The sequence below is a fragment of the Kitasatospora sp. NPDC056651 genome (assembly GCF_042792155.1).
Taxonomy (GTDB): Bacteria; Actinomycetota; Actinomycetes; order Streptomycetales; family Streptomycetaceae; genus Kitasatospora.
Genome location: NZ_JBHTWX010000019.1, coordinates 1 through 84,431, shown reverse-complemented (window position 1 = coordinate 84,431; position 84,431 = coordinate 1). Strand labels below are relative to the sequence as shown.

General features: G+C 73.0%; 72 protein-coding genes, 1 tRNA gene and 1 pseudogene. 20 read left to right on the top strand and 54 right to left on the bottom strand.

Annotated features, from left to right (window positions below; translation table 11 throughout):
• Positions 1–2,717: pseudogene (locus ACFRAR_RS10885) on the top strand (hypothetical protein); the annotation flags it as partial.
• Between the two features lie 117 nt (positions 2,718–2,834).
• On the top strand, positions 2,835–3,764 hold the full coding sequence (locus ACFRAR_RS10880; RefSeq protein ID WP_224283202.1) for a cellulose-binding protein: 930 nt from the start codon (positions 2,835–2,837) through the stop codon (positions 3,762–3,764).
• A 108-nt stretch (positions 3,765–3,872) separates the two neighbouring features.
• Here the strand turns inward: ACFRAR_RS10880 and ACFRAR_RS10875 are convergent, their stop codons facing one another.
• Positions 3,873–4,193 carry a hypothetical protein gene (locus ACFRAR_RS10875; protein ID WP_380697097.1) on the bottom strand — a complete coding sequence of 107 codons (321 nt, stop codon included), beginning with the start codon at positions 4,191–4,193 and terminating at the stop codon, positions 3,873–3,875.
• Positions 4,190–4,987: an alpha/beta fold hydrolase gene (locus ACFRAR_RS10870; RefSeq protein ID WP_380697095.1), complete on the bottom strand. Its 798-nt coding sequence runs from the start codon at positions 4,985–4,987 to the stop codon at positions 4,190–4,192. The genes ACFRAR_RS10875 and ACFRAR_RS10870 overlap by 4 nt, the downstream gene beginning before the upstream one ends.
• A gap of 93 nt (positions 4,988–5,080) precedes the next feature.
• Here ACFRAR_RS10870 and ACFRAR_RS10865 point away from each other — a divergent pair, with 93 nt between their 5' ends.
• Together ACFRAR_RS10865 and ACFRAR_RS10860 are read left to right on the top strand one after the other, a co-directional pair.
• Positions 5,081–6,094, top strand: a complete 1,014-nt coding sequence (locus tag ACFRAR_RS10865) for an ABC transporter ATP-binding protein (protein ID WP_380697093.1) — start codon at positions 5,081–5,083, stop codon at positions 6,092–6,094.
• A 1-nt stretch (position 6,095) separates the two neighbouring features.
• Complete coding sequence (locus ACFRAR_RS10860) at positions 6,096–6,863, top strand: ABC transporter permease (RefSeq protein WP_380697091.1); 768 nt, start codon at positions 6,096–6,098, stop codon at positions 6,861–6,863.
• A gap of 27 nt (positions 6,864–6,890) precedes the next feature.
• On the opposite strand, the gene ACFRAR_RS10855 is transcribed toward ACFRAR_RS10860, so the two are convergent.
• Positions 6,891–7,214 (bottom strand): ATP/GTP-binding protein, encoded by a 324-nt coding sequence (locus ACFRAR_RS10855; protein ID WP_380697089.1) that lies wholly within the window; start codon positions 7,212–7,214, stop codon positions 6,891–6,893.
• Positions 7,215–7,442: 228 nt separating this feature from the next.
• On the opposite strand from ACFRAR_RS10855, the gene ACFRAR_RS10850 reads away from it, so the two are divergent.
• Positions 7,443–8,753 (top strand): LLM class flavin-dependent oxidoreductase, encoded by a 1,311-nt coding sequence (locus ACFRAR_RS10850; protein WP_380697087.1) that lies wholly within the window; start codon positions 7,443–7,445, stop codon positions 8,751–8,753.
• Positions 8,754–8,829: 76 nt separating this feature from the next.
• Here ACFRAR_RS10850 and ACFRAR_RS10845 read toward each other — a convergent pair whose 3' ends face one another.
• Positions 8,830–9,222, bottom strand: coding sequence for an SCO5389 family protein (locus ACFRAR_RS10845; RefSeq protein WP_316526255.1), 393 nt, complete (start codon positions 9,220–9,222; stop codon positions 8,830–8,832).
• Positions 9,223–9,704: 482 nt separating this feature from the next.
• On the opposite strand from ACFRAR_RS10845, the gene nucS reads away from it, so the two are divergent.
• Entirely contained in the window at positions 9,705–10,364 is a 660-nt protein-coding gene (gene nucS, locus ACFRAR_RS10840; RefSeq protein ID WP_189915743.1) for an endonuclease NucS, read from the top strand.
• On the opposite strand, the gene ACFRAR_RS10835 is transcribed toward nucS, so the two are convergent.
• From ACFRAR_RS10835 to ACFRAR_RS10825, 3 genes are all read right to left on the bottom strand, one after another.
• On the bottom strand, positions 10,316–12,637 hold the full coding sequence (locus tag ACFRAR_RS10835) for an ATP-binding protein (protein WP_380697084.1): 2,322 nt from the start codon (positions 12,635–12,637) through the stop codon (positions 10,316–10,318). The two genes, nucS and ACFRAR_RS10835, sit on opposite strands and share 49 nt — an antisense overlap.
• Before the next feature lie 297 nt (positions 12,638–12,934).
• Positions 12,935–13,255 (bottom strand): STAS domain-containing protein, encoded by a 321-nt coding sequence (locus ACFRAR_RS10830; protein ID WP_380697082.1) that lies wholly within the window; start codon positions 13,253–13,255, stop codon positions 12,935–12,937.
• Between the two features lie 351 nt (positions 13,256–13,606).
• Positions 13,607–14,476 (bottom strand): 3-hydroxyacyl-CoA dehydrogenase family protein, encoded by an 870-nt coding sequence (locus ACFRAR_RS10825; protein ID WP_380697080.1) that lies wholly within the window; start codon positions 14,474–14,476, stop codon positions 13,607–13,609.
• Between the two features lie 456 nt (positions 14,477–14,932).
• Here ACFRAR_RS10825 and ACFRAR_RS10820 point away from each other — a divergent pair, with 456 nt between their 5' ends.
• Positions 14,933–16,108 (top strand): cytochrome P450, encoded by a 1,176-nt coding sequence (locus tag ACFRAR_RS10820; RefSeq protein ID WP_380697078.1) that lies wholly within the window; start codon positions 14,933–14,935, stop codon positions 16,106–16,108.
• A gap of 72 nt (positions 16,109–16,180) precedes the next feature.
• Here the strand turns inward: ACFRAR_RS10820 and ACFRAR_RS10815 are convergent, their stop codons facing one another.
• Both ACFRAR_RS10815 and ACFRAR_RS10810 read right to left on the bottom strand, forming a co-directional pair.
• The gene (locus tag ACFRAR_RS10815; RefSeq protein WP_380697076.1) at positions 16,181–16,831 is read right to left on the bottom strand and encodes a response regulator; all 651 of its coding nucleotides are present in this window, start codon (positions 16,829–16,831) and stop codon (positions 16,181–16,183) included.
• Positions 16,828–18,000, bottom strand: coding sequence for a sensor histidine kinase (locus tag ACFRAR_RS10810; RefSeq protein WP_380697074.1), 1,173 nt, complete (start codon positions 17,998–18,000; stop codon positions 16,828–16,830). The genes ACFRAR_RS10815 and ACFRAR_RS10810 overlap by 4 nt, the downstream gene beginning before the upstream one ends.
• A gap of 191 nt (positions 18,001–18,191) precedes the next feature.
• On the opposite strand from ACFRAR_RS10810, the gene ACFRAR_RS10805 reads away from it, so the two are divergent.
• On the top strand, positions 18,192–18,782 hold the full coding sequence (locus ACFRAR_RS10805; RefSeq protein ID WP_380697072.1) for a hypothetical protein: 591 nt from the start codon (positions 18,192–18,194) through the stop codon (positions 18,780–18,782).
• Positions 18,783–18,800: 18 nt separating this feature from the next.
• Here the strand turns inward: ACFRAR_RS10805 and ACFRAR_RS10800 are convergent, their stop codons facing one another.
• The 26 genes from ACFRAR_RS10800 to ACFRAR_RS10675 form a co-directional block, all read right to left on the bottom strand.
• The gene (locus ACFRAR_RS10800; protein WP_380697070.1) at positions 18,801–19,373 is read right to left on the bottom strand and encodes a cob(I)yrinic acid a,c-diamide adenosyltransferase; all 573 of its coding nucleotides are present in this window, start codon (positions 19,371–19,373) and stop codon (positions 18,801–18,803) included.
• An 86-nt stretch (positions 19,374–19,459) separates the two neighbouring features.
• Positions 19,460–19,960 carry a DUF2550 domain-containing protein gene (locus tag ACFRAR_RS10795; RefSeq protein ID WP_380697068.1) on the bottom strand — a complete coding sequence of 167 codons (501 nt, stop codon included), beginning with the start codon at positions 19,958–19,960 and terminating at the stop codon, positions 19,460–19,462.
• 148 nt (positions 19,961–20,108) lie between these two features.
• Positions 20,109–20,492 carry a F0F1 ATP synthase subunit epsilon gene (locus tag ACFRAR_RS10790; RefSeq protein ID WP_380448343.1) on the bottom strand — a complete coding sequence of 128 codons (384 nt, stop codon included), beginning with the start codon at positions 20,490–20,492 and terminating at the stop codon, positions 20,109–20,111.
• Positions 20,493–20,679: 187 nt separating this feature from the next.
• Complete coding sequence (gene atpD, locus ACFRAR_RS10785; protein WP_380697066.1) at positions 20,680–22,125, bottom strand: F0F1 ATP synthase subunit beta; 1,446 nt, start codon at positions 22,123–22,125, stop codon at positions 20,680–20,682.
• A 2-nt stretch (positions 22,126–22,127) separates the two neighbouring features.
• The gene (locus ACFRAR_RS10780) at positions 22,128–23,042 is read right to left on the bottom strand and encodes a F0F1 ATP synthase subunit gamma (protein WP_380697064.1); all 915 of its coding nucleotides are present in this window, start codon (positions 23,040–23,042) and stop codon (positions 22,128–22,130) included.
• Between the two features lie 32 nt (positions 23,043–23,074).
• Positions 23,075–24,649 carry a F0F1 ATP synthase subunit alpha gene (atpA, locus tag ACFRAR_RS10775; RefSeq protein ID WP_359899956.1) on the bottom strand — a complete coding sequence of 525 codons (1,575 nt, stop codon included), beginning with the start codon at positions 24,647–24,649 and terminating at the stop codon, positions 23,075–23,077.
• 156 nt (positions 24,650–24,805) lie between these two features.
• A complete protein-coding gene (locus tag ACFRAR_RS10770) occupies positions 24,806–25,621 on the bottom strand; it encodes a F0F1 ATP synthase subunit delta (protein WP_380697062.1) in 816 nt (271 codons plus the stop codon).
• A complete protein-coding gene (locus ACFRAR_RS10765; RefSeq protein WP_380697060.1) occupies positions 25,618–26,175 on the bottom strand; it encodes a F0F1 ATP synthase subunit B in 558 nt (185 codons plus the stop codon). Before ACFRAR_RS10765 ends, ACFRAR_RS10770 begins: the two co-directional genes overlap by 4 nt.
• Positions 26,176–26,209: 34 nt before the next feature.
• The gene (gene atpE / locus ACFRAR_RS10760) at positions 26,210–26,446 is read right to left on the bottom strand and encodes an ATP synthase F0 subunit C (RefSeq protein ID WP_031074289.1); all 237 of its coding nucleotides are present in this window, start codon (positions 26,444–26,446) and stop codon (positions 26,210–26,212) included.
• Positions 26,447–26,536: 90 nt separating this feature from the next.
• Positions 26,537–27,367, bottom strand: coding sequence for a F0F1 ATP synthase subunit A (atpB, locus tag ACFRAR_RS10755; RefSeq protein WP_380697058.1), 831 nt, complete (start codon positions 27,365–27,367; stop codon positions 26,537–26,539).
• Positions 27,368–27,634: 267 nt separating this feature from the next.
• A complete protein-coding gene (locus tag ACFRAR_RS10750) occupies positions 27,635–28,078 on the bottom strand; it encodes a hypothetical protein (protein WP_359829292.1) in 444 nt (147 codons plus the stop codon).
• A 295-nt stretch (positions 28,079–28,373) separates the two neighbouring features.
• Positions 28,374–29,675, bottom strand: a complete 1,302-nt coding sequence (locus ACFRAR_RS10745; protein ID WP_380697056.1) for an MraY family glycosyltransferase — start codon at positions 29,673–29,675, stop codon at positions 28,374–28,376.
• 172 nt (positions 29,676–29,847) lie between these two features.
• Positions 29,848–31,128, bottom strand: a complete 1,281-nt coding sequence (gene glyA, locus ACFRAR_RS10740; RefSeq protein WP_380697054.1) for a serine hydroxymethyltransferase — start codon at positions 31,126–31,128, stop codon at positions 29,848–29,850.
• A gap of 94 nt (positions 31,129–31,222) precedes the next feature.
• Positions 31,223–31,864: a protein-tyrosine-phosphatase gene (locus tag ACFRAR_RS10735; RefSeq protein ID WP_380697108.1), complete on the bottom strand. Its 642-nt coding sequence runs from the start codon at positions 31,862–31,864 to the stop codon at positions 31,223–31,225.
• Between the two features lie 32 nt (positions 31,865–31,896).
• The gene (locus ACFRAR_RS10730) at positions 31,897–32,544 is read right to left on the bottom strand and encodes an L-threonylcarbamoyladenylate synthase (protein WP_380697052.1); all 648 of its coding nucleotides are present in this window, start codon (positions 32,542–32,544) and stop codon (positions 31,897–31,899) included.
• 139 nt (positions 32,545–32,683) lie between these two features.
• Positions 32,684–33,550, bottom strand: a complete 867-nt coding sequence (prmC, locus tag ACFRAR_RS10725; RefSeq protein WP_380697050.1) for a peptide chain release factor N(5)-glutamine methyltransferase — start codon at positions 33,548–33,550, stop codon at positions 32,684–32,686.
• A gap of 58 nt (positions 33,551–33,608) precedes the next feature.
• Positions 33,609–34,688, bottom strand: a complete 1,080-nt coding sequence (gene prfA, locus ACFRAR_RS10720; protein WP_380697048.1) for a peptide chain release factor 1 — start codon at positions 34,686–34,688, stop codon at positions 33,609–33,611.
• 133 nt (positions 34,689–34,821) lie between these two features.
• Complete coding sequence (gene rpmE / locus ACFRAR_RS10715) at positions 34,822–35,043, bottom strand: 50S ribosomal protein L31 (RefSeq protein ID WP_030057539.1); 222 nt, start codon at positions 35,041–35,043, stop codon at positions 34,822–34,824.
• Between the two features lie 139 nt (positions 35,044–35,182).
• Positions 35,183–36,328: an LCP family protein gene (locus tag ACFRAR_RS10710; RefSeq protein WP_380697046.1), complete on the bottom strand. Its 1,146-nt coding sequence runs from the start codon at positions 36,326–36,328 to the stop codon at positions 35,183–35,185.
• Between the two features lie 140 nt (positions 36,329–36,468).
• Positions 36,469–38,586, bottom strand: coding sequence for a transcription termination factor Rho (rho, locus tag ACFRAR_RS10705; RefSeq protein ID WP_380697044.1), 2,118 nt, complete (start codon positions 38,584–38,586; stop codon positions 36,469–36,471).
• 601 nt (positions 38,587–39,187) lie between these two features.
• On the bottom strand, positions 39,188–40,126 hold the full coding sequence (gene thrB / locus ACFRAR_RS10700; protein WP_380697042.1) for a homoserine kinase: 939 nt from the start codon (positions 40,124–40,126) through the stop codon (positions 39,188–39,190).
• A gap of 363 nt (positions 40,127–40,489) precedes the next feature.
• On the bottom strand, positions 40,490–41,635 hold the full coding sequence (gene thrC, locus ACFRAR_RS10695; protein WP_380697040.1) for a threonine synthase: 1,146 nt from the start codon (positions 41,633–41,635) through the stop codon (positions 40,490–40,492).
• Positions 41,636–41,644: 9 nt separating this feature from the next.
• Positions 41,645–42,937, bottom strand: coding sequence for a homoserine dehydrogenase (locus ACFRAR_RS10690; protein WP_380697038.1), 1,293 nt, complete (start codon positions 42,935–42,937; stop codon positions 41,645–41,647).
• A 137-nt stretch (positions 42,938–43,074) separates the two neighbouring features.
• Positions 43,075–44,469, bottom strand: coding sequence for a diaminopimelate decarboxylase (gene lysA / locus ACFRAR_RS10685; RefSeq protein ID WP_380697036.1), 1,395 nt, complete (start codon positions 44,467–44,469; stop codon positions 43,075–43,077).
• A 91-nt stretch (positions 44,470–44,560) separates the two neighbouring features.
• Positions 44,561–46,222, bottom strand: a complete 1,662-nt coding sequence (argS, locus tag ACFRAR_RS10680) for an arginine--tRNA ligase (protein WP_380697034.1) — start codon at positions 46,220–46,222, stop codon at positions 44,561–44,563.
• A gap of 44 nt (positions 46,223–46,266) precedes the next feature.
• Positions 46,267–46,761 carry a PleD family two-component system response regulator gene (locus ACFRAR_RS10675; RefSeq protein ID WP_380697106.1) on the bottom strand — a complete coding sequence of 165 codons (495 nt, stop codon included), beginning with the start codon at positions 46,759–46,761 and terminating at the stop codon, positions 46,267–46,269.
• Positions 46,762–46,939: 178 nt separating this feature from the next.
• Here ACFRAR_RS10675 and ACFRAR_RS10670 point away from each other — a divergent pair.
• Positions 46,940–47,011 (top strand) — tRNA-Arg (locus ACFRAR_RS10670).
• Positions 47,012–47,120: 109 nt separating this feature from the next.
• On the opposite strand, the gene ACFRAR_RS10665 is transcribed toward ACFRAR_RS10670, so the two are convergent.
• From ACFRAR_RS10665 to ACFRAR_RS10650, 4 genes are all read right to left on the bottom strand, one after another.
• On the bottom strand, positions 47,121–48,086 hold the full coding sequence (locus tag ACFRAR_RS10665) for a trypsin-like serine peptidase (protein ID WP_380697032.1): 966 nt from the start codon (positions 48,084–48,086) through the stop codon (positions 47,121–47,123).
• Between the two features lie 150 nt (positions 48,087–48,236).
• The gene (locus tag ACFRAR_RS10660; protein WP_380697030.1) at positions 48,237–49,142 is read right to left on the bottom strand and encodes a carbohydrate kinase family protein; all 906 of its coding nucleotides are present in this window, start codon (positions 49,140–49,142) and stop codon (positions 48,237–48,239) included.
• A 76-nt stretch (positions 49,143–49,218) separates the two neighbouring features.
• Positions 49,219–50,811 (bottom strand): MFS transporter, encoded by a 1,593-nt coding sequence (locus ACFRAR_RS10655; protein WP_380697028.1) that lies wholly within the window; start codon positions 50,809–50,811, stop codon positions 49,219–49,221.
• Between the two features lie 188 nt (positions 50,812–50,999).
• Entirely contained in the window at positions 51,000–52,775 is a 1,776-nt protein-coding gene (locus ACFRAR_RS10650) for a DUF885 domain-containing protein (protein WP_380697026.1), read from the bottom strand.
• A 114-nt stretch (positions 52,776–52,889) separates the two neighbouring features.
• Here ACFRAR_RS10650 and ACFRAR_RS10645 point away from each other — a divergent pair, with 114 nt between their 5' ends.
• Complete coding sequence (locus ACFRAR_RS10645; RefSeq protein WP_380697024.1) at positions 52,890–53,645, top strand: TetR/AcrR family transcriptional regulator; 756 nt, start codon at positions 52,890–52,892, stop codon at positions 53,643–53,645.
• A 43-nt stretch (positions 53,646–53,688) separates the two neighbouring features.
• On the opposite strand, the gene ACFRAR_RS10640 is transcribed toward ACFRAR_RS10645, so the two are convergent.
• Positions 53,689–54,540, bottom strand: a complete 852-nt coding sequence (locus tag ACFRAR_RS10640) for a fumarylacetoacetate hydrolase family protein (RefSeq protein WP_380697022.1) — start codon at positions 54,538–54,540, stop codon at positions 53,689–53,691.
• A gap of 214 nt (positions 54,541–54,754) precedes the next feature.
• Between ACFRAR_RS10640 and ACFRAR_RS10635 the strand changes: the two genes are divergently transcribed.
• The gene (locus ACFRAR_RS10635) at positions 54,755–55,453 is read left to right on the top strand and encodes an MBL fold metallo-hydrolase (RefSeq protein WP_380697020.1); all 699 of its coding nucleotides are present in this window, start codon (positions 54,755–54,757) and stop codon (positions 55,451–55,453) included.
• Here the strand turns inward: ACFRAR_RS10635 and ACFRAR_RS10630 are convergent.
• From ACFRAR_RS10630 to ACFRAR_RS10605, 6 genes are all read right to left on the bottom strand, one after another.
• The gene (locus tag ACFRAR_RS10630; protein WP_380697018.1) at positions 55,409–56,626 is read right to left on the bottom strand and encodes a protein kinase; all 1,218 of its coding nucleotides are present in this window, start codon (positions 56,624–56,626) and stop codon (positions 55,409–55,411) included. The two genes, ACFRAR_RS10635 and ACFRAR_RS10630, sit on opposite strands and share 45 nt — an antisense overlap.
• A 171-nt stretch (positions 56,627–56,797) precedes the next feature.
• On the bottom strand, positions 56,798–57,790 hold the full coding sequence (locus tag ACFRAR_RS10625) for an ABC transporter substrate-binding protein (protein WP_380697016.1): 993 nt from the start codon (positions 57,788–57,790) through the stop codon (positions 56,798–56,800).
• Positions 57,791–57,834: 44 nt separating this feature from the next.
• The gene (locus ACFRAR_RS10620; RefSeq protein ID WP_380697104.1) at positions 57,835–58,587 is read right to left on the bottom strand and encodes an amino acid ABC transporter ATP-binding protein; all 753 of its coding nucleotides are present in this window, start codon (positions 58,585–58,587) and stop codon (positions 57,835–57,837) included.
• Positions 58,588–58,640: 53 nt separating this feature from the next.
• Entirely contained in the window at positions 58,641–59,630 is a 990-nt protein-coding gene (locus ACFRAR_RS10615; protein ID WP_380697014.1) for an amino acid ABC transporter permease, read from the bottom strand.
• 37 nt (positions 59,631–59,667) lie between these two features.
• Positions 59,668–60,609: an ABC transporter substrate-binding protein gene (locus tag ACFRAR_RS10610; protein ID WP_380697012.1), complete on the bottom strand. Its 942-nt coding sequence runs from the start codon at positions 60,607–60,609 to the stop codon at positions 59,668–59,670.
• Positions 60,610–60,619: 10 nt separating this feature from the next.
• Positions 60,620–61,123, bottom strand: coding sequence for a GNAT family N-acetyltransferase (locus tag ACFRAR_RS10605; RefSeq protein WP_380697010.1), 504 nt, complete (start codon positions 61,121–61,123; stop codon positions 60,620–60,622).
• Between the two features lie 617 nt (positions 61,124–61,740).
• On the opposite strand from ACFRAR_RS10605, the gene ACFRAR_RS10600 reads away from it, so the two are divergent.
• Together ACFRAR_RS10600 and ACFRAR_RS10595 are read left to right on the top strand one after the other, a co-directional pair.
• Complete coding sequence (locus ACFRAR_RS10600; RefSeq protein WP_380697008.1) at positions 61,741–62,730, top strand: amino acid ABC transporter permease; 990 nt, start codon at positions 61,741–61,743, stop codon at positions 62,728–62,730.
• Positions 62,723–64,681 (top strand): FAD/NAD(P)-binding protein, encoded by a 1,959-nt coding sequence (locus ACFRAR_RS10595; protein ID WP_380697006.1) that lies wholly within the window; start codon positions 62,723–62,725, stop codon positions 64,679–64,681. The genes ACFRAR_RS10600 and ACFRAR_RS10595 overlap by 8 nt, the downstream gene beginning before the upstream one ends.
• A gap of 6 nt (positions 64,682–64,687) precedes the next feature.
• Here the strand turns inward: ACFRAR_RS10595 and ACFRAR_RS10590 are convergent, their stop codons facing one another.
• Positions 64,688–66,502 carry a protein kinase gene (locus ACFRAR_RS10590; RefSeq protein ID WP_380697004.1) on the bottom strand — a complete coding sequence of 605 codons (1,815 nt, stop codon included), beginning with the start codon at positions 66,500–66,502 and terminating at the stop codon, positions 64,688–64,690.
• 139 nt (positions 66,503–66,641) lie between these two features.
• Here ACFRAR_RS10590 and ACFRAR_RS10585 point away from each other — a divergent pair, with 139 nt between their 5' ends.
• Positions 66,642–68,921 (top strand): FdhF/YdeP family oxidoreductase, encoded by a 2,280-nt coding sequence (locus tag ACFRAR_RS10585; protein WP_380697002.1) that lies wholly within the window; start codon positions 66,642–66,644, stop codon positions 68,919–68,921.
• A 69-nt stretch (positions 68,922–68,990) separates the two neighbouring features.
• On the opposite strand, the gene ACFRAR_RS10580 is transcribed toward ACFRAR_RS10585, so the two are convergent.
• Positions 68,991–70,544: a C40 family peptidase gene (locus ACFRAR_RS10580; RefSeq protein ID WP_380697000.1), complete on the bottom strand. Its 1,554-nt coding sequence runs from the start codon at positions 70,542–70,544 to the stop codon at positions 68,991–68,993.
• Between the two features lie 338 nt (positions 70,545–70,882).
• Between ACFRAR_RS10580 and ACFRAR_RS10575 the strand changes: the two genes are divergently transcribed.
• Together ACFRAR_RS10575 and ACFRAR_RS10570 are read left to right on the top strand one after the other, a co-directional pair.
• Complete coding sequence (locus ACFRAR_RS10575) at positions 70,883–72,070, top strand: anion permease (protein WP_380696998.1); 1,188 nt, start codon at positions 70,883–70,885, stop codon at positions 72,068–72,070.
• A 26-nt stretch (positions 72,071–72,096) separates the two neighbouring features.
• Complete coding sequence (locus ACFRAR_RS10570; protein WP_380696996.1) at positions 72,097–72,348, top strand: hypothetical protein; 252 nt, start codon at positions 72,097–72,099, stop codon at positions 72,346–72,348.
• Positions 72,349–72,437: 89 nt separating this feature from the next.
• On the opposite strand, the gene ACFRAR_RS10565 is transcribed toward ACFRAR_RS10570, so the two are convergent.
• Together ACFRAR_RS10565 and ACFRAR_RS10560 are read right to left on the bottom strand one after the other, a co-directional pair.
• Positions 72,438–73,991 (bottom strand): MDR family MFS transporter, encoded by a 1,554-nt coding sequence (locus ACFRAR_RS10565; RefSeq protein WP_380696994.1) that lies wholly within the window; start codon positions 73,989–73,991, stop codon positions 72,438–72,440.
• Positions 73,992–74,172: 181 nt separating this feature from the next.
• Complete coding sequence (locus ACFRAR_RS10560; RefSeq protein ID WP_380696992.1) at positions 74,173–74,622, bottom strand: MarR family winged helix-turn-helix transcriptional regulator; 450 nt, start codon at positions 74,620–74,622, stop codon at positions 74,173–74,175.
• A gap of 126 nt (positions 74,623–74,748) precedes the next feature.
• Here ACFRAR_RS10560 and ACFRAR_RS10555 point away from each other — a divergent pair, with 126 nt between their 5' ends.
• Positions 74,749–75,789: a DUF3533 domain-containing protein gene (locus ACFRAR_RS10555; RefSeq protein ID WP_380696990.1), complete on the top strand. Its 1,041-nt coding sequence runs from the start codon at positions 74,749–74,751 to the stop codon at positions 75,787–75,789.
• A gap of 189 nt (positions 75,790–75,978) precedes the next feature.
• Here the strand turns inward: ACFRAR_RS10555 and ACFRAR_RS10550 are convergent, their stop codons facing one another.
• The 4 genes from ACFRAR_RS10550 to ACFRAR_RS10535 form a co-directional block, all read right to left on the bottom strand.
• Positions 75,979–77,139 carry an ROK family protein gene (locus tag ACFRAR_RS10550; RefSeq protein WP_380697102.1) on the bottom strand — a complete coding sequence of 387 codons (1,161 nt, stop codon included), beginning with the start codon at positions 77,137–77,139 and terminating at the stop codon, positions 75,979–75,981.
• 66 nt (positions 77,140–77,205) lie between these two features.
• Positions 77,206–77,802: a GtrA family protein gene (locus tag ACFRAR_RS10545; protein ID WP_380696988.1), complete on the bottom strand. Its 597-nt coding sequence runs from the start codon at positions 77,800–77,802 to the stop codon at positions 77,206–77,208.
• Between the two features lie 135 nt (positions 77,803–77,937).
• Complete coding sequence (lon, locus tag ACFRAR_RS10540) at positions 77,938–80,331, bottom strand: endopeptidase La (protein WP_380696986.1); 2,394 nt, start codon at positions 80,329–80,331, stop codon at positions 77,938–77,940.
• 218 nt (positions 80,332–80,549) lie between these two features.
• Positions 80,550–81,317, bottom strand: a complete 768-nt coding sequence (locus ACFRAR_RS10535; protein WP_380696984.1) for a rhomboid-like protein — start codon at positions 81,315–81,317, stop codon at positions 80,550–80,552.
• A 557-nt stretch (positions 81,318–81,874) separates the two neighbouring features.
• On the opposite strand from ACFRAR_RS10535, the gene ACFRAR_RS10530 reads away from it, so the two are divergent.
• The 3 genes from ACFRAR_RS10530 to ACFRAR_RS10520 all read left to right on the top strand — a co-directional run.
• Positions 81,875–82,612, top strand: coding sequence for a response regulator transcription factor (locus tag ACFRAR_RS10530; protein WP_030057574.1), 738 nt, complete (start codon positions 81,875–81,877; stop codon positions 82,610–82,612).
• 79 nt (positions 82,613–82,691) lie between these two features.
• Positions 82,692–83,879: a sensor histidine kinase gene (locus ACFRAR_RS10525; RefSeq protein ID WP_380696983.1), complete on the top strand. Its 1,188-nt coding sequence runs from the start codon at positions 82,692–82,694 to the stop codon at positions 83,877–83,879.
• Between the two features lie 233 nt (positions 83,880–84,112).
• Positions 84,113–84,431, top strand: a 319-nt coding sequence (locus tag ACFRAR_RS10520; RefSeq protein WP_380696981.1) for a hypothetical protein, incomplete at its 3' end; no start/stop codon positions are given.

The following is an 84,431-nucleotide window of genomic DNA, read 5'->3' as shown; positions in this document are numbered from 1 at the left end:
AGCTGCGCGAGAGCGCCGAGGCCCACGCCGAACGCGTGCGCACCGAGGCCGACCGGCACGCCACCGACCTCACCCAGCGCACCGCGACGGAGACCACGGAGGTCCGCGAGGCCGCCGAGACGTACGCCGTCGAGGTCCGCGAAGCCGCCACGACGTACGCCGACGAAGCCCGCGGGCAGGCCGACACGTACGCCGACGAGCAGCGCACCGGCGCCGACGCCTACGCCGCCGACGTCCGCGAGCAGGCCGACGGCTACGCCACGGACACCCGGGCCGAGGCCGAGCAGGCCGCCGGTGAGCTGCGGGCCCTCGCCCAGCAGGAGACCACCCAGCTGCGCGAGAGCGCCGAGGCCCACGCCGAACGCGTGCGCACCGAGGCCGACCGGCACGCCACCGACCTCACCCAGCGCACCGCGACGGAGACCGCCGAGGTCCGCGAGGCGGCCGACCGGCACAGCGCCGAGGTCCGCGAGGCGGCCGACCGGCACAGCGCCGAGGTCCGCGAGGCCGCCGAGACCTACGCCGTCGAGGTCCGCGAAGCCGCCACGACGTACGCCGACGAAGCCCGCGAGCAGGCCGACCGGCACACCACCGAGGCCCACGCCGCCGCCGAGGCCCACGCCGCCGACGTCCGCGAGCAGGCCGACACCTACGCCACCGAGCGGCGCACCGCCGCCGACGAGGCGCTGGAGCGGGCCGAGGCCACCGCCGAGCGGCGCCGGGACGAGGCCGCCAAGGACGCCAAGGCGAGCCGCGAGAAGGCCGCCGCCGAACTGGCCCTGGCCAACGAGCAGGCCGAGACTGTCCGCGCCGAGGCCGGCCGGGCGATGTCCGAGGCCCGCGCCGCCGCCGACGACATCCGCGCCGAGGCCGCCGCCGAGCTGGAGCAGGCCAAGGCCGACGGCGAGGAGCTGGTCGCCGTCGCCAGGTCGGAGGGCGCCGACCTGGTGTCCGCCGCCGAGGAGGAGGCCGCCGAGGTCCGCCAGTCGGTGGCCGGCATGTACGAGGCCGCCGCCGAGCAGATCTCCGCGCTCAAGGCCACCGCCGCCCGGGAGGCCGCCGAGGTCCGGGAGGCCGCCGAACAGGACGCCGCCGAACAGCGCGCCCTCGCCGACCGCGAGACCGGCGACCAGCGCGAACTGGCCGACCGGGAGACCACCGAGCAGCGCGAGGCCGCCGAGGCGTACGCCACCGAGCTGCGTGCCCTGGCCGAGCGCGAGGCCGCCGAGCAGCGCGAGCTCGTCGACCGCGAGACCGCCGACCGGCGGGCCCGCACCAAGGCCGAGACCACCGCCCTGCGCGAGCAGACCGAGCTGGAGCTGGCCGCCGAGCGGGAGGCCGCCGAGAACGAGATCGGCCGTCTGCGCGCCGAGGCCCGGGCCTACGACGAGCAGCTGCGCACGGACGCCGAGGCCGAGCTGCACGCCGCCCAGGAGACCGCCGAGCAGCTGCGCACCGACGCCGAGGCGCGGGCCGCCCGCACGGTGGCCGAGGCCGAGGCCCGGGGCGCCCGCACCGTCGCCGACGCCGAGGAGCTGGCCGCCGGTCTGCGCGCCGAGGCCGAGGAGTACGCCCTCGCCACCCGCACCCTGGCCGACGACTACGAGACGGCCACCCGCACCCGCGCCGACGCCTACGACGAGCAGACCCGGGACGCCGCCGAGCAGTTCGACAAGGCCACCCGCGAGCGGGCCAAGTCCGTCCTGGAGAAGGCCTTCGCGGACGCCGAGTCGCTCGGCGAGGACGCCCAGACCACCGCGCTGGCGACCACCGCCGCCGCCGAGGAGCAGGCCGACGCGATGGTCGCCGCCGCCCGCAAGGAGGCCGACCGGCTGGTCGCCGCCGGCGAGGCGGCCGGTCAGGCCGAGGTCGAGAAGGGCCGCTCCGACGCGGACGCGCTGCTCGCCGAGGCCCGCCGGGACGCGACCGCGATCCGCGAGCGCGCCGAGGAGCTGCGCGAGCGCACCGACGCCGAGGTGGAGGCGCTGCACGAGCGCGCCCGCAAGGAGAACGCGGCGGCCATGAAGTCGGCCGGCGAGCGGGTGGACGCGCTGGTGACGGCCGCCCAGGAGCAGCTGACCGAGGCCGAGGAGCAGGCGGTGGCCACCGTCGCCGAGGCCGAGGACCGTGCCGCGGCCCTGGTCGCCGCCGCCGACGACCGGGCGAACGAGCTGACCTCGGAGGCCTCCGCGGAGGCCAGCAAGGTCCGGCTGTCCGCCGTCCGCAAGGCCGAGGGCCTGCTGAAGGAGGCGGAGACCAAGCTCGCGAACTCCACCGGCCGGGCCGAGACGCTCATCGAGAAGGCCGAGGCCAAGCTCACGTCGGCCGAGACCGAGGCCGAGGAGCGGCTGGACCGGGCCGCCGCCGAGGCGGAGAAGCGGCTGCGGGACGCCGACGAGGCCGCGGACGAGCAGATCGAGCTGGCGAAGGCGGAGGCCGAGCGGCTGCTCGCCGAGGCCAAGGCCGAGGCGAAGCGGGTCACCCACGAGGGCCGGCGCGAGTTGGACGAACTGGTGCGCCGCCGCAAGGACATCAACACCGAGATCTCCAGGGTCCAGGACGTGCTGTCCGCCCTGGAGGCGTTCGAGGCACCGTCACCGGTCGCCCAGGCCAACGGGGGAAGCAGTACCAAGAAGGACGGGGGCGCCAAGGCGGGTGCCGGAGTTGGCTCCCCCCGGTCGGGTGGCAATCGCTCCAAGAGCTCACCACCCGATTGAGCGGACATTGGCGGTCATTGTCCGTGAGAGGACGGCGTATCGCCGCCGACACTCCGGTACCGTGTCAGGATTCCCTCAACCACCTCAGCGGTTTGACGACAGGAAGCCCAGAACCCCATGAGCGACAGTCACTCCCCTCACGGCTTCGACCTGGTGCGCCGTGGGTACGAGCGCGCCCAGGTCGACGAGCGGATCACCAAGCTGGTGGCCGACCGTGACAGTGCCTTGACCCGGATCAGTGCGCTGGAGAAGCGCATCGAGGAACTCCACCTGGAGACCCAGTCCGCCCAGGCGGCGGTCGTCGAGCAGGAGCCCTCCTACGCCGGTCTCGGCGCCCGGGTCGAGAAGATCCTGCGACTCGCCGAGGAGGAGGCCAAGGACCTGCGCGACGAGGCGCACCGCGCCGCCGAGCAGCACCGCGAGCTCGCCGAGGCCGCCGCCCAGCAGGTCCGCACCGAGGCCGAGAACTACGCCAAGGACCGCAAGGCCAAGGCGGAGGACGAGGGTCTGCGGATCGTCGACAAGTCCAAGAGCGACGCCGCCCAGCTGCGCGCCGAGGCCAACAAGGACGCCCAGAACAAGCGCGAGGAGGCGGACGCCCTCTTCGAGGACACCCGCACCAAGGCCGCCCAGGCCGCGCTGGAGTTCGAGACCAACCTGGCCAAGCGCCGCGAGCAGTCCGAGCGCGACCTGGCCGCCCGTCAGGCCAAGGCCGAGAAGCGCCTGGCCGAGATCGAGCACCGGGCCGAGCAGCTGCGTCTGGAGGCCGAGAAGCTGCGCACCGACGCCGAGCGCCGCGCCCGCCAGACCGTCGAGACGGCCCAGCGCCAGTCCGAGGACATCGTGGCCGACGCCAACGCCAAGGCCGACCGCATCCGCAGCGAATCCGAGCGCGAGCTGGCGGCGCTCACCAACCGCCGCGACAGCATCAACGCCCAGCTGACCAACGTCCGCGAGATGCTGGCGACGCTGACCGGCGCGGCCGTGGCCGCCGCCTCGCTGCCGAACGACGACACCATGGGCGTGCCCGCCCAGCAGTCGCGCTGACGCACGCCGGCCCGAACGGCACCACAGGCCCTCACCCGCCCGGGTGAGGGCCTGTCCGCTTTCGCGCCGTCATCACCTCGGGCGGCTTCCGCGCCCGCCCGGCGGGACCTACCGCGGGTAGGCCCCGTCGGGGCGCTGGTGGCCGCTGCTGAGCTGGTTGCCCTCGTCGTCCGAGACGGTGCCGAACCAGGAGGTGCACCAGACCGACACCGAGTCCGGCCAGTACTGCACCTCGAAGGGATGGCCGGGCCCGTAGTCGCCGTACGAGGTGACGATGAAGGTCTCCCCCGGGCGCATCCAGTAGTCCTCGCCGAGCGGTTCCAGGGTCAGTTCGACCAGCCCCTCGCCCCGGTTGGTCACGGGCATCCGGCCGGTCACCTCCAGTGCCGAGTAGTCCCAGGCCGCCGAGTCCTGGCTCTCCTGACTCATCCGGCGGCCACCCGGGCGAGCAGGGCGCGCACGGCGGCGTCGAAGGCCTCGGGCGCCTCCAGGGCGCTCAGGTGGCCCACCCGGGGGAGGACGGTCAGCTCGGCGTCCGGCCGGACGCCGAGCATCAGCTCCGCCTCCTCCGGCGCCACCAGGGCGTCGTCGGCGCCCGTCACGATCGCGACCGGCACCCGCAGGGCGGCCAGCACGTCCCGGGAGTCCGGGCGGGCCGCCATGGCCCGCTGGGCCCAGGCGACGGCGGCCGGCGGCGCGGCGGCGACCATCGCCTGCACCCGCTCCACCAGGTGCTGGGAGTGGGGGCCGAGCTGCCCGGCCGCGACCCGCTCGTCCAGCAGGAGTCCCACGCTGTCCCGCGCGGTGACGGCGGTGGCGATCCGCTCCCGGTTGGCCCGGACCGCGTCGGTGTCGGCGGTGGCCCGGGTGTTGGCGAGCAGCAGCCCGGCGAGCCGGCCGGGGTGGCGGCGGGCGAAGGCCAGTGCCACGTAGCCGCCCATGGAGAGCCCGCCGACCACCGCGCGCTCGATCCCGGCCGCGTCCAGCAGCAGCGCGAGGTCGTCCGCGACCGGGTCCAGGGAGGGGTCGTCTCCACCCAGCGCGGTGCCGCCGAACCCCCGCTGGTCGGGGGCGAGCACCCGCGTTTCGTCCCCGGTCAGGCCGGGCAGCGCGTCCAGTTGGGACGACCACATCGAGGCGTTCAACGGAAAGGCGTGCAGCAGCACGAGGGGTGTTCCGGTACCGCTCTCGCGGACGGACACTGCGGAGGGGAGCTGGGTCATGCGCCCAACCTATTGCGGTGCGCCGTGCGGGCCCACTCAGCGGGCCGAGATATCCCGTTTGTCCTAGCCTGGCAAGGAACTGAGGGAGCGCGAATGATCGAGCTGCACGAGCTGACAAAACGTTACGGCAAGACCCTCGCGGTGGACCGGCTCAGCTTCCAGGTCCCCCGGGGCGTGGTGACCGGTTTCCTCGGCCCGAACGGCGCGGGCAAGTCCACGACCATGCGCATGATCCTCGACCTCGACCGCCCCACCGCCGGCCGGGTCACCATCGACGGCAAGCACTACGGCCAGCTCAGCGAACCGCTCAAGTACATCGGCGCCCTGCTGGAGGCCAAGGCCGTCCACCCCGGCCGCACCGCCCGCGACCACCTGCTCTGGCTCGCCCAGAGCAACCGCGTCCCCGAACGCCGGGTGGACGAGGTGCTCGCCCTGGTCGGCCTCACCCCGGTGGCCCGCAAACGCGCCCGCGGCTTCTCGCTCGGCATGGGCCAGCGCCTGGGCATCGCCTCCGCCCTGCTCGGCGACCCCGAGATCATCATGTTCGACGAGCCGGTCAACGGCCTGGACCCGGAGGGCATCCTCTGGGTCCGCAACCTGATGAAACGCCTCGCCGCCGAGGGCCGGACGGTCTTCGTCTCCTCCCACCTGATGAGCGAGATGGCCGTCACCGCCGACCACCTGGTGGTCATCGGCAGGGGCCGGCTGCTCGCCGACCTGCCGATGCCGGAGTTCATCCGGCGCAACTCCCGCTCCGCCGTCCGGCTGCGCGGCCCGGAGCCCGAGCGGATCCTCGACGTGCTGGCCGGGGCCGGCCTGCGCCACGAACCGGGCCCGGACGGCTCCCACGAGGTGGTCGACGGGGACATCGCCCGGCTCGGCGAGCTGTTCGCCGGGCACGGCGTGGTGCTGCACGAGCTCAGCCCGCAGCAGGCCTCGCTGGAGGACGCCTTCATGCGGATGACGGCCGACTCGGTGGAGTACCACGCGGGCGACGGACCGGGCCGGGACGCGGCCGGCGCGGCCGGTCCGACCCCCCGGTGGGGCGCCGGCCGACAGCCGGACGACGCCCGGCCCACCGCCACGGCACAGCAGGAGGAGAACTGAGATGACGTCCTTCCCCGCGGTCCTGCGCTCCGAGTGGACGAAGATCCGCAGCGTCCGCTCGACGGTCTGGACGCTCGCCCTGACCTTCGTCGTCACGGTCGGCATCGGCGCGCTGCTGTCCCTGCTCACCAACAGCAACTTCGCCGAGTTCCGGGGCAGCCGGCAGACCCCGTTCGACGCCACCAGCACGTCCTTCGCCGGCATCCAGCTCGGCGAGCTGGCGATCATCGTCTTCGGCGTGCTGGCGATCGGCAACGAGTACAGCAGCGGCATGATCCGGCTCACCCTGGCCGCCGTCCCGCAGCGCGCCACCCTGCTCACCGGCAAGGCGGCGGTGCTCGGCGCGCTCGCCCTCGCCGTCTCGCTGGTGACGGCCTTCGTCACGTTCTTCGTCGGCCAGTCGCTGCTCGGCTCGCACTCCACCACGATCGGCGAGCCGAACGTGCTGCGCGCGGTGTTCGGGGCCGCGCTCTACCTGACGATGCTCTGCCTGTTCGCGGCGGGCGTCACCACGATGCTGCACAGTCAGACGCTCGCGCTCGGCGTGCTGGTCCCGTTCTTCTTCCTGCTCTCGCCGATCCTCTCGGCGGTGCCGAAGGTCCGGACCCTGGCCCACTACTTCCCCGACTACGCGGGCTCGCGGATGCTGCTGGTGTACCAGCAGCACGACCAGCCGTACGGGCCGCTGGCCGGCTTCCTGATCTGCCTGGCCTGGACGGCGGCGGCCCTGGTCGGCGGCGCGCTGGTGCTCAAGCGGCGCGACGCGTAGGCCCCAGCGGCTCCCGCGACGGGACCGTCAGTACCGCGGAGCGCCGCGGCCCCGCAGCAGGTTGGAGGCCCGGCGCTCCCGCGCTCCCCAGCACGCGCGGTGCCAGTGCCGCCGGTCGTCCACCCCCGCGCCGTGCATCGGCCAGGCCACCACGTGGCCCATCCCCGACGGGATCTCCTGGTCGCAGCCCGGGCAGCGGTAGGAGCGGCCCGCGGTACCGGCGACCGTCTGCACCACCCAGTCGTCACCCTGGTAGCTCTCGGTGCGGCGCAGCGAACCGCCGAGCGGCGCGGACGGCTCGGCGCTCTCGCGGGGGGCGGCGCTCTTGATCCGGTTGCGGCGCGGCGACACGGCGGACTCCCTCTCCTGCTGGGCTGTGGGTCGTTCCAGCCTACGGCCGGCCCGACTCCCGCACGGCCACTACCACGGCTCCGTCCGACACTTCGGCCTTTTTGCAGAGATCCACCCGATCATCGGGGAAATCGGGGGTTCCGCGTGCCATTGGCACATGACATCCGATACCCACAAGGGGAAGAGGCGGGGCCCGCGACCCTGCGCGCACCCGAGGAGGCCCCCACCATGAGCAAGACCACCGCCCGCGTCGAGACCGGCCGACCCGTCGGGGTCCGGCCACCCGTCCCCGGGCCGGCGCTGACCACCGTCCCCCCGGTGACGGCCGTCGCGGGCGAGCCGCTGCCCGCGGCCCAGCGCGCGGGCGCGCTGCCGCCGGCCACCGGATCGGTCCGGGTCGGCCTGTTCCTGCTGTCCGCCCAGTTCCCCGGGCAGAGCCACGGCGAGGCGCTGGAGCGCACCGTCGGCTCCGCCGTCGAGGCCGAACGCGCGGGCCTGGACAGCGTCTGGCTGGCCGAGCACCACTTCGTGCCGTACGGGGTCTGCCCGGACGCCGCCACGCTGGCCGCGATGCTGCTCGGCCGCACCCGCCGGATCGGCGTCGGCACGGCCGTCAGCGTGCTCTCCACCCGTCACCCGGTGGCGCTCGGCGAGCAGGCCGCGCTGCTCCACCTCACCTCCGGCGGACGGTTCACGCTCGGGGTGGGCCGCGGCGGACCGTGGATCGACCTGGACGTGTTCGGCGGCGGCGTGGACGCCTTCGAGCGCGGCTTCCCGGAGCGGCTGGACCTGCTGCTGCGCTGGCTGCGCGGCTCCCGGGTGGGCGCGGACGGCCCGCAGTTCGCCTTCCCCGAGGTCGCGGTGGTGCCGCGGGCCACCGAACCGGTGCGGCGGGCGGCACTGAGCAGCTGGCTCGGCCTCGGCGGGCGGTCCGGCCCGGTGCGCTTCCCGCGCCAGCGCCGGGACGACGAGGGCCTCGGCGAGGAGCTCACCGTCACCGGGCGGCCGGTGGCCGGCCCGCCGGTGGTGGTCGCCTGCACCTCGCCGGGCGGGGTGCGGCTGGCCGCCGAGCGCGGCCTGCCGATGCTGCTCGGCATGCACTCCGGGGACGAGGACAAGCTGCGGATGCTGGAGCTGTACCGGTCCGCCTGGCTGGCCGCCGGGCGCGGCGAGGAGCAGCTGCGCCGGGTCGGCCGCCGGCACGTCGCCGCCGGGGTGGCCCAGGTCGACGACCGCACCTCGGCGGCCCGGTCCACGCTGCTGAACGCGATGCCCGGCTGGTTCGAGTACGGCCTCGGCGCCCATCGCACGGTGGACGGCCGCGAGCGCTCGATGCGCGACCCGCGCCAGTACACCGAGCTGCTCTGCGACCTGCACGCGGTGGGCACCCCGCGGCAGTGCGCCGACCGGCTGCTGGCCACCGCCGAACGCACCGGGATCCGGCGCTTCGCCCTGCTCGCCGAGGGCAGCGGCGAACACGAGGCGACCCTGCACAACATCGCCCGGCTCGGCTCCGAGGTGCTGCCGCAGCTGGGCTAGCACTCCGGGCGGCCGCCGCCCCTCCCCCGCACCGAGGGGACGGGGCGGCCGGCGCCGCGACGGGGGTACGGCGGGGTCAGCAGTCCCGCAGTTCCTCGGACTGGTTGAGCAGCTGCTCCCGGACGGAGGTGAAGCGCTCGTACCGGGCCTCGTTGGGCTCCGACGGCAGGAACACCGCCACCCGGTGACAGTTCTGGAAGGCCAGCCGGACACCGAAGTGGCGCTGGAGCGCGCCCCGGATGGCATCGCTGGCGAGGGCGCGCAGCAGCTGGCCGCGGGCCTGCTCGCTGGGCGGCGGCACCTGGTTGTCGGCGAAGTCGGTGCCGTCGACCTTCGCCTGGGCGACCAGGGAGCTGATCAGGTCCCAGGCGTACGGCAGCGAGACGCGGACGCAGTCGACGAATTCCCGCTCGTCGACCTCGCCCCGCTCGGCCTTCTCCAGCAGGGCCGGTGAGACGTCGAGCGACATGGATTCTCCTCTCGCGGTCCACCCGCGCGGCGCCCGGGTGGTCGTGCGTAGGTCAAGCTCACAGTGAGGGTGGGCGCGGTTCGCATGGGGCGGTCCGGAACACGAGGGACAGGGGTTCCGGCGCCTTCGCGAGGAGCGACGGCACCACGGGACGTGACGTCCTGGATACCGAACGCGCTCAGAACAGCGTGGCAGTCGACGGCTCGGCAGACTGGTCGTTCCTGTGGATTTCCATGGAAATCCGGTGCGGCGCACCAGATTGGCCGGATCCCGTTGGACCGTTCATCCGAAGTCTCCATCCCCGTTGACAGCGATCCCGCAATCATGCCGTCACACACCGTAGCGAACCGGGGGGAGGGGCGCCAGACCTCGACGGGCGGCAGCGGGACCGTGCGACCTCCATGTTGGACGGGTTCGCGCCTTCTTCACCCCGCCGTCGCGGAATCGCATCAACTGGCCCTGGTGGGCTAGCGTGGTCGACCGTGCGTCTCGTAATTGCCCGCTGCTCAGTCGACTATGCCGGTCGGCTCTCCGCCCATCTGCCCTCCGCCACCAGGCTGATCCTGGTCAAGGCCGACGGCAGCGTCAGCATCCATGCCGACGACCGTGCCTACAAGCCGCTCAACTGGATGTCCCCGCCGTGCGTCCTCAAGGAGGCCGACGGGGTCTGGACGGTGGAGAACAAGGCCGGCGAGAAGCTGATCATCACGCTGGAGGAGGTGCTGCACGACTCGTCCCACGAGCTCGGGGTCGACCCGGGCCTGATCAAGGACGGCGTCGAGGCCCACCTCCAGGAACTGCTCGCCGACCGGATGGAAGTGCTCGGCTCCGGCTGGTCGCTGATCCGCCGCGAGTACCCGACCGCGATCGGCCCGGTGGACATCCTCTGCCGCGACGCCGACGGCGCCACGGTGGCCGTCGAGATCAAGCGCCGCGGCGAGATCGACGGTGTCGAGCAGCTCACCCGCTACCTCGAACTCCTCAACCGGGACCCGCTGCTCGCCCCGGTCAAGGGCGTCTTCGCCGCGCAGGAGATCAAGCCGCAGGCCCGCGTCCTGGCCACCGACCGCGGCATCGGCTGCGTGGTGCTGGACTACGACGAGCTGCGCGGCATCGACGACGACAAGCTCAAGCTGTTCTGACCGGTCCCCGGGGTGCTCGGACCGGCCGGCCCGCTCGGGCTGGTCGGCGCCCCGGAGGTGGTCGCCGGCGTGCCCGGGGTGCTCGCCGGGGAGGACGGGCTCTGGCTCGCTGACGGCGACTTCGAGGGCTGCCCGCTCGGCTGGGACGGCTGCGGCCGGCCCGGCTGCGGGTCCGGTTGCTGCGACTGGCCCGGTGCCGACGGCTGCGGGTTCTGCGACTCGCCCGCCCCCGGCGGGGAACTCGGCAGCCTCGTCGGCGAGGTGCCCGACGAGTGCGAGGTGCCACCGCTCGCGGTCGGCCCCGGGCCGCTCCCCTGCCCCGCCGGGCTGCCCGGCCCGGCTCCGGTGGTGCCCGCGCCGCCGCTGCCGGAGGGCAGCGGGTGCGGCGTGTCCGGGGTGCCGACACCGGTGTCCGGCCGGCCGCCGTGCGGCTCCGGCCCCTTGGTCCCGTCCGGCCCGCTGAAGCTCATCGCCACCGCCGTACCGAGCACCCCCAGGGTCAGCACGGCCGTGGAGAGCACGGCCACCCGCCGCCGCCTGCTGGACTTCAGGCCGGCCGGCACCCGGGCCGCGATCTTGCGGATCACCGGCGCCCGGGCGGGCGCCACCGCGGCGGGCGCGGCGGCGGGCAGCTGCCGGCCCTCGGCGCGCAGCAGGTCCAGCATCCGTCCGGCGGCGGCCACCCCGCGCTGCTCCCCCGCCGCGGCCCGCAGGGTGAGCGCGGTCTCCAGTTCGGCGATGGCCCGGGAGGGCTGCCGGACGCAGATCGCGTGCACGGCCGCCTCATGGTGGAACCAGGCCTGGTCGACCGGCGAGCCGGTCCGGCGGGCCGCCTCCAGCCCGAGTTCGAGCACCCGCTCCCAGGCGCCCCAGCGCAGCGACAGCGCCAGCGCGGGCGCCGCCGCCCGGGCGAGCCGGACCACCGCGTCGTGCCGCCCGGCGGAGCGGTCGGCGAGCAGCACGCCGATCACCACCTCGGCCTCGGCGGCGATCTGCTCCAGCGTCACCGAGCTGTGCCCGACCCACCAGGCGAAGTGCTGGGCGGCGCCGTCGACGCAGCCGCGGGCCGGCCAGTGCGGGGCGAGCAGGTCGAGCGCGCCGGCGGTCAGCCGGTGGTGCCCGTCGACGGACACCGCCAGCCCGGCGTCGGTGAGTTCGGCGAGGGCGGCCTCGCCCTGCCCGACGTCGATCAGCGCCGGCAGGTGCGGGGCGGTGGGGCAATCACCGCCGAGCGCGACGGCGAGCCGCAGCACGGCCTGTGCGGGCTCGCTCAGCCCTTCGGCGAGCCGGACGGCGGGCGAGGCGGTCTCCGGCACCGAGGGCAACGGGACGGTGCGGCGCAGCGCGCTCTCCCGGACCGCCGGGTCCGGGTCGTGGGCGGGCTCGGCGACGACACCGAAGACGTCCATCCGGTCGTCCTCGGCGGCGACCAGCGCGTCCACGGAGACGTCCCGCTGACGCAGCAGCGCGGCGGCCTGGACGAAGCGCAGCGGCAGGCCCTCGGACTCGAACCAGAGGTCCACCGCCCAGGCCTTCTCGGTGACGTCCAGCGGGCGCCCGGCCAGTCGGGCGGTGAGGGCGAGGCAGGCGGAGCGGGAGAGCCCGGCCACCAGGTGGTCCTGGAGCCGGGAGCCGGCCGGCAGCGGTGGGCCGTCCGGGGCGGAGGAGATCAGGAAGGCGCAGCCGGGGGCGGCGGCGAGCAGCTGCTCCAGCTCGGCACCGGAGGGTTCGGCGGCGTCGATCACGACGATCGCGCCGACCTCGGCGAGGTGGACGGCCAGCTGCCCGGGGTCGGGCCGGAAGCCGGGGGCGTGGTGGGTGGCCGCGAAGAGGTCCTGGAGCAGGTCGGGGACGGTCCGGCGGTGGCCGCAGAGCTGCACCACACCACCCGGGGCGAGGTCGGCGGCGGCCTCGGCGACGGCCGACAGCAGTGCGCTGCGACCCGAGCCGGCCTGGCCGACCAGGCGTATCGAGCGGCCCTCGGAGAGCAGGGCGAGCAGTTCGGCGATGTCGGCCTCGCGGTCCAGCATCGGCAGGTCGGCGGGGCCGGCGCCGAGCGCGAGCGGGCCGACCGCGCGGCCGACGCCGCCGGCCGGGCCCCGGGCGGGCTCGCTGCGTCCGATCCGCCGGGGGTGCGGACGCCACTCCTCGGGACAGGGCCTGGCCTCGGAGCCGTCCGGGGCGCCGACGCCCACCAGCAGGCCGCCGGAGACCAGTTCACCGCCGCGGGCGCGGACGGCTTCCTGACGGAACTCCCCGGATGGCTGTGCCACGTTCTGCTCCGCATCGTGCTCGGCCGTCGGCGCCCCGCGCCGTCCGGCTGACGTCCCGGTCGCGGCCGTGGCCGGGCTGGAGGCAGCCCCGGCGGCCGTCTTCTGACGGGCAGACTCTCGCACATTCGGGCCCGGCCGTGCAGAGGCGTCCGGGGCCGCCGCCGGGCGGGCGGCGCTGACCAGGGGCGTTGCCCGGTGGGGGCGGTGGCGCGCAGGCGCGCGGTCCGGCGCGCGGCTCGCGGGAGGGCGGACACGTCCGGTGGATCCCACCGGACCGGGCGCGCGGGCGGCGCAGCGTCAGAGGGTGGCCCCGTGCGCCTCGGTGGCGCCGTCGACGGCCAGGATGCGGTGCAGCTTGGTGGCCACCAGCAGCCGCTGGAGCTGGGCCGGGACGGAACGCAGCACCAGCCGACGGCCGATCCGGCCGGCCCGCCGGTGGGTGCCCATGATCACGCCGAGACCGGTGGCGTCCCAGAACTCCAGCCGCCCGAGGTCGAGCACGAGGTCGCCGAGGCCGCCGTCCACCGCCTGGTGCAGCAGGGCCCGCGCGTCGGCGGCGGTGCGCACGTCGAGGCGGCCTTCGATGGCCAGCGCCGTGTGGTCGCCGGTGATGCGCATGCTCTCCTCCTTCGCCTGGACGGCCTGCTACGGGGCGGATCCGCCCCGGCCGTGCCGGGTACGGGGCGGGGGGTGCATCCGGGAGGACCGTGGCCCCACATCCGGACCCGGGCGGAATGCCGGGTTCCCTCATCTGACGGCGAACCGGCTCCACAGGTTGCTGGTTCCGGCCAGATCTGAGGCAACTTCACCCGTCCGAGGGAATATACGCAGGTCGGCCCCACACCTACGCTCGATTACCGCCCAAATCACCCGTCTGCGGCACCGAGGTGAGGAAACTCACCCGCCCCGGCGGAGCGGGCGGTACGGTGCCGCGACCGCCCCGCCCGCCGCCCGTTCGGGCCGTCCGGGTCACTTGCCTTCGTACGGGTAGAAGCCGCGTCCGCTCTTGCGGCCCAGGTCACCGGCGGTGACCATGCGGGCCATGATCTCCGGCGCGGCGAACTTCTCGTCCTGGGTCTCGGTGTAGATGTTGCGGGCGGCGTGCAGCAGGATGTCCACGCCGGTCAGGTCGGCGGTCTGGAGCGGGCCCATCGCGTGGCCGAAACCGAGCCGGCAGGCGGTGTCGATGTCCTCGGCGGTGGCCACGCCCGACTCGTACAGCTTGGCGGCCTCGACGACCAGCGCGGTGATCAGGCGGGTGGTCACGAAGCCGGCCACGTCGCGGTTGACCACCACGACCTCCTTGCCGACGCCCTCGGCGTAGGCGCGGGCGGTGGCCAGCGTCTCGTCGCTGGTCTTGTAGCCGCGGACCAGCTCGACCAGCTTCATCATCGGGACCGGCGAGAAGAAGTGGACGCCGACGACCGACTCCGGGCGCCCGGTGGCGGCGGCGATCCGGGTGATCGGGATCGCGGAGGTGTTGGAGGCCAGCACGGCGCCGTCCTTGGCGAGCTTGTCGAGCTCGCGGAAGACGCCCTCCTTGACCTCCAGCTTCTCGAACACGGCCTCGACCACGATGTCGGCCTCGGCGACCGCGCCCAGGTCGGTGGTGGTGGTGATCCGGCCCAGCGCGGCCTCGGCCTCCTCGGCGCTCAGCTTGCCCTTGGCGACGAACTTCTCGTACGAGGCGCGGATGCCGGCCAGGCCCCGCTGGAGCGCCTCCTCCGTGACGTCCCGCAGCACCACCGGGTGGCCGGCCTGCGCGGACACCTGGGCGATGCCGGCGCCCATCAGGCCGGCACCGATCACGGCGATCTGCTTGCTGGACGCATTGCTCATGGCTGGGTCTCCCGATGCCGTCGCCGCCCCGCGGGCGGGCCCTGAAGGCGGCTCAGGGCAGGGATCACCGCCGGAGGAGCCGCACTGCTCACGGCGGACTTTAGTGCGCGGATCCCGCCCGCAATAGCGATCGGGAGTGTGATCTGCACCCGACCGGACCGGACCGGAGACCGACGTGCCGCCCCGGCGAGGACACGGAGCGGCCCGGCGAGGGCACGGAGCGGCCCGCACCGCGAATCCGGAGCTGACAGAGTCAGCCGGGCTTCCGGCTCGGACCACCCACTCCCCCGAATACTTCCGGAGGCCGAACAACGTCCGATCGACGACGGAAGAGCTGGGCATGAACAGTGGGCAGGCACGCATCGGCGGGCGGAGCGGACCGGCCGGAGGAGAGGTGCGGGCCGGGCTCCCGACGGACCGCCCCGGCCGCGCCTCCCGCGAGCGGGGAGCCGAGGCGTGAGCGCGCCGGCCCCCTTCCCGTTCCCCGAGTGCCCGGGCATCGCGCCCGCGCCGGAGTACGACGGCCTCGCCGAGCGCGGCCGCCTGGTCCCGGTGACGCTGCGCAGCGGCGCCACCGCGCTCCTGGTGCACCGCCACGAGGACGTCTGCCGGGTGCTCACCGATCCGGCGTTCAGCCGCGCCGCCGCCGCCCGGTTCGGCCTGACCGCCCGCTCCCCCGAGTCGCTGGCGCTGAACGCCGCGGACGCGCCGGACCACACCAGGCGGCGTCAGGTCGTCGCCCCGGCCTTCACCCACCGCCGGATCGCCCGGCTGCGCCCGGAGATCGAGCGGCTGACGGAGGACCTGCTGGACCGGATGGCCGAGCGCGGCGCCCCGGCCGACCTGCTCGCGGACTTCGCGGTGCCGCTCACCGTGGAGGTCGGCGCCCGGCTCTTCGGCCTGTCCGCCGAACAGGTGACCAGGCTGCTGCCGCTGGTGGAGCGGATGATGTCCACCACGGCCTACGGGCGCTCCGAGGTCGAGTCCGCGCACCACGCCATGTTCGCCGAGTTCGAACGGCACCTCGCGGACCGCGACCCGGCCGCCGAGGACCTGCTGGGCCCGATCGCCGGGGCCGTGCGCGACGGACGGCTGGGCGCGAACGAGGCCGTGCACCTGGCCTACGGGCTGCTGATCGCCTCCCACGAGACGACGGTCAACCAGCTGGGCGCGTGCGCCCTGCTCCTGCTGCGCGACCCGGAGCTCGCCCACACCCTGCGGACCGAACCGGAGCTGCTGCCGGACGCCGTCACCGAGATGCTCCGGTTCAGCTCGCTGAACGCCACCGGCGGCGTGCCGCACGTGGTCACCGAGCCGGTCCGGCTGGCCGGCACCGACCTGGCCCCCGGCACCGTGGTGCTGCCCGCGACGGACGGCGCCAACCGGGACCCGGACGTCTTCGCCCGCCCCCACGAACTGCGCCTCGACCGGACGGACAACCCCCACGTGTCCTTCGGCAAGGGCCGCCACCGCTGCCTCGGCGCACCGCTGGCCCAGATGGAGCTGGAGGTCGCGCTCGGCGCCCTGCTGCGCCGCCTGCCGACCCTGCGGGCGGCCCTGCCCGAGGAGGAACTGCGGTGGCGGACCGGGATGTACGTCCGCGGAGTGCGCGAACTGCCGATCACCTGGTAGCCGGAGGAACACCCACCGGCCGCGCCACCGAGGAGACCTGACGGCACGTCACGCACGGCGGGCCGGGTGCTCTCAGCCGGTCAGCCCGAGGTCCTGGGCCAGGATCGCCGCCTGCACCCGGCTGCGCAGCCGCAGCTTCGCCAGGATGCGGCTGACGTGCGTCTTGGTGGTCGCCTCCGCCATCTCCAGCCGGACCGCGATCTCCCCGTTGGACATCCCGGCCCCGATGCAGGCCAGCACCTCCCGCTCGCGGCCGGTCAGCGCCGCCACCGCCGCCCGGGCCTCCGGCCCGACCGGCCGGTCCGGGCGGGCGAACGCCCCGATCAGCCGCTTGGTCACCGAGGGCGCCAGCATGCCGTCCCCGCGCGCGACCGTACGGATGCCCTCGACCAGGGTGTCCGCCTCCAGGTCCTTGAGCAGGAAGCCGGACGCGCCGGCCCGCAGCGCGCCGTAGACGTACTCGTCCAGGTCGAAGGTGGTCAGCACGAGCACCTGCGCGGCCCCGGCGGCGACCACCTCGCGGGTCGCCGAGACGCCGTCCAGCCGGGGCATCTGCACGTCCATCAGCACCACGTCCGGCCGCAGCTCCAGCGCCAGCCGGACGGCCTCCTCGCCGTCGGCGGCCTGCCCGACCACCTCGAACCCCGGTTCGGCGCGCAGGATCATCACCAGCGCCGCCCGCACCGCCGCCTGGTCCTCGGCCACCAGCACCCTGACCGTCATGCCCGTCCCTCGCTCTCCCCGGCGCGCGGAAGCACCGCGCGCACCCTCCAGTGCCCGTCCCGCGGCCCGGCCTCGAAGCTGCCGCCGAGCAGCCCGGCCCGCTCCGCCATGCCCACCAGCCCGGCCCGGGCTCCGGGCAGACCGCGGCCCGGCGCGTCGCGGTACGGGCTGTCGACGGCGATCCGCAGCTCCTGCGGCCCGAACTCCAGCCGCAGGCTGACCAGTCCGGGCCCGGCGTGCTTGAGCGCGTTGGTCAGCGACTCCTGGACGATCCGGTACGCGGCCAGCCCGACCGGCACCGGCAGGTCGCCGCGCTCGCCCCGCTCCTCCAGTTCGAAGTCCAGCCCGACGTCCCGGCCGGCCGCCCGGGCCTTGGCCAGCAGGGCGTCGACGGCGGCCAGGTCGGGCGCCGCGTAGGACTCGTCCGCCTCCCTCCCGCCGCTGTCCCGGAGCAGTCCGATCATGCGGCGCATTTCGGCCAATCCCTGGACGCTGTTCTCCCGGATCACCGCCAGCACCTCCACCAGCGGATCGTCCTCGGGCAGCTTGCGGCGCCTGGCCACCGACTGCGCGCCGGTGGCGTGGATCGCGATCGCCGACAGGTGGTTGGCCACCACGTCGTGCAGCTCCCGCGCCATCCGGGCCCGTTCGGCGCCGACCGCCTCACGCCGGTCCATCTCCGACAGCAGCGCGGTCTGCTCCGCCCGCAGCCGCTCGGTCTCCGCCTCCCTCCGGTGCCTGCGCACCAGGTCGCCGGTCCACACCGGCGCCAGGAAGACCAGCGAACCCACCACCACGATCAGCAGCCCGGCCGGGGTGCCGCCGGAGTACCAGGCCAGGCTGGAGAGCACCAGCACGGTGGCCCCGCCGGTCAGGTGCAGCACCCGGGACATCCGCGGGCTGCCGTAGATCACCGCCGCGTACAGCAGATCGGTGTACATGATCAGCGTCGCCAGCAGGCTGCCGACGAACAGGCTCCCCGCGAAGGCCAGCCCGCCGACCGTCACCGCGAGCACCGGCCGGGTGCGCCGGACCAGCTCCAGCGCCGCCATCACCACCAGCGGCAGCAGCACCGACCACACCGGCAGGCGGTCGGGCCGCTCGTACACCTTGAAGACGATCAGCACCACGCCGCCGAGCAGCCCGCACAGGGCGATCAGCTGGTCCAACCGGCGCGGGGGGAGGGTACGGAACGGGAGGGGCACGTCCCCATCTCACCACTCCCGGCGGCCCCCCGGCTCAGGTCCCCGGAGGAGCCCGCTACATCGAAAGGTGCAGGCCCGGACGGCACCCCGCGACGACGACACCGCGCCGCCCGGGCACGAAGCTGGGAGCACAGCCGAACACCCGGGAGCAGAACGTGATCGTCACCCTCATCGTCGCGGCCGAGATCTCCTTCTGGATCCTGCTCGGCCTCGGCCTCGCCACCCGCTACCTGCTGCGCCTGCGCCGCACCAGCACCGCGTTGCTGGTCGGCCTGCCGGTGGTGGACCTCACCCTGTACGCGCTCACCGTCCTCGACCTGCGCGGCGGCGCCGTCCCGAGCTGGACGCACGCCCTGGCCGCGAGCTACGCGGGCTTCTCGATCGGCTACGGCCCCTCGCTCGTCCGCTGGGCCGACCGGCACTTCCTGCACCGCTTCGCCGGCGGGCCCAAGCCGCTGCCCTCACCCAAGTACGGGCCGGAGCGGACCAGGTACGAGTGGCAGATCGCCGGCCGGACGGTCGTCTCGGCGGCGATCACGCTGAGCCTGATCACCCTGCTCGTCCCGCTCTCCGGCGGCTCCGCGCACTTCGGCACCTTCGCCCAGTGGTACCTCAAGCTGGGCATCGCCGCCGTGGTCAACGTGGTCGTGGCCGGCTGCTACTCGCTCTGGCCCAAGCAGCCGCCGGCCGGCGTGACGGTCGAGAACGGCCGGGTGGTCTCCGAGAGGACCCGGACCGGGGTCTAGCCCCTGCCCTGCCCGGCCCTAGCGGTTCTCCCCCGGGACCCAGAGCACGTCGCCGCGCTCCTTGTTGGCCACCCGGGCCAGGATGAACAGCAGGTCGGAGAGCCGGTTGAGGTACTTCGCGGTCAGCGGGTTGACGCTGTCGCCGTGCTCCGCGATCGCCGCCCAGGTCGAGCGCTCGGCCCGCCGCACCACCGTGCAGGCCAGGTGCAGGTGGGCCGCGCCGGCCGTGCCGCCGGGCAGGATGAAGCTGCGCAGCTTCTCCACCTGCTCCAGGTAGTGGTCGCAGTCCCCCTCCAGCCGGTCGACGTACGACTGGAGCACCCGCAGCGGCGGGTACTTCGGGGCCTCCACCACCGGCGTGGACAGGTCCGCGCCCACGTCGAACAGGTCGTTCTGGACCCGGACCAGCACCGCCGTGACGTCCTCGGACAGCTCTCCGACGGCCAGGGCCACCCCGATCGCCGCGTTCGCCTCGTTGGCGTCCGCGTACGCGATCAGCCGCGGATCGGTCTTGGTGGTCCGGCTCATGTCGCCCAGCGCGGTGGTGCCGTCATCGCCGGTGCGGGTGTAGATGCGCGTCAGATTGACCATGCGGCCAGCCTAGCCGGGCAGGTTAGGCGGCGTTAACCCGCTGTCGCCCTCCGGCCGGGGGAGCCCCCATCCCGAGAGTCTCGTCGCTACGCGACATTGACTCTCTGCCCGGGCGGCGCCGCCTCCAGCCAGGCCAGGAAGCCGGTCAGCGCGTCCTCGCTCATCGCCAGCTCCAGCGGCGCCCCGTTGTGCAGGCAGCGCAGCACCACCGAGCCGGACAGCAGCGCCAGCTCCTCCTGGCCCTCCGGGTAGCGCCGGCCGAGCACCTCGATCTCCCGGCGCGGCAGCACCTTGCGCGGACGCGGGGCGTACGAGAAGACCCGGAACCATTCGATCGAGTCACCGCTGTAGCGGCCGATACCAAAAACCCACCCCTTGCCGTCGGTCGGAGGGACCGGGGCCGAGGTGGGTCTGCCGTTCTCGTCGAGGTCGGGCTGCGTCGAGGCGTCGGCGGGCATTTTGAGCCGGTAGCTACAGTCGAAGGTGCCGCCGACCCGCTGGATCAGGCGGCGCCGTACGGCGAAGGCCATCAAGCCCATCACACCCAGGGCCACGACCGCCGCACACACCACAAGCGCGAGGACCATGCTCACCCACCTCCTCGCTACCCGCGTTCCCCGTAGCGGTCGTATCAAGCGACCGCGCTGACCTACCAACTACGACGACAGTCCCGGGGTCACGCTCACGCGTCCCCGGGACCGTCGGTCGACCCCGCCAAGCCGGGGTCCGGCGCACTCAGGCGTGGGCCTTGAGGCCGCGCGCCGCGAACAGACGGACCTCGGCGCGCCGCTCGGCGTGCTCGTCCAGGCCCGACTTGGCCTTCTCCAGCGCGCGCTCGGCACGCGCGACGTCGATCTCGTCCGCCAGCTCGGCGATCTCCGCGAGCAGAGACAGCTTGTTGTCGGCGAAGGAGATGAAGCCGCCGTGCACCGCGGCGACCACGGTGCCGCCGTCCACCGTGCGGATGGTGACGGGACCGGTCTCCAGCACGCTCAGCACCGGGGTGTGACCCGGCATGATGCCGGTGTCACCGGAGGCCGTACGGGCGACGACGATGGTGGCCGCACCGGACCACACCTTGCGGTCGGCTGCGACCAGCTCGACGTGCAGCTCAGCCAACGTGGGCTCCTAGGCTCATGCAACGCCCGATTACTCGGGAGTTTCGGTAAGAATAACGGCCCCGCGCCCCCGGCATGAAACCGGCGGCACGGATTTGACCGGAATCACAGCCCGATGCGACGTGAGGGGCGGTCCCCAGGCTCGGGGGCCACCCCTCACGGTCACTCACAGCTGCTACCGGCCGCGATTACTTCTTCGCCAGCTCGGCGGCGTTCTTCTCGAGGTCCTCGATGCCACCGCACATGAAGAAGGCCTGCTCCGGGACGGAGTCGTACTTGCCGTCCGCGATCGCGTTGAAGGCCTCGATGGTCTCCGACAGCGGCACGGTCGAACCCTCGACACCGGTGAACTGCTTCGCCACGTAGGTGTTCTGCGAGAGGAAGCGCTCGATGCGACGGGCACGGTGGACCGTGATCTTGTCCTCTTCGGACAGCTCGTCGATACCGAGGATCGCGATGATGTCCTGGAGGTCCTTGTACTTCTGCAGGATCCCCTTGATACGGATGGCCGTGTCGTAGTGGGTCTGCGCGATGTACCGCGGGTCGAGGATGCGGGACGTGGAGTCCAGCGGGTCGACGGCCGGGTAGATGCCCTTCTCCGAGATCGGACGCGACAGAACGGTGGTCGCGTCCAGGTGGGCGAAGGTGGTGGCCGGGGCCGGGTCGGTCAGGTCGTCCGCGGGGACGTAGATCGCCTGCATCGAGGTGATCGAGTGACCACGGGTCGAGGTGATGCGCTCCTGCAGGAGGCCCATCTCGTCGGCCAGGTTCGGCTGGTAACCCACCGCGGAGGGCATGCGGCCGAGCAGGGTCGACACCTCGGAACCGGCCTGGGTGAACCGGAAGATGTTGTCGATGAAGAGGAGCACGTCCTGCTTCTCGACGTCACGGAAGTACTCCGCCATGGTCAGCGCGGAGAGCGCGACGCGCAGACGGGTGCCCGGCGGCTCGTCCATCTGGCCGAAGACCAGCGCGGTCTTGTCCAGAACGCCCGAGTCGACCATCTCGTCGATGAGGTCGTTGCCCTCACGGGTGCGCTCGCCGACGCCGGCGAACACCGACACACCACCGAAGTTCTCGGCGACGCGGTAGATCATCTCCTGGATCAGAACGGTCTTGCCGACACCGGCACCACCGAACAGACCGATCTTGCCACCCGTGACGTACGGGGTCAGCAGGTCGATGACCTTGATGCCGGTCTCGAACATCTCGGTCTTGGACTCGAGGTCCTTGAACTCCGGGGCCTTGCGGTGGATCGGCCACCGGACCTGGACCTGCGACTCGAACTCGTCCTTGTCGACGTTCAGCACGTCACCGAGGGCGTTGAACACCTTGCCCTTGGTGATCTGGCCGACCGGCACGGAGATCGCGGCACCGGTGTCGGTGACCTGCGAACCGCGGACCAGGCCGTCGGTCGGCTGCATCGAGATGCCGCGGACCATGCCGTCGCCGAGGTGCTGGGCGACCTCGAGGGTCAGGGTCTTCTTGCCCGTGCCGTCGGGGTTGTCCACCTCGACGTGCAGGGCGTTGTACATGTCCGGGATCGCGTCGACGGGGAACTCCACGTCGACGACCGGGCCGATGACCCGCGCGACGCGGCCCGTCGCCGTGGTCGGCTCAACAGTGGTGGTCATACTCATTCGCTCCCGCGGCTAGCGTCAGCGAGCGCGTTGGCCCCACCGACGATCTCGCTGATTTCCTGGGTGATCTCGGCCTGACGGGCCGAGTTGGCAAGCCGCGTGAGCGACTTGATGAGCTCGCCGGCGTTATCCGTCGCGCTCTTCATCGCGCGGCGGCGGGCGGCGTGCTCGGAAGCGGCCGACTGCAGCAGCGCGTTGTAGATCCGGCTCTCGACGTACCGCGGCAGGAGCGCGTCCAGGACGCCCTCCGCCGACGGCTCGAAGTCGTACAGCGGGAAGATCTCCGACTTGGCCGGCGTCTGGTCGCTGAGCTGGACCTCGTCCAGCTTCAGCGGCAGCAGCCGGGCCTCCACCGCGTTCTGCGTCAGCATGGACACGAACTCGGTCGAGACCAGGTGGAGCTCGTCCACGCCGCCGGTCTCGGCCGTGAAGGCCTCGATCAGGTCGGCCGCCACGGTCTTCGCGTCACCATAGGTCGGCTTGTCCGAGAATCCCGTCCACGAGCCCGCGATCGACAGACCGCGGAACGTGTAGTACGAGACGCCCTTGCGACCGATGATGTACGTCACCACGTCCTTGCCCTCGGCCTTCAGGCGCTCGGCGAGCACCAGCGAGGCCTTGATGGCGTTGGTCGAGTAGCCGCCCGCCAGGCCGCGGTCCGCCGTGATCAGCAGGACGGCGGCGCGCTTGGCGCTCGGGTTCTCGGTGGTGAGCGGGTGCTTGGCGTTGGACCGGGTGGCCACCGCCGTCACCGCCCGGGTGAGCTCATCGGCGTACGGAGTGGAGGCGGCCACCGCGCGCTGCGCCTTGACGATGCGCGACGCGGAGATCATCTCCATCGCCTTGGTGATCTTCTTCGTCGCGGTGACAGAGCGGATCCGGCGCTTGTAGACCCGAAGCTGTGCTCCCATGGGTCGTTACGTCCTTTCCCTCGCTACCGGACTCAGGCCTGCTCGGAGAGCAGCTTGCCGTCAGCGGTCTGGTAACCCTGCTTGAACGCCTCGATCGCGCTGGTCAGCGCGTCGACGGTGCCGTCGGCGAGCAGACCGGTCTCGACGATGCCGGCCAGCAGGTCCTTGTGCTGGAGGCGGACGTGGTCCAGGAACTCGCGCTCGAAGCGACGGATCTCGGCGACCGGGACGTCGTCCAGCTTGCCGTTGGTGCCGGCCCAGATGGAGACGACCTGCTCCTCGACCGGGAACGGCTGGTACTGGCCCTGCTTCAGCAGCTCGACCATGCGCGCACCGCGCTCCAGCTGGGCCTTGGAGGCCGCGTCCAGGTCGGAACCGAAGGCGGCGAAGGCCTCCAGCTCACGGTACTGGGCGAGGTCCAGACGCAGGCGGCCGGCGACCGAGCGCATGGCCTTGATCTGGGCGGAGCCACCGACGCGGGAGACCGAGATGCCGACGTTCACGGCCGGGCGGATGCCGGCGTTGAACAGGTCGGACTCCAGGAAGCACTGGCCGTCGGTGATGGAGATGACGTTGGTCGGGATGTACGCCGAGACGTCGTTGGCCTTGGTCTCGATGATCGGCAGACCGGTCATCGAGCCGCCGCCCAGGGCGTCGTTCAGCTTGGCGCAGCGCTCCAGCAGGCGGGAGTGCAGGTAGAAGACGTCACCCGGGTAGGCCTCGCGGCCCGGCGGGCGGCGCAGCAGCAGGGAGACGGAGCGGTAGGCCTCGGCCTGCTTCGACAGGTCGTCGAAGATGATCAGGACGTGCTTGCCGTCGTACATCCACTCCTGGCCGATGGCCGAACCGGTGTACGGGGCGAGGTACTTGAAGCCCGCCGGGTCGGAGGCGGGAGCGGCCACGATGGTGGTGTACTCCAGCGCGCCGGCCTCCTCCAGGGCGCCGCGGACGGACGCGATGGTGGAGCCCTTCTGGCCCACGGCGACGTAGATGCAGCGGACCTGCTTCTCCGGGTCGCCCGAGCGCCAGTTGTCACGCTGGTTGATGATCGTGTCGACGGCCACCGCGGTCTTGCCGGTCTGGCGGTCACCGATGATCAGCTGGCGCTGGCCGCGGCCGATCGGGGTCATCGCGTCGATGGCCTTGATGCCGGTCTGCAGCGGCTGCTTGACCGACTTGCGGGCCATGACGCCGGGGGCCTGCAGCTCCAGGGCGCGACGGCCGGTGGCGGCGATGTCGCCCAGGCCGTCGATCGGGTTGCCCAGCGGGTCCACGACGCGGCCGAGGTAGCCGTCGCCGACCGGAACCGAGAGGACCTCGCCGGTGCGGCGCACGGTCTGGCCCTCTTCGATGCCGCCGAACTCACCGAGGACGACCACACCGATCTCGCGGGTGTCGAGGTTCAGCGCGAGGCCGAGCGTGCCGTCCTCGAACTTCAGCAGCTCGTTCGCCATGACCGAGGGCAGACCCTCGACATGGGCGATGCCGTCCGCCGCGTCAGTGACCGTGCCGACCTCTTCCACAGAAGCGGCGTCCGGCTGGTACGACTGGACAAAGTCGGCCAGCGCGTCCCGGATCTCCTCCGGACGGATCGTAAGCTCCGCCATCAGGCTTCCCTGCTCTCCTAGTTTGCGATCCTCGGCCCGCCATTGAGGGCCGCAAGTATTCGACTCTCGGCCGGGTCTTCCGAACCGGCCGTACGATTTGCCGGCTCCTTGGGGAGCCGGTTTCCCGACCGAGGGTCGGATGTGCTGCTTCGGTGCTCAGCCTTCGAGCGACTGGCGAGCGCCCTCGAGGCGGCTCGACACCGTGCCGTTGATGATCTCGTCGCCGATCTGCACCCGGACTCCGCCGACGACCTCGGGGTCGACGTCGATGTTCAGGTGGACCTGGCGCCCGTACATCCGGCCCAGAGCACCGGACAGGCGCTCCTTCTGGGTGTCCGACAGCGGCACCGCGCTGGTGACCAGGGCCACCACGCGGCCACGGCGCGCGGCGGCGAGCTTCGAGTAGGACTCGAGGCCCTGCTCCAGGCTACGGCCACGCGGCGCGTTGACGAGGGCGGTGACCAGCCGGACGGTGGCCGCGCCGGCGCGGCCGCCGAGCAGCTTCCCGATCAGCTCGGCCTTGGCGACGGCACCGGCCTTCGGCTCGGTCAGCGCGGCGCGCAGCTCGTGCGAGCCGCTCACCACCCGGCCGAAGCGGAAGAGCTCGTCCTCGACGTCGTCCAGGGAACCGGCCTTGTCCGCGGCGATGATCTCGGCGTACGCGGCGAGCTCCTCGGTCGCGTCCACCAGGTCGCGCGAGCCCGACCAGCGGGAGCGGACCAGACCGGAGACCAGGTCGACGGCCTCGCCGGAGACCTGCCCGGTCAGCAGCGAGGTGACCAGCTGGGCCTTGTCCTGGCCGGACCGCGACGGGTCGGTCAGGACGCGGCGCAGCGACACCTCACGGTCCAGGACGGCCGTGACGGCGGTGAGCTCCTCGGCGAGCTTGGCCGGGTCCACCGAGGTGGAGTCGGTCAGGCTCTCCAGGTTCTGCCGACCGGCGGCGAGGGCCTCGCGGCTGGCGCCGATCACTTGGCCGCACCCTGAGCAACGGCGGCCTTGGCCTCCAGCTCGTCCAGGAAGCGGTCGATGACGCCGCTCTGCCGGGTGTGGTCCTCAAGGGACTCACCCACGATGCGGGAAGCCAGCTGAGTGGCCAGCGAGCCCACGTCCTGGCGCAGGGCGGCAGTCGCCTGCTTCTTGTCGGCCTCGATCTGCGCGTGACCGGCGGCGACGATGGCCTCGCGCTGACGCTGGCCCTCCTCGCGCATCTCGGCGAGCTGGGCGGCGCCCTGCTCGCGAGCCTGCTCGACGATGCGGGCAGCCTCGTGGCGCGCCTCGGCAAGCTCGGCGCGGTACTGCTCAAGCACGGCCTGGGCCTCGGCCTGAGCGGCCTCGGCGCGCTCCATCCCGCCCTCGATCGCGTCCCGGCGCTCCGACAGCACCTTCTCGATGCTGGGGAGGAGCTTCTTGCCGAGCAGACCGAAGACGATGAAGAAGCAGAGCAGGCCGATAACGATCTCGGGCCAGTTGGGGAGAAGAGGGTTCATCTTCTCCTCAGCCGCGAGCTGAGCCACGATGCTCATTTCTGGACCTTCCTCGAAAGGGTCTGCGGCAGGATTACTTGTTGCCGAAGACGAACGGCATGACGATGCCGATGAGGGCGAGCGCCTCGGTCAGCGCGAAGCCGATGAACATGTTGGAACGGATGAGACCGGCAGCCTCGGGCTGACGGGCCATCGCCTGGACACCGTTGCCGAAGATCAGACCGACGCCGATGCCGGGGCCGATGGCGGCGAGGCCGTAGCCCAGGGAGGCGACGGAACCGTAGACAGTGCCCTCAGCGAGGATGCTCATTGACGTTGTCCTTTGCAGGGTGGTGAACCGGTGGTGATTGGCCACCGGGCGATCCGGAGGTGGTTCTCGGCGGGGCCTGGGCCCCGGGGCTCAGTGCGCTTCTTCCAGGGCACCGGCGATGTAGCTGCTGGCCAGCATCACGAAGATGTAGGCCTGCAGGAACTGGACCAGCAGCTCGAAGGCGGTCAGGCCGACGGCGACGATGAACGAGGCCGAGCCGTACAGCGCGCCCAGGGACGGGCTGAGCAGGTACCAGGAGGCGATGGAGAACATCACGATCAGCAGGTGGCCGGCGAACATGTTCGCGAAGGCTCGGACCGCGAGCGTGAAGGGGCGCACGAAGATGTTCGAGAAGAACTCGATCGGCACCAGGATGAACATGACCCAGCCGGGAATGCCCGACGGCCAGCACAGGTTCTTCAGACCGCCGACGAAGCCGTGCTTCTTGAAGGTCAGCGTCATGTAGGTGATCCACACGACCGCCGCGAGGCCGGCCGGGAACGCGATCGCCGCCGTCACGGGGAACTGCGCGAACGGGATGATCGACATGATGTTCATCAACCAGATGAAGAAGAACATCGAGACGAGCATCGGGACGTACTTCTCGCCCTTCTTGCCGATCGTCTCCAGCACGATGGAGCGCTTGACGAAGTCGTAACCGATCTCGCCGACCAGCTGGAGCTTGCCGGGGACCAGGCGCGGCTTGGCGAAAGCGGCCCAGAAGAACACCACGACCAGCAGCGCGACGATGATCGACAGCAGCATCGGCTTGTTGAACTCGATGCTGCCGATCGAGAAGATCGGCTTGAACTGGAACTCGTTCAGACCCGGGGCCGGGAAGCCGCAGCCAGCGTCCCCGAAGTGGCAACTGCCTGAGGCGAGGGGCGTGAGTTCAGCACTCACCACGGACTCCTTCGTCATGACGCATGGATACGGCAACCTCGGTGTGTCGGCGTGGCCTGCGGCCACGGAGCGGCACTGGTACTTGATGGGTTTCTCGCCGACCCCGCGCGCCGGTGCACTGCACCACAGCGGGATCATCGAAGACTGCGCGGATCAGGGGGGCGATCCGTCCGATGTGCGGACAGACCAGGCCTCTTCCCGTACTCCGTTGTTGCGACGGACGATAGCAGCCCGTCAGCGCGGCATAAACACCGCCCCCCTCGTTGGGGGGACAGTCGGGCCTCGTCACTGTTGACGCCCCTTGTCGGAGGGCTTGTCGCCCTTCTTTTCGGAGGCGTCGGGGTCGACGTAGAAGGTCTTGGCCTTGAGTGCGCCGCGCACCTGGAAGCCCGTCCAGATCAGGGCGCAGCCGAGCAGGGTGAAGGCGAACGCCTGCCGGTTGAAGAGTTCGGTGTCCTTGAACACCGCGAGCACGATGCCGACCAGCAGGATCTGCGTGGTGTACACCAGGAGCGCCGCGGCCATCATGATCTGCGGGTTCGACCTGGTCAGCCGGTCGAGGGCGACCTGGCCGAAGCTGAAGAAGGCCATCACCAGGAGTGCGCCGAACAGGGCGCCGAGCAGGCCCTTCCCGCCGGCGACTGCGAAGGAGATCGCCATGGCGATGATCCCGGCGACCGCAGTGGGAATCGCGGCGCCTCGGAGGATCCGGGCGTCGGTGGACGGCATGTCGGCAGCTCCGGCGGCATGTCGATGGCGGGGGGACGGGCACAGCGGTGGCGGATGACACCGGACCGAGGGTTCGCCGTGGGCCGCCCGCTGGAGCGGCGGGCCCGGTGAGGGAGACCGACAGGGACGGAAGTCATCCACCTGTCAGGTCTTTCGGCGTGTTCTCGGTACTCGTGAACGGTATCACAAACTATTTGATGCGAGCTTTACCATGAATGTGTGGCACCTGTCACACCAACGGCCTAACGACTGCGCCGTTCGAGTGAGCTCGCCGGAGCGTTCGTCAACTCCCTTGTCAGCGGCGGCCGGTGGCCGCGTCGCGGTTCCCCATCGCGGTGGAGCCGGTGGCCGGGCCGGTGCCCTGGTCCTCTCCGGCTTCACCGAGGAGTTGCTTGTCCTTCGCCGACAGTTCGGCCATCGGACCGGTCTGCCGCCGGCGGTAGCGCGGGGGGACGAAGGACTGCACCGCCCGCGGGGCGCGCGGCCGGAACCGCGGGGTCAGCAGCACCACCATGCCGACCAGGCAGAGCCCGGCGAGCGTCAGGACGACGGCGCGGCCGGTGTTGGTCACCGAGAAGGCCACCGAGCCGAAGGCGATCAGCGCGGCCCAGAAGTACATGATCAGGACCGCACGGCTGTGCGAGTGACCGACCTGGAGCAGCCGGTGGTGCAGGTGGCGCTTGTCCGCGGCGAACGGGGACTGGCCGGCCCAGGTGCGGCGCACCACGGCGAGCAGCAGGTCGGCCAGCGGCAACGCGATGACGGTCAGCGGCAGCAGCAGCGGGATGTAGATCGGCACCAGGGTGTGCACGGTGGCGGTCTGCGAACCGGTCTCGCTGCTGATCAGGTCCGGGTCGACCCGGCCGGTGATGGAGATCGCGGCGACGGCCAGCATCAGGCCGAGCATCATCGAGCCGGAGTCGCCCATGAAGATCCGCGCGGGGTGCATGTTGTGCGCCAGGAAGCCCAGGCACATGCCGATCAGCAGCACGCTGAACAGCACGGCGGGGGCCGCGTCGGAGATCGTGTAGCCGTACCAGAGCCGGTAGCTGTACAGGAAGAAGGCCATCGCGGCGATGCAGACCATGCCGCCGGCCAGTCCGTCCAGGCCGTCGATGAAGTTCACCGCGTTGACCATGACGACGACCAGGGTGACCGAGATGACCATGCCCTGGGTCGGGCTCACCGCGACCGGTCCGACGCCGGGCACCGGGAGGGTGATCACCGTGACGCCCTGCCAGACCATCACACCGGCGGCGATCATCTGGCCGCCGAGCTTCACCAGCGCGTCCACGCCCCACTTGTCGTCCAGCACCCCGAGCAGGAACATGATCCCGGCCCCGGACAGCAGCGCGCGGATGTCGGTGCCCTGCGAGAACACCTTGCCCAGGTTGTCGAGCTGCGAGGCGACCAGGATGCCCGCGCAGAGTCCGCCGAACATCGCGATGCCGCCGAGCCGCGGCGTGGGCTCGCGGTGCACGTCGCGGGCGCGCACCGGCGGCATGGCGCCGGCCGCGATGGCGAACTTCCGGACCGGGCCGGTCAGCAGGTAGGTGACGGCGGCGGTGCAGAACAGCACCAGCAGATACTCACGCACCACTGGCCTCCTGCATCACTGTCGAACGGGGAAGTACCGAAGGTACTCCCCTGCCTTCCCGGGGTTCGAGGTGCGTCGCCACGGCACACACCTTATTGAGTCGGACGCCGGGACCGTGCATCGCGGTTCGCCCTCCCGGGTAGGAGATTCCGGATACCCGGGAGGGAATCCGTCAGCTCCGGTCGGCGAAGGCCAGCGCCAGCTCCCGGACCCGCGCCGCCACCGGAGCCGGCGCGCCCCCGGCGAGCGCCCGCGCGATCAGCCCGGCGATCTCGGTCAGCTCCGACTCCCCCATCCCCTGGCTGGTCACCGTGCCCGTGCCCAGCCGGATGCCGGAGGCCTCGGCGGGCGGGGCCGGGTCGTAGGGCACCGCGCACTTGCCGAGCAGCAGGCCGGCCGCCGCGCAGCGCAGCTCGGCCGCCGCTCCGGTCACGCCGAGCGGACTCAGGGCGGCGGTCACCACGTGGGTGTCGGTGCCGCCCGTCAGCGGGCGCATTCCGGCCGCCGCGAGCCCCTCGGCGAGCGCCTGGGCCCCGGACACCGCCCGCCGCGCGTACGCCCGGTACGCCGGCCGGGCGGCCTCCGCGAGGGCCACCGCCTTGCCGGCCACCTCGTTCATCGCCGCACCGCCCTGGCTGAACGGGAAGACCGCCCGGTCGATCCGCTCGGCCAGCTCGGCGGTGCACAGCAGCAGCCCGCCGCGCGGACCGCGCAGCAGCTTGTGGGTCGCCGCCACGGTGACGTCCGCGTACGGCACCGGGGAGGGCGCCACCCCGGCCGCGATCAGCCCGGTGGTCTGCGCGGCCGCGGCGATCAGGTAGGCGTCCACCTCGTCGGCGATCTCCCGGAACGCCGCCCAGTCCGGGTGCCGGGGGTGCGAGATCGAGCCGGCCACGATGGCCTTGGGGCGGTGCCGCCGGGCCAGGTCGCGGACCTGGTCCAGGTCGATCAGCCCGTCGTCCTCGCGCACGCCGTAGCCGGTGAACTCGAACCAGCGCCCGGAGAAGTTGGCGCGCGAGCCGCAGCTGAGGTGGCCGCCGTGCTCCAGCGACATCGCCAGCACCCCGTCGCCCGGTCGCAGCAGCGCCGCGTACGCCGCCAGCATCGCCGAAGTCACCGAGCGGGGCTGGACGTTGGCGTGCGGGGCGGTGAACAGTTCGCGGGCCCGGTCGATCGCCAGCAGCTCGGCGGCGTCGGCCAGCGCGCAGCCGGTGTGGTGGCGGCGGCCCGGGTAGCCCTCGGCGTACTTGTCGATCAGCGGGCCGGTGAGCGCCGCCAGGACGGCGGGGCTGGTCAGGTTCTCCCCCGCCAGCAGCTGGATCGTCTCGGCGCGCCGCTCGGCCTCCGCGGCCAGCAGGTCGGCCAGCTGCGGATCGGCCCGGTGCAGCGCCTCGGACGCCCAGGGGCGTCCCGTCGTCGTGGTCGAGCCGGTCTCGGCATCGGTGACGGTCATGACGGGGCTCCCGGGCGCTGCGGGGACTGTGTCACCCAGCGTAGGACCGCTGTCGCCACCGGGCCCGCCGAGCGGCGGCCGGACGGCCCATCCCTCAGCGGTGGGCGGCGACGCCGGTGAGCGCGGTGACCACCGGGTCGACCGCGTGGAATATCTCCTCGCCGCAGTTGCGGAACATGCCGATCGGCGCCCCGTACGGGTCGTCCAGCTCGTCCGACTCCGGGGTGGCGGCCAGCAGCCAGCCGCGCAGCGCGGCGGCCGCCCGGACCAGCGCGCGGGCCCGCTCGGTGACGTCGGCGCCGCGCCGGGGATCCGGCAGGGTGCCCGGGTCGATCGTCCGCACCAGGCGGGTGAACTCCTTCAGCGTGAAGGTGCGCAGCCCCGCCTCGTGGCCCATCGAGATCACCTGGGCGCGGTGGTCCAGGGTCGCGGTGAGCACCAGGTCGGCCTCGACCACGTGCTCGTCGAGCAGTTCGCGACCGGTGAAACCGCCGCTGTCGGCGCCGTACTCGTCGAGCACGGTCGCGGCGTGGTCCTCCATCGGCGCGCCCTCGTGGCCCCAGGTGCCGGCGCTCTCGACCAGGATCCGCCCGGCCACCCGGGGGCTCAGCCGGGTGTCCAGCTCACGCCGGGTCAGCCGCTCGGCGATCGGCGAGCGGCAGATGTTCCCGGTGCAGACGAACAGGATGCGGAAGTGGTCCAGCGGCCTGGGGCCCACGCTCAGGTACGGCGCTATGCCCGGCCCGGCGTGGAGCGAGGCGGTCGGCGTCAACTGCCGGCCTCCAGGTCGGGTACGACCTCCCTCAGCTGCTCGACGCTGATCGCACCGGCACGCAGCAGCACCGGGACCTTGCCGGTGACGTCGACGATGGACGAGGTGGCGGCGTCCACGGCCGCCCCGCCGTCCAGGTAGACCGAGATCGCGTCGCCCAGCTGGGCCTGCGCCTCGTCACAGGTCAGCGGGGACGCCCCGCCGATCCGGTTGGCGCTGGAGACGGCCAGCGGGCCGGTGGCGTTGAGCAGTTCGATGGCCACCGGGTGCAGCGGCATCCGGACCGCGACGGTGCCGCGGGTGTCGCCGAGGTCCCAGCGCAGCGAGGGCTGGTGCCGGGCCACCAGGGTGAGCCCGCCGGGCCAGAAGGCGTCGACCAGTTCCCAGGCCTGCTCGGAGAAGTCGGTGACCAGCCCGTGCAGGGTGGTCGGCGAGCCGACCAGCACCGGCGAGGGCGTGTTCCGGCCACGGCCGCGGGCGGCCATCAGCTCGGCGACGGCCTCCGGGGAGAAGGCGTCCGCACCGACCCCGTACAGGGTGTCGGTGGGCAGCACGACGAGTTCGCCGCGGCGGATGGCCGAGGCGGCCTCGCGCAGACCGGTGGCACGGTCCCCGGCATCGGCACAGTCGTAGCGGCGGCTCATCGGTGCGGTCCCCTTCCGAAGTGGCTCACGGCAGTCACTACAGCCGTCGCTGCGGTCACGACCCGACCCTCCGGGCAGTCGTACAGTGCTCGACTGTTCACGACCCGACCCTCCGGGCAGTCGTACAGTGCTCGACTGTTCACGACCCGACCCTCCGGGCAGTCGTGAAGCGCGGCCGGTTGTTCAGGTCACGGTGGTCGGCGGTGTCCGTCCAGCCGTGTTCCTCGTTGAAGATCCACGGCACCTGGCCGCCCTGCTGGTCCGCGTGCTCGATCACCACCGCGCCGCCCGGGCGCAGCAGGCGGGCGGCGACCCGCTCGATGCCGCGGATGGTGTCCAGCCCGTCCTCGCCGGAGAACAGCGACATCTGCGGGTCGTGGTCGCGGGCCTCCGGTGCGACGTACTCCCACTCGGTGAGCGGGATGTACGGCGGGTTGGAGATGACCAGGTCGAAGCGGCCGTCCCAGGAGCGGTCGTCCTCGAAGGCCTTGGTGGCGTCACCGGCGTGCAGGGTGATCCGGGCGCGGTCCGGGCTGGCCTCGATGTTGCGCCGGGTGTACTCCAGCGCGCCCTCGTCCAGTTCGAAGGCGTGCACGGTCGAGCGCGGCAACTCCTGGGCCAGGGCGAGGGCGATCGCGCCGGAGCCGGAGCACAGGTCCACCACCAGCGGCTCGGCCACGTCCATGTCGCGCACGGCGTCTATCGCCCACTCGACGACCGTCTCGGTCTCCGGCCGGGGCACGAACACCCCGGGGCCGACCGCCAGTTCGAGGTAGCGGAAGAACGCCCGCCCGGTGATGTGCTGGAGCGGCTCGCGCGCCTCCCGGCGGGACACCGCCTCCCAGTACCGGGCGTCGAAGTCGGCGTCCTTCACCGTGTGCAGCTGGCTGCGCTTGACGTTGTGGACGTAGGCGGCGAGCTCCTCCGCGTCGAAGCGCGGCGACGGTACGCCGGCCGCGGCCAACCGCTGGGTGGCCTGGGCCACCTCGGCGAGCAGCAGGTTCATCCGTACGACCTCTCGTCTCTCCGGCTCCGGGCGAAACGCGGGCTGGGGTGCGCCGGTCTCAGTTCTCTTGGGCGGCCGCGGCGAGCTTGGCCGCCGCGTCCTTGTCGACGCACGACTGGATCACCGGGTTCAGTTCGCCGTCCAGGACCTGGTCCAGGTTGTACGCCTTGAATCCGGTGCGGTGGTCCGAGATGCGGTTCTCGGGGTAGTTGTACGTCCGGATCCGCTCGGAGCGGTCCACCGTACGGACCTGGCTGCGGCGCGCGTCCGAGGCCTCCCGCTCGGCCTCCTCCTGCGCTGCGGCCAGCAGCCGCGAACGCAGGATGCGCATCGCCTGCTCCTTGTTCTGGAGCTGGCTCTTCTCGTTCTGGCAGGACGCCACGATACCGGTCGGCAGGTGGGTGATCCGGACCGCGGAGTCGGTGGTGTTGACCGACTGGCCGCCGGGGCCGGAGGAGCGGTAGACGTCGATCCGCAGGTCGTTGGCGACGATCTCGACCTCGACCTCCTCCGCCTCGGGGGTGACCAGCACGCCCGCCGCGGAGGTGTGGATGCGGCCCTGCGACTCGGTGGCGGGGACGCGCTGCACGCGGTGCACGCCGCCCTCGTACTTCAGCCGGGCCCAGACGCCCTGGCCGGGCTCGGCGTTGCCCTTGGTCTTCACGGCCACCGAGACGTCCTTGTAGCCGCCGAGGTCGGACTCGTTGGAGTCGATGAGCTCGGTCTTCCAGCCGACCCGCTCCGCGTAGCGCAGGTACATCCGGAGCAGGTCGCCGGCGAACAGCGCGGACTCCTCGCCGCCCTCGCCCGCCTTGATCTCCAGGATGACGTCCTTGTCGTCGCTCGGGTCGCGCGGGACCAGCAGCAGCCGCAGCTCCTCGGTGAGCTCGGCCTGGCGCGCCTCGGAGTCCTTCACCTCGGCGATGAACTCCGGCTCCTCGGCGGCGAGTTCGCGCGCGGCCTCGATGTCCTCGCCGGCCTGCCGCCACTGCCGGTAGACCCGGGTGATCGGGGTCAGCTCGGCGTACCGCTTGGCCAGCTTGCGGGCGTTGGCCTGGTCGGCGTGGACGGACGGGTCGGCCAGCCTCTTTTCGAGGTCGGCGTGCTCGACGAGGAGCTCTTCGACTGCCTCGAACATGGGGTGGCCTTCTTCCCGGGGACTCGGAACGTGGGTGGGAGGTGCGGAACGCGCGGGGGACGCGAACGGCGCCGGCCCCCGAGCGCCCCCGACAACGAGTACGGGGGCACCGGGAACCGGCGCCGAGGGAGCGCTAGGCCTTCGCGCTGTGCTGCTTGCCGAAGCGGGCCTCGAAGCGGGCCACGCGGCCACCGGTGTCGAGGATCTTCTGCTTGCCGGTGTAGAACGGGTGGCACTGCGAGCAGACCTCGGCGCGGATCTCGCCACTGGTCTCGGTCGAGCGGGTGGTGAACTCGGCACCGCAGGTGCAGGTCACGCGGGTGACCACGTACTCGGGGTGAACGTTGGGCTTCAAGGGGATCTCCTAGGTTTCGGGAGGGCACCGGGTCGGCGGCTGGAGCGCCGCACGTGAACCGGGACCGACGGACCAGTCTGCCAGGACCGGCCGCATCTTCCCAAACCGGGGGCCCTTCCGGGATATTCCGGGCGCCCGCTCAGTGCGCCGCGCCGGCCTTCGGGGCGGGCTTCGGGCCGCCCCTGCCGCTGTCCCGCGCGGCCGTCGACGGGGCGGCGGCGGGGGCCGTGGGGGCCGCCTGGGCGGGGTTCTCCGGCTGTGCGGAGACGACCGCGGACGGGAACGGCTGGTCGGCCCTGAGCGCCGTCCAGACCTGGTCGGAGAGCGGCTGCTGCGGGACGACCCGGTTCGGGTCGCTGGGGGCGGTCTCCACCGGCAGGGTGACCATGCTCAGCTGGTCCGGGCCTATCCCCTTGAGCTCCTGGCCGAGCCCCACCAGCGAGTTCACCGAGCCGAGCGCCGAGTCGGTGGTGATGCTCTTGGTGACGGTGTCGCCGATCGACCACAGCTTGACCGGGTTGGTGAGCAGCCCGGTCCCGCCGACCTGCTTCAGCAGCGACCGCACCATCTGCTTCTGGAGCTCGATCCGGCCGAGGTCGCTGCCGTCGCCGACGCCGTGCCGGGTGCGCACGAAGGCCAGTGCCTGCTGCCCGTCCAGGTGGTGCTCGCCGGCCGGCAGGTCGAGCCCGCTGTCCTTGTCGTGGATGGCCACCGTGGTGGTCACGGTGGCCCCGCCTATCGCGTCCACGACCCGGGCGAAGCCGGCGAAGTCGACCTGGAGGTAGTGGTCCATCCGCAGCCCGGTGAGCTGCTCGGTGGTCTTGACGGCGCAGGCCGCGCCGCCGGTCTCGAAGGCGCTGTTGTACATCGCGCGCTTGGCGCCGGGGACGGTCCTGCCGCCGGCGTCGACGCAGTCCGGGCGGACGACCAGGGTGTCGCGCGGGATCGAGACGACCTGGGCGTGGGAGTGGTCCTGGCTGATGTGCATCACCATCGCGGTGTCCGAGCGGGCGGTGTCGCCGGTGTTCCCGCCGGCCATCGAGGCGTTGTCGCCGGCCCGCGAGTCCGAGCCCAGCACCAGGATGTTGAACGAGCCGTCGGTGGCGGCCGGCGGCCGGGCGCCGCCGAGCCGGGAGTCGATGTCGACGCTCTTGATGTTCCCGTCGAGCTTGAAGTACACGAAGACGCCCGCGCCGGCGCCGAGGACGACGAGCGCGGCGAACGCGCGGGCGGCCCTCCGCAGCACGAGGCGGCGGCGGCTCAGGACCCTCTTGTGCTCGGCCATACGGTCCAGAGTAAATCGGACAACATGATCCAAACGCCCCCAAGTTGTCCCGACTCTGGAACAAAGCGGACCGGACGCACGGAACCCCGGACCGCTCGCGCGATCCGGGGTTCCGTGCTTCGACAGCCGTCCGGCTACGGTCAGTCGCCCGAGCCGGGGGTGGTCTTGGCGATCTGCATCAGGAACTCGGCGTTGCTCTTGGTCTGCTTCATCTTGTCCAGGAGCAGCTCGATCGCCTGCTGCGAGTCGAGCGCGTGCAGCACCCGGCGCAGCTTCCAGACGATGGCCAACTCCTCGCTGCCGAGCAGGATCTCCTCCTTGCGGGTGCTGGAGGCGTCCACGTCGACGGCCGGGAAGATGCGCTTGTCCGAGAGCTTCCGGTCGAGCTTGAGCTCCATGTTGCCGGTGCCCTTGAACTCCTCGAAGATCACCTCGTCCATGCGCGAGCCGGTCTCGACCAGCGCGGTGGCCAGGATGGTCAGCGAGCCGCCGTTCTCGATGTTGCGCGCGGCACCGAAGAACTTCTTCGGCGGGTACAGCGCGGTCGAGTCGACACCACCGGACAGGATGCGGCCGGAGGCCGGCGCCGCCAGGTTGTAGGCGCGGCCGAGGCGGGTGATCGAGTCCAGCAGGATGACCACGTCGTGGCCCAGCTCCACCAGGCGCTTGGCGCGCTCGATGGCCAGCTCGGCGACGGTGGTGTGGTCCTCGGCCGGGCGGTCGAAGGTCGAGGAGATGACCTCGCCCTTCACCGACCGCTGCATGTCGGTGACCTCTTCCGGACGCTCGTCGACCAGGACGACCATCAGGTGGCACTCGGGGTTGTTGTGGGTGATCGCGTTGGCGACCGCCTGCAGCACCATGGTCTTGCCGGTCTTCGGCGGCGCGACGATCAGACCGCGCTGGCCCTTGCCGATCGGCGACACCAGGTCGATGATCCGGGTGGTCAGCACGCCCGGGTCGGTCTCCAGGCGCAGCCGCTCCTGCGGGTAGAGCGGGGTGAGCTTGTTGAACTCGGGGCGGCCGCGGCCGCTCTCCGGGTCCATGCCGTTGACGGAGTCCAGCCGCACCATGGCGTTGAACTTCTCGCGGCGCTCGCCGTCGCGCGGCTGGCGCACGGCACCGGTGATGGCGTCACCCTTGCGCAGGCCGTTCTTGCGGACCTGGGCGAGCGAGACGTAGACGTCGTTCTGGCCCGGCAGGTAGCCGGAGGTGCGCACGAACGCGTAGTTGTCGAGGATGTCGAGGATGCCCGCGACCGGGATCAGGACGTCGTCCTCGCCGATCTGCGGCTCGGCCGGACCGGCCTCGAAGCCGTCGCGGCCACGGCGGCCACGGCGGTCGCGGTAGCGCCCGCGCCGGCCACGGCGACCCTCGCCGAACTCGTCGTCGTCGTACCCGCCCTGCTGGGCCTGCGGCTGCTGGGCCTGCTGGGCCTGGCGGCCCTGCTGGTCGGCCTGGCCGCTCTGCTGCTGGCCGCCCTGCTGGGGCTGGCGGTCGGTGCGCTCACGGCGGTTGCGGCGGTCGCGACGCGACTCGCGCCCGTCGGCCTCCTGGCCGCCCTGGGCCTCGCCGCCCTCCTGGCGGTCGGTGCGCTCGGTGCGCTCGGTGCGCTCGGTGCGGTCACCGCGCTCGCGCCGCTCACGGCGGTCGCGACGGCTCTCGCGGCTGTCCTCGCGGCCCTCGAAGCCACGGGTCTCCGCCGGGCGCGCCTCGGCCTGCTTGGGCTCGGCGACCACGACGGTGGCGGCCTCGGCCTCGGCCTCGGCGGCCGGGGCGGCCGGAGCCGCGGGGGCGCCGGCGGCCGAGGTGGCACGACGGCGGGTGCGCTCGGTACGGGCCGGCGCGGCGGTCTCGGCGGCGGCCTGGACCGGGATCTCGATCTGGGCCTGCGGCTCGGCGGCGGCCTCGGCGGCGGCCTTCGCGGCCTTGGTGCGGCGGGCCGGCTTCTCGGCCGGGGCCTCGGCCTCGGCCTTGGCGGCGGTGCGCTTGGCGGCCGGGGCGGTGGTGCCACCGGCGGCGAGCAGCGGGTCCCCGCCGCTCTTCTCCTTGATGGTCTCGATCAGCTGGCTCTTGCGCATGCGCCCGGTACCGGTGATGCCAAGGTCCGCGGCGAGCTTCTGGAGCTCGGCCAGGACCATGCCGTCCAGGCCCGCGGCGGCACTGCGGCGCCGCCGCGCCGGGGCAGCGGGGGCGGCGGCTGCGTCCGACGCCTCGGCGTCCGGGCGCGCGCCCATCAGATCGGTGGAGTCGCTCACTAAGGGTCCTTCCCTGGAGCGGACGTCGGCCTGTCTGGCTCGGCGACCGGTTGTGCTGTCCTGACCAACGCTCGACTGCGTCGGTCCGAGGCGGTGATCCCTCGAATGGCGGGAGCCCGTCGAGGGAGAGCTACGAGGTGCGGTGCTTGAAGCACGGTGGTGCTGATTGGCGCGTGGGCCGGTCGTGTGTCGACCTCCCCTGAGGGCGTAACCCCCACGCTCCCTGCGAATCCCGGGCCCCCGTCGCGTGACGGTGGCCCGCGCTCCGCCCGTCCTGACCTCTAGGTGGGAGGCCGCGGGTGGGAGTCAGGTGCCGTGTCACGGCTTCGGGATGCGGCCGCGTGTCGCGCAGGCAGGCTGCGTACGCGCTGCGGTGGGCTCCCGGAGAATCGTCGCCCCGTGCATCGCCGGGACTCCACTGCTGTGGAGTGCTGGGATCGGGACGCGGCGCACCGAGCCCCGGAGGGCACCTGGTGCAGCAATGAGGTTAACACTACCGACCCCCTCAGACATTCCCCAGCCTCGTGCTTGCCAATCGTGTCCGTCGGGCCCGGCTCGGCAGGGTGCCGGTGCCGGGCCCCGAACGGCCCGTTCGGGCTGCTCAGACGTCCAGCGGGAGCACGAGGGCCCCGGTGCGGTCGACGTCCAGCCGGTGCGCGGCGAACGCCGGGTCGCCGCCGTGGCCGTGGTGCCCGGCGAAGGAGAGCACCTTGTCGGCGCCCGCCTCGTCGGTGAGCGCCAGGACGGTCGGGCCGGCCCCGGAGATGACCGCGGGGACGCCCTCGGCGCGCAGCGCGCCGACCAGCGCGGCGCTGTCCGGCATCGCGGAGGCGCGGTAGTCCTGGTGCAGCCGGTCCTCGGTGGCGGCGAGGAGCAGGTCGGGCCGCCTGGTCAGCGCCTCCACCAGCAGCGCGGAGCGGCCGGCGTTGACGGCGGCGTCGGCCAGCGGGACGGTCTTCGGCAGCAGTCCGCGCGCGGTCTCGGTGAGCACCTCACCGGCCGGGACGAACACCACCGGGACGACCTGCTCGGACGGCTCCAGCGCCACCGCCCTGGCCGACTCCTCGTCGGTCCAGGCGATGGTGAAGTTGCCGCGCAGGCAGGCCGCGACGTTGTCGGGGTGGCCCTCCAGCTCGGAGGCGAGGGCCAGCAGCGCCTCGTCGTCCAGCGCGGACGGCCCGCCGATGGTCACCGCGCGGGCGGCCACGATGCCGGCGCAGATGGCGGCCGAGGACGAGCCGAGGCCGCGGCCGTGCGGTATCCGGTTGGCGCAGACCACTTCGAGGCCTCGGGGCTGGCCGCCGAGCCGGTCGAAGGCGGCGCGCATCGAGCGGACCAGCAGGTGGCGCTCGTCGCGCGGCAGCGTCTCGGCGCCCTCACCCGCGATGTCGACGGAGAGGCCGGAGTCGGCGACCCGGACGACCACGTCGTCGTACAGACCCAGCGCGAGCCCGAAGGCGTCGAAGCCCGGGCCGAGGTTGGCGCTGGTCGCGGGAACCCGGACCCGGACGGCGGCGGCACGGAACGCAGGACCGGCCATGCGGTGGACTCTCCTGGGGAAATCGGGCGGCGCGGAGCGCGTCGTCGGTGCGAGGGTGGGGAACGGACCACGGCCCCTCGGGGGCGGGCGGTCGCTGGGGTCGGCTCGGCCCGGACCCGCCGGGCCCGGGGCAGTTGCCACGCGGCCGAGGCCAGAGTATCGAAGAGAGGTTCCCCAGCGGTACACCCCGTGGGCCTTCGATCTGGTGTGTTGCCGGTTCTGGCCGGAATGCGCACCCCCCTCCGTCGAGGAGGGGGGCGAAAACGGATCGCAAAGCGAAGCTCAATGGACACAAAAGCGTCAGTGTGGAACTTCGACGGGCCGGCCCCCTGGAGGGCCGGCCCGTCGGGGCGTCAGAGCCCGTCAGTCGAGCAGCCCGAGGCTGCGGGCGGCCGCCTCCGGGTCGATCGGGACGATCTGCGGCTGCGGCGCGCCGGCCACCGCCCAGTCCGGGTCCTTCAGGCCGTTGCCGGTCACGGTGCAGACGATCCGCTGGCCCGGGTCGACCAGGCCGGCCTCCGCCTTGGCCAGCAGGCCGGCCACCGAGGCGGCCGAGGCGGGCTCCACGAAGACGCCCTCCTGCGAGGCCAACAGCCGGTAGGCGGACAGGATCTGACGGTCCGTCACCTTGTCGATGAGGCCGCCGGACTCGTCCCGCGCGGCGAGCGCGAAGTCCCAGGAGGCCGGGTTGCCGATCCGGATCGCGGTGGCGATGGTCTGCGGCTTGAGCACCGGGGCGCCGTCCACGATCGGGGCCGAGCCGGAGGCCTGGAAGCCCCACATCCGCGGGGTGCGGGTGGCGAGGGCAGGGAGGGTGCGGCGCGTAGCGTCTCCGTCAAGGGTGGCGGCGGGTGACGGGCGGGAATACTCGCGGTAGCCCTTCCAGTACGCGGTGATGTTGCCCGCGTTGCCGACCGGCAGCACGTGGATGTCCGGGGCGTCGCCGAGCATGTCGACGATTTCGAAGGCCGCGGTCTTCTGGCCCTCGATCCGCACCGGGTTGACCGAGTTGACCAGCGCCACCGGGTACTTCTCGGACAGTTCACGCGCAAGGGTGAGGCAGTCGTCGAAGTTCCCGTCGACCTGGAGGATCCGGGCGCCGTGCACCAGCGCCTGGCCCATCTTGCCGAGGGCGATCTTGCCCTGCGGGACGAGCACGGCGGAGACCATCCCGGCGCGCACCGCGTACGCGGCGGCGGAGGCCGAGGTGTTGCCGGTGGACGCGCAGATGACCGCCTGCGCGCCCTCCTCCTTGGCCTTGGAGATGGCCATCGTCATCCCGCGGTCCTTGAAGGATCCGGTCGGGTTGGCGCCCTCGACCTTGAGGTAGACCTCGCAGCCGGTGCGCTCGGAGAGCACCTGGGCGGGCACCAGGGGCGTGCCGCCCTCCAGCAGGGTGACCACCGGGGTGGCCGCGGTGACCGGCAGGCGGTCCCGGTACTCCTCGATCAGGCCGCGCCACTGGTGGGTGTGCGCGCCTCGGACGACGTTCTCGGCAACGGCGTTCATGGCTGTTCCTTATTCCCCTTCGACCCGCATGATGCTGGCCACGTCCCGCACGCTGTCCAGCGCGCGGAGCTTGTCGACCGTCGCCGACAGCGCGGCGTCGGTGGCACGGTGGGTGACCACGACGAGCGAGGCGTCGCCGTCGCGGCCCTGCTGGCGCACGGTGTCGATGGACACGCCGTGCTCGGCGAAGACGGACGCCACCTGGGCGAGCACGCCCGCGCGGTCGTCGACGTCCAGGCTGACGTGGTAGCGGGTGACCACCTCGTCCATCGGCTTGGCCGGCAGCCGGGTGTACACCGAGTCGCCGGGGCCGGTGGCGCCCGCCAGCTTGTTGCGGCAGACCGCGACCAGGTCGCCGAGCACCGCGGAGGCGGTCGGCGAGCCGCCCGCGCCGGGGCCGTAGAACATCAGCCGGCCGGCCGCCTCGGCCTCGACGAACACCGCGTTGTACGCCTCGCGGACGGAGGCCAGCGGGTGCGACAGCGGGATCATCGCCGGGTGGACCCGCGCGGTGACGGAAGCGCCGTCGCTCGCCCGCTCGCAGATCGCGAGCAGCTTGACCACACAGCCCATCTCCTTGGCGGAGGCGATGTCGGCCGCGGTCACCTCGGTGATGCCCTCGCGGTAGACGTCCGCCGCGGTGACCTTGGTGTGGAACGCGATGCCGGCCAGGATCGCGGCCTTGGCGGCGGCGTCGAAGCCCTCCACGTCGGCCGTCGGGTCGGCCTCGGCGTAGCCCAGCGCGGTGGCCTCCTCCAGTGCCTCCGAGTAGCCGGCGCCGGTGGTGTCCATCTTGTCGAGGATGAAGTTGGTGGTGCCGTTGACGATGCCCAGCACCCGGTTGACCTTGTCGCCCGCGAGGGACTCGCGCAGCGGGCGCAGCAGCGGGATCGCGCCCGCCACCGCGGCCTCGTAGTACAGGTCCACCCCGGCCGCGGCGGCCGCGGCGTGCAGCTCGGTGCCGTCCTTGGCGAGCAGCGCCTTGTTGGCGCTGACCACCGAGGCACCCCGCTCGAACGCCGACAGGATCAGCGATTTGGAGGGCTCGATGCCGCCGACCACCTCGACCACCACGTCGATGTCGCCGCGGTTCACCAGGGCCTCGGCATCGGTGGTGATCAGGTGCTCCGGGACACCCGGCCGGACCCGCCCGGCGCGGCGGACCGCGATCCCGGCGAGCTCGACCGGTGCACCGATGCGAGCGGCGAGGTCGTCGGCCGTCGTCGTCATGATGCGCGCCACCTCGGAGCCCACCACACCACAACCCAGCAACGCCACCTTCAGCGGGCGCGTACGCATCATCCGACTCCGCTCTGCATTCATCGTCTTCGTCATTCCGGCGGATTTTCTCGGGGCCGCCGGAATCTTCGGTCCGTACCAGTCTCCGGGACTTTCCGTACGGATCTACGGTCGTCCCATGTATTGAGACGAGAATTTCGTCATCCGACATCCAGACGCAGGAGATCCTCCTCCGTCTCGCGCCGGACGATCACCCGCGCCGCGCCGTCCCTGACGGCGAGCACGGGGGGCTTGAGGGCGTGGTTGTAGTTGCTCGCCATCGAGCGGCAGTAGGCGCCGGTGGCGGGCACCGCGATCAGGTCGCCCGGGGCCAGGTCGGCCGGCAGGAAGGCGTCCCGGACGACGATGTCGCCGGACTCGCAGTGCTTGCCGACCACCCGCACCAGCATCGGCTCCGCGTCGCTGGTGCGCGAGACCAGGGCCACCGAGTACTCGGCGTCGTACAGCGCGGTGCGGATGTTGTCGGACATCCCGCCGTCCACGCTGACGTAGGTGCGCAGGCCCTCCAGCGGCTTGACGGTGCCGACCTCGTACAGCGTGAACGCCGTCGGGCCGACGATCGCCCGGCCCGGCTCCACGCTCAGCCGGGGGGCGTCCAGGTTCGCGGCGGCGCACTCGCGGCGGACGATGTCGGCCAGCGCGGCCGCGATCTCGGCCGGCTCGCGCGGGTCGTCCTCGCTGGTGTACGCGATGCCGAGGCCGCCGCCGAGGTCGATCTCGGGCAGCTCGACGCCGTGCTCGTCGCGGATCTCGGCCAGCAGGCCGACCACCCGGCGGGCGGCGACCTCGAAGCCGGCCATGTCGAAGATCTGCGAGCCGATGTGCGAGTGGATGCCGCGCAGCTCCAGGCTGTCGCCGTGCGCCAGCACCCGGCGCACTGCCTCGGCGGCCGCGCCCCCGGTCAGGGAGAGCCCGAACTTCTGGTCCTCGTGCGCCGTGGCGATGAACTCGTGGGTGTGCGCCTCGACGCCGACGGTGATCCGGATCAGCACCTGCTGGCGCACGCCCTGGCGGGCGGCGATCGCGGCGAGCCGCTCGATCTCCTCGTAGGAGTCGACCACGATGTGCCCGACGCCCGTGCTCACCGCGTGTTCGAGCTCGTCCACCGCCTTGTTGTTGCCGTGCAGCGCGATCCGCTGCGGCGGCATCCCGGCGGCCAGCGCCACGGCCAGCTCGCCCGCGCTGCACACGTCGAGGTTGAGGCCCTCCTCGTGCAGCCAGCGCACGACGGCCTTGGAGAGGAACGCCTTGCCGGCGTAGTAGACGTCCGCGTCGGTGCCGAAGGCGTCCCGCCAGGCGCGTGCCCGGGCCCGGAAGTCCTCCTCGTCCAGCACGTAGGCGGGGGTGCCGAACTCGGCGGCCAGCCGCCTGACGTCGACGCCGCCGACGGTGGCCACGCCCTCGGCATCGCGGGAGACGGTGCGCGACCAGACCTTGGGGTCGAGCGCGTTCAGGTCGGCGGGCGGGGCCTGGTAGTGGCCCTCGGGCAGGACGTCGCCGTGACGGGGGCCTGCCGGGTGTGCGGAACGACTCATCTTCTACAAGTCCTTCGAGACCTATGGCGAGGGGCGGCGACGGTCCTCGTTGACCGTCCGCCGCCCCCGCCGTTGCGCTTGGGGGTGGTGCCTACATCCGCTCGGGCGCCGTCACGCCCAGGAGCGTGAGTCCGTTGGCGAGCACGGTGCGCGTCGCCTCGACCAGCCAGAGGCGGGCCCGGTGGGTGTCGTTGAGCTCCTCGTCGCCCTTGGGCAGGAACATGCAGTTCTCGTACAGGCGGTGGTACTTGCCCGCGAGCTCCTCCAGGTAGCGCGCGACCCGGTGCGGCTCGCGCAGCTCGCCGGCCGTGGCCAGCACCCGCGGGAACTCGGCGAGGTGGCCGAGCACGTCGGACTCCCACTCGGTGGCGAGCAGCTCGGGCTTGAACTGCTCGGCCGTGCCCTTGTCCACGCCCAGCTCGGCGGCCTTGCGCGCCACGCCGCACATCCGGGTGTGGGCGTACTGGACGTAGAAGACCGGGTTCTCGGTGGTCTGGCTGGTCAGCAGGTCGATGTCCAGCGTGATCGTCGAGTCCGTGGAGGAGCGCGCCAGGGTGTAGCGGGCGGCGTCCACGCCGATCCACTCGACCACGTCGTCGATCGTGATGATGTTGCCGGCCCGCTTGGACATGCGGACCTCTTCGCCGTCGCGAAGCATCTTCACGAACTGGCCGATCTTCACCTCGATGTTGCGGTTCATGTCGTCGCCCGCGCAGGCCGAGATGGCCTTGAGGCGGTTGACGTAGCCGTGGTGGTCGGCGCCCAGCATGTAGAGCGCGACCTCGGCGCCGCGGTCCCGCTTGGACAGGTAGTACGCGGCGTCGGCGGCGAAGTAGGTCTTGTCGCCGTCGGCCTTGATCAGGACGCGGTCCTTGTCGTCGCCGAAGTCCGTGGTGCGCAGGAAGACCGCGTCGTCCTGCTCGAACACGTGGCCCTGCTCGCGCAGCCGGTCGATGGCCTCCTCGACCGCGCCGGAGTCGTGCAGCGTCTTCTCCGAGAACCACACGTCGAAGTGGGTGCCGAACTCGTCCATCGAGCGCTGGATCTCGGCGACCATGAGCTTGAGGCCCTCGGCGCGGAAGACCTCCAGCTGCTCGGCCTCGGGCAGGTCGAGCACGCCCGGGACGGCCTCGGTCAGCGCCTTGGCGATGTCGACGATGTACTCGCCGACGTACCCGCCCTCGGGCACCTCGCGGCCGTTCGCGGCGGCCTGAAGCGAGGCGGCGAACTTGGTGATCTGCACGCCGGCGTCGTTGAGGTAGTACTCGGTGGTGACGTCGGCGCCGGAGGCCCGCAGCACGCGCGCCAGCGAGTCGCCGACGGCCGCCCAGCGGACGCCGCCGATGTGGATCGGGCCGGTCGGGTTGGCGGAGACGAACTCCAGGTTGATCTTCAGGCCCTTGAGCGCCTCGTTGCGGCCGTAGGCCTCGCCCGCCTCGACGACGGTGCGCGCCAGCGCACCGGCGGTGGCGGTGTCCAGGGTGATGTTCAGGAAGCCCGGACCGGCGATGTCGACCTTGGCGACGCCGGTGATCCCTCGCAGGCGCTCGACCAGCAGTTCGGCAATGGCTCGCGGCGGCTTGCCGGCCGCCTTGGCGAGCTGGAGGGCCACGTTCGTCGCGTAGTCGCCGTGGTCCCGGTTCTTGGGCCGGTCGACCGACACGTGCTCGGGCACGGCGACGGCCAGCTCGCCCGCCTCGACGGCGGAGCTCACTGCGGCCTGGATTGCCTGGGAAAGGTCTGCGGGGGTCACGACGCCAAGCGTAGGCGAGACGGGGTGCCCGCCCGCCACTCGGTTTACCGGTTGAGACGTCCGGGCGGCCCCGTTCCGGGGTCTCGGCCCCGATCCGCGCGGTCTGTTCGCTCAGGGCGAACCCCGTCGCACGAACGGCCGGCCCGCGCGCGGGGCGGCGCGCCGGGCCGCCCGCCGAGCCGCATCAGGCGACGGACCAGGGCCACCAAGTCGGCCGGGTCGAAGGGCTTGCCGAGGTAGCCGTCCACCCCGACCGTCTCCCCCAGGTCGAGGTCCGCCGGGGTGCAGGCGCTCACGATCGCGATCGGCAGCCGACTGGTGTCCGGGGTCGCGCGCAGCCGCGCCGCCGTCCGCAGACCGTCCAGTCGCGGCATCATCACGTCCAGCGTCACCACGTCCGGCTGCACCCGGCGGATGACCTCCAGGCACTCGGCGCCGTCGGCGGCGGTCACCACCTCGAAGCCTTCGAGCTCCAGGTTGACCGTGATCAGCTGACGGATCACCTCGCTGTCGTCCACCACGAGGACCCGCCCGGACACTCCCGACACCTCACCGAGGGTATCGGCGGCCCCGTCGCCCCGTCCGGCCTTTGGGCACTTCCGCTCCCCCGCCCGCCGGCACCGCCGGACGGCCTTCCGGGAAACCCGTGCACAGCGAGCAAGATTCATGGGGTATTGTTTCCCACGTCGCAAGCGCAAGCAGCCGACAGGCCGACAGGCCCCCGTAGCTCAGGGGATAGAGCACCGCCCTCCGGAGGCGGGTGCGTAGGTTCGAATCCTACCGGGGGCACTTCGCAGGAAGTGCACATGAGGCCCAGATCAGTGGAGTCGATCCACGGATCTGGGTCTTCGTCGTTTTCCGGGGCCGGTCCGGAGCCCGCCGCGGGCGGGCCCGGGACTCAGGAGGCGGAGGCCTCGACCTGGGTGTAGAGGTCGGCGATGGTGTGGTCGAAGTAGGCGCTGTACGAGGTGTCGTCGGTGTCGCCGCCCTGCTCGTAGCCGCCGATCGCGCCGACCACCTCGCCGGTGGCGGTGTCGATCCACGGGCCGCCGCTGGTGCCGGACGGGTAGGACGGGCACTGGACGACCCGCTGGTAGCCGCTCTGCCGGCCGGTGGTGTCGGTGCACAGCAGCGGTTCCTCCGAGTCCGCCGGGTAGCCGTAGAGCCGGACGGTCGCGCCGAAGGGCTCGCCGGCGCCCAGCCGGTTGCCGCCGACCACGTCCTCGACGTTGCGCCCGCCGCTGGGGGCGGTCTCCAGGATCGCGAAGTCCTCGTCCACGTCGCCCTTCTGGGACCAGCCGGGGGTGGTGTGGATCGCGGTCACCTGCCAGGTGCCGTACGGGGCGGAGCCGTCGCGGTAGCCCGGGGCGAAGGTGACGCCGTCAGTGCTGCTGAGGCAGTGCGCGGCGGTCAGCAGCAGGTTGCCGCCGGTGCTGTGCAGCACGCTGGCGGTGCAGAAGTGCTTGCCCGCCGCCACCGAGCCGCCGAACAGCGCGCCGACGGTGGCGGATTCGCGGTCGACGGCCGGGAGCGGGGCCGGACCGGTGGTGCCGAGGGCGACGTCCTGGGCGGCGGGGGTGGTCGGCGCCGCGGCCGTCGGGGAGTCGGTGGGCGCGGGCTGACCGGTCGGGGCGGGGGCCGCGACCGGGGCCGGCGGGGCGGGGGCCGCCGAGGTGGTGACCGGGGCGGGCGCGACGGCGACCCGGGTGCTGCGGGCGGCCTTTCCGGCGGTCGTCGCGTCGGACAGGTCCAGCCCGTGCGTCCCGGTCAGCACGGCGGCGACCGCGACCGCGGACAGCGCGGTGAGCAGGGACGGGACCAGCAGACCGCGACGGCGGGACCTCTGGCGGCGGTGCTTGCCCATGCCTGCTTCTCCTGCCGGGGGCGATCGGTGGCGGCGTCCGGTCAACGACTATGGCGCCTCAGCCTGGTAGCGGTGTGACCGGCTCCTTGGAGCTCGATGAGAAATCCGCCACCCGACCGTGTCCCCGGCGCCGCCGCCCGCGCCCCGGTGTCACCGGTCGGCGAGCACCGCGTCCAGTTCCGCGGCCCCGACGAAGGCGGTGTGCGTTCCGGCGGCGGTGCAGGCGAAGGCCCCGGCCACCGTACCGGCTCGGGCGCAGTCCAGCGGCGCGCGGCCCTGGAACCAGGCGTACAGGAAGCCCGAGACGAAGGCGTCCCCGGCGCCGTTGGTGTCCACCACCGGGCGGCCCGGGTCGACGGCCGGCAGGTGGCGCGGCCCGGGGTCGTCCCGGGTGAGCAGGTGGCAGCCCTCGGCACCGGCGGTGGCGACCACCACCCGTGCGCGGCCCTCGGCGAGGACCGCGCGCATCACCTCCTCGTGCCGGCCGCGGCAGCCGGCCACCGAGAGGAACACCAGGTCGGAGCCGAGCGCGTAGTCGCGGTGGTGCGGGTCGGCGCCGTCCCAGTCGTGCAGGTCGGTGGAGGTGGTGCGGCCGAGGCGGCGCAGGTCGCCGTACATGTCCCGGTTGACGCCGGTGATGGACAGGTGGACGTGCCGGCTGCGCTCGGCGTACGGCAGGTAGAAGGAGCGCGGCAGTCGCAGGTCGGCGGGGTGCCGGCCGTCGAAGAAGGAGAACCGGCGGCCGGCCGCGTCCACCAGGTTGACGCCGCGCGGGGTGCCGTGCGGGCTCACCAGGTGCGCGAAGTGCAGGCCGTGGCGCGCGTAGTGGGCGCGGACCAGGTCGCCCTGCGGGTCCTCGCCGAGGAAGTCGATGAACGCGGTGCGCAGGCCGAGGTGGTGGGCGCCGAGGGCGACGCCGTTGCCGGTGTGGCCGACGTAGTCCCGCACCGGTTCGACGAACTCCGAGTCGCCGGAGGGGATCTCCAGCCGCTCGACCCGGACGATGGTGTCCACTCCGGTACCGCCGACGACGAGCAGGTCGAACTCCGGCAGCATGGTGCCTCCTTGATCCTGGACGGTGCCAGGAGTCAAGCAGGCGCCGGAGGTTGGCTGCAAGATCTTGCTGCAAATTTCAGTCGAGGCGTGGTCGCTCCGGCCCCGCCTCGACGCGGGCCCCGGTCCGGGGCTCGGCCCGGGCGTCGGCCCGGGCATCGACTCCGGCCTCGACCCGGGCCTTCCCGGCCTCCCCGACCGGCACGGCGGCGGGGGCGGCCCCGCCGCGCGCCGGGCGGTGGTCGATCATCAGCGTCGCCACCAGCGCGGCCAGCAGCAGGACACCCATCGCCACCCACGTCGCGACGACGTAGCCGTGCACCGCGCCCTGCGCCCGCACCGCCGGGCCGGCGGCGGTCCGGGTGGCCAGGAAGCTCGCGGTGGCACTCGCGGCGACTGTGTTCAGCAGCGCGGTGCCGACCGAACCACCCACCTGCTGGGCCGAGTTGATGGTGGCCGAGGCCGCGCCGGCCTCGTGCGGGGCGACCCCGAGGGTGGCCAGGTTGATCGCCGGCATGAACACCAGGCCCATGCCGAAGCCGAGCAGCAGCTCGGCGGGCAGCACCAGTGCGGCCCAGTGGCTGTCCACCCGCATCTGGGTCAGCCAGGCCATGCCGCCCGCGGCCAGCAGCAGACCGGGGCCGATCAGGTTCCGGGTCGCCACCCTGGTCATCATCCGGGCCGCGAAGCCCGTCGAACTCAGCACGATGGCGGCCGTCATGGGCAGGAAGGACAGCCCGGACATGATCGGCGAGAAGTGCTTGATGCCCTGGAGGTAGTAGGTCAGGAACAGGAACAGGCCGAACATGCCGATCATCGCCAGGCCCACCGAGAGCGCGCCGCCGCCGCGGTTGCGGTCCGCGATGATGTGGGTCGGCAGCAGCGGGTGCGCGGTCCGCCGTTCGACCAGGACGAACAGCACCAGCAGCGCCGCGCCCAGGCCCAGCGCGGCGAGCACCAGGGTGTCGCTCCAGCCCCGGCTCACGGCCTCGGAGGTGCCGTAGACGATCGCCAGCAGGCCGCCGCAGCCGAGCAGCGCCCCGGGCAGGTCCAGCCGCGTCCGGCGGCCCCTGGCCGTGTGGTCGCGCTTCAGCAGGGAGAACGCCGCGAAGGCGGTGACGGCGGCGATCGGCGCGTTGACGAACAGGCACCAGCGCCAGTCCAGGTACTCGGTCAGCACGCCACCGGCCAGCAGGCCGATCGCGGAGCCGCCGCCGGCGACGGCGCCGAAGATGCCGAAGGCCGTACTGCGTTCCCGGGGGTCGGAGAAGGTGGTGGACAGCAGCCCCAGCGCGGAGGGGGCGAGCAGGGCCCCGAACGCGCCCTGGAGGGCGCGGGCGCCGAACAGCATGGCCGGGCCGAGCGCCGCGCCGCCGAGGGCGGAGGCGAGGGCGAAGCCCAGCAGGCCGACGGTGAAGACGCGTTTGCGGCCGAAGAGGTCGCCCAGTCGTCCGCCGAGCAGCAGCAGACTGCCGAAGGCCAGCGAGTAGGCGGTGATCACCCACTGGCGGTCGGCGTCCGAGATGCCCAGGTCCCGCTGGGCGGACGGCAGGGCGATGTTCACGATGGTGATGTCGAGCACGATCATGAGCTGGGCGGTGGCGATGACGGCCAGCGCCCACCAGCGGCGTCGGTCCGCGTCCTCATGACCGGTGGCGGGGTGCGCAGGCACTGGTCCAGCCTTCCGGAGTCGGGCGGAGAGATCACGCAGTCGCCTTCCAGCCAAACCCCGGCCCGGACGGATGGCAAGGAAAAACCTGGCCAAATCCACTCGATCGGGACCAAAGGACGAGGGGGCCCGGGACTCGCGACCGAGTCCCGGGCCCCCTCGGGCGTGTCGGACACGCCCCGAGGAACGGCTCAGAGCGCCGAGAGCTCCTCGACCAGGTCGTCCAGCCCCAGCGAGCCCAGCGAGAGCGCCGCCATGTGCCAGGCCTTGAGGTCGAACTCCTCGCCGCGCGCCTCGTGGGCCGCCTTCGCCGCCGCCCGGCCGCGCAGCCAGGCGCGCTCGCCGAGCTTGTAGCCGATCGCCTGGCCGGGCAGGCCCAGGTAGCGGACCAGCTCGCTGTCCAGGAAGTCGTCGCCCAGGCCGCAGTACAGGCCGAAGAACTCCCGGGCGTGCTCGGGGCTGACCGGCTCGCCCGGCTTGTACGGGGAGTCCGCGGGGAAGTCGAGGCCCACGTGCATGCCGATGTCGACGATGACCCGCAGCGCCCGCATCATCTGCGCGTTGAGGTAGCCCAGGCGGTGGCCCGGGTCGGTGAGGTAGCCGAGCTCGTCCATCAGGCGCTCGGCGTACAGCGCCCAGCCCTCCATGTTGGCGCTGACGCCGCCGAGGCTGACCTGGTAGGTGGAGAGCCGGTCGGCGACGTAGTTCCACTGCGCGAGCTGGAGGTGGTGGCCCGGGACGCCCTCGTGGTACCAGGTGGAGACCAGGTCCCAGACCGGGAAGCTGTCCCGGCCGACCAGCGGCAGCCAGGTCCGCCCCGGGCGGCTGAAGTCCAGCGAGGGGGCGGTGTAGTACGGCGCGGCGGCGCTGCCCGCCGGGGCGATCTTCGACTCGACCCGGGTGACCGGCTCGGCCAGGTCGAAGTGGGTGCCCTGGAGGTCCCGGATCGCCTGGTCCATCAGGCCCTGGAGGTACTCCCGGGCGGCCTCGGCGCCCTCGATGGCCGGACCGTCGGTCTCCAGCCACTTCATCGTCGCCAGCCGGCCCTCGCCCGGCCGCACCTTCCCGGCCTCGGCCTCCATCTGCGCCAGCAGGTCGTGGAACTCGCTCCAGGCCCAGGTGTAGGCCTCGTCCAGGTCCAGGTCGGCACCGGTCCAGTAGCGCACCCACCGGACGTAGCGCTCCCGGCCCGCGGTGTCCGGGGCACCGGCGGCGGCCGGGCCGTACACGTCGCGCAGCCAGTCGCGCAGCTCGGCCAGCGCCTCGTCGGCGGCCACCGCGTGCTTCGACAGCTCCGGGCGCAGCTCCTGCGGCGCGCCCTGGACGAACTGCCCGAACCATCCCGCCCGTCGCCCGTCACCGCCGTCGTCCGCGCCGCCACGCGGCGCACCTCCTTCGGGGGCCCGCTCGTCGGCGGGCGTGTCCTCGCCCAGCCACTCGGCGAACTGCCCGAGCACGGTCGACACCTGGCGCGGACCGGCGAGCAGACCGCGCTCGATGCCCTCGGCCAGCGTCCGCCGGTACTGCTCGAACGCCACCGGGACCCTCGCCAGGCGGCGGCCGACGACCTGCCACTCGGCCTCGGTGTCGGTACCCATCAGGGTGAACGACTCCCGCAGCTCGTGCACCGGGGAGCCGAGGTTGCGCAGCGAGCGGAAGCTCTCCCCCGCCTCGTGGACGAGGAGTTCGGCGGTCAGCCGCTCGCGCAGCAGCCGGGCGCAGCGGCGCTCGGCCTCGTCCTCGGCGGCGCCGGCCCGCTCGGCCTCGTCGAGCCTCGCCAGGGTGCGGCGGGCGAGGTCGGCGACGGCCTCGGGGCCGGCCGGGGAGAGGTCGGGCAGGCGGTCGTCCTCGGGGTTGAGGCCGAGGTAGACCGCGATCAGCGGGTCGAGCTCGGCCAGTTCGCGGACGTGGTCGTCGGCGATGCGGCGCGGGGTGGTGCCGTCGGCGGTGATCAGTTCTTCACGCATCCGGACATCATTTCGCGGCGCGGCGGCTTTGCAACCCTTTTGCCTGGTCCGGCCCGCGAAATCCGTTCGGCGCGACCGGTTCCGATCCGTAGCACGCCGGTTACGCTGGCCGCCATGGAAGCCAGCCCCGCCCCGGCCGCCGGTCAGGCACCCGCCCCGGCCGAACCCGAGCCGCGTCCGCGCCGCACCGGATACCGGCGGCTGCCGGTCCAGCAGCGGCGCGAGCAGCTGATCGCGGTAGCCCTGGAGCTGTTCGCCTCCCGGCCGCCCGAGGAGGTGGGCCTGGACGACGTCGCCGAGGCCGCCGGAGCCTCCCGGCCGCTGGTGTACCGCTACTTCGCGGGCGGCAAGCAGCAGTTGTACGAGGCCGCGCTGCGCTCCGCGGCGCAGGAGCTGACCAGCCGGTTCGCGGTGCCGGTGAGCGGGACTCCGTCCGAGCAGCTGTCGGCGGTGCTGGACGGCTACTTCGCCTTCGTGGTCGAGCACGAGGCGGGCTACTCGGCGCTGCTGCGCGGCGGTTCGGTGGTGGAGACGGCCCGCACCTCGGCGATCGTGGACGACGTCCGGCGGGTGGCGCTGCGGCGCACCCTGCGCCACCTGGGCGTGCGGGAGGCCGGGCCGCGGCTGACGCTGCTGGTGCGCTCGTGGATCGCGGTGGTCGAGGGCGCGTCGCTGAGCTGGCTGGACGAGGGGCGGGCGCTGCCGGTGACGGAGCTGCGCGACTGGCTGGTGGACCAGTTCACCGCGATGGCGGCGGCGACGGCGCTGCACGATCCGCAGACGGCCGAGGTGCTGGCGGGCGTGCTCGCGCTGGAGGGGCCGCGGGCGCGGCGGGCGGAGCGGCTGCGGGCGGTGCTGGCGCGCCCGTGAGGCTCCCGACCCCCGTGCCAGGGGTCGGGGCCGGCCTGGGCGCTCAGGCCTTGCCGAGCACCTGCCGCTGGCGGCCGAGCCCGTCGATCTCGATCTCGACCACGTCGCCGGGGGCGAGGTACGGCGTGCCGGGGCGGCCCAGGGTGACCCCGGCGGGGGTGCCGGTGATGATCACGTCGCCGGGCTCCAGCACCATGAACCGACTCGCGTAGCGGACCAGTTCGAGCACCGGGAAGATCATCTCGGCGGTGCTGCCGTGCTGCCGCCGCTCGCCGTTGACCCAGAGCCGCAGGGTCAGCGCCTGCGGGTCGGCCACTTCGTCGGCGGTGACCAGCCAGGGGCCGAGCGGGGTGAAGGTCTCCGCCGACTTGCCCTTGTCCCACTGGCCGCCGCGCTCGAACTGGAAGGCCCGCTCGGTGACGTCGTTGGCGATCGTGTAGCCGGCGATCACCCCGGCCGCCTCGGCGGGCGAGTCCAGGTAGCGGGCGGTGCGGCCGATCACGATGGCCAGCTCGGCCTCGTAGTCGGTCTTCTCGCCGCCGCGCGGCACCAGCACCTCGTCGTAGGGGCCGACCACGGTGGAACCCGGCTTGAGGAAGATCACCGGCTCCTCCGGGATCGCCGCCCCGGCCTCGGCCGCGTGGTCGCGGTAGTTGAGCCCGATGCCGACCACCTTGCCCGGTCGGGCCACGGGCGCGCCCACCCGCAGGCCGTCGAGGTCGACCACCGGCAGGACGCCGGCGGCCGCGTCCCGGGCCAGGGCGGCCGGGTCCAGCCCGGCCAGGAAGGCCCCGTCGAGGTCGCGGGCGCGCCCCGAGAGGTCGTACGCGGTGCCGTCCCCGCCCAGGACGACCGGGCGTTCGGCGCCCGGGGGTCCGACGCGCAGGAGCTTCATCGATCCGTCACCAGCCTTTCGTCACGGCTCATCGGAGCGGCACGGGCGCCGCTCCCGAGTCCGGGAACGAGGTATACCAATGCCCGCGGGCGCCGGACCAGACCGTCCCGATGGGCGGGATCCGTCCGGCCCCGGCCGCCCCCGGCGGCCGACGCACGCACGCCCAGGGCGAACGCGGGCGTGCCGGGGCGCCGCAGGGCGCAGGATGCCTGGCATGGAGATCATCCGGGTACGCGACGAATTGCACATGATCACACTGGAGTTCGGCGCCGCCTACCTCTGGCGGGACGAACACGGCCTCACCCTGGTCGACACCGGCATCGCCGGCTCGGCCGACGCCGTCGAGCAGGGCATCCGCGCCACCGGACAGGAGCCGGCCGCACTGCGCCGCATCGTGCTCACCCACCACCACGAGGACCACACCGGATCGGCCGCCGTGCTCGCCCGGCGGCACTGCGCCCAGGTGGTGGCGCACCGGCTGGACGCCCCCGTCATCCGGCGCGAACAGCCGGCGGCGCCGCCGGTGCTGAGCCCCTTCGAGCAGCAGCTGTGGGACGGCCTGCCGCCGATCCCGCCCGCCGAGCCCTGCCGGGTGCACCGGGAGGTCGAGGACGGCGACGTGCTGGACATCGGCGGCGGCGCGGTGGTGCTGCACGTGCCGGGGCACACCGACGGCAGCATCGCGCTGCACCTGCCCGGCCCCGGTGTGCTGTTCACCGGGGACACGGTGGCCAACGTCCAGGGCCGGACCATGCCGGGGGTGTTCAACACCGACCCGGCGCGGGCGCTCGCCTCCTTCCACCGGCTGGCCGCGCTGCCGGTGGAGACGGTGGTGTTCGGGCACGGCGACCCGATCGCCCGGGACGCCTCAGCCGCCCTGCGCGCCGCCGCCGAGCAGCACGCCCAGGTCTAGGTCCGGGCCCCGTGTCCGGCCCGGGCCGAGCCGGACGACCTCCCGCTGCCAGTGGGCGAGGTCGCGCCGGGCGTCGGCCCGGGCCTCCGGGGTGGCGCCCGGCGCCTGGACCAGCTCGTCCAGCAGGGCGACGGCGGCGCCCGGGCTGCCGTCCCGGGCCAGCCAGAGCGCCAGGTCGTGGCAGGTCCGCAGGGTGCGCGGGTCGTCCGGGCCACAGATCCGGGCGAAGTCGGGGACGAGCGCGGTGAGGATCTCCACCGCCTCCGCCACCTCGCCCGCGCTGCCGTGCTCCCAGGCCCGGTCGGCCCGCCGGCGCAGCTGCTCCGGGCTGGGGTCGTCCGGGCTCAGCATCCCGGGCCGAATGCCGCGCAGCCGCTCCAGCACCTCGGCGGCGCTGCCCGGACGCTGCTCGGGCCGCTTGGCGAGCAGCCGGGCGATCAGGTCGGCCAGTTCCGGGTCCTTGCTGCGGACCCGGAGCGGGACCTCCTCCAGGTGCTTGTACATGAACTCGGCGGCCGAGGCGGCGCGGAACGGGCGGCCGCCGGTGCAGACCTGGTACAGCATGACGCCGAGCGCGTAGAGGTCGGCCCGGCCGTCCACCGCGCCGCCGGACCAGCACTCGGGCGCCAGGTACGGCAGGGTGCCGACCACGTTGCCGGTGGAGGTCAGCCGGACGGTCTGGGTGACCAACCGGGCGATGCCGAAGTCCAGCACCTTGGCCCGCTGCCCCTCGTCGGCGATCATCACGTTCTCGGGCTTGATGTCCCGGTGGACGATCCCCGAGCGGTGCGCGGCGTCCAGCGCCTTGCACACGTGCCGCATCCAGCGCAGCGCCTGCTTGTGGTCCGGCGGTCCCTCCCCGAGCACCTCGGACAGCGCCCGGCCGCGGACCAGCTCCATCACCAGGTACGGGATCTTCCCGGAGCCGGACTCGGTCCACCCGTAGTCGTAGACGGTCACGATGTGCGGGTTGTTGAGGCCGCCCGCCGTCCGGGCCTCCCGGACGAACCGGCTGACCGCCTCCCGGTCGGTGGCGTGCTCGGCGAGCAGCACCTTGACGGCGACCTCCCGGTCGATGGTCGTGTCGGTCGCCCGCCAGACCACGCCGAACCCGCCCTTGCCCAGCCGCCGCTCCAGCCGGAAGCGACCGCCGAGCACCTCGCCCTTCTCCATGCCCTCCCCCAACTCGACCGCGCCCGCCCGGCGTTCGCCGCCGGGCGGGTCGGAGGGGTCACCATAGCGGCGGCCGGGGACGAACGGGTGAACGAACGCGGGCGGCCCCGGCCGCGGTCGGGCCGCGGCCTCGGCCCACGGCTCGGCCCCCGGCTGGGGCCACGGCTCGGTCTACGGCTTGGGCTTGGGCAGTCCGGGCGGGTTGATCTCGGAGTTCGGCACCGCCTCGCCGTCCAGGCCCCAGCGCTTGAGCACCTGCCCGTACGTGCCGTTCCTGATCAGCTCGTCGATCGCCCCGTTCAGCGCCTTGACCAGCCCGTTGTCCTTCCTGGTGGTCGCCGCGATCTTGCCGAGGACGTCCGCACCGCCGCCGGAGTAGGTGCCGACGACCTCGGTCTCGCCGGTCTGCACGGCGTGGAAGGCCAGGCTGGGGTTGGGGCCGGTGTAGACGTCGATCCGGCCGGAGGAGAGCGCCAGGTAGTACTCCGGGCCCTGGAAGTACTTGATGTCGATCGGCTTGAGGCCGTTCCTGACGTTCTCCTCGCTCCAGGAGACCAGCAGCTTCTCCTGGTTGGTGCCGCTGTTGACGCCGACCGACCGGCCCGCGAGGTCCTTCGCGCCGGTGACCTTGATCCCGCTGCCCTTCTTGGCCTCGAAGCCCAGGACGTCCAGCCGGTAGGTGGCGAAGTCGTACTTCTCCTTGCGCGCCTCGGTGACGGTGATGTTGGACAGGCCCACGTCGTACTTGCCGCTGTCCAGGCCGACGAAGATGTTCTCCCAGGAGACCGGGTTGAACTCGACCTTGAGGCCCAGCACGTTGCCGATCAGCACCGCGAGGTCCGGCTCGACGCCGATGATCGTCTTGTCGTCGTCGGCGTAGAAGTCCAGCGGCGGGGTGGTGCCGAGGGAGTCGACCACGCTCAGCGCCCCCTTGCGTCTGATCTCCTCCGGGACGAGCGCGGCGATCGCGTCGACCTTGGGTGTGGTGATCCGGTTCTGGTTCGGCGACAGGTTCACCACCGTGCCGTTCGGCGCGGTGCCGCCGCCCCTGCCCGGGGCGAGCTCCGCCGCCGCGCCCGTGGCGCCACTGCCGCAGCCGGCCAGGGTGAGGGCGGCGGCGAGCGCGCCGGCGGCGGTCACGAGGGCGCGACGGGGTACGGACATGGCGGAACTCCTCATCGGTGAAGGGGGGTTTGGGGAAAGGCGGGTCAGAGGACCTTGGCCAGGAAGGCCCGGGTGCGCTCGTGCCGCGGCCGGTCCAGGACCTCGGCGGGCGGGCCCTGCTCGACCACCACGCCGCCGTCCATGAAGACCACGGTGTCGGCCACCTCCCGGGCGAAGCCGATCTCGTGGGTGACCACGATCATCGTGGTGCCGCTGCGGGCCAGGTCCTTGATGACGTCCAGCACCTCGCCGACCAGCTCCGGGTCGAGCGCCGAGGTGGGCTCGTCGAACAGCAGCACCTTCGGCTCCAGCGCCAGCGCCCGGGCGATCGCCACCCGCTGCTGCTGCCCGCCGGACAGCTGCCGCGGGTAGGCGCCGGCCTTGTCGGCCAGCCCGACCCGCTCCAGCAGCGCCAGCGCCGTCGCCCTGGCCTCGGCCTTGGGACGGCGCAGCGCCGCGACCGGCGCCTCGACCAGGTTCTCCAGCACGGTGAGGTGCGGGAACAGGTTGAAGTTCTGGAACACGAAGCCGATGCCGGTGCGCTGGCGCAGCACCTCGCGCTCCTTGAGCTCGTACAGCCGGTCCCCGGAACGCCGGTAGCCGATCAGTTCGCCGTCGATGGCGACGTGGCCGCGGTCCAGCTTCTCCAGGTGGTTGATCGCCCGCAGCAGGGTGGACTTGCCGGAGCCGGACGGGCCGAGCACCACGGTCACCGAGCCGGCCGGGACGTCCAGGTCGACCCCGCGGAGCACCTCCAGCCGGCCGAAGCTCTTGTGCAGGCCGCGGACCTGCACCATCGGGGCCGCTTCGGCGGGGCCGGCCGGGGCGGGTTCGGGCTTCGTCAGGGTGGTCACGACTGTCCTCCGGAGGTACGGGCGGCGGGCCGGGTGCGGTCCGGCAGGCTCCGGGCGAAGGCCCGGACGCGCTGCCACGGGGTGGGCGGCGGGGTGCGCTCGGCGCCCCGGGCGAAGTGGCGTTCGACGTAGTACTGGCCGATCGAGAGCACGGTGGTCAGCAGCACGTACCAGACGGTGGCGACCATCAGCAGCGGCACCACCCGGCCGGTGCGGCCGTAGATGACCTGGGCCTGGTAGAAGAGCTCGCCGATGGCCATCACGTAGACCACCGAGGTGCCCTTGAGCAGCGAGACCACCTCGTTGGCGGCGGCCGGCAGGATGCCCCGCATGGCCTGCGGCAGCACGATCCGCCAGCCCTGGCGCCAGCGCGGGATGCCGAGCGCGGCGGCCGCCTCCCGCTGGCCGGCGTCCACCGCGACGACGCCGCCGCGGATGATCTCGGCGGCGAACGCGGCCTGGTGCAGCCCGAGGCCGAGCACCGCCGCGCCGAGCGCGCCGAGCACCCCGACCGTCTCCACCTCGCCGAAGGTCGGGCCGAACGGGATGCCGATCCCGAACCGCTTGTACAGGTAGGAGAGGTTGAACCAGAACACCAACTGGACGATCAGCGGGATCGAGCGGAACACCCACACGTACGCCCAGGCGACGGACCGCAGGATCGCGCTGCGGGACAGCCGCATCGCGGCCACCGCGGCGCCCAGCAGGAAGCCCAGCACCGTGCCGTAGGCGGTGAGTTCGAGCGTCCGCCCGATCGCCCGGAGGATGGTGTCGGCGGTGAAGAAGAGCCGGAAGGTGGCCCAGTCCCAGCCCGGATTGGTGGCCAGGCCGTGGGCGAACTGGGCGAGGACGACCACGGCGGCGACGCCGACGGCCCAGCGCCAGGGGTGCCGGGCGGGGACGGTCGGCAGGCCGTCCAGGTCGTCGAGGTCGAGGGCGGCCGCCGGCCTCGACGGGGCCGGCGGCGCTGCGGTGCTGACGGTCATCGGGACTCCTTCGGGGCGGCGGTCGGGGGCCCTGCGGTCAGACGTGCTCGGGCGGGCTGATCTGCGACTCCTTGATCGCCGATTCGGCGACCCCCCACTTGCGCAGGATCCGCTCGTACGTCCCGTCCTTGATCAGCTGGTTGACCGCCGCCTGGAGGGCCGGGGCGAGCGCCGAGCCCTTCTTCAGGGCGAAGCCGACGTCGAGGCGGTGGAACTCGCCGAGGAAGCGGGTCCCGGAGGCCTCCTGCGCCGCCTGGTGGCGCAGACCGTTGATGGTGGACATCTCGATGTCCACCCGGCCCTGCTGGAGGCCGGCCAGCAGGGCGCCGCTCTCGCTGAACGCCCTGACCTCGTACGGCTTCTTCCCGGCGTCGGTGCAGACGTTCTTCCGGTTGTTCAGGGTGGTCTCGAAGGTGGTGCCGGCGCCGGTGCCGACGACCAGGCCGCACAGCTGGACCAGGTCGGTGACCGGCTGGATCGCGGTGTTGTCCTTCTTCACCGCGAAGCCCTGGCCGTCGTCGATGTAGGTGACGAAGTCGATGGTCTTCAGCCGGGCCGTGGTGACCCCGAAGTTGCCGGTGCCGACGTCGAACTTCCCGCTGTCCAGCGCGGGCAGGATGGTCTCGAAGGCGGCCTCCTCGCGCCGCACGGTCAGGCCGAGCACCCTGGCCACCGCGTCGGTGAAGTCCACGTCGATCCCGGCGGGCTTCTTGCCGACCTGGTCGACGTGGAACGCGGAGGGCGGTGTGCCGAAGGAGGAGCCGAACTTCAGCGTGCCGGCCTTGCGGACCTCCTCGGGCAGCAGCGCGGCGGCGGCCTCCGACGTGGTGAGGGCGGCGACGACGTCCTCGGTGGCGGCCGGACCGCCCGTCCCCGCCGCACTCGCGATCTTCGGGTCCGAGCCGCAGGCGGCCAGCGCCAGGACCGGCAGCAGGGCGGTGGTCGCGAGCAGGCGGCGACGGACGGTGGTGGTTCTCACGGGGGGCCTCTCAGGAGGTCGGGGCCGGTACGGGCGACGACAGCGGCTCGGGCAGTCGCTTCTCGAAGGGCAGCAGGTCGATGGTCAGCGGATCGGCGGAGACGTCGAACAACGGGGTGTAGCCGGCCGCCAGGTAGAGGCCCCTGGCCTCGGGCTGGCGCGGGCCGGTGGTGAGGTAGAGCCGGGTGTAGCCGGCCGCGGCGGCCGTCCGCTCCAGCTCGGCCAGGACCTGACGGGCCAGGCCCCGGCGGCGGTGCGCGGAGTGCGTCCAGACCCGCTTCGCCTCGGCGGTGTGCTCGTCGTACCGCTTGTACGCGCCGCCGGCCACCGGTTCGCCGTCCTCCAGCAGGAGCAGCAGCACGCCGTGCGGCTCGGCGAAGGCCTCGCCCGGGTAGCGGGTCATCTCCTGGCGCCCCTCGGGGCCGTACCGGGTGACGTACTCGTGGGTGAGTTCGCGCAGCAGCGGCTCGGCCAGCGGGTCGTCGATGGCGACCCGGAGGAACTCGGCGGACATGACGGGACCTTTCGGGTGGGCAGCGCCGGAGGCGGCCGTGGCGGGGCCACGGCCGCCGGGCGCGGGTACGCGGCAGCGGGAGCGGTGGAGTGCGGCAGCGGGCGGAGGTACGCGGCGGCGGGAGCGGTGGAGTGCGGCCGGAGCGCAGTGCGGAACCGTCGGAGACGGTGGAGACTTGACGGAGCGTCAGCCGTCCCGGAGGTGAGCCGAGGGAGGGCTACCCGAGGGGATCAGGGCCGAGCGGGATCGAGGCCGGACGGGCGGCCCGCCGTCCGGTCAGCCGCGACACGCCGCGGACCACACCCGACCGAAGTCGATGTGGTCGCGGGTGACCAGGGGCTGCTCGACGTACATGGCCCCAAGTTGAGCAGTCGGCCGATCGGTACGTCAACCACCCCTCATTGCCGCACTGTTGCGATCTCCCGTCGCGTTTCCGAGGTGTTTCGGGCGGATGGCCGGGCACCCAGACCGCCCTTGACAGCCGTCGATCGCGCATGCGTACGATCGACGCGGAGTGCAGTGCCATGCGTCGGCCGTGTTGAGGGACACGGGCCGCGCCGCGTACGTGACCACCGCCGTACCTCCTCCCACCCGCACTCCGCCCAGGAGCCGCCGCCATGGCCACCCCGCAGGACGTCCTGCCCGCCCTCCCCGCCCACGACCGGCCCGCCGCCCCCGGCCACTCCGACAGACCGCCCGCCGGCCCGCCCGCCGCCGAGGCCCGGATCGTCGCCCGCCGCAAGCCCGGCCAGTGGGCCGCCGCCGCCGTCGCGCTGCTGCTGGCCGCGATGGCCGTCAACTCGGCGATCCACAACAAGGCCTTCCAGTGGAGCGTGGTCGCCGACTGGTTCACCGCCCGCTCCGTGCTCAACGGCCTCACCCTGACCCTCTGGCTGACCGCCGTCACCCTCGCCCTCGGCTTCGTGCTCGGCACCGTCCTCGCCACCATGCGACTGTCCACCAACCCGGTGCTGCGCACGCTGAGCTGGGGCTACATCTGGGTGTTCCGCTCCACCCCGCCGCTGGTGCAGCTGCTGTTCTTCTTCAACATCGGCGCGCTCTACCCGACCCTCGGCCTCGGCATCCCGTTCGGCCCCGAGTTCGTCACGGTGAAGACCGTCAACCTGATGGGCCCCACGCTGACCGCCGTCATCGGCCTCACCCTGCTGGAGACCGCGTACGCCGCCGAGGTGATCCGCGGCGGCATCCTCTCCGTGGACCGCGGTCAGCTGGAGGCGGCGGCCGCGCTCGGGCTCGGCCGGTGGCGGGTGCTGCGCCGGATCGTGGTCCCGCAGGCGATGCGGGCGATCGTGCCGACCGCCGGGAACATGCTGATCGGCGCGCTCAAGGGCACCAGCATCGTCAGCGTGCTGGCCGTCTCCGACCTGCTCTACTCGGTGCAGCTGGTCTACCTCCAGTCGTACCAGGTCATCCCGATGCTGGTGGTCGCCACCCTCTGGTACCTGGCCGTCACCACCGTTCTGTCCATCGGCCAGTACTACGTGGAACGGCACTTCGCCCGGGGCGCCACCCGCGACGGCCTGCCGCCCACCCCGCTCCAGCGGGCCCGCGCGGCCTTCGCCAAGGTGGTGCGGTCACATGAGTGAGCACAGCGGGCGAGTCACCGGAGGCCGCGTCGTCGTGATCGTCGGGGCCGGCCCGCGCGGCACCGGCCTGCTGGAGCGGATCGCCGCCAACGCCCGCGAACTCCTGCCCGGAGACCGGCCGCTGGAGATCCACCTGGTCGACCCGCACCCGCCCGGCGCGGGCCGGATCTGGCGCCGCGACCAGTCCCCGCTGCTGCGGATGAACTCGATGGCCGAGGACGTCACCATGTTCACCGACGAGCGCTCCACCCTCGAAGGACCGGTCCGGCCCGGTCCCTCGATCGCCGAATGGGCCCCGCGCCAGGAGGAGTTCGCGCCCTACCGGGAGGTCGCCGACCCGGCCGTCCGCGCCGAACTGCGCACCCTCGCCCCCACGGACTTCCCCACCCGCCGGGCCCAGAGCGCCTACCTGGACTGGGTGTTCCGCCGCGCCGTCGCCGACCTGCCGCCGCACATCGCGGTCACCGTCCACCGCGACACCGTCCGGCGGATCGACGGCCCGGCCGACGGCCCGCAGACCGTCCACCTCACCGACCGGACGCTCACCGCCGACCACGTCGTCCTCACCCTCGGCCACCTCGACTCCGCCCCGCACCCGCGCCACGCCGCCGACGCCGAGTTCGCCGCCCGGCACGGCCTCTTCCACCTGCCACCCGCCTACTCCGCCGACGTGACGGCCGAGCTGGCCCGCATCGCCCCCGGCGAGCAGGTGGTGCTGCGCGGCCTCGGCCTCGCCTCGGTGGACCTGGTCGCCCTGCTCACCGAGGGCCGCGGCGGCCGCTTCGAGCCCACCGGGGACGGGCCCGCGCTGCGCTACCTCCCCTCCGGCCGCGAACCGGTGCTGCACCTCGGCTCCCGGCGCGGCGTCCCGTACCACTCCAAGACCGGCTACCGCCTCCAGGGGCCGCCCGCTCCGCTCCCCCGGTACTTCGACGCGGCCGCCGTGGACACCGTGCTCGCCCGCGGAGGGCAGCTCGAACTCCGGCGCGACTTCTGGCCGTTGATGGCCAAGGAGATCGGCTTCGGGCACTACCACGAGCTGTTCCACGCCCACCCCGGGCGCACCGCGCTGCCCTGGACGGAGTTCCTCGACCGGTACGACCGGCACGGCTGGTACACCCCCGAGCTCGCCTCCCTGGTCGCCGAAGCCGTTCCCGACCCCGCCGACCGGATCGACTTCGAGCGGCTCGACCACCCGCTGGCCGGGCTCGAACTCGGCACCGCCGAGGAACTCCAGGCCCACCTGCGCGGGTACGTCGCCGCCGACGCCGACCGCCGGGCCGACCCCGCGCACAGCGCCGACCTCGGCGCCTTCCTCGCCCTGCTCTCCCTGTTCGGCCAGCTCCCCCGGATCGCCGCGAGCGGCCGGCTCACCGCCCGCTCGATCGCCGAGGAGGTGGACGAGTGGTTCTTCGGCTACTTCAGCTACCTCGCCTCCGGCCCGCCCGGCTTCCGGCTGCGCCAGCTGCTCGCCCTCTCCGAGGCCGGGGTGGTGCGCTTCCTCGGCGCGGGCGTCCGGATCGAGCGGGACGAGGCGGGCGGCAGCTGGCGGGCCTCCGGCGCCACCGTGCCCGGCCACCTGGTCGATGCGACGGCGCTGATCGAGGCGTACCTGCCCAAGCACGCGCTGGGCCGCACCCTGGACCCGCTGCTGGCCGAGCTGCACCGCGCCGGGCGGATCGTCGAGGAGGTGGTCACCGACCCGGACCACACCCACCGCTCCGGCCTGGTGACCATCGCCCCCGCCGACAGCCGGCTGCTCGACCCGTCCCTCGGCGGCGCCCCGCACCCGCGCCGCACCGCCCTCGGCCCGCACACCAGCCTGCGCTCGGCCACCGCCTTCGCCCGGCCGCGCACCGACGCCCCGGGCTTCCGGCAGAACGACGCGGCCGCCCGCGCCCTGCTCCGCGCACTGGCCGCGCTCCCGACGGCACCGGCGCTGGCGGCATGAGCCCGCTCAGGAACCGCGGATCTCCGTCACCAGGTCCTCGTCCGTGACGAAGAACGGCGCGGCGGCCACCCGCTCCGCGACGCCCTTCGCACCCGTGCCGCGCTCCAGCGCGCGGACCGCGAGCGGATCGGCGTCGCCGGCCCGGAGCAGCCGGACCAGCCGCAGCGCCTCGTCCCGGTCGATCCGCACCCGCCAGGCGCGGACGGCCCGGGCCGGACCGCCCTGGAACCGGGCCCGCTTCCGGCACTCCGCCAGGTCGGCCCGGGCCCGCATGCTGCGCCGGTCGGTCACGCCGAAGGCTTCGTCCAGGCGGGGCACCAGGTCGGTCAGCCGGAGCACGGCGCCCCGGAAGTCGCCCCGCCGGGCCTGGCAGGTCGCGAGGTCCTGCCCGGCCCGGAGGACGAGCGGCCCCTGCGGGCCCCAGGCGGCCCTCAGCGCGGGCAGGAGGTCGACCAGCAACCGGATCGCGGTGACCGTCTCGCCACTTCCGCGGACCAGCTCGGTCAGCTCGTACCGGACCTCCAGGACCTGGGGGTCGGCCGCGCCGAGGGCCTGCTCCAGGTCCTCCGCCAGGTCCCCCAGCAGCCGGACGGCCGGCGCCGGCTGGGCGGCCCGGCCGTAGTAGCGTGCGAGGTCCCGCCGGGCGGTGACGACCTCCGGGTCGGTCGGGCCGAGCGACCGCGCGGCGGCGTCGACCACCGGCCGCAGCCGGTGCGCCGCCACCGCGGGCCGCGCGTCCCGCACGGCCTCGGCGGTCTCCAGCAGCCGGCCCCGGACGGCCGCCGCGTCCTCGACCACCGTGTCCTCGACCGGGGAGGGCGGGGCGGCCCGGGCGGGCGGCGGGGGATCGGGGTACCGCAGCGCGGGCCGTCCCACCGGCCGCAGGTTCGGCTCCTTCGGGCTCCTGGTCAGCCCCCGGGGCCGGACGGGCGCCCGCCGGGCGGACCGCGCGGGCCGCACGACCTTCACGGGCGCGGGCGGCTCCTTCCCGTCGGCCAGGTCCGCGAGCCGCCGGGCGACCGTCCGGGCGTCGGCCGGCCGGTCCGCCGGGTCCTTGGCCAGCAGCTCCGCGACCAGGGCGGGCAGGTGCGGCGGCAGCCCGTACCGGCCCGCGTCCAGCGCCGGGGGCACCTCGTTGAGGTGCTGGTACATCAGGACGGGCGTCGAGTTCCCGGCGAACGGGCTCGTCCCGGTACAGAGTTCGACCAGCAGGCAGCCCACCGCGTACAGGTCGGCCCGGCCGTCCACCCGGTCGCCGCTCCACCGCTCCGGCGCCATGTACGCCGGGCTGCCGACGACCGTCCCGACGGTGGTCAACCCTCCTGTGCCGGTGTCCAGTTGGGCGATGCCGAAGTCCAGCACCTTGAGCTGCCCGGCTTCGGTGATCATCACGTTGTCCGGCTTGATGTCCCGGTGCACCATGCCCGCGTCGTGCGCCGCCGCCAGCGCCTCGCAGATCCGCTGTCCCCAGCGCAGGCTCTGCTCCGGCTCCGGCAGGCCGTCCCGCAGCACCTGGGTCAGGGTGCGGCCGACGAGCAGCTCCATCACCAGGAAGGTGACCTCCTGCTCGTCACCGCCACCGCACTGGCCGAGGTCGTGCACGGTGACGATGTGCGGATGGGAGAGCTGGCCCGCCGCGTGCGCCTCCCGGACGAACCGCAGCGCCGCCTTCGCCCGGTCGCCGTCGTGGTGCCCGATGACCTTGACCGCCACCTCGCGCTCCATCCGGGTGTCCTCGGCCCGCCACACCACCCCGAAGCCGCCCTGCCCGAGCTTCTCCGTCAGCAGGTACCGGCCGTCCAGGACGTCACCGACTCGCACGTACGCTCCCCCGCCCTCCCCGCCATGACGCCCAGACTCTACCGACGGCCCTCCCCTCGCGACGGAGCCGGTGGAAGGATGGACGGAGGACCCCGCGACGGTGCGGCGGCCCGGACCAGCGGAACCGAGGAGCGCAGTCATGGCCAAGCAGGCCCCGCAGAGCGACCCGGCACAGGACGCCCCCGAGGTGTCCGCGCCCCAGCACGCGGCCGCCGGGCTGCCCGCCGTCGGCCACAGCCTGCGGATGGCCACCGAGCAGATGGGCGCCCGCCGCACCCTGGCCACCCTGCTCAAGGTCAACCAGCCGAACGGCTTCGACTGCCCCGGCTGCGCCTGGCCCGAGCCGGACAAGCCCCACACCGCCGAGTTCTGCGAGAACGGCGCCAAGGCCGTCGCCGAGGAGGCCACCGAGCGCCGCGTCCGCGCCGAGTTCTTCGCCGCCCACCCGGTCGCCGACCTGGCCGAGCGCTCCGGCTACTGGCTCGGCCAGCAGGGCCGGCTCACCCGGCCGATGCTGCTCGACGAGGGCGCCACCCACTACACGCCGGTCTCCTGGGACGACGCCTTCGCGCTGATCGCCGAGGAGCTGAGGGCCCTGGACACCCCGGACGGCGCGGCCTTCTACACCTCCGGCCGGACCAGCAACGAGGCCGCCTTCGCGTACCAGCTGTTCGCCCGCCGGCTCGGCACCAACAACCTGCCGGACTGCTCCAACATGTGCCACGAGTCCTCCGGCTCGGCGCTCACGGAGACGATCGGCGTCGGCAAGGGCAGCGTCAGCCTCAAGGACCTCTACCAGGCCGACCTGATCATCGTGGCCGGCCAGAACCCGGGCACCAACCACCCCCGGATGCTCTCCGCCCTGGAGCGCGCCAAGCGGGCCGGCGCCACCATCGTCAGCGTCAACCCGCTGCCGGAGGCCGGGCTGGAGCGGTTCAAGAACCCCCAGCACGCGCGCGGCCTGGCCGGCCACGGCACCAAGCTGACCGACCTCTTCCTCCAGATCCGCCTCGGCGGCGACCTCGCGCTGTTCCGGGCGCTCAACCGGATCGTCCTGGAACAGGACGGGGTCGACCGCGGGTTCGTCGCCGAACACTGCCACGGCTTCGAGGAGTTCGAGGCCCAGGCGCTGGAGACCGGGCGGGACGAGGTGCTCGCGGCGACCGGCCTGCCCTGGGAGCAGATCGAGGAACTCGGCCGGCTGGTGCTGAAGTCCGAGAAGATCATCGTCTGCTGGGCGATGGGCCTCACCCAGCACAAGCACGCCGTGCCGACCATCCGCGAGGTGGTCAACTTCCTGCTGCTGCGCGGCAACGTCGGCCGCCCCGGCGCCGGGGTCTGCCCGGTGCGCGGGCACAGCAACGTCCAGGGCGACCGGACGATGGGCATCTTCGAACGCCCGAGCACCGCGTTCCTGGACGCGCTGGGCAAGGAGTTCGGCTTCGAGCCGCCGCGCGAGCACGGCTTCGACTCGGTGGACACCATCCGCGCGATGCGCGACGGCCGGATCGGGGTCTTCTTCGCGATGGGCGGCAACTTCGTCGCGGCCACCCCGGACACCGAGGTCACCGAGGCCGCGATGCGCCGCTGCCGGCTGACCGTCCACGTCTCCACCAAGCTCAACCGCTCGCACGTGGTCACCGGCGCCCGCGCCCTGATCCTGCCCACCCTGGGCCGCACCGACCGGGACGTCACCGCGCGCGGCGCCCAGTTCGTCAGCGTCGAGGACTCGATGGGCCAGGTGCACTCCTCGCGCGGCGGCCTGCGCCCGCCCGCGCCCGGCATCCTCTCCGAGACCGCGATCGTCTGCCGCCTGGCCCGCGCCGTGCTCGGGCCGCGGGACACCGTGCCCTGGGAGGACTTCGCCGAGGACTACGACGCCCTGCGCGACCGGATCGCCCGCGTCGTCCCGGGCTTCGAGGACTACAACGACAAGGTCCGACACCCCGGCGGCTTCACCCTGCCGCACGGCCCCCGGGACACCCGCACCTTCCCCACCGCCACCGGCAGGGCCAACTTCTCGGTCAACCCGCTGACCGCCCCCGAGGTCCCGCCGGGTCGGCTGCTGCTCCAGACCCTGCGCTCGCACGACCAGTACAACACCACCGTCTACGGCCTCGACGACCGCTACCGCGGCATCAAGGGCGGCCGCCGGGTGGTCCTGGTCAACCCCGCGGACGCCGCCGAGCTCGGGCTCACCGACGGCGGGTACGTCGACCTGGTCAGCGAGTGGAAGGACGGCGTGGAACGCCGCGCCCCGCACTTCCGGGTGGTCCACTACCCCGTCGCCCGCGGCGGCGCGGCGGCCTACTACCCGGAGACCAACGTCCTGGTGCCGCTCGACTCCACCGCCGACATCAGCAACACCCCCACCTCGAAGGCCGTCGTCATCCGCTTCGCCCCCGACAGCGGCGCGTAACCGCCCCCGGCCGCGCGAAGGCCGCCCCGCGTCCGGTGACGCGGAGCGGCCTCCCCGGCAGTGGCCGGGTCAGTTCGTCGGCGTGCCCAGCGGCAGGGTGGCGGTGGCGCTGCCCGGCGCAGAGGCGCTCGCCGAGCCCGTCCAGCTCGGGCTGCCACCGGTCGGGCCGCCGCCGGTCGGACTTCCCGTGCCGGTCGGGGTGGGCGTCCCCGGAGTGCTGGTCGGGGTCGGGGTGCCCGGCGTCTCCGTCGGGGTCGGGGTCGGGGTGCCCGGAGCGGTCGGCGTCCCCGGGTCGGTCGGCGTCCCCGGGTCGGTCGGCGTACCGGTGCCCCCCGGCGTGCCGGTCGGCGTCCCCGGCGTGGTCGGCGGCGTCACCCCGCCGCCCGGGGCCGGCGGGGCCGGCACCTGCTTGACCGGGCTCGGCGCGATCGGCGTCGCGGCGTCCCAGCCCGACGGCAGGTCGGGCACCTTCCAGGAGCCGCCCGCCTCGTCCGCCGCGCCGGACGGGTCCGGCCGGACGGCACCGAGGATCGGCATCGAGCCGATCGGCGAGATCTTGATGAACGCCCCGGGGCGCGGCGCCTGCACGACCAGCCCGCCGCCGATGTACATCCCGATGTGCGAGGCGTCCTGGAAGTACACCACCAGGTCGCCGGGCCGCAGCTGGTTGAGCGCCACGTGCGGCAGCTGCGCCCACTGCTCCTGGCTGGTGCGCGGGATCGCCTTGCCGGCGTGCAGCCAGGCCTGCGAGGTGAGGCCGGAGCAGTCGTAGGAGTCCGGTCCGGTGCCGCCCCACAGGTACGGCTTGCCCAACTGCGCCAGCGCGAAGACCACGGCCGCGCGCCCCTGGAGGGAGGGCGTGCGCTCCCCCTTGCCGAGCGCCCCGGAGGCGAGGAACGCGAGCTGCGCCTCGTCCGCCTTGGCCTTCTCCAGCTGCTCCAGTTCGGCCCGCTGGGCACCGGTCAGCGAGGAGACCAGCTGCTCGACCGCGGCGAGGTCGACGGCGGCCTTGGCCTTGGCCGCGTCCTGCTGGGCGACGAGCGCCTGGGAGGTCTTCAGCGCCTCCTCGCTCTCCTTCTTCAGTCCGTCCAGCACGTCCCGGTCGCTCTTCAGCTTGTCCAGGAACTCCGACTGCGAGCGGCTGGCCGCGGCGAGCAGCTCGGCGATGGTGACCGCCTCGTACGGGTCCTTGGAGAGCAGCAGCTCGGCGTACGCGGAGGCGGCCCCGTTGCGGTACTGCGCCGCGGCGAGCTGCGAGGCGATGTCGGTGCCGGCGTCGACCTGCTTCTGCTGGCGGTCCAGCCGGCCCTGGACGTCGGTGAGCGTGGTCTGCTGCTCCGCCACCTTGGCGACGGCGCCGTTGTACTGCTCGGTGGCGGCCTCGGCGCTCTGGTAGAGCGCGTGCAGCTGGTCGAGCATCGGGCCGAGGGTGGCCTTGGCCGCGGCGAGCGGGTCCGCGCCGGGGATGATCTGGCCGGTTCCCGGGTCGGGCGCGGCCCAGGCGGCCTGGGCCGCCACCGGCAGCGCGAGGGCCGCCGCCGCGAGGACGGCTCCGCAGCGCAGCGCCGCCCGGACCCAGGGCCGTACGGCTGTCGTTTCGGCTCTCTGTACCGCCCCGCTCATGCCCGTGGTCCTCCCCGCCGCGCACTGCCCCTGTCCCGGCTTCCCGGATCCCGCAGATCCTCCCACGGGTTACTCGCCGGAAACAGGGCGTGTGAGGACTGGGAGGTTAATTCTGGATTGACCTGTGAGACAGGTCTCAGCAAACCGGGTCGAACCGGCATGTTCTTCGCTAATGTCCAGTTCAGCGCGCCCGAAGTCACGAAGAAGAAAGCCAATGGTTACTCAAAGTCAACCTTTGGAACCACGATTCCCGGCTCAGTTCACCTTCCGTTTACCAAGCCGACCTACGGTCGCGACGTCATCAACGTCCGTGTGACAACTACGACGATTGTTTGGGTATGGAACACATCTCGTTCCTGGTGGCCGTTGTGATCATCACGGCGCTCGCCTTCGACTTCACCAACGGGTTCCACGACACCGCCAACGCGGCCGCCACCGCGATCGCGACCGGCGCCCTCCGCCCGAAGGTCGCGGTCACCATCGCGGCCCTGCTCAACTTCGCGGGTGCGTTCCTGTCCGTGAAGGTCGCCACCACCATCTCCGGCGGAATCGTCAACGAGAAGGCCGGCGTCCATCCCGAGATCATCTTCGCCGCCCTGGCCGGCGCGATCCTCTGGAACCTGCTGACCTGGCTGCGCGGTCTGCCGTCCAGTTCCTCGCACGCCCTGTACGGCGGGCTGATCGGCGCCACGATCGTCGGCGTCGGCATGAACGGCGTCAACTTCGACACCGTGATCACCAAGATCCTCATCCCGGCGGTCGCCTCCCCCTTCGTCGCCGGCCTCGCCTCCTGGGGCGCCACCAAGCTGGCCTACGCGATCACCCGCAAGGGCGACACCGCGGCCACCGAGAAGGGCTTCAAGACCGGCCAGGTCTTCTCCTCCTCGCTGATCTCGCTGGCGCACGGCACCAACGACGCCCAGAAGACGATGGGCATCATCACCCTGACCCTGGTCTCGGTCGGCGCCCTGCCGCACGGCGCGCTGCCCCCCACCTGGGTGATCGTCTCGGCCGGCGCCGCGATCGCGCTCGGCACCTACATGGGCGGCTGGCGGATCATCCGCTCGATGGGCAAGGGCCTGGCGGACATCCGCCCGCCCCAGGGCTTCGCCTCCGAGTCGGCCGCCGCGACCGTCATCCTGACCTCCTCGCACATGGGCTTCGGCCTCTCCACCACCCAGGTCTGCTCCGGCGGCATCATGGGCGCCGGTCTCGGCGGCCCGAAGGGCGAGCTGCGCTGGAGCCTGGTCCGCCGCATGGTCTACACCTGGGGCCTGACCCTGCCGGCCGCCGCGGTGGTCTCCGGCCTCGCGGCCCTGGTGGCCGAGCAGGGCAACTGGGGCATCGCCCTGGTCGGTGTCGTGCTGGTCGCCGGTTCGGCCGCGATGTGGGTGATCTCCCGCCGCCAGCCGGTCGGCGCGGACAACGTCAACGACGTCACCCCCGTCGAGGTCGCCCCGGTCGACGTCGCGCCGAACGCCGCGGCGAACACCCCCACCCCCGCCTCGACCACGGTCGCGGCCTGAGCACCTCAGGCTGAGGAGCACTCACCATGCACATCAAGTGGAACGCCCTGGCCCAGACCGCCGGACTCAGCTTCGGCATCACCGTCGCCGTGGTCGCCGTCTTCGCGCTCGGCATCCTGGCGCTGTCCCGCCGCGAGGCCGCGGCGGGCGCCGCCCGCGAGGGCGGGGGCGCCGGGTCCGCGGGCGGTGGCAGGCTCGCCCTGGCCGGCGCGTACGTCTGCTTCGCGCTCTGCGGCGCGGTCGTCCTCTACGGCCTGTCGCTGATCGCCGGCAAGTAACCGCAGCACCCGACGGCAACGGGCCGGGGAGTGTGTCGACACTCCCCGGCCCGTTCGCGTATCCGCCGACCGGTCGGCCCGCCCGCCGGTCAGTTCTCCTGGCTGGTCTTCAGCGCCGTCTCGCGGATGAACAGCACGGTGACGAAGGCCAGCAGCGCGAACGGGGCGGCCCACAGGAAGACGTTGCCGACGCCGTGGCCGAAGGCGTCCGTCACCAGCGGCACGATCGGGGCCGGCAGCTTGGCAAGGTCGGGGATGCCGCCGCCGGAGGCCGCGGGCGAGGCCGGGATGTGCGCGGCGGCCAGGTTCTCGGCCAGGTAGTGGCCGACCTTGTTGGTCATCAGCGCGCCGAGCGCCGAGACGCCCATCGCGCCGCCCATGGTGCGGAAGAAGGTGACCACCGAGCTGGCCGCGCCGAGCTCGTGCCGGGGCACCGTGTTCTGCACCGCGAGCACCAGGTTCTGGCTGGTCAGGCCGAGGCCGACGCCGGTGATCGCCATGTAGACGGAGAGCAGCACGTAGCTGGTGTCGGCCCGGGCGGTGCCGAGCAGGCCGAAGCCGACCGCGAGCAGCGCGGTGCCGGAGACCAGGTAGGCCTTCCACTTGCCGTACTTGGTGATCAGCCGGCCGACCACCGCGGAGGAGAGCGCCAGGCCGATGATCATCGGCAGGGTCATCAGACCGGCCACGGTCGGGGACTTGGCGCGGGCCAGCTGGAAGTACTGGCTGAGGAAGGTGGTCGCGCCGTACATCCCGACGCCGACCAGCACGCTGGCCAGCGCGGCCAGGGTGACGGTGCGGTACTTGAAGAGGCTCGGCGGGATGATCGGCTCGGCCGCGCGGCGCTCGATCGCGATGGCCAGGGCGCCCAGCAGCAGGCCGCCGCCGACCATGGCCACGGTCTGCCAGGACAGCCAGGCGTAGTTCTTGCCGGCCAGGGTGATCCAGATCATCAGCAGGCTGACCGAGGCGGTGATGACCACCGCGCCCAGGTAGTCGATCTTGGCCTTGCGCTTGACCACCGGCAGCTTGAGGGTCCGCTGCACCACCAGGATCGCGGCCAGCGCGAACGGGATGCCGACGTAGAAGCACCAGCGCCAGCCCAGCCAGGAGGTGTCCACGATGACGCCGCCGATCAGCGGGCCGCCGATGGTGGCGAGCGCGAAGACCGCGCCGAAGTAGCCGCTGTACCGGCCGCGCTCGCGCGGCGGGACCATCGCGGCCAGACAGATCTGGCCGAGCGCCACGACACCGCCGGCGCCGATGCCCTGGAGGGCGCGGCAGGCGATCAGCTCGCCGGTGTTCTGCGAGAGGCCGGCCAGCGCCGAGGTGCCGACGTAGATCAGCAGGGCGATCTGGAGCAGCAGCTTCTTGCTGGCGAGGTCGGACAGCTTGCCCCAGATCGGGGTGGAGGCGGTGAGGGTGAGCAGGGCCGCGGTGATGACCCAGGTGTACGCGGACTGGCCGCCGTGCAGGTCGGCCAGGATGTGCGGCAGGGCGTTGGAGACGATGGTCGAGGAGAGCACGGCCACGAACAGGCCGAGCAGGAGGCCGGAGAGGGCCTCCATCACCTGCCGGTGCGTCATCTGTGGACTGTCGGTCGCGGCGGCGGTTGCGCTCGCGGCCTCGGTGGTCACGGTCATCTGGGTCCTTCGGCGAGGCGGCCTTCGGCAAGGCGGGCGGGATGCGCGGATCATGAAATTTCGTTGCCGTAAGCAACCATAAGACTGGATGGTTGAGTTAGGCAACTTTCTTCAAGGGAAAGTAAAGCCCGCCCCCGAGCCCTCTCCCCGAGCCCCGGTCGCGCCGCCACGGACCGCCCGGTCACTCGACCGGCGGCTCCCCCAGTACGTCGTTGAAGCGGTGCAGCAGCACCGCGAAGCGGGCCACGTCCTCCGGCGACCAGTCGCCCATCACCTCGCGCACCCGCCGCATCCGCACGTCCCGCGCGGCCAGGAAGCGCCGCCGCCCGTCCTCGGTGAGCGAGACCAGCGCCGACCGGCGGTCCAGTGGATCCGCCTCCCGGGCCACCAGGCCCAGCTCCTCCAGCGTCCGGACCTGCCGGCTCACCGTCGCCTTGCCGACGGCGAAGTGCACGCCGACGTCCGTCACCCGCACCGGTCCGGCCTGCTCGATGTAGCCGAGGAGGCTGTACGCCATGCCCTCCAGCCCGGGGTGCACCCGTCGTGAGAGTTCCGCCACTCTGGCCCGGCCGCGCCGGAACATCAGCGCGACCTCCCGCTCCACCGCCACCAGGGCTTCCTCGTCGCTCACCGCGCCAGTATCGCGCAGCGACACCCGCCACAGCCCGGCGCGTGAGGTACGACGAGCGAACTAGTTCATGGTATTAAGTATCGGTTCTGGAAGTACCGTTTTTCCCCGATACGCAAGGAGATGTGGATGGCAGCCCCGGGGCAGGGTTTCGTCGCCGAGTTGAAGAATGCGGTCACCCCGCGCGCGGCACTGCTCGTGTTCGGAGTCCTGCTGCTCCAGCTCGGCTTCATCACCTCCTACATCGGGGCGCTGCACAAGCCCGCCCCGCAGAACCTCTCGATCGCGGTGGTCGCCCCGCCGCAGGTCGCCCCCAAGCTGGTCGGCGCGCTGGAGTCGGTGCCGAACGACGCCGTCCGGGCCTCCACCGCACCGGACGCCGAGACGGCGACCCGGCTGATCAAGGACCAGAAGCTCTACGCCGCACTGGTCGTGGACCCGACCTCCACCCAGGACACCCTTCTGGTCGGCAACGCCCGCGGCACCGCCGCCGCCAAGGCCGCCGAGACCATCACCACCGCGATCGACCAGAGCCAGGGCCGGACCGTCAAGGTCCAGGACGTGGTGCCGCTCGCCAAGGGCGACAACAACGGCCTCTCCGCCTTCTACCTGGTGATCGGCTGGTGCGTCGGCGGCTACCTGGTCGCCTCGATCCTCGGCATCAGCGCCGGCTCCAAGCCGGCCAACACCCACCGCCTGCTGATCCGCCTCGGCGTCCTCGCGGTGTACTCGATCGGGGCCGGCCTCCTCGGCACGGTGATCGCCGGACCGGTGCTGAACGCCCTGCCGGGCTCGGTCCTCGCCCTGAGCGCCGTCGGCGCCCTGGTGGTCTTCACGGTCGGCGCGTTCACCATGGCGCTCCAGTGCCTGTTCGACATCCTCGGCATCGGCGTCGCGGTGTTGATCTTCGTGGTGCTCGGCAACCCGAGCGCGGGCGGGGTCTACCCGGCCCCGATGACGCCGCCGTTCTGGCGGGCCATCGGCTCCTGGATCCCCAACGGCGCCGGTACCAGCGCCACCAAGTCGGTCGCCTACTTCGGCTCCACCAACCTGGGGATGCCGATCCTGGTCATGGTGGTCTGGGCGCTGATCGGCATCGGCGTCGCCCTGCTGGCCGTGCTGCGCGGCCCGCGCTCCGGCGGCCGCGAACTGGTGGCCGACGAGGCCTGAGCCTCCCGTCACCGATCGCCACCGATCGCCACCGATCGCCACCGAGCCCCCGGCCTCCCCAGGCCGGGGGCTCGGGCGCGTCCGGGGCAGCGGCCGCCGGACCGGCCGGGAGCCGGACAGCCGGCCCGGCACGCACCGCGCCCACCAGCGGGCCCCGGCAGCCCCGCGCCCGTCGTGGGCTCCTCCGGGTCAGCCGAGCGGCCCCGGGTCGGCGACCACCGCCCGCACCACCCGCACCGCCGCGCCCAGCAGCGGGCCCCGGCGGCCGAGCCGGGAGACGGTGAGCCGGTCGGCGGACCACGGCCGGACCGTCACCCGGGCGGCCAGCTCGGCGCGCATCGCGGGCAGCAGCCAGGGCGCCAGCCGGGCATAGCCGCCGCCGAGCACCACCTCGGCCGGATCCAGCAGGTTGACCGCCCCGGCGGCCGCGGTGCCGAGCGCCGCACCCGCCCCGGCCAGCGCGGCGCGGACCGCTCCGTCCCCGGCCCCGGCGCGGTCGGCGAGCAGCGCCACCCAGTCACCGCCGGCCCCGGCCAGGCCGGCCGCCCGCAGCACCGCCGCCTCGCCCGCGTACTGCTCCAGGCAGCCGTGCGCCCCGCAGGCGCAGCGCGGCCCGTCAGGGTGCACCGGTACGTGGCCGAACTCGCCGGCGAAGCCGCGCGCCCCGCGCAGCAGCCGGCCGCCGACCACGATCGCCGCGCCGACCCCGGCCTCGGCGGAGACGTACAGGAAGTCCTCCGGGCCCCCGGCCAACCAGTGCTCGGCCAGGCCGCCGAGGTTGGCCTCGTTGTCCGCCTCGATCGGCAGCCCGGCCAGGCCGCCGCCGACCGCGCGCAGCGCCGGGCGCAGTTCGGCGGCCAGCGGGACGTCCCGCCAGTCCAGGTTGGCGGCCCGCTGGAGCACTCCGTCGAAGGCTCCGACCAGTCCGGGCACGGCCAGGGTGAGCCCGGCCGGGCGCAGCCCCGCCTCGGCGACGGCCTCGCTCAGCAGTCCGGCGAGGTCGGCCATGACGGCGGCGGGCTCGCGGCCGTGGTTGGAGACCTCCCGGCGCCGGGCGGCGCGGACCTCGCCGCGCAGGTCGACCACGCAGGCGCCCAGGTGCCGGACCCCGATCTCGGCGCCGAGGCCGCCGGGCCCGGCCGGGTTGAGGCCGAGGGCGGTGCCGGGGCGGCCGACCCTGCCGTTGGACGCGGCGGGCCCCTCCTCGACCACCAGGCCGGCGGCGATCAGCTGTTCGGCGAGGGAGGAGACGGCGGCCCTGGTCAGTCCCGTCCCGGCGGCCACCTCGGCGCGCGAGCGCGGGCCGCTCGCGATCACCCCGAGCACCAGGGCCAGGTTGGCCCGCCGCATCCCCTGCTGGCTGGCGGGCCCGGTCCGGAGGGCGTCCGGCTCGCGCACAACGCTCACCTCGCCCCTTTACGGCACATCCCGTGGCATCTCGGGTGCAGCGTAGCCGGGTTCCGGGGCGACCGCCGGGATCGGGGCGGGCTCGGCGGGCGGGGTGGGTAGGGCGGGCGGGGTGGGTGGGGCGGTCTCGGCGAGCGGGGCGAAGACCCACCGCCGCATCGCCCAGTAGCGGAACAGCATCGCCACGAAGGTGCCGACGACCATTCCGCTGAGGAAGTCCGCGACCTCCTGCCGGAAGGGGTCGACGTACGGCTCCCGGAGGTCCAGCAGGTACCGGGAGACCGCCAGCGGCATGTCGTTGACGGCGATCGCCACCGTGCTGACCAGGACGAACATCAGCACCTCGCGCCGGCGCCCGTCGGCCCGGAAGGCCCAGCGGCGGTTCAGCACGTACGAGACCGCGGTGCCGATCACGGTCGCGACCGTCAGCGCGACCACCGGCTTGCGCTCCAGCACGGTGGACTTGAGCTCGAAGTCGATCACCGTGGTGAGCACGAAGCAGCCGCTCCCGACCAGCAGGAACTTCACCAGCCGGCGGTGCCGCACCAGGAGCGGCCGCAGCCGGTCGGGCACCCTGGCCAGGGCCCGCTGCGTGGGGGACGGCATCTCCGCAGTGTCGCACGCGCGGGTGCCGCCGGCCCGTCAGATCGCCGCGGCGGCCGGGGACATCGGATGCCCGGGCCGCCACGGCGGGCGGCCCGGGCGCCGGTCAGGCGGTCAGGCGGTCATGCGGTCAGGCGGTCAGGCGGCCACCAGCACCGCGGCCGGCTCCAGCGCCAGCCGCAGCACCTCCCGCACGTCCGCCACCGGGTGGACGGTGAGCCGCCCCAGCACCTCGGCCGGGACGTCGTCCAGGTCGGCCTCGTTGCGCTTGGGGATGATCACCGTGGTGATCCCGGCCCGGTCGGCGGCGAGCAGCTTCTGCTTCACCCCGCCGATCGGCAGCACCCGCCCGGTCAGCGACACCTCGCCCGTCATCGCCACGTCGGTGCGCACCTTGCGGCCGGAGAGCAGCGAGGCCAGCGCCGTGGTCATGGTGATTCCGGCGCTCGGCCCGTCCTTGGGGACGGCCCCGGCCGGGACGTGCAGGTGCACGCCGCGGTCGCGCAGCGAGGTGACCGGCAGTTCCAGCTCGGCCCCGCGCGAGCGCAGGAAGGAGAGCGCGATGTGCGCGGACTCCTTCATCACGTCGCCCAGCTGGCCGGTCAGCGTGAGCCCGGTGCCACCGGTCTCGGCGTCGGCCAGCGAGGCCTCGATGTAGAGGACGTCGCCGCCGGCGCCCGTCACCGCGAGGCCGGTGGCCACGCCGGGGACGGCGGTGCGGCGCTCGGCCGGCTCGTGGGCGGACTCCGGCACGTGGTGCGGCCGGCCGATCAGGGCGCGCAGGTCCCGCGCGCCGACCGCGGCGGGCAGCTCGCGCTCGCCCAGCTCGGCCTGCGCGGCGATCTTGCGCAGCACCCGGGCGATCGAGCGCTCCAGGTTCCGGACGCCGGCCTCCCGGGTGTACTCCCCGGCGAGCCCGCGCAGCGCCTCCTCGTCCACGGTGACCTGCTCGCCGCCGAGCCCGGCCTTCTCCAGCTGGCGCGGGAGCAGGTGGTCGCGGGCGATGACGACCTTCTCGTCCTCGGTGTAGCCGTCCAGCCGGACCAGCTCCATCCGGTCGAGCAGCGGCTCGGGGATGGCCTCCAGCACGTTGGCGGTGGCGAGGAAGACGACGTCGGAGAGGTCGAGCTCGACCTCCAGGTAGTGGTCGCGGAAGGTGTGGTTCTGCGCCGGGTCCAGCACCTCCAGCAGGGCCGCGGCCGGGTCGCCCCGGTAGTCGGAGCCCACCTTGTCGATCTCGTCGAGCAGGACGACCGGGTTCATCGAGCCGGCCTCCTTGATCGCCCGCACCAGCCGGCCGGGCAGCGCGCCGACGTAGGTGCGCCGGTGGCCGCGGATCTCCGCCTCGTCCCGGACGCCGCCGAGCGCGACCCGGACGAACTCGCGGCCCATCGCCCGGGCGACGGACTGGCCGAGCGAGGTCTTTCCGGTGCCGGGCGGGCCGACCAGGGCCAGCACGGCGCCCCCTCGGCGGCCGCCGACCTGCGCGAGCCCCTGGTCGGCCCGGCGCTTGCGGACGGCCAGGTACTCGACGATCCGGTCCTTGACGTCGGCGAGGCCGGCGTGGTCGGCGTCCAGCACCGCGCGGGCGCCGGCGATGTCGTACGCGTCCTCGGTGCGCTCGTTCCAGGGCAGCTCCAGGACGGTGTCCAGCCAGGTGCGGATCCAGGAGCCCTCGGGCGACTGGTCGGAGGCCCGCTCCAGCTTGTCGACCTCCTTGAGCGCGGCCTCACGGACCTTCTCCGGCAGGTCGGCGGCCTCGACCCGGGCGCGGTAGTCGCCCTCCTCGTCGACGGCCTCGCCGTTCAGCTCGGCCAGCTCCTTGCGGACGGCCTCCAGCTGTCGGCGGAGCAGGAACTCCTTCTGCTGCTTGGCCACGCCCTCCTCGACGTCCTTGCGGATGGTGTCGTTGACCTCCTCCTCCGCGAGGTGGTCGCGCAGCAGGCCGAGCGCGTACTCCAGACGGGCGACCTGGTCGGCCTCCAGCAGCACCTTGAGCTTCTGCTCGGCGGTGGCGAAGGGCGCGTAGCCGATGTTGTCGGCGAGCTCGCCGACGCCCTCGATCTGCGCCACCCGGTCGACGACCTGCCAGGCGCCGCGCTTGCGCAGCCACTGGGTGGACAGCGCCTTGTACTCCTTGACCAGCTCGGCGGCCCGGCCGGCCACCGGCATGCCGACGGAGGACTCCTTGAAGGGTGTGGTCTCCACCCAGAGGGCGGCGCCGGGGCCGGTGGTGCCGACCCCGATCCGGACTCGGCGCACGGCGCGCACCAGCGCCGCGGGGTCGCCGTCGGCCAGCCGGCCGACCTGCTCCACGGTGGCCAGGGTGCCGGCCGCGGCGTACGAGCCGTCCACCCGGGGCACCAGCAGGACCTGCGGCTTGCCGGCGCCGGCGGCCGCGGCCCGGGCGGCCTCGACCGCCGCGCGCACCTCGGTGTCCTTCAGGTCCAGCGGGACGACCATCCCCGGCAGGACGACCTCGTCGTCGAGCGGCAGCACCGGCAGGGTGAGCGGTGTGGACGTGGATGCCATGATCTCTCCCCAGTCATCGAACTTGAGTCGACCTGACTAAGGCTTGGCGGGCGGCAGATGTTCCCGACGCCCGGTTCGCCGTGAGCGAACAGGAATCGACGCGGAACGCGCCACGCCCGACTCCGTCAAAAGAGCCCCAAAAGCGCATGAAGAGAACCTCAAGAGAACCTGATGAAAAGGTCACCGCGGCCCGGGCGGACCCCGCCCGGGCGGCGGCGTCAACGCGCCGTCCGCACCCGCGCGGGAGCGCTCCCGGCGGCCGTCGCCGCGGCCGGACGCGGCGGCGGCGGACGCCGCTCGGCCCGGCGCAGCCAGCGCCACAGCGCGACCCCGGTGAGCACCGCCGCCGGGTGCCCCACCCCGGTGATCACGTCCTTGTCGGTGGCGATCTGCTCGGCGATCATCAGCCCGGCACCGCCCAGCGCGAGCAGCCGCCCGCGCCAGGAGAGCAGCCCGGCCACCGCCCCCAGGCAGGCCAGCACGCCGTAGCTGACCCCGATGTCCAGGTAGTCCATCGCCTCGGGCGCCATCCGCCCGGTCTCCACCGCGGTGATCACCACCCCCTGGGAGAGCAGCGTCGCCACGACGTGCCCGGCCGCGAACACCGCCGCCGCCCGGGCCGGACCGACCTTCCGCTCCAGCGGCGCCAGCGTGAACGCGAATCCCCACAGGTACGGCATCCACACCTCGCCGGCCACCCAGAATCCGCTCAGCACAAGGGCGCGCAAAGGATGCTGGAGCAGGTTGTGCCCGTCCGAACTGGAGGCTTCCTGCAAGCGCTGGACGAGTTCCGGATCGGCGACCTTGGCAAAGGTCGTGGTGGCTCCCACGACAGCGAGATATCCGAGCGTGAAGGGCGTCCGCCGGGGTGTCGGCACCCGCTCCAGCAGCCACTCCAGGACGCCGGTGCGCAGCCCGAGGCGGAGCATTCCGTACGGCGCCCCCGCGGTCCCGTACCCGCCGGCGCCCTGCCGCAGCCCTGCCATGCCGTCTCCGCTCCACGTCGCGCCCACCGGCCCCGCAGATGCCCAACGTACCGGCGCGCGGCGCGGAATCCACCCCTCCGGGCGCCGTCGCGGTCACCGTACGTCGAGGTTATGAGAGGCACCTGGGAAAAGACGGTGAAGGCCGTCGCCGCGGCGGACCGCCGGATTCCCGACATTGGTCCAGACCTTCTCCCGATTAACGCGACAGCAGGGCCTCTGACCGGCGACTTGGCGTCAACTGGACTGCATACGTACCGTTACGCAGTGAAAATTCGCCGGGTAAGGTATCGGCCCGTGCCCACTCGTGCGGTGGGCCCGAGGGCGGCCCGACAGCCGGCCCACGGGCCGGAAACGTCCGGTCCACCTGCCGGGAAGCATCCGCTGTCCGTACGCTGCGAAGTGCGCGGGAGAAGTGGGCGGCCGACCATCCGTCCTCGGCTCCCGATCGCGCGACGGGACGGCGGACCCGGCACAGTCCACGACGGAACAAGACTACGAGCGGAGCCCGCCATCCCCACGGGTGGCCGGCCCGCAGCCCTGGGGGCGGTGGCGTGACCGTGACAGAAATTCAGCAGGACAACCACAACACCGGTGGCACTGTGAGCAGCCAGCGCAGAGTCCTGGTGGTGGAGGACGAGCCCACGATCGCCGAGTCGATCGCCGCCCGGCTGGGCGCCGAGGGCTTCAAGGTCGCCGTGGCCCACGACGGCCCCGGCGCGGTCGACGGCTTCCACACCTGGCAGCCGGACCTGGTGGTCCTCGACATCATGCTGCCCGGCTTCGACGGCCTGGAGGTGTGCCGCCGGATCCAGGCCCAGCGCCCGGTGCCGGTGCTGATGCTGACCGCCCGCGACGACGAGACGGACCTGCTGGTCGGCCTCGGCGTCGGCGCCGACGACTACATGACCAAGCCGTTCTCGATGCGCGAGCTGGCCGCCCGCGTCAACGTCCTGCTGCGCCGCGTCGAGCGCGCCCAGCAGGCCGCCCGCACGCCCGCGCTGGGCAGCCTGCGCTTCGGCGAGCTGGAGATCGACCACGTGCAGCGCCGGGTCCGGCTGGCCTCGGGCGACGTCCACCTGACGCCGACCGAGTTCGACCTGCTCGCCTGCCTGGCCGCCCAGCCGCGCGCGGTGCTCACCCGCGAGCAGCTGCTGGCCGAGGTGTGGGACTGGACCGACGCCTCCGGCACCCGCACCGTGGACAGCCACGTCAAGGCGCTGCGCCGGAAGATCGGCGCCAGCTGGATCCGCACCGTCCACGGCGTCGGCTACGCGCTGGAGGCCCCGCTCTCCTGACGGCGCCCCTCGGACGACGGGCCACCGGGGGCCCGCGCCGGGGACGACGCCGTGCCACCAGCGGGGACCACAGGGGACGATGACCTTTCCACAGCAACGCAACGGGGAATCCGACGGCACGCGGCCGCGGAACCTGGCCGCCCGTGTCGCCCACCGGGTCTGGACCGACATCCGGCCGCTCGACCCGGTCCGCTCGATCAAGGGCAAGCTCGCGCTGCTCGTGGTCGTCTCCGTGTTCCTGGCCACCGGGATGGTGGTGATGGCGATCCGGTCCGAGACCCAGATCCGGATCATCATGGTCTTCTCCATGATCGCCTCGCTGCTCTTCATGCAGTTCCTCGCGCACGGGCTGACCGCCCCCCTGCGCGAGATGACGGCCGCCGCCCGCGCGATGGCCTCCGGCGACTACAGCCGCCGGGTCGAGGTGAACTCGCGTGACGAGATCGGCGAGCTGGCGTCCGCCTTCAACGCGATGGCCGCCGACCTCCACGCCGCCGACCGGCACCGCCGCGAGCTGGTCGCCAACGTCTCGCACGAGCTGCGCACGCCCATCGCCGCGCTGCGCGCCGTCCTGGAGAACGTGGTGGACGGCGTCGTCCAGCCCAATCCGGCCACCCTGGGGGCCGCGCTGGAGCAGACCGAGCGGCTCGGCCGCCTGGTCACCCACCTGCTCGACCTCTCCAAGATCGACGACGGCGTGGTCGACCTGGACGCCCGCCGCTTCGAGGTGCGCGAGTTCCTGGACGGCGTGCTGCGCGGGGTCACCGTGGACGGCGCGACGGCAGGCGGCGCCTTCTCCCGGCGCGGGGACGTCCGGCTGGCCCTGGAGGTCAACCCGGCCGGCCTGACCGGCGTGGCGGACCCGGAGCGGCTCCACCAGGTGGTCGCCAACCTGGTCGACAACGCCTGCAAGCACTCCCCGCCCGGCGGCACCGTGACGGTACGGGCACGGCCCGAGGGCGAGGCCGGCGGCCTGCTGCTGGAGGTCGAGGACGAGGGCCCCGGCATCCCGCCGGCCGACCGCACCCGGGTCTTCGAGCGGTTCGGGCGCAGCGGCACCGCGACCGCCGCCGGACCGGGCGCGGACGGCGGCACCGGACTGGGCCTGGCCATCGCCCGCTGGGCCGTCGACCTGCACGGGGGGCGGATCGCGGTGGCCGAGTCCCCGCGCGGCTGCCGGATCGAGGTCCGGCTGCCCGGGCAGCGCCAGGGTGACGGTCGGGACATTTGTCACAAGTCCGACACAGAGCCCGGCGAAGATCGCTAGAGGATTTGGCCGAGTTTTTGTCCGGTTTCGCCCAAGTTTAGGCCCTGTTCGGCATCGATCGCTTCCCCTCAGATACGGCTTCCTAACGCACTTTTTCAGCCAAAGTGCAGGTCAGGACTGTGATCTGGGCGACGCCTGGGCCTCGGGGACTGCGCGATCACCGGTCAGGGGCGTAGCCTTAATCCCCGCTGTCCAAACATCCCAAAAGGAAGCGGAAGAGGGCGGTTGCCGCCGTGTCGCCACAGTCCCCTGAAACCCCCAACAGCTCGGCAAGCTCCACTGGCTTCGGCCCGAATGAGTGGCTCGTCGACGAGATCTACCAGCAGTACCTCCAGGACCCGAACTCGGTCGACCGAGCCTGGTGGGACTTTTTCGCCGACTACAAGCCCGGTACCGAGGTGACCCCAGTGACCCAGGCCGCGACCCAGGCCGGCTCCGCGCCGACCCCTGCCGCTGCCCCCGCGCCCGCTGCTGCTGCGGCCGCGCCCGCCGCCCCGGCCGCCCCGGCCCCGGCTCCGGCCGCTGCCCCGGCTCCGGCCGCTGCCCCGGCTC

What these genes read in the sequence shown, in the direction of transcription:
- ACFRAR_RS10880 (WP_224283202.1), top strand. Translation starts at nt 2,835, where the DNA reads ATGAGCGACAGTCACTCCCCTCACGGCTTCGACCTGGTGCGCCGTGGG.
- ACFRAR_RS10875 (WP_380697097.1), bottom strand. Translation starts at nt 4,193, where the DNA reads ATGAGTCAGGAGAGCCAGGACTCGGCGGCCTGGGACTACTCGGCACTG.
- ACFRAR_RS10870 (WP_380697095.1), bottom strand. Translation starts at nt 4,987, where the DNA reads ATGACCCAGCTCCCCTCCGCAGTGTCCGTCCGCGAGAGCGGTACCGGA.
- ACFRAR_RS10865 (WP_380697093.1), top strand. Translation starts at nt 5,081, where the DNA reads ATGATCGAGCTGCACGAGCTGACAAAACGTTACGGCAAGACCCTCGCG.
- ACFRAR_RS10860 (WP_380697091.1), top strand. Translation starts at nt 6,096, where the DNA reads ATGACGTCCTTCCCCGCGGTCCTGCGCTCCGAGTGGACGAAGATCCGC.
- ACFRAR_RS10850 (WP_380697087.1), top strand. Translation starts at nt 7,443, where the DNA reads ATGAGCAAGACCACCGCCCGCGTCGAGACCGGCCGACCCGTCGGGGTC.
- ACFRAR_RS10845 (WP_316526255.1), bottom strand. Translation starts at nt 9,222, where the DNA reads ATGTCGCTCGACGTCTCACCGGCCCTGCTGGAGAAGGCCGAGCGGGGC.
- ACFRAR_RS10830 (WP_380697082.1), bottom strand. Translation starts at nt 13,255, where the DNA reads ATGCGCATCACCGGCGACCACACGGCGCTGGCCATCGAAGGCCGCCTC.
- ACFRAR_RS10825 (WP_380697080.1), bottom strand. Translation starts at nt 14,476, where the DNA reads ATGAGCAATGCGTCCAGCAAGCAGATCGCCGTGATCGGTGCCGGCCTG.
- ACFRAR_RS10815 (WP_380697076.1), bottom strand. Translation starts at nt 16,831, where the DNA reads ATGACGGTCAGGGTGCTGGTGGCCGAGGACCAGGCGGCGGTGCGGGCG.
- ACFRAR_RS10800 (WP_380697070.1), bottom strand. Translation starts at nt 19,373, where the DNA reads ATGGTCAATCTGACGCGCATCTACACCCGCACCGGCGATGACGGCACC.
- ACFRAR_RS10795 (WP_380697068.1), bottom strand. Translation starts at nt 19,960, where the DNA reads ATGGTCCTCGCGCTTGTGGTGTGTGCGGCGGTCGTGGCCCTGGGTGTG.
- atpD (WP_380697066.1), bottom strand. Translation starts at nt 22,125, where the DNA reads ATGACCACCACTGTTGAGCCGACCACGGCGACGGGCCGCGTCGCGCGG.
- ACFRAR_RS10780 (WP_380697064.1), bottom strand. Translation starts at nt 23,042, where the DNA reads ATGGGAGCACAGCTTCGGGTCTACAAGCGCCGGATCCGCTCTGTCACC.
- atpA (WP_359899956.1), bottom strand. Translation starts at nt 24,649, where the DNA reads ATGGCGGAGCTTACGATCCGTCCGGAGGAGATCCGGGACGCGCTGGCC.
- ACFRAR_RS10765 (WP_380697060.1), bottom strand. Translation starts at nt 26,175, where the DNA reads ATGAGCATCGTGGCTCAGCTCGCGGCTGAGGAGAAGATGAACCCTCTT.
- atpE (WP_031074289.1), bottom strand. Translation starts at nt 26,446, where the DNA reads ATGAGCATCCTCGCTGAGGGCACTGTCTACGGTTCCGTCGCCTCCCTG.
- atpB (WP_380697058.1), bottom strand. Translation starts at nt 27,367, where the DNA reads ATGACGAAGGAGTCCGTGGTGAGTGCTGAACTCACGCCCCTCGCCTCA.
- ACFRAR_RS10750 (WP_359829292.1), bottom strand. Translation starts at nt 28,078, where the DNA reads ATGCCGTCCACCGACGCCCGGATCCTCCGAGGCGCCGCGATTCCCACT.
- glyA (WP_380697054.1), bottom strand. Translation starts at nt 31,128, where the DNA reads ATGACCGTCACCGATGCCGAGACCGGCTCGACCACGACGACGGGACGC.
- ACFRAR_RS10730 (WP_380697052.1), bottom strand. Translation starts at nt 32,544, where the DNA reads ATGAGCCGCCGCTACGACTGTGCCGATGCCGGGGACCGTGCCACCGGT.
- prmC (WP_380697050.1), bottom strand. Translation starts at nt 33,550, where the DNA reads ATGAACCTGCTGCTCGCCGAGGTGGCCCAGGCCACCCAGCGGTTGGCC.
- prfA (WP_380697048.1), bottom strand. Translation starts at nt 34,688, where the DNA reads ATGTTCGAGGCAGTCGAAGAGCTCCTCGTCGAGCACGCCGACCTCGAA.
- ACFRAR_RS10710 (WP_380697046.1), bottom strand. Translation starts at nt 36,328, where the DNA reads ATGGCCGAGCACAAGAGGGTCCTGAGCCGCCGCCGCCTCGTGCTGCGG.
- thrB (WP_380697042.1), bottom strand. Translation starts at nt 40,126, where the DNA reads ATGGCCGGTCCTGCGTTCCGTGCCGCCGCCGTCCGGGTCCGGGTTCCC.
- thrC (WP_380697040.1), bottom strand. Translation starts at nt 41,635, where the DNA reads ATGAACGCCGTTGCCGAGAACGTCGTCCGAGGCGCGCACACCCACCAG.
- ACFRAR_RS10690 (WP_380697038.1), bottom strand. Translation starts at nt 42,937, where the DNA reads ATGATGCGTACGCGCCCGCTGAAGGTGGCGTTGCTGGGTTGTGGTGTG.
- lysA (WP_380697036.1), bottom strand. Translation starts at nt 44,469, where the DNA reads ATGAGTCGTTCCGCACACCCGGCAGGCCCCCGTCACGGCGACGTCCTG.
- ACFRAR_RS10665 (WP_380697032.1), bottom strand. Translation starts at nt 48,086, where the DNA reads ATGGGCAAGCACCGCCGCCAGAGGTCCCGCCGTCGCGGTCTGCTGGTC.
- ACFRAR_RS10660 (WP_380697030.1), bottom strand. Translation starts at nt 49,142, where the DNA reads ATGCTGCCGGAGTTCGACCTGCTCGTCGTCGGCGGTACCGGAGTGGAC.
- ACFRAR_RS10650 (WP_380697026.1), bottom strand. Translation starts at nt 52,775, where the DNA reads ATGCGTGAAGAACTGATCACCGCCGACGGCACCACCCCGCGCCGCATC.
- ACFRAR_RS10645 (WP_380697024.1), top strand. Translation starts at nt 52,890, where the DNA reads ATGGAAGCCAGCCCCGCCCCGGCCGCCGGTCAGGCACCCGCCCCGGCC.
- ACFRAR_RS10640 (WP_380697022.1), bottom strand. Translation starts at nt 54,540, where the DNA reads ATGAAGCTCCTGCGCGTCGGACCCCCGGGCGCCGAACGCCCGGTCGTC.
- ACFRAR_RS10635 (WP_380697020.1), top strand. Translation starts at nt 54,755, where the DNA reads ATGGAGATCATCCGGGTACGCGACGAATTGCACATGATCACACTGGAG.
- ACFRAR_RS10630 (WP_380697018.1), bottom strand. Translation starts at nt 56,626, where the DNA reads ATGGAGAAGGGCGAGGTGCTCGGCGGTCGCTTCCGGCTGGAGCGGCGG.
- ACFRAR_RS10625 (WP_380697016.1), bottom strand. Translation starts at nt 57,790, where the DNA reads ATGTCCGTACCCCGTCGCGCCCTCGTGACCGCCGCCGGCGCGCTCGCC.
- ACFRAR_RS10620 (WP_380697104.1), bottom strand. Translation starts at nt 58,587, where the DNA reads ATGGTGCAGGTCCGCGGCCTGCACAAGAGCTTCGGCCGGCTGGAGGTG.
- ACFRAR_RS10615 (WP_380697014.1), bottom strand. Translation starts at nt 59,630, where the DNA reads ATGACCGTCAGCACCGCAGCGCCGCCGGCCCCGTCGAGGCCGGCGGCC.
- ACFRAR_RS10605 (WP_380697010.1), bottom strand. Translation starts at nt 61,123, where the DNA reads ATGTCCGCCGAGTTCCTCCGGGTCGCCATCGACGACCCGCTGGCCGAG.
- ACFRAR_RS10600 (WP_380697008.1), top strand. Translation starts at nt 61,741, where the DNA reads ATGGCCACCCCGCAGGACGTCCTGCCCGCCCTCCCCGCCCACGACCGG.
- ACFRAR_RS10595 (WP_380697006.1), top strand. Translation starts at nt 62,723, where the DNA reads ATGAGTGAGCACAGCGGGCGAGTCACCGGAGGCCGCGTCGTCGTGATC.
- ACFRAR_RS10585 (WP_380697002.1), top strand. Translation starts at nt 66,642, where the DNA reads ATGGCCAAGCAGGCCCCGCAGAGCGACCCGGCACAGGACGCCCCCGAG.
- ACFRAR_RS10580 (WP_380697000.1), bottom strand. Translation starts at nt 70,544, where the DNA reads ATGAGCGGGGCGGTACAGAGAGCCGAAACGACAGCCGTACGGCCCTGG.
- ACFRAR_RS10575 (WP_380696998.1), top strand. Translation starts at nt 70,883, where the DNA reads ATGGAACACATCTCGTTCCTGGTGGCCGTTGTGATCATCACGGCGCTC.
- ACFRAR_RS10570 (WP_380696996.1), top strand. Translation starts at nt 72,097, where the DNA reads ATGCACATCAAGTGGAACGCCCTGGCCCAGACCGCCGGACTCAGCTTC.
- ACFRAR_RS10565 (WP_380696994.1), bottom strand. Translation starts at nt 73,991, where the DNA reads ATGACCGTGACCACCGAGGCCGCGAGCGCAACCGCCGCCGCGACCGAC.
- ACFRAR_RS10555 (WP_380696990.1), top strand. Translation starts at nt 74,749, where the DNA reads ATGGCAGCCCCGGGGCAGGGTTTCGTCGCCGAGTTGAAGAATGCGGTC.
- ACFRAR_RS10550 (WP_380697102.1), bottom strand. Translation starts at nt 77,139, where the DNA reads ATGCGGCGGGCCAACCTGGCCCTGGTGCTCGGGGTGATCGCGAGCGGC.
- ACFRAR_RS10545 (WP_380696988.1), bottom strand. Translation starts at nt 77,802, where the DNA reads ATGCCGTCCCCCACGCAGCGGGCCCTGGCCAGGGTGCCCGACCGGCTG.
- lon (WP_380696986.1), bottom strand. Translation starts at nt 80,331, where the DNA reads ATGGCATCCACGTCCACACCGCTCACCCTGCCGGTGCTGCCGCTCGAC.
- ACFRAR_RS10535 (WP_380696984.1), bottom strand. Translation starts at nt 81,317, where the DNA reads ATGGCAGGGCTGCGGCAGGGCGCCGGCGGGTACGGGACCGCGGGGGCG.
- ACFRAR_RS10525 (WP_380696983.1), top strand. Translation starts at nt 82,692, where the DNA reads ATGACCTTTCCACAGCAACGCAACGGGGAATCCGACGGCACGCGGCCG.